Below are 115,343 nucleotides of genomic sequence, written 5' to 3'. Positions count from 1 at the left end.
AGATTGTCGGCGTCGATAAGAAAACCGATCTTGCGGTGTTGAAGTTCAAGCCGCCGCATCCGCTGACGGCCGTCAAGTTCGGCGATTCCGACAAGCTGCGGCTCGGTGAGTGGGTGGTCGCCATCGGCAATCCGTTCAGCCTTGGCGGCACCGTTACCGCCGGCATCGTCTCGGCCCGTAACCGCGACATCAACAATGGCCCCTATGACAGCTACATCCAGACCGACGCCGCCATCAACCGCGGCAACTCCGGTGGCCCGCTCTTCAATCTCGATGGCGAGGTCGTGGGCGTGAACACGCTGATCATCTCGCCGTCGGGCGGCTCGATCGGCATCGGCTTCGCGGTGCCGTCGAAAACGGTCGCTGGCGTCGTCGATCAATTGCGTCGGTTCGGTGAACTGCGTCGCGGTTGGCTGGGCGTCCGCATCCAGCAGGTCACCGACGAAATCGCCGACAGTCTCAATATCAAACCGGCGCGCGGCGCGCTGGTCGCCGGCGTCGAGGACAAGGGCCCGGCCAAGCCAGCCGGCATCGAGCCCGGCGACGTCGTCATCACCTTCGACGGAAAGGACATCAAGGAGCCGAAAGATCTGTCGCGCGTCGTGGCCGACACGGCCGTCGGCAAGACCGTCAACGTCGTGATCATCCGCAAGGGCAAGCAAGAGACCAAGAAGGTGACGCTGGGACGGCTCGACGACAGCGACAAGGTGACGCCCGTCTCGGTCAAGACCAAACCGGGAGTAGAAGAGAAGCCGGTGACGCAGAAGGCGCTCGGCCTCGATCTCGCGGCGCTCAGCAAGGACCTGCGCGCACGCTACAAGATCAAGGACAGCGTCAAGGGCGTCATCGTCACGGACGTGGAAGCGGATTCCGACGCAGCCGAGAAGCGGCTCAGCGCCGGCGACGTCATCGTCGAGGTGGCGCAGGAAGCCGTGAGCAGCGCCTCCGATATCCGCAAGCGTGTCGATCAGTTGAAGAAGGACGGCAAAAAGGCGGTGTTGCTGATGGTTTCGAACGGCACCGGCGAACTGCGGTTTGTGGCGCTGAGCTTGAAGTAGGGCGCGCCCCTCATGTGTCGCCCTTCCTGAACGCCGCCAACGGGTCCGCGCGAAGCGCGGTCCGATGATCGGCTCCGCGACGATTTGGAATCTAGAGCCTTTTCGCTTCTGATGGAATCAGAAGCGAGGCTCTCTGATTTTGATTTGACGCGTTTTCTTCACGCGAACCGGTATCCATCCTCGGGTCAAGCCCGAGGACATGCTTCGCTCGAAAACGCTCCAGCAATATGTGAGACCGTCGTTGAATGCTGGACTTCGGAGCCCTATGCGCTCACGAATTCGTCGCGCCGATATCCTTGCGCATAAAGCAAGGCGGTGAGGTCGCCATAATCGATGCGCGCGGCTGCCGCGGCGGCAACCGCCGGCTTGGCGTGGTAGGCGACGCCGAGGCCCGCCTGCTGGATCATACCGAGGTCGTTGGCGCCGTCGCCGACCACCAGCGTATCCAGATTGTCGAGATCGAAGGCCTCGCGCAGTTCGATCAGCGTCGCAAGTTTTGTCTCGCGGCCGACGATCGGTTCGGCGGCCTTGCCTGATAATTTTCCGTCTTCGACCAATAGCGTGTTGCCGCGATTTTCCTGAAAGCCGATCATGGCGGCCACTGCTTTGGTGAACAGCGTGAAGCCGCCCGAGATCAGGCAGGTGTAGGCGCCGTTGGCGCGCATGGTCATCACCAGCTCACGGCCGCCCGGCGTCGGCGTGATGCGTTTCGCCAGCACCTCGTCGACAACGGTGACGGGAAGTCCCCTCAGCAACGCCACGCGCTCGCGCAGCGCGGCCTCAAATTGCATTTCGCCGCGCATGGCGCGCTCGGTGATCGCGGCAACATGCGCCTTCAGGCCGGCAAAATCGGCGAGTTCGTCGATGCACTCCTGGCCGATCATCGTGGAGTCCATGTCGGCCAGAAACAGCTTCTTGCGGCGATCAAGCTGCGGCTGGACCACCACGTCGATCGGCAGATCGCCGCGCGCGTCGCGCAGACGTTTCATGATGGCCGGAATAGGCTCGTCGCTTTCGAAGGGAATGTCGGCCGCGACCTCGTCCCACAGCCAGTGCGCCGGGCCCGCATTGCCAAGAATTGCGCGCGCCCCGTCCAGCGCCGTGCTATCGAGCGCGGGATTGGCCGGATTGCAGATCAGCGTGGCGACGAGCGACATGGGTGGGGCGAACCCTGGCGGGGCAAACGGGCAGGCGACGGATGCCGTGCTTATCGCAGGGCCGACCGCAAGCGGCAAGTCGGCGCTGGCGCTTTCGCTCGCCGAACGGACCGGCGGCATCGTCATCAACACCGATTCGATGCAGGTCTATCGCGACCTCCGCATCATCACCGCGCGTCCGACGCCGGCAGAGGAGGCGCGCGTACCGCACCGGCTCTATGGGCATGTCGATGCAGGCGTGAACTGCTCCGCCGGGATGTGGGTGACCGATGCCGCGGCGGCGCTCGAAGAAGCGCGCACGCAAAACCGCTTGCCGATCTTCACTGGTGGCTCCGGCCTCTATTTCAAGGCGTTGACGCGTGGGCTGTCGGCAGTGCCGCCGATCCCGTCCCAAGTGCGCGACGACGTGCGCGCGCGGCTCGATCGCGACGGAGCCGAGGCGCTTCACGTTATTCTCGCGCAGCGCGATTCGGCTGCGGCGCAACGTCTGAACCCGCGCGACCGCACCCGCGTCGCCCGCGCGCTCGAAGTCGTCGAGGCGACCGGGCGCTCGCTGACCGACTGGCATCGCGATGGTCTGCCGCCGTTGTTACCGCCGGACAAGGTGAGAGCGATCTTCCTCGCGCCGGAGCGTGGGGCGCTGTATGCGCGGATCGACGCCCGCTTCAGTGCGATGCTCGCGGCGGGCGCGTTGGAGGAGGTGAGGGCGCTGGCCGAACGCCACCTCGATCCATTGCTGCCGGCGATGAAGGCGCATGGCGTGCCGGCGTTGGTCCGGCATTTGCGCGGCGAGTTGTCCTTGGAGCAGGCAGCCGACATCGGCCGCGCCGACACCCGCCATTACGCCAAGCGGCAGTTCACATGGTTCCGCCACCAGTTGCCGGAGTTCGCGTGGACGACGCCGGAGGAGGCGGAAACATGGGTTGTCGGAGCGGCGCCCGGGTTATGAGCCTTCATTGCGAGGAAAGCGACAGCGACGAAGCTTTTGCGCAGCTTCTGGATTGCTTCGCTCAGCGCAAAATTGGCGACAGTCAATTTTGTCGCGAGTTCGCAATGACGGCTGAGTTTTTTCCCCTCGCCAAACGCCCGGAGCCGGCATACTTGCATCGAAATACGGTTGACGGCGGCGAATCCGGCCTCTATAACCGCGCAACCTTTGGGAAGTCTGACGATAAAATGCGCAACTTTGTTACCAAGCTCGTACTTGTTATCGTCGTACCCTGGAGCACCGCCCGGGACGGCTGAGGCTGTCCCAATCCAAGGCGGTGTGCCGGGGCCCTTCAGAGGCCCTTTTTTATTTCTGCGACGCCGGCGATCACGACCAGAAGCCCGCGTCAATCAGGAGCCGACCATGAGCGAAAGCAAACGCCAAGATCCCCATCAGATGACCGGTGCGGCCATGATCGTCCGTGCCCTCGTTGATCACGGCGTCGAACACATTTTCGGCTATCCGGGTGGCGCGGTGCTACCGATCTACGACGAGATTTTCCAGCAGAGCGAGATCGAGCACATCCTGGTCCGGCACGAGCAGGGCGCGGGTCACGCGGCCGAAGGCTATGCCCGCTCCACCGGAAAACCGGGCGTGGTGCTGGTGACCTCGGGGCCTGGCGCCACCAACATGGTGACGCCGCTGACCGATGCGCTGATGGACTCGATCCCGCTGGTCTGCATCACCGGACAGGTGCCCACGCACCTGATCGGAAACGACGCGTTCCAGGAATGCGACACCGTCGGCATCACCCGGCCCAGCACCAAGCACAACTGGCTGGTGCGCGACGTCAACGATCTCGCCAGGGTGTTGCACGAGGCATTCTATGTCGCAACCACTGGCCGGCCCGGTCCTGTTGTCGTCGATGTGCCCAAGGACGTGCAGTTTGCGACCGGCATCTATACGCCGCCGCGTAAATCCGACGTCCACGTTTCATACAAGCCGCAAACCAAGGGTGACCCCGGACAGATCCGCAAGGCCGTCGCGCTGCTGGCGAATGCCAAGCGGCCCGTGATTTATACTGGTGGCGGAATCATCAACTCCGGCCGCGATGCGTCGAAGACGCTGCGCGCGCTGGTCGAAGCCACCGGCTTTCCGGTCACATCGACCCTGATGGGGCTCGGCGCCTACCCGGCCTCAGGCAAGAACTGGCTCGGTATGCTCGGCATGCACGGCACCTATGAGGCCAACATGGCGATGCATGATTGCGACGTCATGCTGTGCATCGGTGCGCGCTTCGACGACCGCATCACCGGGCGCACCGATGCGTTTTCGCCGGGGTCGAAGAAGATTCACATCGATATCGATCCCTCGTCGATCAACAAGAACATCCGCGTCGACGTGCCGATCATCGGCGATGCCGGCAGTGTGATGACCGACCTGCTGGAGGCCTTCAAAAAGGAAAGCAAGAAGCCCAGGATCGATCCGTGGTGGTTCGAGATCGGACGCTGGCGCGCGCGCAACTCTCTCGCCTACAAGAAGAACAACGACGTGATCCTGCCGCAGTTCGCGATCCAGCGCCTGTTCGAGGCGACGCGCGGGCACGACACCTACATCACCACCGAAGTCGGCCAGCATCAGATGTGGGCGGCGCAATTCTTCGGATTCGAGGAGCCGCACCGCTTGATGACCTCAGGCGGTCTCGGCACCATGGGCTACGGCCTGCCCGCTGCGCTGGGGGTGCAGGTCGCCCATCGCGACAGCCTCGTCATCGACATCGCGGGCGATGCCTCGGTGCAGATGACGATGCAGGAGATGTCGACGGCCGTTCAGCACGGGCTTCCGATCAAGATCTTCATCCTCAACAACCAGTACATGGGCATGGTGCGGCAGTGGCAGCAGTTGCTGCATGGCAACCGGCTGTCGCATTCGTATTCTGAAGCGCTGCCGGATTTCGTCAAGCTCGCCGATGCCTTCGGCTGCGTCGGTCTGCAAGCGACGAAGCCGTCCGATCTCGACGGTGCGATCACGGAGATGATCTCGGTGAACAAGCCGGTACTGTTTGACTGCCGGGTCGCGGCGCTTGAAAACTGTTTCCCGATGATTCCGTCCGGCAAGGCGCACAACGAAATGCTGTTGCCGGCGGAAGCCAATGATGATGCGACCGCCGCCGCCTTCGCCGGCGGCAAGGCGCTGGTGTGAGATGTCGATGAAGGACGCAGCCCGATCCGGCAATACGGCGTCGTCGTCCGGCTTGACCGGACGATCCAGTACGCTGTCACAGTCACAGTTGGCCTTGAACGTCGGCGAGGACTGGATGCCCGCCTTCGCGGGCATGACCATTTAGGAAATCGCAATGACCCAGCCCGCTTCCGCCTACTTTCTCGAAGACCGCCACGATCCGAACGAGACGCACACGCTGTCGGTGCTGGTCGCCAACGAGCCGGGCGTGCTGGCGCGGGTGATCGGGCTGTTCTCAGGCCGCGGCTACAACATCGAAAGCCTCACGGTGTCGGAGACCGAAAGCCAGAAGCACGTCTCGCGCATCACCATCGTCACTACCGGCACCCCGATGGTGATCCAGCAGATCAAGCATCAGCTCGACCGCATGGTCCCGGTCTACCAGGTTGTGGACATGACGCTGACCGGAAAATCCATCGAGCGCGAACTGGCCATGGTCAAGGTCAAGGGTTCGGGCGACCAGCGCATCGAGGCGATGCGGCTTGCGGAGGTATTCCGTGCCCGCGTTGTCGATGCCACCAACGCAAGCTTCGTGTTCGAGATCACGGGCAGCACGTCGAAGATCAATCAGTTTGTCGACCTGATGCGGCCGATCGGTCTGGTCGAGGTGTCGCGAACCGGCGTCGCGGCGATCGGGCGCGGACCGGAGGGAATGTAGGGCCATGTCGGCGCGCGACCGTTCAAACGTCGCCGGGCTTGTCTCCCGGCAGGCATCGCCCTAAAAACCGGGCGCAATTCTTCCGGGCCGCGTGCTCGCGCCATCCGCAAATGTTGATCTGGCCGTTATGGCCGCAAATGAGGAATGACCATGCGTGTTTATTACGATCGTGACGCCGACCTGAACCTCATCAAGAGCAAGAAGGTGGTCATCGTCGGTTATGGCAGCCAGGGCCATGCCCATGCGCTGAACCTGAAGGACTCCGGCGTCAAGGAGATTGCGATCGCGCTGCGCAAGGGTTCCACCTCCGCCAAGAAAGCCGAAGCTGCCGGCTTCAAGGTGATGGAAGTTGCCGAGGCTGCGAAGTGGGGCGATGTTGTAATGATGCTGACGCCAGACGAATTGCAGGGCGACATCTACCGCGAACATCTGCACGACAACATGAAGAAGGGTGCGGCGCTGATCTTTGCGCACGGCCTCAACGTGCATTTCAATCTGCTGGATCCGCGCGCCGATCTCGACGTGCTGATGATCGCGCCGAAGGGCCCCGGCCATACCGTGCGTTCGGAATATCAGCGCGGCGGCGGCGTACCCTGCCTGATTGCGGTTGCCAAGGATTCGTCGGGCAACGCCCATGATCTTGGCCTCAGCTATGCTTCAGCGGTCGGCGGTGGCCGCGCCGGCATCATCGAGACCACCTTCAGGGAAGAGTGCGAGACCGACCTGTTCGGCGAGCAGGTGGTGCTCTGCGGCGGACTCGTCGAGCTTATCAAGAACGGCTACGAGACGCTGGTGGAAGCCGGCTACGCGCCCGAGATGGCCTACTTCGAGTGTCTGCACGAGGTGAAACTGATCGTCGACCTGATCTATGAAGGCGGCATTGCCAACATGAACTATTCGATTTCCAACACCGCCGAATACGGCGAATACGTCACCGGCCCGCGCATCGTGACCGAGGAGACCAAGAAGGAGATGAAGCGCGTGCTCAACGACATTCAGTCCGGCAAGTTCGCCCGCGACTGGATGCTCGAGAACAAGGTCAACCAGACCTCGTTCAAGGCGACCCGCGCCAGGCTTGCGGCGCATCCGATCGAGCAGGTCGGCGCAAAGCTCCGTGATATGATGCCGTGGATCAAGAAGGGTGCGCTGGTCGACAAGACGAAAAACTAAGGGTTCTTGAACCACACCTTTCGTGCGAGATCGCGCAGGCGCGATCTCGATGATCAAGAAGGGCGCACTGGTCGACAAGAAAGAACTGATCCGCCAGCTTGCGGGTGGTGCTTACTTCCCTCTCCTACAAGGGGGAGAGGGAAGTAAAGCGGCGCCGCGCGAGCGCGACCGCCGGTCTCACTTCTTCCCGACCTTGTCCCACAACCAGCGCGCGACCGCTGTGGGCGAACTGTCCGCGCCATTTCCGCTGGCGCGCAGGTTGGCCTCGCGCATGAGGCCGATGTCGATTTTTCCAAGCAGAGGCTGGAGTGCGGCGCGCAACTTCGCGTCATTGGCGCGCCGGGGCGCCAGCAGCACGATCGCATCATAGGGCGGAATGGCGTGGCGGGGATCGTCGAGCACGGTCAGACCGTACTTGGCGATCAGGCCGTCGCTGGTGTAGCCCGCGATCACGTCGACCTCGCCGGAGGCGACGGCGGCGTACATGAAGTTCGACTGCATCTGCCGCCGCTCGCGAAACGACAATCCGTAAGCCTTCTTCAGGGCCGCCCATTCCGGCCGGGCAAAGAATTCGTAGTCGCCGGCAATCGACATCGTGCCCGCGCGGGCGGCGAGGTCGGCGATCGAATGGATGTTCAGTGCATCGGCGCGCGCCTTGGGCATCACCAGCGCGTAGGCATTCTCGAAGCCGAGTTCGCCGAGCAGGGTGACGTTTTGCCGCGCCAGCATCGCCTTGATCTCGGCGAGCAATTCGTCGCGTGGCTTGATGCCGGTCTGGTGGAACTGATTGGCCCACAGCGTGCCGGAATAATCGACATAGACGTCGATGTCGCCGCTTGTCAGCGCATCGAAGATCACGTTGGAGCCGAGGCCCGCGCGCGTGGTGGCGGAGAGACCGGCGGCCCGCAGCCGTTGCGAGATCAGCGCCGCCAGCACGTACTGTTCCGTGAAGGTCTTGGCGCCGACGATGTAAGCAGATTTGGCTCGGGTGAGCGAGGGAGCCAGCGTGGCCGCGATCAGGACCGCGATGCCGACAAGTCCGGCGGCCACGCGGACGCGACTGCGTACCCGCAGACCGGATTCGATCAGCGCCAGCAACTGATCCACAACCAGCGCCAGGACCGCCGCCGCGATGCAGCCGAACAGCACGAACACCCAGTTCTGGGTTTGCAGCCCGGCGAAGATGTAGTTGCCGAGGCTGGTCTGACCGATCGGCGTGGATAGCGTCGCGGTGCCGATCACCCAGACCGCCGCGGTGCGGATTCCCGCCATGATCACCGGCAGCGCCAGCGGCAGCTCGACCATGACAAGGGATTGTCGCGCCGTCATGCCGACGCCTTGCGCCGCTTCGGTCAATGCAGGATCGATAGCCTGCAGGCCGGTGATGGTGTTGCGCAGCACCGGCAGCATCGAATACAGCGCGAGCGCCAGCACCGCCGGCAAAAATCCGAATGCGGAGAAACTGACACCGAACCATGTCAGCGTTAACGCCGCCAGCGCCAGCAGCAGCGGATAGAACAGCGCCAGCAGCGCCAGTCCCGGCACGGTCTGTACGATGCTGGCGAGACCCAGCAGCACGGAGCGCATCACCGGCTTGGTGCGTACGATCAGGGCGAGTGGAAAGCTGGTCGCGAGCCCCAGCCCCAGCGCGGCGACGCTGACGCGGACGTGATTGCCGAGATAATCGGGCAGGTGGCCGAGCGCTTCGCTCCAGAGCGGATCGGAGAGCAGACTCATAACGTGCTGCTCTGCGATAGCACCGCTCGAAGTCGTTCGGCCTGGCGGCGCGGCGTGCCCAGCAGATCGCCGACATAAGGATCGTCGCTACGGGACAATTCCGCCGGCATACCCCACGCCAGCAGGCGGCCTTCGCGCATGACGGCAACGCGATCTGCAAGCAGCAGCGCCTCCGTCATGTCGTGGGTAATCATCACGGTGGTGAGGCCGAGTCTGGCGTGCAGCGCGCGATAGTCGTTGCCGAGGGCGTCGCGCGTCATCGGATCGAGCGCGCCGAACGGCTCGTCCATCAGGACGATGTGCGGCTTCGCGGCGAGCGCTCGCGCCACGCCGACGCGCTGGCGCTGGCCGCCGGACAATTCGTGCGGGAAGCGGTCGTGGTGCTGCGCGTGGTCGAGTTGCACCAGATCGAGCAGTTCGTCGACTCGCGCGGCGATTTCGGATTTTGGCGTCCCGAGCAGGCGCGGCGTGATGCCGATGTTGCCGGCGATGCTCATGTGCGGAAACAGGCCGCCGCTCTGGAACACATAGCCGATGCGGCGGCGCAGCCCGATCGGATCGACGCCGGCGATATCCTCTCCCGCAACGGTGATGGTGCCGGCGTCGGGATCGGTCAGCCGGTTGGCGAGCCGCAGCAGCGTCGTCTTGCCGGAGCCGGAGCCGCCGACGACGGCGAGAAATTCGCCCGCGGCGATATCGAGCGAGACATCGTCCACGGCTCTGACGCGACCGCCGTCGAAACTTTTGGCGACATGCGAAAACGCAATCAGCGGCGAGGTTTCGCTCATGCCTTGCGGGTTATCACATGGTCGCCGTCGCACCAAGTCCGGTCCGGCGAGCCTGCCGGTAATGCAAGTTTCGCGTCGTTGCAGGCGCGCCGGCCCACGGTCTTGCACACCGCACGCTGACGGGATTAAAACGCGGCGTCGGCTGTCTGTTTCGAGCCGATGCATCGTTTCTTGGACGAAGGCGCTCGACAATGTCGCAGTCTGGCTGGAAATCACCCGAACGCCGCGCGCCGCCGCGCAGATCACTCGTTCGTCGAACATGCCGGTAGGTCCTGCGGGAGTGCGAAATAGCGCAACGTGACGATGCCCGCGATTCATCGCGTCAGCCGGCTGGGTCTCACGGTGCGGCCGTGGCGCTGGGTCTTCGCCGACGAGCGGCGTAGCGAGATCGGCGTTCATTTCGCGGCGCTGCGCGTCAAAACGCCGGCGCTGTGGAACGGGCGCATCCTGCTCGGCCGCAATCCGGTGTTCGAGCGCGACTGCTTTCGTGCGGACTATTTCGAGACCGACTTCGCAAGCTTCCTCGCCTGGCGGGACTGGGGCTTTCCCGACAAAAGCGTGTTCAACGGCTTTGGCATGGGCGCGCTGCGCGGCAATGACGGTGCATTCGTGCTGGGTGAGATGGGTGCAAACACCGCGAATGCCGGGCGCATCTATTTTCCGTCCGGCACGCCAGATCTCAGCGATGTCAGAGATGGCGCGCTGGACATCGCGGGCAGCATCCTTCGCGAAGTCGAGGAGGAAACCGGCCTCGATCCTTCCGCCTATCGTGCCGATCCGTTCTGGTATTGCGTCGACGCCGGGCCACTGATCGCGGTGATTCAGCTTTTAGACGCAGATATGCCGGGCGAAGCGCTGCGCGGGCGGATCGCACGCACGCTGGCGGGACAGCGCTCGCCGGAACTGGGCGCGATTCATCTGGTGCGCGGGCCGAAGGATTTTACGCCGGCAATGCCGGTCTTTGTGACGGCGTTTATCGATCATGTGGCGTCGATGGCGGTTTGACGTCGCGCGCCACACGGTCCGTCATATAGGATGCGACCGCAACCGGAGTATCGTGTCCCATGAGCAAATCGTCGAAGTCCGTTGCCGTTGATCCCAAGGTCTTTGTCGAGCCGTTTCGTGTCGACGGCACGAAGCCGTTTCATCTCATCTCGTACAAGACTGCGGAACGCGGCGGCATCGACAAGGACAGAGGGCAGGAGATCATCAAGGCCAACCGCGACCGCCTCTGCGATTTGCAGGAAAAGCTCTATGCATACGATCGTTGGTCGCTGCTGCTAATTTTCCAGGGCATGGACGCCGCCGGCAAGGACAGCGCCATCAAGAGCGTGTTCGACGGTGTCAACCCGCAGGGCTGCGACGTGCATTCCTTCAAGCAGCCCTCAACGGAGGAACTCGATCACGATTTCATGTGGCGCGCGGCGCGACGGCTTCCCGAACGCGGACGCATCGGCATCTTCAACCGCTCCTACTATGAGGAAGTGCTGGTAGTGCGCGTGCACCCGGAAATTCTGGCGAAGCAGAAGATTCCGCCGAAGCTGGTAACGAAGACCGTCTGGCGCGAACGCTTCGAGGATATTTCGGCGTTTGAGAAATATCTCGCCCGCAACGGCACGGTGGTGCTGAAATTCTTCCTCAATGTCTCGAAGGAGGAGCAGCGCCAGCGCTTTCTCGATCGCCTGGAGGAGCCGGCGAAGAACTGGAAGTTCTCGATGGGCGACGTCGCCGAGCGCAAGCTCTGGGACAGGTATCAGGCGGCGTATCAGGACATGATCCAACACACAGCCTCCTCGAATGCGCCGTGGCATGTGGTGCCGGCCGACCACAAGTGGTTTGCGCGTGTTGTGATCGGGTCGATTATCGTCAATGCGCTGGAGCAGCTCGACTTGCATTTTCCCAAGGTCGACGAGAGCGAACTGAGCGAGTTCAAAAAGGTGCGGGGGGCGCTGGAAAGCGAAGGCAAGAGCGCGGGGCGTGCGAAGAAGGTCGCGGTGAAGAAAACCGCGACAGGGAAGTCGGGGACCGTTCCAGCATTGTCTCCATCCCGCGGAGCGGGAGGGCGGGGGCGGACGACATGAGCGATGGCGGTTCAGACAAGGTGCGCCGTCGCTCCCGGATGGAGTAGGGCAGTCTCGCTGACCATCTTTTGGCATTGCGATATCGGGTCATTCTCGTCTAGAATCGTCCAGGAAGGGTCGGCAACGAACCGTCAACGGTTTTTGTCGAGAATAGCCCTCTAAGGGTCCGGTAATGCTGATTCGCAGCGAAATGACTGGAATTCACGGAAAAGCGGTGTCAGCCGTCGGTTCCGAAGCGATTCCGGCTGCGTTCATGCCCACCCTGCTGATTGGCGGGCTTCTGCTTCTTATCGGCCCCTGAGCGCCGGCTGGGCAGTTGTGCCTGGGCACTCAGGGGGACGCAGGAACACCAGAACCCCTTCGAGCGCCCACACTGCGCATTGACCAGAGGACCTTTCCATGACCTCCGCGAACAAGTCCGACAAGGACCGCGTCGTTATTTTCGACACCACCCTGCGCGACGGCGAGCAATGCCCCGGCGCCACCATGACTTTCGAGGAGAAGCTCGAGGTCGCCGAGATGCTCGACGACATGGGCGTCGATATCATCGAAGCCGGCTTCCCGATCGCTTCGGTCGGCGATTTCGAGGCGGTCGCGGAAATCGCAAAGAGCGCCAGGAACGCGGTGATCGCGGGTCTCGCCCGCGCCATGCCCGGCGATATCGCCCGTGCCGGCGAAGCGGTGCGCCACGCACGGCGGGGCCGCATCCACACCTTCGTTTCCACGTCCCCGATCCATCTGGCGCATCAGATGCGCAAGAGCGAGGCCGAGGTGCTGGAGATCATCACCGCGACGGTGACGCAGGCCCGCAACCTGGTCGAGGATGTCGAATGGTCGGCGATGGATGCGACCCGCACCCCGATCGACTATCTGTGCAAATGCGTGGAGACCGCGATTGCGGCCGGCGCCACCACCGTCAACCTGCCGGACACCGTCGGCTATGCGGTGCCGGACGAGTACCGGCGGATGTTCAAGACCGTTCGCGAGCGGGTGCCGAACGCCGACAAGGCGATCTTCTCGGTGCACTGCCATGATGATCTGGGTCTCGCCGTCGCCAACTCGCTGGCCGGCGTCGAGGGCGGCGCGCGTCAGGTTGAATCCACGATCAACGGCATCGGCGAGCGGGCGGGCAACGCCGCGCTGGAAGAAGTCGTGATGGCAATCAAGACCCGCGGTGATGTCATGCCGTACTGGTGCAACGTCGAGAGTACGATGCTGACCCGCGCCTCCAAGCTGGTGTCGGCGGCGACCTCGTTCCCGGTGCAGTACAACAAGGCGATCGTCGGCCGGAACGCGTTCGCGCACGAGAGCGGCATCCACCAGGACGGTATGCTGAAGAACGCGCAGACCTACGAGATCATGACGCCGGAGAGCGTCGGCGTGAAGCAGACCTCGCTGGTGATGGGCAAGCATTCCGGCCGCCATGCCTTCCAGCACAAGCTGGAGGAACTGGGCTACAAGCTGGCCGAGAATCAGTTGCAGGATGCGTTCGTGCGCTTCAAGGCACTGGCCGACCGCAAGAAGGACATCTACGACGAGGACATCGTTGCGCTGGTCGACGAGGAAATGGCCGCTACGCACGATCGCATCAAGCTGACCTCGCTGACGGTGATCGCGGGGACCCATGGTCCGCAGCGTGCGACCATGAAGCTCACGGTCGACGGCCAGACGAGGATTGAGGAAGCCGAGGGTAACGGTCCGGTGGACGCGGTGTTCAACTGCATCAAGAGGCTGGTGCCGCACGAGGCCAAGCTCGATCTCTATCAGGTTCATGCGGTGACCCACGGCACCGACGCGCAGGCGGAAGTGTCGGTGCGTCTCAGCCAGGATGGCCGCGCGATGACATCGAAGGCCGCCGATCCGGATACGCTGGTGGCGTCGGCCAAGGCCTATCTCGGTGCGCTTAACAAGATCGTGATGAAGCATCAGCGCGACGTGCCTTCGGCTGCCGCCGCGAGTTGATCCCCTCATTGCAAAATGACAAAACGAATCGGACGGCGCCGCGAGGCGCCGTTCGTATTTTGCGATACCGTTCCGGCGCGCGACATATCTCCTGAAATGTTTTCCGTTCGTTTAATTGCATAAGATTACATCTTCGTAAGAGAAGCTACTGTTGCGAAGATGTAATTTGCTTGTCGTGCCGTACGCATCCATCTTCATCGAACCTTGCAAAGGAGGGTTCTAATGAAGAAGGCCATTCTCGCCGGTGTCGCAGCGTTCGCCATCGCAGGCTCGACCGCAGTGTATGCGCATCAGCATCGCTCATGGTCCCACGATCACGTGCAGCTCAGTCCGCAGGACAGGACGGCTCTCGCCGATGCGCGGATTGCGGCGGTTCACGCCGGCCTTACGCTGAAGCCAGACCAAGAGAAGCTGTGGCCGCCGGTGGAGAAGGCGATTCGTGATTTCGCCAAGCTGCGGATCGACCGAGCCAACGCCAAGAAGGAGAGCAAGAGCGAGGCCAAAGATAACGCGCAGAAGCAGGAGCCTGTCGATCAGGTGGCCCGCCTGCGCTCGCGCGCCGATCGCATGGCCGAGAACGCGGCGGCTTTGAAGAAGATCGCCGATGCCGCCGACCCGCTTTACAAGACCCTCGACGATAGCCAGAAGCGGCGTCTGACGGTTCTTATCCGCATGGCCCACGGGTTCGGCGGGATGGGATGGCACCATCACCATCACCGGTTTGACCGCGGCGGCGAGCACAACCATCAGGACGGTGACCGGGGCGGCTCCGGCGGCCGCCATGACGAGCAGAAGCCCGGGCAGCTCTGACAGCACGGACACGAGGTCGCCACGATATGAGGAAGCCGCCGGATTCGGCGGCTTTTTCACGTTTTGCGAAAGTTGCGGTGGAGGCGGGAAAGCGCCGCTGCTTTGCTGGACATCGCGGGTTCGCTTTGGTAAACGACCCCGTCCCGCAAGGGAATTTCGGACAGTTCCGGGCGATTAGCTCAGTTGGTAGAGCAGCTGACTCTTAATCAGCGGGTCGTAGGTTCGAGCCCTACATCGCCCACCACCCAGTTCGCAGGGATCGAACGCGGTGGCACATCCCTCAATTTGTCACGCAAAATGCAAGGTTTCGACGATGCGTCGTGTCTCTGCGCGCGTCTGTGGTCTCAAAAATATCGCCAAAGGGCGCTCCGCCTCTGCATCGAAAAATCCCGTTCCTGGCCGAGCGGCAGAGACCGGTTCGCTGACTGGGTGGGGGCAGCCAGTTCGGCCCCTGCGGGATGGTTTGCCGGCCTTGCGGGCCAGTTCGGCGAAGATTTTATTGAACACGCCGAGCCGGCTCCAGCGCACGAACCGATTGTAGATGGTCTTGTGCGGGCCATACTCGCGCGGCGCATCGCGCCAGCGCAGCCCGTTTCTGATGACGAAGATGATGCCGCTGATCACCGCCGGTCATCGACCCTCGCGATCCCGTGCGATAACGGAAAATACGGTTCGATCCGGCGCATCTGCGCCTCTGACAGCAAAAACAAATCAGCCATGGCGGCGTCCCCCTCAGCCCACCTTCAAGGACAGCCCGCCGCTGACCGAGCGGGTGAATGCTTACGACGAAGTGCACCTAACGCGATGTCCGATTTAAGTCCGGATATGACCAAGGCGGACATGCGCCGATGAAATCGGTCCACACTCTCGGCGCAGGTTCCTTCGTGTTGTCGGCTAACGCGTGCTTTGCGGCATTACCCGCAAGCTGTCGTGGATGAGATTGCACGCTCGGACGGCGGCGGCCGGCAGCGCCTCGAAGAATAGTCGCAACGTTGACACATCATCCAGCATCCGCAGAGCAGGGAAATATGGAAGTTAATCACGAGCTCGATGGATTGGATTTTACCTGAATAGTTCCTGCTCATTTATACGTCCTTTAGCTATGAATCCGCTGGGCGCGCGAACACTGAACATTAGCGATCACTCCGACATTTTTACGCCGCGATTCCTGCATTGTTTGATCTCGTTTTGGGCTGCGTTACTTTCCGCGCTGACTGCGGTTGCGATGCAGTAATGCGATAAATCTTCACGAGGGTTGCTCACGACATTTATTTGATGCGTACAATTTTTCGGAGGAACGGCTCATGAGCTCGGAAATCTTCCGTTTCGTTACGATCCGTCCGCCACAAAAGATCGGACCTGAACGAACACCCGCCGGCATCGATCTGAATGTCCCCGAAAGTAAGTTAGCCGACCAGTTACGCAAGCAGCGCACCGCGGGCGCACGGAAGGGGATGACCGACGTAGCCGCGAAGTTTATCGCCTCGCCCGACTTCATCGGTTCTTCCGGCAAGCTGGACCCCAAGCTGGCGGCTTTCTTCGCGGCACTAACCTCCTTGCCGGATGCTGGCTTTTGGACGGCGGCTCGGGCTGCCCTGGGTCAGACCGTCGGCGTTGAAGCGAAGGCCTTTGTCGACGGTGATGTCTTCGGCAGGGCCTATGCGCAGGTCGCCGACAGCGTTGTTGCCGCCGCTGTCGACAACACAATTGCGATCAGGGTCAGGACACGGCTGTCCGACGCGATCCGTGGATTATGGCTGATCCGTCGGATGGCAGAGGAAACTCCGGTCACGCGTGCCGCTTTCGTCAACGCTGCCTTGGTGATGCCGGCTGGCATATTTCCCTTGCCGGTTGCCGACCCGAGCTTGAAAGATCAAAGGGAAGCGAGGGCCAAGGCTAATCAGGCCGCGTTGGACACGCGCCACAAGCGTATGGCCGATCTTGCCAAGGATCTCGCCGACCAGCGTGCGGCGGCGGATGAATTGCTAGGAACGTTCGAACTGACTGGCGCCGCGCCCGCAGCCAATCCCGTCACCGCTCGCGTTGCGTCCGGCGTCACTTCGGTAGGACCGACCGGGTTCATGCTCCCCGACAGCGCGGCGGAGACCTTGAGCGCAACAACCAAATCGGCGTTAGGGAAGGTGGGCCTCGCCACCAGCGGAATCGACGTGGCCAAAAGCGTGACGGTGCTGGAGAAGCGCTCCACCCAATTGGCCACTCAGCTCTACGCCAACACCGGCGACGCCGGCTTCCTGGTCCGCATCGGGCAGAACTTTTTCCCCCAGAATGCGCTGCTAGGCGGCCTGAATGTGGTCGATCTGGGTCCGATGGTAATCCGTTCGCCCGGCCCCTGCGGGCCCGTCGTTGACACCACGATCCCAGATGACGGTGTGACCGTGCCCGCTGGGCAAGGCGATGCGCGGGTTTTGGGCATCGCCGACCTGATGGTGCTAGAGCAGAGTTTGGCTCGCTACCAGTTGGGTGACATCTCGCACATCGAGAATGTTCTGCGTAGCGAGGTGCGGTCGCGCAAGTTCACCACTAAGGACTCCACCCAGGTCACGCAACTCACCGAGACCGAGACCACCGAAGAGAAGGAGCAAGATCTCTCCACCGATGAGCGGTTTCAGCTGCAGACGGAATCGCAGACCGTCATCACCCAGACTGCCAGCAAGGATGCAGGCTTGACCATCCACGCTTCATACGGGCCGTCGGTGGACGCGACGGCGAATTACAACGCCTCATCCAGCACCTCCTCGCAGCAGTCAAACCAGGCCTCGTCGGACTATGCTCGCGAGATTACCAGTAAGGCAGTGCAGCGGGTGCAGACACGCAATCTGACCAGTCGAACCGTCGTCACGCTGCACGAAGCCATCGAGGTCAACCACCACGCCTTTGACAATAAGCAAGGTGCCGAGGACATTGTTGGAGTCTACCGGTTCGTTGACAAGGTCTACAGTGCCCAGATTATCAACTACGGCAAACGGTTGATGCTTGAGTTCATCGTGCCAGAGCCTGCGGCGTTCATGCGCTATGCGATGACCCACAAGCCGATGGAAGCCGTCACCCTGATTGACCCCGATCCGCCCGGCTATTGCCTGGGCGACGCGGTGACCTTCCAGCGGCTGCAGGCCTCAGACATTACCCGCGACAATTATCTCTACTGGGCAAGCAAGTATGGCGCGCAGGACGTTACTACCCCGCCGCCCAGCGTGATTATCGCCCAGGGTGCGAAAAAGGCACCTGACCAGATGCCAGCTGTTGGCGATCGGTTGCTGGCCTCAGACACTTTCGACGTCGCCATCGCTGACGGCTACCTGACTCAAAGCGCCTACGTGAACATCTACGGGGAGACGCAGGCAGGGAAACACCAGTTGGTCTTCCAGTTGCAAGAGCAGCAGGGCTTCTATATCGAGCCCACCGACGACGATCACCTGTACTATTTGCACCTGCAGCCGACACCGGCATTGACGATCACCATTAACTCCGTAGGCTTTCATAATTGGGAAGTTCTGGTGACTGTGTTTTGCACACTTTCGATGGAGAAATTTCAAGATTGGCAGTTGAAAACGTTCGCCTCAATCATGAATGCCTACAACGATCTGAAGAGTGCCTACGACCAGGCCGTGCGGGAGGCCCGGCTACAGGCCGCGGACACGAGTGGAGTCACCGGCACGAATCCGCTGACCAATTTGATCACCCAAGAGATGGAGCTGAAGAAGGGCTGCATCTCGCTTATGACCGGGCAGCGGTTTGACCTTTTCGACGCGGTCAACCGTAATGTCGCACCCTACGGCTATCCGGAAATCGACTTCACCGAGGCCAAGGCCGAGGGCGCCTACATTGCGACCTTTGAACAGAGCTTTGAGTGGAACAACATGGTCTATCTTTTCTACCCATACTTCTGGGGCAAGAAGGATGACTGGCCGACGCTCGCCCAACTGTCTGATCCTGATCCAGTGTTCCAGCAGTTCCTGCAAGCCGGTGCGGCGCGGGTGCAAGTTCCGGTGCGTCCGGGGTTTGAGGCTGGCGTGCTGACCTACCTTTCTACCGGAGTGCTCTGGAGCGCGGATGGTACTCTGGTCAATAGCGACGACAATGAAGGCGATCCGCAGGTGTTCTCGATCATGGACGAGCTGCGCAGCCAGACCGGCAATAACAATGTTGACGGGGTGGGGACAGTCTCTATCACCCAGAATTCGGCGCAGGTGATCGGCGACGGCACGGTGTTTACCGACGACGATGTGAACCGCCGGCTCATCGTTGGCGGCCTCACTTGCATCATCAAATCAGTAGCCGGCCCTGAGACGATCACGCTCACCGCACCCTATGCCGGCGAGACGGCGCAGAATGTGGGCTATGCCACCGGGGGCAAGCTCGTAGGCCAGCCGTGGGAGGTGAAGGTGCCGACCCAACTCGTCAAGTTGGATAATACCCTGGTTTTCAGCTGATCGCGCCCGCAGCCGAGGAGCAGGCTGATGGGTGACGGCTTCGAATCAACGGGTCCTAGCGCCGACACCGCGCTGATGTTCGATGACGACCCAGCTGATTTCGATCCGGCGTCGTGGGGTAGCGCCGACAGCGATCGCTTGGCGGTGGTGTGGCCTCGCTCGGACGCGCTTCGCAAGCTATTGACTGACCGCAATCCGCCGGATCAGGACGACCAGTTCGCACTTAAAGCCTGGCTTGTCATGCAGCTGCCGACGCTCTTTCTGTATTGGCAGATGAACGTCTTCCAGACCGCATTGAAGCAACACACGGCGCCCAGCAAGACGATCAGCCTCTATATTTTGCTCTTCCCTGGAGAGGCGCGGGACAATACCGGCGTCAAGGATCTCAATGACAACGTCATCGGTCAGTGGTGGAACGCGCAGTATCAGCAGAAACGCTATGAAGCGATCAACAACCTTTTCACCGTTCAAGACGGTTTCTCCGTCGCGGCCCAGACTTACAAGACCGCCTTCATCATCACTTACGAGAAGTCACGCAAAGATTTCATCAAGAAGCTGGCTTTGCTTGACGAAGCTCTTAGGCTTGCGCTGCTCGATATCCTCAAGCAAGCCGCGGCTGATGACTCCACGACGGATAAGCAGAAGACGGAGATCAAGAAGCTCACCAAGAAGTTGGGTAAGAAGGGCTATCGGTTTGACATTTTCTTTGGTCTTCGGACGTTACCTCCTCAGGATGGTTCGACGCTCGCCAACGTCTATCTGCTGGTAACGGAAGCGATGAAGGGCGCAGCGCTGGCGCGCTATGCAGCCAAGGGCAATACCATCCCGAGCCGGGCGGTCCAACAGGTGGCGGCCCAGGCGGGGGTCAGTCTCGATTCCAAGAAGGATGATCGGCGCGGTAAGGCGTATGATTGGAAGGTCTATATCCGCGCATCCAACCTCGCTGAGAAGATCAAGCAGATGGTGCTGAAGGGCACGCTTCCTGGCGTCACGGTGGAGATGAACTCCATCTACGTGAACACGGTCTGGACCTTCGCCTTCATGGAGTACAAGAATCTCTATTGGGGCAACCCCGACGTCATCCGCGACGCGCGCAAAAAGAAGTTGGAGAGAGCTCCATCCCCGAACGTGACTTCTTCCTTTCCTCTGCAGAGGGACATCATGGAGCTCTGGCTCGTTGTCCTGAACATGATTGATTTCGTGAAGTCGTTCGAGTCAGCGGAATTCGACAACAAGCTGAAAACTTATCACGACAAGGCGCTCAAAGGCTTCCTGGAGCTGGGTAAGCCTGGGACCACCGTCGATTGGGATAATCTTCAGTATGTACTGACGCACGACGTGCGCCAGGCAGATCCGATCGCAGTGATCGGCACTTCCTGCGAATACCAGTTCTACGCCAAGGTGTCCGACTACGAGCAGCGAATCTTTTTCAGCATGGACATCCGCGACATGGGCGTTGAGCTGATGATGATCTATGAAAATTCCAACCGCGAGGTCGGCTATCACCGTTACAGTGACCAAGACCTCATGCAGGAGACCTTCCGGTCCACCGACCCGATCGATGTGCGCCGCAGGCTAACCTATGATATCGTCGTGGCCACCTTCAAGAAACACTACGATCAACTTGCCAAGAGCCCCGCGAGTGGATTCAAGGTGGCGCGGGAGGTTTTTGGCGCCGAGGCCGACGGTAAGTTGGGCACGTTTGACGAAAGTGTCCAGTTCATGCTTGGAGGCGACGAGATCTATGTGGCGACCCATCCGCTCTTCGCGAGCGTCGCGCCAGCCATAGTCAGCGACCTGGACAAGGCGGCCTTCGAGACCAACCGGCCGATCGACCTCAGGACCTCCGTCGCGTTCTCTCGAGCGCCGAAGACCGCTTCTGCAGAGCAACGGGAAGCGACCCAGAAATCCCATCAGGAGGCACTGAAGCACACCGAGCTGGCGCCCGGAACTCTGAAGTCGTTGGAGCGCACCAACCGCCGTATCGAGCGGCTCATAGACATGATCGAGGCCAACCCGAAAAAGAAGGCCCGCGGGCCTGGCTATCTACAGGAGCTTTCAAAGCTATCGCTCCGGACGCTGTTCGCGCGCTGGAAGCCGAACTGGACGAAGACTTTGAGCAAGAAAGACACTGCCAGGATCTACGCTGCCCTGCAGGCCGGCGACGCGGCAACAATAGATGAATATGTGGAGCTGGTCGATTTCAACGGCAAGGTTGTCGACCGCAAGAAGGTCGAACAGGACGCGAAAACCTTGGAGGACAAGGTCCGCAGGGATGTAGGGACCGACAACGTGCAAGTGCACGCGCCGCCTATCGTCGCCATCCCCAAATGGGTGCAGGCGCTGATCGACAAGTTGTTGCCCAAGGATAAGGATCCCGGCAAGAAGAAACCATGATCCCGAGAATCTTAAGTGAGGATAAGCCTCGATCAGCAATTGGCACCATGCCTCGCAACACAACAAACCCGATACTTTCAATGAGCGATTTTCCCATGCTGTGCAGCAAAATCTGGAGCAGGCGAATATCGAGTACGTTTCCTTGGTAGGCATCAAGGGTATCTTGGATGCGTGTCAGCCTGTTGAAGTGATCGCAATTGCAGCCGGCGTCCGGCAGCGCGGCGGCCGACCAATGCGATCGGCATAGCCATTATGCGCGCTCAATCAAGAAAATCGGAAACGATGGTGTCGATTTTGATGCGTCTGCGTTCTGCGAGGATTGTCTCAGCTCTGCCGAAGTAGACGTCGGCTGGTGTTACGTTTTCGATGCTCTCATGATAGCGGACGTGATTGTAGTGCTCGACGAAGGCTCCGATCTGCCGCTCGAGATCGTCGGGTAAATAGTAGTTTTCCAGCAGAATGCATGTGGGTTTAGCTATCCCAGTGGGTAATCTTGCGCCCCTCGTCGTCCTTGAAGTTGCCGCACAGGATGACGATCCAGTCGATAAACACCCACGGCGACGATATGAGCATACCGAAGAGGGTGCAGGTGAGGATCAGTTGCGCGGCGGCCGTGCCGTTCTTGCCGGCGTAGAAGCGGTGCGCGCCGAACATGCCCAAGAAGAACGCGAGTAAGAAGGCTACTAAACGGGACTTGCGGCTAACGGGTCGGCCGTAGACGCCAAACGCGTCCGTGCCGGCGCCTGTCTGTGAATAGTCCATAAATAATGGTGATTACTAATAAGGCCCTGAGGCCAAGCGCAAGTATAGCACACGACCGCTCGTCGCGCACGGCGGGTGGGGATAAGCGCCCAAGCCTTCGTCGCTGATCACGCGTGCGTGAGCGCGCATTAGGACGTCACGGCCGTCAGGTTGTTGTTCCTAAATGGAGCGCAGCATGATAGTCCGAAGGACTAATCCTAGGAGGCGAACACATATGAGTAACGTCAATGCCGGCTGGGCTATCGGAGCTGTCATCATCGTGCTGCTGGTCGGTCTCTCCTACTTCTACAACGGAAACGGCACGCATCTGAAGTTAGGTAATCCGGCGAACGCCGTAACCCAGCAAAAATGAGCCAAACGAAAGCCGCCGGCCCCATTGCGGGCGCTGACGGCTTCCTCGGAACGTAGCTCTACGTTCTACGGCAGAATATCGCTCTTTCCTGGCTTGGCGTATTTGATACTGCCGTCGCTATTCTTCATCTTCTCGTCCAGCTCTTTCCCTTTTTCATCGGTCAGCTCTTGCATGGTCTTGCCGAGGGTCTCCTTCGGGTTTTCCTTCGGCTGGCCTCCCGGCGGGAAGTTTGTGCTGCTGTCCTTGCCCATGTGCGTCTCCTTTGCGCTAGACATACGAGATAACCGGCGCGCTTCAGATGCGTTCCGAGGGAACTGCGGTTCCACTTCTGCGCATCAGCGTTCCGGCATCGGACCGGAGCGCCTCCATGCATGAGCGGCAGATATGATGCCGCCAATTGAAGGGCATGAGCTTGACGCACTCGGAGCATTTTCGCCTGAGAGGAGCGTGCGCGGGCGTGCTGGCCATCTGCTTCAATTTAAAATTGATGAAGTGATCGGCAACTTGGAAATCAGTTGAGACAGTCAAATGGCAAAACGGAGACTGTTTCGCCTAGGCTGTTGAGAACGGTGACGCATACCCCTTTGCCAGTCAGGTCGGGCATGGCCTCGAGCATATTGCGGGCCAAGAGGCTTCCGTAGCTAAGGGCATCTTCAAGGCTTTCCAACGCGGCCTCAATGGGTTTCGATTTGTGATCGGTCAGGTCTGTGATGATGTAACTGAAAATCTGCATGATGGCCGAATGTCCTGCCCTAGGTGGTCGTTCCTGCTCTGCGAGAGTCAACTAGTTTACATAGGCGTGCGCACAATAGAGAAACCCCGCCGTAGCGGGGCTTTGTGCTTACTGTCGCGGGTTCAGCTGTTGCTTTTATTTTTCGGTCCGTTGTTTAGACTATCACGCGGTTTTCGGCTAGCCCGAATCGCGTCCGCCTCCTTATGGAGCACCGGCATATCCCTTGCGAGGTCGCCTTTAGCCCGCGAGCTTTCGATATCCGAGAACGTGCTGTCGAACTGGAGGATGAGGTTTTCAAGCCGCTTGACGTACGCGCGGTTGATGCGGGTCATGCGGCTCCTGCGTGGCTTCTGAGAACGCGCGAAGAGACGCCATACTGGCAGCCGATAGTATCGCTCGGCTGTCCTGCTTGATTACCTTGAGTGTTCGTCGTCAGACAATTTGAGACTGATCAGGCATTTTGGGAAGGGAGGCTCTGGCTCATCAGGGGTTAGAGTTTAAGCGGCCCGCAGCTGGTGCTGCAAGCGTCGGTTTGCGATGGTGGCAAGTTTGATGCGCCTGCGTTCTGCGAGGATCGTCTCGGCTCTTCCAAAATAGACGTCGGCCGGTGTGACGTTTTCGATGCTCTCATGATAGCGGACGTGATTGTAGTGCTCGACGAAGGCGCCGATCTGCCGTTCGAGATCTCCGGGCAGATAGTAGTTGTCGAGCAGAATGCGGTTCTTCAGGGTCTGGTGCCAGCGCTCGATCTTTCCCTGGGTTTGCGGGTGATACGGCGCCCCGCGGACGTGCTGCAACCCTTGCCTTCGAGCCAGTCGACCAGATCGCCTGCAACATAAGAAGCGCCGTTGTCGCTGAGAAGCTTCGGCCGGTGCGCAACGGTGATGTGATCAAGGCCCGATGCCGCCAGCGCCTGGTCAAGCGTGGCCGTGACGTCGGAAGCGCACATGGTGGGACCAAGCCTCCAGGCTGCTTTCGCCGCGCCTCATCCTGGGCGCCGCCGCGCATGCGGTCGAGGAACTGGTTGAAACCGTCCTCGCCGAAAATTTCGGCCATGCCCTTCAGGTCAGCCAGCTTCTCCGACGTCATTAAGGGATGGCTGCCTTGAGGCCCCCCTCGATGAGCGCGTGCTCGTAAGCCAGGAAAGCATCGGCTTGCGGTGATTTTCGGGCGGCCTCACCCGTGAGGGTCTGCGCCTCGGCTGTGGTCGCAACAAGAAGGGCTAATGTAGCCGTGGCAAGAAACGGGAGCCGCATTTAAAATCCATTCCCATCAGACAGGCCGTCCCAGGTGGTTCTCGAAGGGTTTTCTGACGGCGGCAATGTCTTGAGCGTTTTTCGACAATGCAAAGACTATTGTGCTCAATGTCATCGTGGACCACTATCATCCGATAGTGGCCGCCCGGTTTGAGAGGGCGGCGCGCGAGGAGATGCCCTATGGGCAATGCCGTCTCCAGGATCGGACGCCTTGTCATGCAGGGGGTACTGGACGCGGCAGCCTGGGACGAGGGGCTTGCGGCGATCGTCGACACGGTGCGCGCCGATCATCTCGTCGCTATTCTCCCCCAAGATCAAGATATGGACGACCCTTATCCGCGCGTCACGCCGCTCGCCTGGGGCAGTGGCGTCGCCGAAGAAAGCATAAAAGCGCTGGCCGCCTATCCGGCCGATGTGGCGGTGCTTTCGCGCCTGCTGCCCAAGGGCAGGATGGTTGCGCAGGATGAGGCGGTGCCGTTGGCGGTCCTGTGTCGGCTGGCGGTGTTCGAGGGTGCGATCAGACCAATGGGCGGGCATCACGCGGCGGTCGCATGCACGACATCCGGCGGCTTTGTCGCCGCCTGCCGAAGCCGGTCAGGGCGGCCGTTCTCGGACGCCGAGAAAGCGGTGTTGACGCACCTCCTGCCGGCGCTCACTTCGGCTTTGAGCCTGAAGCGGCACATACGCTTGCTTGAGGATAGGGTCACGACACTAGAGGCCACGCTCGACGAGCTATCGACGGCCGTGATTTTCCTCGACGCGCACCGGCAGGTTCTTCACGCTAACCAGGCGGGGGAGCAGGTTCTCGCTCATTCCGGAAAACTGCTGACGCAGCCTGCGATACTTTGGGGCGCCGGCGACATCGAAAACCAGCGACTGGCCAGGATCATCGACGAGAGTTCGGGCGCGATCACGCTTATCCGTCGCAAGACGTCACGGCCATTGGCGGTCCGCGCCGTACGGATGCCCGCCATGGGAGATCGGGCAATCTCGACCTTCGGGGCGACGGCGACGATTTTGTTCATGGACGATCCCGACAGGCCAGTTCCGGCCGGCATATCCGGATTGTGCCGCGCCTTCGGGCTGACGCCACGCGAGACCGACATCATCGTGCTGCTGGTGGCAGGAGAAGATCCGGCGGAAATCGCGGCCAAACTGGGAATTTCTCTTGGCAACGTCCGCGGCCACCTGAACCGCATCTTCAGCAAGACCGCTACGGGCTCGCAGGCCCAGCTTGTCGCGCTGTGCCTTTCGGCCGTACATTGAAGCGAGGTCACAGGTTCCAGAACCTGAATTGGCGTAAGCAGCGGCGGCTACAGTTCAGAGAGTATTTCTCGCTTCCGGGTCTCGTAGTCCTCCCGTGTAATCGCGCCGACGTCCCTCAATCGGGCAAGTTCACGGAGACGATCCTCAATCGTGTCGGCGGCGGGAGCCGGCTGCCGAACGGTCTCGATTCGAACTCCCTTTATGTGGCGTGCCCAAGCGGATGTTATGGTCTCGGATGAGGCGATCCCACCCAGCTTGTCCTCGACGTAGGAGCCAGCCCTTCGTGCGCCCCGTGACAGCAAGTACCGGAACGGCAACATGAGCAGTGGCCACAGGGCGAACAGTGCGACGGCGTAGATAAGGCTGGAAAAGAACAGGCCTCTTGCGGTCATCGGTTGCCGCGATCCGTCATCGCTGATGCAAAAGAGTTCGCGAGTGACGCCATATTGCCCCGGCTTATAGGAGTATGGGGACGACGCCGTTTCCAACTTGCCGCTACAGATCAACGGCGCGGCGATATGAGTGAGCGCCGGAAAGACAGCGCCGCCTGCCACCCCGATCATGGTGCCCAGGAACAGGCTGGCGCCGAGCCGTGCCGCCAGTGAAAACGCACGAAGCGCGCGGAGCCACGGCGCAGTTCCGAGGATGTTTCGGTCAGAACTTGGCTCTATGTTATCGATCATTGGCCAAGCCAGCTATCGAAGCGCTAAAGCAGTTGCCCGGCTAATCATTCACGCTGACGTCCGTGAACAGAAATCCCGCCTTGGTCCTGGTGAAGGTGAAGATATTCTCGTAGCAGGAGATATGGTAGTTGTCGTTCTTCTCCTCATCGCGATCATAGACGGCTTTCTTGCGCTGGATGCAGGCGCGATTATTCTTGGTGAAGAACTCTGGATAGGCCTTCGCACGAAATTGCGCGGCATCGGAGTAAGTCTTGTCCTCCATGAAAGGCAGCTTGGTCATGCCGGCGACGGCGGCTGAATCGTCGGCTTTCAGAGCCGCTCGAAACTTTGCGATGAATCTTTCAAACTCCGTCTGCATGGCGTGCGGCACGGCGGCTTTCTTCGATGCCTGAGCGACAGTGGCCGCCGGGCTCAATAAAATGGCAACGAGAATAATTCGGACCAGGCTGTTCATTGTCGGTTTTCCTACGGTATGGGGCTTGGCCCGCTCCGGGCCGGCACGAGACTCTCACTCGTAATTTTGCTTGTCGCCTTTCTCATCTTCTGTCGAGCGAACACAGATCAATGGCGTAAGCTTCTGAAATTCGGCGGCAGTTCCATTCGACATCTCGTACTCGGCGGTTATCAGCGTATCGCTCTCAGCGGGGAGCGTTTGCGTCGTGTTGAGGCTGATCGAATGCCCGTCTGCCAGCATGGTCAATTGAAACCATTTGACCGTTTGTTTCAGGTTGTTGTGCAGTGTCAGGTTGACCTTCAGCCAGCGCCCCTCGCGCTTGCCGAACTCCCACTTCACGAACTTGAAAACATCAGGCGAACCCTTGTTATAACCGAAGTAGACGCAATCGCCGGACGCCAAGGCCGGCGATGTTGTCAAGGATGCAAGAATCAAAGCCGATGCCAATGCCACGGGCATATTCATGCGATTTCTCCTCGTCAGAGACGAAGTCATTTTCTGGGCGTCCCGACATGAAGGACACGCAAAGGCTGCGCCCCCGGCTTGCCAGGGGACTTCAGGGTTATCGTGAAGGTGAAGCCGTTCTCCGATCCCGCTATTACTAACGCGGTTACGACTTCCACCCGACCCTTGCCGCTCAATCGCTCCTTGAGAATGAGTGGCTCGTACAGATCGACCTCGTCGATATTTTGCCGACGAGACAGGTGTTCCTTGCCGATATGCCGCGCCAGCGCTAGCACGTCGTCCCGGCCCGTCAGCTCACCGCGGCCATTGAGGTGGAAGGCTTCGGACGCGAGCGTTTCCCATTTATCGTTGGACCAGACGAGAAGCAGTTTTTCATCGGCCGACCAGATCGCGCTGATTTCCCGGTGATTGTATCGTGCGTGATCGCCGAAATGCTTGCTCTGTGTTGTCACAATGACAGCGCCGTCACGCAGACGAACAACAACATTTTCCGGCTCGCCGCCCGGAAGCACCAGCGATCCGTCCTCGGGGTTGCGTTCAAATTCCTTGGCTGCCACGGCGGGCACGATCCATCCGATGGCGTAGCGCGCCGATGGTGAGGTTGTTTCGGCGATCACCCGGATCGTTCGGCCTTCGCCGCGGCAGACGATGGTTTTGTTCTCCGGCGTGCATGAGCCTGCCGCAACGGCGCTTGGAGCACCAATGCCGAGGAGCAGTCCCAGGCCGAGAAGCATTCGGTTGCGGCCAATGGTGGACCACGCACTCATTGTTCTGCGATACCTCGCGCGATTTCCTCCGCTGCGGGCGTTTTCACTCCGTCGATAACGGGCTTATCCTTGTTGCAAGCAAAGTTCGGCGCAGCATCGGCAAGCGCATGCGCCAGCTCGTTAGCGTTTCTGTTTGCTCCGATATCGACAGCGCCCATCAGGCAAGCGGAGTCATGCGCGACGCGGATGACGGCGAGCACCTGATCGCCGACCTCTGGCCCGCCATTCCTAGCGAACTTCATTCGCACGATTGCAGCATGGGGAACAAAGTCTTTCGGTCCTTTCGCGCCGCGCCAGTCGATCACGAAATCCGCGCTCCAAGCTTCGACTACCCAAATCGGTTTTCCGGGTCGACCGCCCTTCGGCCATACGAAACCAATCCGCAGTCGTGTTTCAAACGCGTTGACCAACACTTTTGCTCCCCCCAGCCCGGGGCAGGTCTTGAGCTGATCGTCCTCCTCGCCCGGTTCGTGGCCGATCGGCGCAAACTTGCAATCTTTGTTAGCGATGGAGGTAAAGCGGTTTTGCGCTGCGCTGGCCGAATCGGCCGAAGCAGCGGTGATGACCATCGTCGAAAAGAGAATCGCAGCCGCTATCCGCATTGCACCTCTGATTCCTCCTTGCCGAGGCGAACTGTTTACTCCACCGATCGGCGCGGCCACGCTGATGATCCTCATCGAACAAACCACTGAGCGAACCATGATATTCCGAGGAAGAACACAGCGCCGATGCAGATCAATGGAGTGGCCAGATTTCTGTAGAATCTCGCTCTGGGATCTGCGCCCGGTTTCGTGCCGATGACGCCGTAAGCCAGAATGGCGAGACCGGAGGCGCCAAGCAGGAGGCAAACCGAACCGCCGATTGCCCACATTCCGCGTAAATGGAGAGACCCCCAATGTTTGACTGGAGTTCTCCAATGGTAGGGCATGACCAGATCATCGGCGATGAGGCCATGTATCGCGTAGGCGGCAATCGCGATTGTGACGACAAACACGATCAATTTGCGTATTTCAGTTGGCAGAGGCCGCATACAGCTTGTCCCATTGCTCGGCATGACCGCTGGCGCGCGCCGCGTCGCCCCATTCCAGCTTCGTGCATTTGCGAAGGGTCTGGCAGTTGCCGGAGTCGCTGGCCATGCACATTGTGCCCTTGCCGTTGGCCAGCTTGAACGTCGCCTTGTCCAAAGGATCGGCCGCCAGCGAATGCGGCGCGCCTTCGAACACATCGCATGACATGTCGGCCTTGCAGCGCATGAACTGGCGGGGTTCAAGCAGTTCGTCTTCGCCGCCGGCAAGATACTCGACGAGCCCGTCCGGGTGGATGATGTAGGGACTGGTCGAGCAGATGAGATGCATGACATCCGGAGTGGCGTCGACGTCATCGGACGGCCCAAAGGCCCACATGCCGGCCACGGTGCCCGCAAGTCGGACATCAGCCTGCGACTGTCGCACGGTATAGAGGACACCCAACGCGCCGTGCGGTCTCGCCACGACCGTTGCATCATCGGTGAAGCCGACGCCGTAGCCTTCGGACAGACCGTTCAGCTTGACGATCTGCTTGCCGCTGCCGGCGTTCCAGATACGCACATACTGGTCCGACGAGCCGGTGGCGATGCGAGCGCCGTCCGGGCTGAAACCCGCCGACAGCACCTTTTCGACGCCGTCTTCCTTCAGGGTAGCGATCTCCGCGCCGCTGGCAGCATTGAAGACACGCGCAACGCCGTCGTCCGCGCCGGTCACGATGCGCTTGCCCTCATGGTCGAACGCCGCCGATTCAACGTCGGCATGGTGCCGCAACGTCGCGATCGCGCGCCCGCTCGCGGCATCCCAGACCCGCACGGTCTGATCCCGTCCTATCGTCAGGATGTGCGTTCCATCCGGACTGAAGCTGACCTTGTCGATGGCCTTCTCATGCCCTTCCAGCCTGGCGATCTTCTTGCCAGTGGCGGCGTCCCACATAACCACGGTCTTGTCTTCCGCGGCGGTGGCGATACGTCTGCCATCGGGACTGAAGCTGGCATCGGTCAACGGAGCGGAATGCCCATCCAGGATGGCGACTTCACGCGAACCTTCGATCTGCCAGACCGCCGCCGTGTCATCTTGCCTGAGCACGACGATGGACTTGCCGTCCGGGCTGAACGGCTCGCGGGGAAGGCCAATGATGAGCGTCTGCGCGTTCACGGGGATCGCCGCGAATTCCTTCGAATAATCGGCGGTGCTCCAGAAGCGCAGCGCCTCCTCGGTCCCCACCATTAGCATCGAGCCGTCCGGGCTCCAGACCACGGAGGACGCCTTGCCCTTCAATTTGGCCACCTGCTTGCCATCCGACGTGTCGAAGATGACCGTGCCGTCGTCGGTGGCAAGCGCGACGTGGTGGCCGGCAGGACTGAAGCGAACCGCGTAGACGGACTGATCCACACTGAACACGCGCGATGCGTAGAAGTCGGCGGCGAATGCTCCGCTCATCATGGAGATCGTGACCAGCCAGAACCCCAACAGGATCGGTATTCGTTTCAGGAACGTCGCCAAACCAACCTCCCGTCGCACGCAACTGCCCATATGGGGGCGATCAAGGCGTCAGCCCCTGGAAAGGGCACGCTAGCGGGCGCGATCGGCGCCCGACACTATCATTCGATAGTGGCGCGGGGCGGCGCAAGACCACGGTTATGGTCAAAATCGACGGCTGCGAAGGCATCGGACCATGCCAAATAGGCGGTGGGTATCGATCGCTACGATCGCAGGCATCGATCCTCGTCAAGGCATCGGATGATTGCCCTCCCGCAGGGATTTGGATGTCATTTCCGACGAGCCATCCAATGACTGGCGGAGTGCCAGAGCAACCGTCATGAGTACGATGAGGCTTTGTCCGTCCAGATGGATTCTGCCGGCACTTTGCCCGGGTCCGGATCTCTGTTTCATGTTCGCTCCCTGCGGCTACGATGAACCAGAAATTCGCCCTCCGTGAAGTCCCTCAATTTGTCTCGTGGGCACTGATGACAGACAGACCAAAGCAGCCATCATACATAGCATCGGTCGCCAGCCTTATCGCATCGTCGCCTCCGCGCGTCCTTGCGTGAGCAGTAGAGCGCACAACTTCCGGACTTGCAGCGGGAGTGCCGGTCTTCCCGATTCCGAGTTGCCTGCGCTGCTCGGACCGTGTGCGAAGGCGACCGACCGAGCCCCGCGAGCAACTGATTTTCATCAACTTTGGATTCGCTTAAACTAGAATTTTCCGTTTATCACAACTCTTGCTAGAAAATATTATCCGTGCGAAATATTTGCGCGGCGCGTTCAGCGATATCCGTCTCGTGCCGCAGTGCGTTGACAATACGCCAGTCATACCAGCCATAAACGCGTGCCTCAGGAGCAAATATGCGAACCCTTATTCTGGCCTTTGTCCTCCTGAATTTTTCAGTTGTCGCACCATCTCTGGCGGATGAGTCTGGTCCCGTTTTCGTCGATCAGGGCCCAGCTTGGGATGCGTCCAGTCGCACCGATTTCTACACACGCGATCAAGGCTCGCAACTCATCCCTTTTGCGTGGCTCGAAGCGTTAAAGCGAGCTGATGGCACTCCCTTTCTTTCCGACGGTTTGGCGCGATACGGATATTTGCCCGGCCCTGAAGGTTCGATCGGGCTTCCATTAGGATTTCACGCAACTGGCCCGACCGGTGCGAAGGTCGTTGGGATGACCTGCTCCGCCTGTCACACCCGCCAGATCAAGGTCGGGGATCGGCAATATCGTATCGATGGAGGACCGGCCCTCGTCGATTTCCAAGCGTTTCTGGGTGACCTCGATAAGGCGGTGGCGCGCGCAACGTCCGACGATGCTGCGTTTCAGGCATTTGCGGCGTCTGTTCTCCAGACCGCTAAGCCTAACAGTGATAAAGTCGCCGCGCTACGGAGCGACGTTGACGCATGGTACGTTCGCTATCACACCATTATCGATCGATCGCTTCCCAATCCCGGATGGGGACTGGGCCGCCTCGATGCAGTTGGCATGATCTTCAATCGCGTGACCGGGTTGGGCATCGGCCCAGAGCCGTCATTTCTGATTCCGGAGAACATTCACAGAGCCGATGCACCGGTACGTTATCCTTTTCTCTGGAATGCGCCCAAGCAGGACAAGACACAGTGGCCGGGCTTCGCGGACAACGGGAGCGATATCCTCGGGTTGGCCCGGAATGTCGGCGAAGTGATGGGCGTGTTCGGTAACTATCAGCCCACGCGCGATGGCCTGTTTATCGACTTCTTGAACAATAATTCAGCGAATTTCGACGGGCTGCAAAAGCTCGAAGAGTTAACGAAGAAGATTGGGCCGCCGAAATGGCCGTGGTCCGTCGATACCGCATTGGCGGCCAAGGGCAAGGCGATCTTTGAACGGCCGACTGCCAGCGGCGGATGTCAGGAATGCCATGGTGAGAAAGCCGGAAAAGTCCGTTTTCCATTTCAGAAGACTTGGGCAACGCCAATTCAGAATGTGGGGACGGACACACGTGAATACGATATCCTGGGATGGACCGCTAAATCGGGTGTCCTGAAAGGTGCTTACATTCCGTTCGCGACGAAGCCTTTGAAGGAAACAGACCTCGCGTTCAATATCTTATCGACCTCGGTGATAGGCACGATCGGAGAGCATGTCGTGAGCTTCGCGACCAGTTCGTCACACCGGACGTTTGGCAAAGCCATCGAACCCGGTGCGGCGGCGAGCACTTCGGAGCCCGTCGATGCCAATCGACTCCCCTCCGTTTTGCAGGACTTGCCGGGCGCATTCAGGTTTCCTAACGCCGCTGCAACTCTCGAAACCCGGCATCGACTTGACATGAATGCTGAAAGCCCGACGCCCCCGAAGGGCGCCTATGAATCCCGGGTTCTCCACGGCATTTGGGCGGCCGCGCCGTACCTGCACAATGGCTCGGTCGCAAGCCTTGCCGAATTGCTTAAGCCTGCAAGCCAGCGGCAGCAGCGTTTTGCGATCGGTCCCGACTATGACCTGGATAACGTCGGTATTGCTTCAAATCAGGCTCAGTCCGATCATGTTCGCGAGACGACCGGTTGTGACGATCTGAACTCTGGCAATAGTCGTTGCGGCCACGAATTTGGGACGAGTCTGCCGGATGCCGACAAGAAAGCTCTTCTCGAGTATTTGAAAACGCTTTGAACAGTTTTGGTCCGCTTAAGAGCATGATCCTGACCCGAAGGCCGCGCCAGCGCAAAGTGGAAACCGGTTTTCGGATAAGGTCATGCTCAATCGAAAGGGTAACGCTAGACTGATTCAGTGCAGTTGAATCGGAATCTGGCGTTCGGCCTGTGCAGGCTTGTAACTATAAAGTTGCTCCGACGAAGCGATGACGGCCAGACGCTGTCACGCGCTCTCAGGCTTTCTGGCCGCCTTGCGGCATGACCGGATCGCGGCCCTACGGCAAGCTCTGTTGAGTGATTACTTTTTCACAGTGGGCGGTGGGTTGAGTGCGCGTTTGACCCATTGGCCGAGAACGTAGAACCCCACAAACATAAGCGTGGCAATTGCAGCGATTGTAAAATCCGAGAACTCGCCTTTGAGTGTCCTGGCGAGTATAGTAATGGCGACGAGCCCAACTCCAAAAACAGCTAGCGAAGCAACTGTGGCAGTTTGTTCTGGGGTCACTTTAGTCTCCGCGTGATAGGTCGTGGACTTTGATTTGTGAAGCACAGCAGCATGTGAGTACTGCCGATTGCGTGGTGTCATACGGTCAGCAACGGTGGGAATGCGCCAATAAGCCGACCGGTTGCTCATGGCTGGGATTAGAACATAAAGACAGCAAATATCGAGCCCGTTCTGGCTTGCAGGTGTCAATATTCCTAAATGAAATCAATCGGGCGCGACCTGCCAGGTTTGCAGATATATCTATCTGATGTTGCTATCGGTCCGGCTCATCGGACCGTGGCTCAAGCCCTTGTGCGCCCACCACGCCTCTCAGGTCTTAAAGCCGCCCTCCAGAATCCGATTATCGGTATCAGTTTGCGGGCGCATTGCAGCGCGTGGTGGCAGATGGCAAACTCGGTACGAGCAGCAATGCTGACCCCGTTTGGTCGTGTGCTTTCAATCCGATCGCGGGAGAGGAAAAACCGGGATGGCGGGCCTGTATTTCGAGCAGTTTTCTGTCGGGCAGTCGTTCGTTCATGAAATCCGGCGAACCGTCACCGACATGGACAATATCCTGTTCTCGTCGCTGACCTGCAATCCGGCCGCCGTGCACATCGATCACGACTATGCCAAATCGACTGAGTTCGGCAAACCGCTGATGAATTCGATTTTTACGTTGGGTCTCATTTTCGGCCTTTCGGTGCAGGACACGACGCTCGGCACCACGGTCGCAAACCTCGGCATGGAGGAAACCAGATTTCCACGTCCGGTGTTCGCCGGCGATACCTTGCGCGCGGAATCGAAAGTGGTCGCCGTTCGCGCCAGCAAGTCGCGTCCGACGCAGGGCATCGTCACGTTTGAGCATCGCGGATTCAACCAGCGCGACGAGGAGGTGGTGTTCTGCCGCCGCAACGCGCTGATGATGCGGAGGCCGGCATGAAGCTGCGTTCGCTTCTGTTCGTCCCGGCCGACAGCGATCGCAAGTTCGCCAGGGCCGACACCTGCGGCGCGGATGCGCTGATCCTCGATCTTGAGGACTCCGTTGCGCCCGGCCGCAAGGCGTTTGCGCGCGATGCGGTGAAGAACCTGCTCGGCGCGGCGACGCGCAACTGGCGGTTTCTGGTGCGGATCAATCCGCTCGGAACGGGGTTGACGCTGGAGGACCTCGTCGCCGTCGTTCGTCCGGGACTGGACGGCATCCTGATTCCGAAGGTCGACGGTATTCGGGACGTCGAGCGGATTTCGCATTATGTCGATGTCCTGGAGGTTGCCGCGGGCGTTCCCGCCGGGCATGTGAAGCTGCTGGTGGTGGCCACCGAGACGCCGGCCGGGATGCTCGGCTTCGCCGGCTATGTCACGCCGAGCCCAACGTCGAGTCCAAACCCGAGTTCAAGACTGGTGGCCATGACATGGGGCGCGGAAGACCTCAGCGCAGCGCTCGGCGCGCTGACGAACAAAGAGCCGAACGGCGACTGGACCTTCCCTTATCAGGTCGCGCGTGCCCAATGCCTTTTCGCCGCCAACGCGGCCGGCGTCCTCGCGCTCGATACTCTGTACGCTGATTACAAGGATCAGGCCGGACTCGCCGAGAGTTGCCGGATTGCGCGCCGCGACGGGTTCGTCGGGCGTATCGCGATACATCCGGATCAGGTTGCCACCATCAACGCCTGCTTCACCCCGTCCGATGCCGATCTGGCTCATGCCCGCCGCGTCGTTGCGGCCTTCGCCAGTCAACCCGACGTCGGCACGGTGGGCATTGACGGCAAGATGTATGACATTCCGCATCTGGTCGCGGCGAAGCGGGCGTTGGCCTCGGTCGGCGAGACCATCATCGACGAATGAGCGACGAATGAACCTCAGAGGTTCGCGGACGCATTCGACCGCCGCCGCGCTGTCCGTCACGGGCTGAGTGCGGGATGGCGCGGCATCAAAGATTGCTGTCGGTGATGGCCGCATAGACCATGGTGCGGAGTTCGCGCCGGACCGGATAGGCGGTCGAGGGTATCACCTGTGTCATGAAGATGGCGATCAGCTCTTCCGCCGGATCGATCCAGAACGACGTCGTCGCAGCGCCGCCCCAGGCATATTCGCCGGGGCTTCCGGCGATCAGCGTCTTTGCAGGGGCCATGGTAATGGAGAAACCGAGGCCGAAGCCGATGCCGTTGTAGGTCGCTTCCGCAAACATCGATCGCGACATGTCCGGAAGATCGCGATTGCCGGGCAGATGATTGGTCGTCATCAGCGCCAGCGTTTTCGGTCCCAGAAGCCTGACACCGCCGAATTCGCCGCCGTTGAGCAGCGCCCGGCAGAAGGTGAGGTAGTCGGCAGCCGTCGAGCACAAACCGCCGCCGCCGGAAATGAATGCGGGCGGCGAGAGGAACGAGCTGGTCGCCGGATCGTCCTGCAACGCCAGGTTGGCCTTTGCGTTCGGCGAATGAAACGACATCATGCCGCCGGCCGTCGCATTGTAGCAGGCCGCGAGGCGATGCGCCTTCTCGGGTGGAACGAAGAAGCCGGTGTCGGCCATTCCCAGCGGATTGAAAATGCGCTCTTTCAGGAATTGCTCGAACGGGATGCCGCTGATCTTTCCGACGAGATAACCGATCACGTCCGTGGACACCGAGTAGTTCCAGGCTTCGCCGGGCGAGAACTCCAGCGGGATACCGGCGAGGTCCGCGATCATCGAACCGAGCGTGCCGGCCGTCTCAAGCGCGCCGATCTGCTTGTCGCGATAGGCGGCGTCGACGTTGCTGCGTTGCTGGAAACCGTAAGTGAGCCCGGACGTATGACGGAGCAGGTCGACGACCTGCATGGGCCGCGCCGGCGGTCTGGTCATGAAGGCGGGAGCGGTGCCCGCCTGGAACACGCCAAGGTTCTTCCATTCGGGAATGTACCTGTGAACCGGCTCGTCGAGCGCAACGAGGCCTTGCTCCACCAGCATCATGAAGGCGACCGACGTAATCGGCTTGGTCATGGAATAGATACGAAAGATGGTGTCGTCCTTCATCGGCACCTGGCGTTCGAGATCGGCAAAACCCTGCACCGCGCTGTGCACGATGTTGCCGCGCCGATAGATCACAAGCTGAGTGCCCGGAAACCTGCCCGCGTCGATGTATCGCCGCTTCAGATGATCGTCGATCCGGTCGAGCGCAGCCCTGGACATGCCTGCAGTTTCGGGAGAGGCGGGAGCAAAGGCTGGCATCTGGCGTCACTCCGGATCATCGAGTAGCCGCACGATATCGTGCGGCACGCCGGTTGAAGCTGGTGCGTCACTTAAATCGCAGATGCGAAGGGGTGACAATCCCGGGCCGGGTTATGCTAAATGCGGTGCGAGCGATAGAGCCTTTCCGCTTCTGATGGAATCAGAAGCGGGGCTCTATGATTTTGATGTGACGCGTTTTCTTCACGCGAACCGGTATCCACTTCGCTCGAAAACGCTATAGAGCGGCAGAAGGACTGGGGCGGAGGTTACATGGCAAGCGATCAGACAATCCTGAGCCGTTCGGTTTGACGAGATGGCAGATCAACCAGTCCTGATCGTCGGCGCGGGCCATGCGGGCTTTCAGCTCGCGGTGTCGCTGCGTCAGGCGGGGTACGGCGGACCCGTCAGCCTCATCAATGACGAGCCGCATCTGCCCTATCAGCGGCCGCCGCTCTCGAAAGCCTATCTGAAAGGTGGTGGTCGCCCGGATTCGGTGATGTTCAGGCCGGAGAAATTCTATCACGACCAGCACGTCGACCTGATCGCGGATCGCGCCGTGGCCATCGATCGCAGCGCCCGCGAGCTGGTCTGTGCCTCCGGCGCGTCCCGGGCTTACAAGCACCTTGTGCTGGCGACCGGCGCACGCAATCGCCTGCTCGATATCCCCAACGCGGGGCTCGATGACGTTCTGTATCTGCGTACGCTCGATGAAAGCGAGGCGCTGCGGCAACGCTTCGTGTCAGGGGGGCGGGTGGTGGTCGTCGGTGCCGGCTTCATCGGGCTCGAATTCGCGGCGACCGCGCGGGCGAAGGGTCTCGAAGTCGATGTGGTGGAACTGGCGCCGCGCGTCATGGCGCGCGCGGTCACGCAGGAGATTTCGGCTTTCTTTCAGCGCCGCCACATCGAGGCGGGGATTCGTCTGCATTTCGGCGTGCAGGCAACGAGCATCACGAGCAACGAGGGCCACGTTACCGGCGTCACCTTGAGCGACGGCAGGCCAATCGCCGCCGATCTTGTGGTGGTCGGCGTCGGCGTCGTGCCCAACGTCGAACTGGCAGCAGAGGCGGATCTGCCGGTGGCCTCCGGCATTATCGTCGATGAGCACCTGCTCACCGCCGACCCGGACATTTCAGCGATCGGTGACTGCGCGCTGTTTGCGAGTGTGCGCTTCGGTGCGCCGCTGCGACTCGAATCCGTGCAGAACGCGACGGATCAGGCTCGCTGCGTGGCGGCGCGATTGACCGGCGATACAAGGAGCTATGACGGCCTGCCGTGGTTCTGGAGCGATCAGGGCGCGGACAAGCTGCAGATCGCGGGTCTGACCACCGGTTACGATCAGGTCGTGGTGCGGGGCGACGCCGGGCAGGGATCGTTCTCGGCGTTCTGTTACAAGGCCGGCCGCCTGATCGGAGTCGAATCCGTCAATCGCGGGTCGGATCACGTCTTCGGCCGTCGCATTCTCGCGGTAAACGGTTCGATCGCGCCGGACCAGGCCGCCGATTCCGCTTTCGATCTGAAGCAGGCGCTCGCCTGAATTCCTGCCGGCAACGCGGACGCTGCCTGGCAGATGGCTAGAGCGTTTTCGAGCGAAGCATGTCCTCGGGTCACGCCCGAGGACATGCTTCGCTCGAAAACGCTCTAGCTGCGGATGTCACGGCTGCATAACTGTATAGTGCCCGTAATCATGAGGCACAACGACGGCCGGGTTCGATGCCGGCGAAGCCCATCCCGCAACAGTCGATCGCCTGAACGCGCGCGAGGTTCCTGAACCGGGATCACGAGAGGAGAGAACGATGACGGTCTATTCCGGCCCGGTCTTCGACATGGCGGTCCAGCAGTTCGGTGTCATCGCCAATCACCTGTCGATCCCTATGGACGAGCGCGAGCGCATCCTGATGCCTAAGCGGGCCATCACGGTTTCCTGCCCGATCCATCGCGACGACGGGTCGATCACGGTTTTCGAGGGCTACCGCGTGCAGCATCACCTGACGATGGGCCCGACCAAGGGCGGCACGCGCTTCGCGCCGAGTGTGGACATCGGCGAGGTGGCCGCGCTCGCCATCTGGATGAGCTGGAAATGCGCGCTGGCCGGATTGCCCTATGGCGGAGCCAAGGGCGGTGTCAGGGTCGATCCCGCATCGATTTCGAAGCGCGAGCTGGAAGGGCTGTCGCGCCGCTACATGCAGGAGATGATTCCGTTCGTCGGGCCGCACACCGACGTGATGGCACCGGACATGGGCACCAACGAGCAGGTGATGGCGTGGTTCATGGATACGTACTCCATGTATCATGGCCGCACCGTCACCGAGATCGTCACCGGCAAGCCGGTGAGTTCAGGCGGTACGCTCGGCCGCCGCGAAGCCACCGGCCGCGGCGTCGCCTATCTCGCCCGTCGTGTGATGAAGGACCTCGATATCGCGCTCAATGGCGCGACCGCGGTCGTTCAGGGCTTTGGCAACGTCGGCTCCCAGGCGGCGCTCGAACTTTACAATTCCGGCATCAAGGTGATCGCGGTGAGCGATCACACCGGCGCGTTCTACGACAAAACGGGGCTGGATATTCCCGGCCTGATGCGCCACGCCGCCGCGCATGGAAATATCGCCGGCTATTCCAACCAGCTTCACTACGATCCCGCCACCATCCTGACGCTGCCGTGTGACGTGCTCGTTCCCGCCGCCGTGGAGCGCGTGATCGACGCTCATATCGCCGAGAACCTGAAATGCCGCGTGCTGGCCGAGGGCGCCAACGGGCCGACGATGCCTGAGGCTGACCTGATCCTGGAGAAGCGCCAGCGCGAGATTTTTCTGATCCCCGACATCCTCTGCAATTCCGGCGGCGTGGTAGTCAGTTATTTCGAATGGGTGCAGGACCTGCAGCAACTGTTCTGGGAAGAAGAGGAGGTGACGCGCCGCGAATACCATATTTTGGATCGAGCGTTCGACCAGATGGTCAGCCGCGCGAAAAAGGACAACATCCCGCATCGCACCGCGGCGATGGCGCTGGGTGTTGAGAAGGTGCGGGCCGCGAAGACCACGCGGGGGCTTTTCCCGTGATCGCCGAACGTCCCGAGACAACCGCGACGGGGCGTTCATTGTCCTCCCTATCGGCGATCGCGATTTATCTCATTCTTTAGTCGAATCGGATTGATGCGGTGCAGCATCTTTCTTGACAGCAGGGAAGTGAGTGCTTACTCACGTCACGATGAGTAACGTGCGGATGACCAGCGATCTGCGCCGGGAGCTGATCCTGAACGCCGCGAAGCAATGCTTCGCGCGCTATGGATTCGCGGGCACGACCACCAAGAGCGTTGCTACCGCGGCCTCGATTTCCGAGGCGTTGCTGTTCAAGCATTTTCCGACCAAGTCGGCGCTCTATGCTGAAATTCTGGCTGAGGCATGTCAGGCGGATCCGGCGCTGCATCGCTTGCTCGATCGCGAGCCTTCGACGGAAACGCTGGTCGTTCTCATCCGCGGTATGGTCGACCACTTCCTGAATGCTTCCGCCTCGCCGGATCAGCATGAGGCGCAACGCCTGCGCCTCATGATCTCAAGCCAGCTCGACGACGGCGAGTTTGCCCGATTGCTGTACGAAAAAATCAGAGACCTGATTGGCCAGGCCTTCACGGCCTCGCTCGAGCGTGCGATCGCCGCCGGGGATGCCGTGCCGGTCGGGCGCGAGCCGCTCAATCTGTTCTGGTTTGCTCATCATACGGTTCTCATGATGGTTCTGACCAAGCTTCCCTCCGTTCCGACCCTTTCCTATGGCGCCGCACCCGGCCTGGAGCGGCAGATTTGTGAATTCATTCTTCGCGGAGTCGGTCTGAACTCAGCGGCAATTGCCTTGCATCTGGACCGGGAACCTGTATTCAACGCCGCCCACGCGCCGGCCGAAGAAAGTGCATGATATGACGGTAACAAGGGATGGCAGTACCGGCGACAAGACCGGTGTTTCGGCGCGTAAGGTGGGCGAGAAGTCTCACGCGCGTCCGGTGCGGACGAGGCGCTGGTTCATCATCATAGGCTTGCTGCTCGCGCTGCTCGTCGCCGGGCTGGTCGGATTTAATGCGTTCCGCGCGCACATGATCGCGCAGTTCTTCGCCAACAACAAGCCGCCGCCGGTGACGGTCAGCGCAGTCGAGGCGAAGTCCGAGGTGCTGCCGAACCTGCAGCGGGCCGTCGGCAGCCTCGCCGCGGTGCATCAGGTCAACGTCACGTCCGACGTCAACGGCCGCATCACCGACATCCTGTTCACCTCCGGCAGCCATGTCACCAAGGGCACGCCGCTGGTGCAACTGTTCGACAAGCCGGATCAGGGCGATCTCGCCAGCTTCAAGGCGCAGGCGACCGTCGCGAGACTCGCGCTGGAGCGGGCGCAACAGCTCAAGGCGCGTCAGGTCGGCCCGCAGGTGACCGTGGATCAGGCGCAGGCTACCTACGACCAGGCCAATGCCGGCATCGCCAAGACCGAGGCGATCATTTCGCAGAAGCTGGTGCGCGCGCCCTTCGACGGCGTGCTCGGCGTACGTCAGGTGGAGGTGGGGCAATTCCTCACCGCCGGCACGCAGATCGTGTCGCTGACCGATCTCTCGACGCTGTACGCCAATTTCACCGTCACTGAAAAGGACAGCGGCCGGCTCAAAGTCGGCCAGACTGTGCGAGTGGCGGTCGATGCTTATCCGGGCAAGCAGTTCGACGGCAAGATCACCACCATCGAGCCGCAGATCTCGACCGACACCCGTAACATCCGCGTCCAGGCGACCATCACCAACCCCGGCGATATCCTGAAACCCGGCATGTTCGCGAATGTGATCGTGGTGCTGCCGGACAAGCCGGCGGTCGTCACGGTGCCGGAAACCGCGGTCGAGTACACGCTGTATGGCGACTCCGTCTATCTCATCAAGGAGAAGAAGGAGGATGACGGCAAGACCAGCTTGACCGCCGAGCGCACCTTCGTGCGAACCGGCGACCGGATCCACGGGCGCGCGGTGATCGAGAAAGGGCTGAAGCCCGGCGACAAGGTCGCCGCGGTCGGCCAACTCAAGTTGCAGTCGGGCGCCGCGGTCGAACTCTCGAAAGATCCGCTGCCGCCGATCCCGGAAAAGCCGCCGCTGAACTGATTCCCGAGCCGGGATCGCCAAGGGGGCGGCCCGCATCGATCGAACGTCTCGCGGCCATGCTCCAACCAGCGGAGCGGCCGTCAACGGAGCGCCTGCAATGGCATTCACGGATACCTTCATCAAGCGGCCGGTGTTGTCGGTCGTCGTCAGCCTGCTGATCCTGCTGATCGGTCTGGCGGCGGCCTACAATCTGCCGATCCGGCAGTATCCGAAGCTGTCCAACACCGTGATTACGGTCACCACGACCTATCCGGGCGCGTCGCCGGAATTGATGCAGGGCTTTATCACCACGCCGATCGAGCAGGCGGTCGCGTCGGCCGAGGGCGTTGACTACATCACCTCGGCATCGACCCAGAGCCAGAGCCAGATCAAGGTCTACGTCAAACTGAACTTCGATCCGAACGCGGCGCTCACCGAGGTGCTGTCGAAGGTCAATTCGGTGAAATACCTGATCCCGAAGGAAGCCAACGACCCGGTGATCCTGAAGTCCACCGGCGAGACCACGGCGGTGATGTATATCGGCTTCTCCAGCGAGGAACTGTCGGGCTCGGCGATCTCCGACTACCTGACGCGCGTGGTGCAGCCGATTCTCTCGACCGTGGACGGCGTGGCCTCGGCCGACATCCTCGGCGGTCAGACCTTCGCGATGCGCGTCTGGCTCGATCCGGTGAAGATGGCCGGACGCAACGTGTCGACCACGGAGGTCGTGGCCGCGATCGCCGCCAACAACTTCCAGGCGGCTGCCGGCCAGACCAAGGGCTACTACACGATCTCCAACGTCTCGGCCAATACCGATCTGCAAAGCGTCGAGCAGTTCAAGCGCATGACGGTGAAGGCCAAGGACGGCGGCTTCGTGCGCATGGAGGATATCGCCGACGTTCAACTTACCGCGCAGAGCACCGATGTGAGCGTCGCCTTCAGCGGCCAGCGGGCGATCTTCATCGGCGTGCAGGCGACCCCGCAGGGCAACCCGCTGAATATCGTCGAGGGTGTGCGGGCGCTATTCCCCGACATCGAGCGGAATCTTCCGCCGTCGCTGAAGATGAAGGTGGCCTACGACTCAACCAAGTTCATCACCTCCTCGATCCACGAGGTGGAGAAGACCCTGACCGAGGCGGTCGCCATCGTCATCGTGGTGATCTTCCTGTTCCTCGCCTCGCTGCGCTCGGTCATCATCCCGGTGGTGACGATCCCGCTGTCGCTGATCGGCGTCTGCGCGCTGATGATGGTGGCCGGGTTCAGCATTAATCTGCTGACGCTGTTGGCGATGGTGCTGGCCATCGGCCTCGTGGTCGATGACGCCATCGTGGTGGTGGAAAACATCCACCGCCATCTCGAGGAGGGGAAGACGCCGGTTCAGGCGTCGTTGCAGGGCGCGCGTGAAATCGTCGGCCCGGTCATCTCGATGACGATCACGCTCGCCGCGGTTTATGCGCCGATCGGTTTCCTCGGCGGCCTCACCGGCGCGCTGTTCCGCGAATTCGCCTTCACGCTGGCGGGGGCGGTCATCGTCTCCGGCGTGATCGCGCTGACCCTGTCGCCGATGATGTGCTCGGTGCTGCTCAAGCACGGCGGGCAGGGCTGGTTCGTCACCAAGGTCGACAAGATCTTCACCTCGGTCACGCACTGGTATGGCCGCAGGTTGGACCGTTCGCTCGACTACCGGCCGATAACGGCGCTGTTCGCGGTGGCAATCCTCGGGCTCGTCGGCTTTCTCTACATGAATACATCAAAGGAGCTGGCGCCGGAGGAGGATCAGGGCATCGTGTTCGCGGTCATCAAGGGACCGAAATACGCCAACATCGACTACATGGATTTTTACGGCGACAAGCTCGACAAGAAGTTTGCGAGCTTTCCCGAGACCGACCTGCGCTTCATGATCAATGGTACCAATGGCATTAATAACGGCATCGCCGGCATGTTGCTGAAGCCGTGGGACGAGCGCACGCGATCCGCGATGACACTCAAGCCGCTGGTGCAGGCCAAGATCAGCAAGGTCGAAGGCGTGAGTGCCTTCGCCTTCAACCGGCCGCCGCTGCCGGGCGGTCCGGGCGGTCTGCCGGTGCAGATGGTGATCTACACCACGGCCGGTTTCCAGGCGGTCTACGAGGAGATGAACAAGCTGAAGGATGCGGCGCGCAAGAGCGGCCTGTTCATCGTCACCGACAGCGATCTCGACTTCAACCAGCCGGTGGTGCGTGTCGCCATCGACCGGACTAAGGCGAACGACCTCGGCGTCAATATGCAGCAGATCGGCTCGACGCTGGCGACGCTGCTCGGCGGCAACTACGTGAACCGCTTCAACCTGCAGGGACGCTCCTATCAGGTGATTCCCCAGGTGCCGCGTGGCCTGCGCCTGTCGCCGGAATCGCTCGACGGCTACTATGTGCCGAGCATTACCGGCCAGCAGATTCCGCTGTCCACTCTGGTGACGATCAAGACCGACTCCGATCCCAACGCGCTGACGCACTACAACCAGCTCAATTCGGCCACCTTCCAGGCCGTGCCGATGCCGGGCGTAACGGTGGGCCGGGCTGTGGAATTCCTCGAACAGCAGGCGAAAAGTCTGCCGAAGGGCTTCAGCCACGATTATCTCGCCGACGCACGACAATACGTAACGGAGGGCAATCAGCTCGCGATCGCTTTCGGCTTCGCGCTCATCATTATCTACCTGGTGCTGGCGGCGCAGTTCGAAAGCCTGCGCGATCCGCTCGTCATCATGATCAGCGTGCCGATGGCGATCTCGGGCGCGCTGGTGCCGCTGTTCTTCGGGCTTGCGACCATCAACATCTATACCCAGGTGGGCCTGCTGACGTTGATCGGCCTCATCAGCAAACACGGCATCCTGATGGTCGAATTCGCCAACGAACTTCAGCTCAACGAGCGCCTCGACAAACGCTCGGCGATCGAGATGGCGGCGCGCGTCAGACTGCGTCCGATTCTGATGACGACCGCGGCGATGGTCACCGGCCTGCTGCCGCTGCTGACGGCATCGGGCGCGGGAGCGGCGAGCCGGTTCTCGATCGGTCTCGTCGTCGTGTCGGGCATGATGATTGGAACGATGTTCACCCTGTTCGTGCTTCCGGCCGTCTACGTGGCGATCGCGACCGATCATCTTGCCGGCGTCGGGTCGGAACGTAACAAGCAGATTGCCGATTTTGACTCGAAGGCGCTGCGGCCGACGTAACCCGTGCGACGGCATATCGACCGACGGGAGGTCGAACCTGCGTCGCGGTATTTGATCGCAGCTTCCGGCGAGCGATACGAAAGCCATCGTTACCCGCATCATGCCTGCTCTGCCGCTTTGGTGGTTCCGGATCGATCCTCATCACGCCAACGGGTTTGCGCCGCCGAACGGCGATACTTAAGTTGGAATGATAACGTTCGGCGAGGCCGAACGATCTTTGGGTTCGGAGAGCCGTGTGGCGCTGGTCAAAGCCGATGTTCTGGTTCTGGGCGCGGGAATTGTCGGCGTTTCCGCCGCGCTGCATCTCCAGAAGCGAGGGCGGGATGTCATCCTTGTCGACAAACACGAAGGGGCGGGCGAGGAGACGAGTTATGGCAATGCCGGCCTGATCGAATGCGCGTCGGTTTTCCCTTATGTCTTTCCCTACGATCTGCGGCAGATTCTGCGTTATGCGCTGAACCGGTCGGCGGAAGCGCATTATCGTTTTCGCGATCTGCCGGCGTTTTTGCCGTGGCTCGTCCGGTATTTCCTGGCGTCCTCACCTGAACGCGCGTTGCGCAGCGCGATGGCCGCCTTGCCGCTGATCAGGCGCAGCCTTGTCGAGCATGAAGCGCTGATCGCAGAGGCTGGTGTGCCTCAACTTCTGCGCCGGACGGGCTGGATCAAGCTGTTTCGGTCGAATGCGACGCTCGACAAGGGCCTCGCCGACCTCGAACGCACCCGCCGGTACGGAGTCGAAGCGGATGTTCTTGACGATAAAGCGATCGCCACACGCGAGCCCAACCTGTCGGGAACGTTCGCCGGCGCCATTCACTGGCCGGCGCCGGGCTTTATTCCGGATCCGGGAGCATTGACGAAAGCCTATGCGGCGTTGTTCGTGCGCCGCGGCGGCCGTTTCATCGCGGCCGACGCGCGGACTTTAACGCAGAGCGCGGCGTCATGGCGTGTCGATGGTCCGAACGGAGCGCTGACCGGGCGCGAGGCCGTAATTGCCCTGGGGCCGTGGTCGGATGATGTCTTCCGTCGGCTCGGTTACAACCTGCCGCTCGGCATCAAGCGCGGCTATCACCTGCATCTGGCGCCGCGCGGCAATGCGGTGCTCCATCATCCCGTTCTCGATTCGGATCGCGGTTATCTGCTGGCGCCGATGAATCGCGGCATTCGCCTCACGACCGGCGCGGAATTCGCGCGTCGCGATGCGCCGCCGTCACCGGTGCAGATCGAGCGAACGCTGCCGATGGCGCGCGAACTGTTCCCGCTGGGCGGGGCGGTCGATGCGGCGCCGTGGATGGGAAGGCGCCCGTGCATGCCCGACATGCTGCCGGTGATCGGAAAGGCTGCCCGCCATGCCGGATTGTGGTTCGACTTCGGACACCAGCATCACGGCCTGACGCTGGGGCCGGTCACAGGCCGGCTGCTGGCCGAAATGATGACGGGCGAGGAGCCGTTGGCCGATCCGAGACCGTTTGCCGCGGAGCGCTTTGGCTGAACCTCCGTTCGCGGTTTCGCATCGCGTCATGATTGCTTGCGCCACAGGCGCTCTCGGCGATACTGCTCGCCGCCATATCGAGGCCGATTCAGGAGCGCGCCATGAAAGTGAATATCGAGATCGACTGTACGCCGCTCGAGGCCCGCCAGTTTATGGGATTCCCGGACGTGCAGCCGATGCAAAGCGCGGTGATGGATAAGCTTCAGCAGAAAATGGCAGAGAACATCGACAAATTCTCGCCGGAAGCGATCCTGCAGAACTGGTTTACCTTCGATCCGAAGATGGCCGAGCGCTTTCAGGACATGTTCGTCAACATGTCGGGGTTCGGAACCGGCCAGACAAAAGACAATAAGTAAACACGCCCGGCGACCGATGCCACGCATCCGTTGAGCGCCGGTTTCGCCCCTCGGACCTCTGGCTGCCGCTTGACGTCGCGGAGTCATGACATCGTGATGCTTGCCCCAGGGCGGCGTCAGCTTTGGGATTGCGGGCGGCCAGGTTCCCAGGGCGTCACCGCAAAAGCGATCTGCCAAATCCTGTATTGTCAAATTCAATTGAGAACGGCGGTCGCGCGTCCCATAATATCGACGTCGGACTGAGAAGGACATGTCGTGCCGCCCGATCCCCACGTCACCGTTTACGCTGGCTTTCTGATCGGCCTCGCTTTCGGCATGGTCGGCCTGCTCAGCGGCTTCTGCCTGATGAGCAGCTTGCGCGGATATTGGGCTCGGGGCGATGGGCGCCTGATCCGGACCTACGCGCTGGCGATCGGTGTTGCGGTCGCCGCCACGCAATTGCTCGCCGGCGCGGGCCTCGTCGATCCGGGAAAATCGATTTATTTGCAGCCGTCGTTCTCGGCGCCCCTAATGTTCGCGGGCGGCATAATTTTCGGTTACGGCATGGTGCTGTCGAATGGCTGCGGATCGCGCGCTCTGATTCTGCTGGGGAGCGGCAATCTTCGCTCGCTGGTGGTGGTGATCGTTCTCGGCATCGCGGCACAGATGACCCTGAAGGGCCTGATCGCGCCGGCGCGCATCACCGTGCTGCAAGCTAGCCAATCCGCCCCGAACGTCATCTCGCTGCCGGCGCTGGCGGGAACGCTCGGCCTGAGCGCGTCGCTTGCACGAGCGCTCGCTGTCCTCGCGGTCAGTGGCGTGCTGATCGCCTTCGCGTTCTCACATGCGGCATTCCGGCGGTCCTGGGGCCAGATCGCGGCCGGCCTCATTGTCGGTCTCCTCGTTGCCGCCGGATGGTATGCGACCGGCTATCTCGGCGCCGACGATTTCAATCCGGTGCCGGTCACATCGATCACGTTCGTCGCACCCGTCGCCGATACCGTGCAATACGCGATGCTGTCGACCGGCCTGACGATGAATTTCGGTGTCGCGCTGGTGCCGGGAGTCGTGCTCGGAAGCCTCGTCACCGCGCTGGTGACGCGCCGTTTCCATCTCGAGGCCTACCATTCGCCGCGTCACATGCTGCGTTCGGTCACTGGCGCGGCGTTCATGGGCTCCGGCGGGGCGATGGCCTATGGATGTTCGGTTGGACAGGGCCTGACCGGTCTTTCGACGCTGGCGCTGGCGTCGTTCGTCGCCATCACCGGAATCGTCGCCGGTGCCGCGATCGGTTTGCGCGGGCCGCTTCGCGTTGAGGCGCTAACGTCCCCGCAGGATTCGGCTTCGCCTGCGCACTAGTGCCGCGCTCGTTGAGATCGGCAATGATGGAATTGCCGTCGAAGGCCCCCCCGGGGAATGCTCGCGGTGAGGTGACCGGGAGCATACTATCAACACGACAACCCCATTGAATGACCACATAAATAACGGCCGTGCACCATCTTCCGTTTATAAATTCCGCTTCGAGTCTGAGTGGAACGGATAGAACAGACAGGAGGAGGGATCATGCGCACCTTGGCATTGCCGATTGTCGTTGCATCGCTAATCATGGGAGCGCCCATCATAGCGCAAGGCTCTCCTGGAACGTCAAATCCCAAGAACCAAACGCAGCAAGACATCACGATACGCAATATTCAAGTCGTTGACATTGAAGAACTGCAACCTGACGAGCGCTCAAAGGTCGATGCATTTCTGGCGAACACAAAGCAGGAGGACCTGCAATCGCTCCGAGATTCGATCGCCACAGCGCCCGAAGTTGTCGCTGCGCTCAAGGCGAAGGGACGCGTCTCCGCGCAAGTTGTCGCCATTAATTTCGATGAGAGTGGCCTCCTGACCATATTCACGAAGAAAGCCGCCTGATCACGGTTCATCGTTCATGAATCGTGATCCCAGCGAGGAACAAGCTTTCAGTTCGAACCCGCGTGGGAGTAGTCATGAAACTAAATGCAACGCAGTTGAAGCAGACGCTGAACCAGATGGATGCACAGGTTCTTCCCGAGGATCATCCGGCGGTCGGCCAATTGATTGAGTTGTTTGGCGACCATACCTTCTTTCTCGATGAGAGTGGCCTGAAGGTTTTGGAAACGACCGAGCCAATGGAAACGGAAGCTCAAACCGGCTCGGTTGTCAGTCTTGCAAACTGGAAGGATGGAAAGTTCAGCAGCCTGAAGCCACACGATCCGGTTCCAACCGGCGACGTGATTGTCCTGATCCAGTAATGCTTCAGATGACGACAGCCGCGCGGGAGGCCACCTTTGGCTCATCCGGCGAGGGGGCGGGTAGTTCGCTGGCTCCGCGCGGCATGATCGCGAGATTGCAATAGCTCGGCATTTCAGCGTCTGACATCACACGTCCAGCTTTTTGTTTTGACGCGTTTGCTTCACGCGAACCGGTATCCATCCTCGGGTCAAGCCCGAGGACATGCTTCGCTCGAAAACGCTATAATCCGGCTCTGCTTTGTCGCGGGCGCTCCAGCGTCTCGAAATATCTCTCCAGCAGTTTTTCGCAATGCAGACGATTTTGGGCACCCGGCTGCAAGATATGGCGCATCGCCAGACCGTGAATGAAGATCAGCAACTGCTCGGAAACCACCTCGGCGTCCAGACATGACTGAAGCTCTCCGGCATCGATCGCGTCCTCTATCAGCCTGGTCCACGCGGCCTGCTGCCTTTCGAATCGCCGGTTCTGATGCTTGCGCATCTCCGAGTTGCGTGTGCTGGCTGCCGTGTAATTGACCCAGAAGTGCCAGAAGCGGTCGGTCGACGATCGAAAGATATGGCTGAAGGCGAGCACCCTGAGCTGGACCAGCGGTGAATCCGCGGAACTGTCGCATTCCTGCGGGGGCAGACAAGACGCCTGCAACGCGGCCATGAGGAGTTTGTGCTTGTTGCCGAAGTGATAGTTGATGGTGCCGGTGCTGACGTTTGCGCGATCGGCGATCTGACGCATACTGGCGCCATCGATTCCGCTTTCCGATATCACCGCATGGACGGCGTCGAGTAAATTCTTACGTCTTTGGATTCGCCCCGGCCGTTTTCTGACCGCAGCTTTCGCTCTGCTATTCATTCCGCCCGCTGCTCACTTCCCATTCCCGGCGGTATCACTATAGGTAAAACGTTTTTGCTGTACAGCCGCAAACAACCGATGTGGGATAACTGCGCCGTTTCGTAACAGGAAGCGACGAAAACCGACGATATCGCCTTGCGATATTCAATCCGGCGAATATCCGGTCTGTCTTGCGGTCCCGAATTTGAGCGTCGGTCGCTGGTGTCACGGCGCTATCGTGCTGGTCAGCGGTTCATAGCGCGTGTCACGATGCGAATCTCCGACGTCAGCGTCCGGTGAACCGGGCACTTATCGGCGATCTCCATAAGTTTCCGGCGCTGTTCCGGATCGAGCGTCCCTTCCATCGCGATCTCGCGTTCGATTCGATCGAGCATACCGGTTTTGGTTTCGCATTCGGCGCAGTCCTCGGCATGAACCTTGCTGTGCCGCAGCGTCACGGTTACGCGATCGAGCGGCAGCGCCTTCCGCTCGGCATACATTCGCATGGTCATGGAGGTGCAGGCGCCGAGCGCTGCAAGCAGGAAATCATAAGGTCCTGGTCCGGTATCGTGGCCGCCGGCGGAAGTTGGTTCGTCGGCGGTCAACCGGTGCGGGCCGACGGTCACGCTCTGCTGGAATTTGCTGCGGCGGGTTTCCCGAACGACAACGCTGCGCGAGCTTTGGTCTTCCGTGGGGCCGGTCGGCGCCGGTTCGAGGTAGCGTTGCGCCCAAGAGGCGATCACATCGGCGACGTAATCGGTGTCGCGCCTCTCGCTCAACAGATGATCGGCTCCCGCGAGCGATATGAAGCTTTTCGGATGTTTTGCAGCAACGAATATGCGGGTGGCGTTGTCGATCCCCACGGTGTCGTCGGTCGGCGAATGCAGGATCAGCAGCGCCTTCCGCAGCTCCGCGACCTGTCCCAGCAGGTTGTGCTCGGCGATATCGTCGAGAAATTCCTGCTTGATATGGAACGGGCGGCCGGCGAGGGAGACCTCGACCGTGCCCTGCGCGCGGATATCCGCGATGCGATCGGCGAACAGGTGCGTGACATGCGCCGGATCGGACGGCGCTGCGATCGTCGCCACCGCTTTCGCCTCGGGAATTTGTGCCGCGGCTGCGAGAATGGCCGCGCCACCGAGGCTGTGGCCGATCAGAAGCGCCGGCGCTTTGCGGGTTTGGCGCAGATGATTCGTCGCCAGAACGAGATCCGCGATATTGGAGGAAAACGTGCTGTTGGCGAATTCACCTTCGCTTGCACCAAGACCAGTGAAGTCGAATCGCAGAACCGCTATTCCCCGCGCCGTCAGTCCCGCGGCGATGCGTCTTGCCGCAAGCACGTCCTTGCCGCAGGTGAAGCAGTGCGCGAACAGCGCGTAGGCCACCGGTTCGCTGTCGGGAAGATCCAGCGTCGCTGCAAGCGCAGAACCGTCCGACCCGGAAAACTGGAAACGCTCGTTCGGCACGGCAGGCCTCCCTGGCTCATGCGGGCGCGGCGCACGATATCCGTGACCAGCGGGCTCAACCCTTGCCAAGCAGCAGCGGAAGCTGGCGCGGGCCACGTACGTTGCCCCCGGACCATCTTATCTCGCTCGATGGGTCGAGCCGGAAATCCGGAATGCGCTTCAGCCATTCCTCGATCGCAACCAGTATCTCCATGCGTGCGAGGTGGACGCCGACGCAGCGGTGAATGCCGACGCCGAAAGCAACGTGGCGGTTTTCCTTGCGGTCGATGATGACCTTGTCGGCGTCAGGGAAGACCGCCGGGTCGCGATTGGCGGCCGGAAAGGACAGCAGCACCATGTTGCCGGGCTTCATCGGGCAGCCGCTCACGGTGGTTTCCTTCATGACCTCGCGCCCCGATGTGGCCGGTGAAAAGGCACGCAGAAATTCCTCGATCGCCGTCGGAAGAAGTTGCGGCTCCGCGACGAGACGCGCGCGGTCCGCCGGCGTCTTCGCGAGGTGCCACAGCGAAGATCCGATCGCGCTCCATGTGGTGTCGATGCCGGCGATCAGCAGCAATCGCAGGGTCCCCTGCACATGCGCGTCCGTCAGCGGTTGTCCGTCCTCGCCCCTCGCATTTATCAATGTTGCGATTAGGTCGTCGGTCGGATGCTTCTTTCGCGCTTCGATCTGGTCTGTGAAATAGGCGACCATTTCGCGGATGGCCTGCATCACCCTCGCGTCATCATGAAGGCCGCCCTCCAGCAGTTCATGAATCCACTTGATGAAGAGATCGCCGTCCTTTTCCGGAACACCGAGCATGTTGGTAACAGCCCGGGTCGGAATATATTTCGTGTAGCGCGCCGCGGCATCGCAACCCTTCTCGTTGATGAAGCCGTCGATCAGCTCGTTGCAGAGTGCGCGCAAGTGCGGCTCCAGCTTCTTCACCGCGTCGGGCATAAATGGCGGCAGCAGGATCTGCTTGGCGTGCTTGTGCTCGGGCGGGTCCGATGAGGCGGGTGGCGCGGGCGGCGGCGGCTCCAGACGGACGTTACGCACGATCACTCGACGCGACGAAAAATGTTCGGTGTCGGAGCAAATTTCCTTCACGGCCTCATAGGTGGTCGGCAGGTAGAGACCGAGAAAGCGGTTGGTGTGAGCGACGGGACATTTTACGCGCAGTTCGTCCCAGATCGGATATGGATTTTCCGTCCAGGTCGGGTCGGTATGGTCAAAATCGTGAACCCAGTCGGTGACGGGGGCGGGGCTGGACATCGAACTCCTCCGGAGGACCGCCGCCGCTCGATCAAGCCAGGGCGGCGCGCGCAAAATAATAAAACGATCTGATTTATTCTTCGTTGATCGGGATCGCGATTTCCGGGCAATTGGCTTGTGCGAGCCGCGCCTTGTCTTCAAGCCCAGCCGGGACGGTGCCGTCGCCGATTTCGTGGGCGTTGCCCAGTTCGTCGAGTTCGAACAGTTCGGGCGCCAGCGACTTGCATTGCGCGTGACCTTGGCATTTGTCCGGATCGACGCGAATCCTGAGGGTGCCAGACATGCAGGGTCGTTCCTCTGACCTGAAATGACTGCAAGATAGCCGCTCTGCCGGTGCAGTGCCACTGCCGGCTGGGGCGATGCATCCATTTATGTGAAAAGCCATCCGGCGGCGTCGTCCGACCTGTCCGGTGAGCCGCCGCGCGAGTGGCGAGCCGGTCATGTCCGGGGGCGGCCGCTCATCTTTTGTGCATCATTGGCCGCGGTTTCTTGCGTCGCAGCAGGAAAATTGCGACTGATAGGGCCGGACTTTCAGGAGCAGCGCGATGTCTCGTCAGATGATGCCGTTACCCCGTGCGGGTCAGCCGGAGTCTGACGCCGCTGCGCTCGATGAGCGGCTGCGCGACGATATCCGGCTGCTCGGGCGCATTCTTGGCGATACCGTGCGCGATCAGGAAGGGGCCGCCGTGTTCGATCTGGTCGAACGCATCCGGCAGACCTCGATCCGCTTTCACCGCGACGAGGACAAACCGGCGCGGCGTGAACTGGAAGCCATCCTCGACGGCATGTCGACGCACGAGACCGTGCTTGTCGTCCGCGCCTTCAGCTATTTCTCACATCTCGCCAATATCGCCGAGGATCAGAACAACATTCGCCAGATGCGCAGCCAGAGCCTCGAGGGCGGGACACGGCACGAAGGCCGGCTGGCGCACACGCTCGCCTGCGCACGTGAGGCAGGGTTCAGCGGCGCCGAATTGCGGGCCTTCTTCGACAGTGCGCTGGTCAGCCCGGTGCTGACCGCCCACCCGACCGAGGTCCGCCGCAAGAGCACCATCGACCGCGAAATGCAGGTCGCTGCCCTGCTCGAACGGCGCGAGCGGATGCAACTCACTCCTGACGAATACGAGGTCAGCGAGGAACAGTTGCGGGCTGCGGTGCTGACGCTGTGGCAGACCAACCTGTTGCGACGGACCAAGCTCACGGTGCTCGACGAGGTCGCCAACGGGCTGTCGTTCTACGACTATACCTTTCTGCGCGAGGTGCCGCGGCTGCACTGCGTACTGGAAGACCGCTTGCAGGATGCCTCCGACGGCGGCGTCTCGAACGAGATGGCGTCGTTCCTGCGGATCGGAAGCTGGATCGGCGGCGACCGCGACGGCAATCCGTTCGTGACGGCGGACGTCATGCGCGGCACCCTGAAGATGCAGGCCTCGCGGGTATTGCGCTATTATCTCGATGAGCTGCACGAACTCGGCCGCGAGCTGTCGCTGGCCGCCGACCTCACGGACGTCTCGCCGGAACTGCGCGGGCTGGCCGAACGATCGGCCGACACCTCGCCGCATCGCCGTGGCGAGCCCTACCGCCTCGCGGTGTCCGGCATTTACGCGCGTCTTTCAGCCACGGCGCTGAAGCTGAAGGCGGACACGCTGCGCCCGCCATACGGCAAGGCCCCGCCCTATGCGAGCGTCGCCGAATTCAGCGCCGATCTCGATGTTCTCCACCGCTCGCTGATCCAGAATAACTCGGAGGTGATCGCGCGCGGACGGCTGCGCCATCTGCGCCGCGCTGTCGACTGTTTCGGTTTCCATCTCGCCTGTCTCGACTTGCGGCAGAATTCCGCCGTTCACGAGCGCACCATCGCCGAACTGCTCGATGCCGCCGCGCCGGGCACGTCCTATCTGGCCCTGGACGAGGAAGCGCGAATCGTCGTGCTGCTGCGAGAACTGCGCAGCGCGCGGCCGCTGACGTCGCCGTTCATCACCTACAGCGACGAGACGCTGGGCGAACTCGCTGTGTTCCATGCCGCGGGGGAAGCGCACGACATGCTCGGCCCCGGCTCGATCCCTCAATGCATCATCTCGATGAGCGAGGGGGTTTCCGACCTGCTCGAGGTCGCATTGCTGCTGAAGGAAGCCGACCTCGTCGACCCCAAAGGGCACAGCGCCATCAACATCGTGCCTTTGTTCGAGACCATCGAGGACTTGCAGGCCTGCGCCGGCATCATGGACCGGCTGCTGTCGCTTCCGGAATACCGGGCGCTGGTGGACAGTCGCGGCGGTCTGCAGGAGGTGATGCTCGGCTATTCCGACAGCAACAAGGACGGGGGCTTCGTCACGTCCGGATGGGAACTTTACAAGGCCGAGATCGGGCTCGTCGAGGTGTTCGAGCGCCACCATGTGCGGCTGCGCCTGTTTCATGGTCGCGGCGGATCGGTCGGACGCGGCGGCGGCCCGAGCTACGACGCCATCCTCGCGCAACCCGGCGGCGCCGTGAACGGCCAGATCAGGATCACCGAACAGGGCGAAATCATCTCCAGCAAATACTCCAACGCCGAGGTCGGCCGCAACAATCTAGAAATCCTTGCCGCCGCGACGCTGGAAGCGAGCCTGTTGCAGCCGCGGCAGAGCGCACCGAGCCTCGAATATCTCGATGCCATGGAGTCGCTGTCGTCACGCGCTTTCGCGGCCTACCGCAACCTCGTCTACGAGACGCCGGGCTTCGAGGACTATTTCTGGGCCTCCACCGTCATCAACGAGATCTCGACGTTGAACATCGGCAGCCGGCCGGCATCGCGCAAGAAGACGCACCGGATCGAGGACCTCCGGGCGATCCCGTGGGTGTTCAGTTGGGCGCAATGCCGCGTGATGCTGCCGGGCTGGTACGGGTTCGGCAGCGCGGTGGAATCCTGGATAGCGGATCATCCCGACAAGGGCATGGCGTTCCTGCAGGAACTGTACGGCGAGTGGCCGTTTTTCCGCATGCTGCTCTCCAACATGGATATGGTGCTTGCGAAAAGCTCGATCGCGATCGCGTCGCGCTATGCCGATCTGGTGCCCGACGTGACGCTTCGCGAGACCATCTTCGGGCGCATCCGCCGCGAGTGGCACCTCACCATTGACATGCTGCTCGCCATCATGGGGCAGGAGCGACTGCTCGCCGGCAATCCGCTGCTTGAACGTTCGATCCGTAACCGCTTCCCCTATCTCGATCCGCTCAATCACGTGCAGGTCGAATTATTGAAGGACCATCGTGCGCAGGGTGGCGACCAGCAGGTGCTGCGCGGCATCCAGCTTACCATCAACGGAATTTCCGCGGGCCTGCGCAACAGCGGCTAACGTACGATCGATTTCGTTTGCGAGTTCTGCCATGTCCGATCACCCGACCCTGGCCACGCTCGCCGCCGATCTCGAGGCGGGGCGCACCACGGCGCGCAAGCTCGTCGACGACTGCCTTGCCAAAATCGCCGATAAAGCTGGCGAGGGCGCGCGAGTGTTCATCCAGGTCGATGCGGACGGCGCCGTCGCCGCCGCCGAGGCCATGGACGGACTGCGCAAGGTCAATGCCGCGCCGTCGCCCTTCGCCGGCATTCCGGTCTCGATCAAGGACCTGTTCGACATCAAGGGACAGGTATCGCGGGCCGGTTCGCGCGCGCTCGATGATGCGCCGCCGGCAGCGAACGACGCCCCGGTCGTGGCGCGCCTGCGCCGCGCCGGGTTCGTGGTGATCGGGCGCACCAACATGACTGAATTCGCCTATTCGGGACTTGGCATCAATCCGCACTACGGCACGCCGAAAAATCGCTGGCAGCGCGACGTCGGCCATGTGCCGGGCGGATCGTCGTCGGGCGCGGCGGTGTCGATCACCGACGGCATGGCGCATGGCGCGCTCGGCACCGATACCGGCGGCTCCTGCCGGATTCCGGCGGCCTATTGCGGTATCGTCGGCTACAAGCCGACCGCCCGCCGCATTCCGCTCGACGGCGGCGTGCCGCTATCGGTCACGCTGGACAGCTACGGGCCGATTGCCCGCTCGGTCGGCTGCTGCGCCGTGATGGACGCGGTGCTGGCGGACGAGCCGATTGCGCCGGTCGCGCCGCGCCCGATCAAGGGGCTGCGGTTCGCGATGCCGACCACGGTGATGCTGGACGACCTGAGCAGCGCGGTTGCGCGGGCCTTCGAGCACGCGCTGGACCGACTGGCCGACGCCGGCGCCGTGATCGAACGCATCGCCGTTCCCGAATTCGCCGAGGTCGCAGCGCTAAATGTCGGCGGCGGATTCTCGGCGGCGGAAAGCTGGGCCTGGCACCGCGCGCTGATCGCGAAAAAGGCGGAGCTCTACGATCCCCGCGTCATCAGCCGCATTCGTCGCGGCGAAAGCCTCAGCGCCGCCGACTATGTCGATCTGCTCGCCATCCGCCGCGCGATCATCACAGGCTTCGAGCGCCGCGTCGCGCCGTACGATGCGTTGATAGCACCGACGGTGGCGATCACGCCGCCGGTAATCGCCGACCTCGCCGGCGATGCCGCCTACACGAAAGCCAACATGCTGTCGCTGCGCAACTGTGCGCTGATCAACATCCTCGACGGCTGCGCGATCTCGCTGCCCTGTCACCGCGAGGGCGAGGCGCCGGTGGGCTTGATGCTGGCCGCGGCCGGCGGGTCGGATCGCCGGATTTTCGAACTCGCGGCGGGTGTCGAGCCGATCGTTCGCACGTAAATGCCCCACTTCTACGGCCGTCATGTCAGGGCAACAACGCAAGCGCGTTTCCGCGCCGATGTCTTTGCGGCTCCGCCACATTGTTGAAGAAATCGTCGCTCAGGTTTTCGGCCGTGCTTTTGGTTCGCGTGATCCGGAACGATTGCGAGCGCCAGGGGTTTTAAGGGTTTGGGGTGGGTGTATATCTGCACAGCGGGGAGGTGCGATTGAGGCGTGTGGGTCAATACGGCATTCGGCGCATTCTTTGCGTCTTTCCCCGCTACACGTCGTCGTTCGGCACGTTTGAGCACGCCTATCCCCTGACCGCTGGCGTACAGGCTTTCATGCCGCCGCAGGGACTTCTGCTGATCGCCGCCTATCTGCCCGCCGAGTGGAAAGTCCGTTTCATCGACGAGAACATTCGCTTCGCCACGGACGAGGATTTCGAGTGGGCCGAGGCCGTGCTCGTCAGCGGCATGCACATCCAGCGCCAGCAGATGAACGATATCTGCCGCCGCGCCCACGCCTTCGATCTGTCGGTCGCGCTCGGCGGTCCGTCGGTCAGCGCCTGCCCCGACTATTATCCGTCGTTCGACTACCTTCACGTCGGCGAACTCGGTGATGCCACGGACGACCTGATCGGACGCCTGGCGCGTGATCCGTCGCGGCCCGATGGTCAGGTTGTCCTCAAAACCGCCGATCGGCTGGACATGACCAGATTCCCGATTCCGGCTTATGAACTGGCCGACATCAAGCATTACTTCCTGGGCAGCATCCAGTATTCCAGCGGCTGCCCGTATCAGTGCGAGTTCTGCGACATTCCCGGCCTCTATGGGCGCAACCCGCGTCTGAAGACGCCTGAGCAGATCACGCGCGAACTCGACAAGCTGCTGGAATGCGGGATTACCGGCTCGGTCTATTTCGTCGACGACAATTTCATCGGCAACCGCAAGGCCGCGCTGGACCTTTTGCCGCACCTGATCGAATGGCAGAAGAAGACCGGTTTCGTGCTGCGGTTCTCCTGCGAAGCGACGCTGAATATCGCCAAGCGCCCGGAGATCCTGTCGCAAATGCGCGAGGCGTTCTTCGCGACGATCTTCTGCGGCATTGAGACGCCCGATCCTGAAGCGCTGCACGCGATGAAGAAGGATCACAACATGATGGTCCCCATCATGGAAGCGATCCAGACTCTGAACGATTATGGCATGGAGGTGGTGTCCGGAATCATCCTCGGGCTCGATACCGACAAGCTTGAGACCGGACAGCATCTGCTCGACTTCATCGACCGATCGCAGATACCGCTTCTGACCATCAATCTCCTGCAGGCGCTGCCTAAGACGCCGCTTTGGGATCGTCTGAAGCTGGAGAATCGGCTGATCGAGGACGATGGCCGCGATTCCAACGTCGACTTTCGGCTGCCCTACGACCATGTCGTGGAGACCTGGCGCGAATGCATGGGCCGCGCATACGTGCCCGAGAAACTTCTGGAGCGCTACGAGTACCAGATCCGCGAAACTTATCCGAAGCGGATTCAGCCGCGGACACGCCAGCAGGCGTCGTGGCGGAATATCAAGCTCGGCCTGACCATGCTGCGCAACATCTTCTGGAAGGTCGGCGTGCGCGGCGACTACAAGCGTGTATTCTGGAAATTCGCGCTGCGCCGGCTGGCGCGCGGCGAGATCGAGTATCTTATCGGCTCGATCCTGGTTGCCCATCACCTTATTTTGTTCGCGCGTTCGGCCTCACGCGGCAAAACCAACGCCTCCTATTATTCGCTGAAGTTGCGAGAAGCCTCCGTTCCCGCCGAATAGGCGATGGCCGCGGATACCGGGACGGGCAGGAGCGGCCGCCGGTCGAACCGCTTCGGCTTGAGCGGCGCGGATCGTGGTCGCCCTTGCTTGTAGTCTATCCGGGAAACCGCTACACCTTGCGCCGAAAATTTATGCGTGCTGTCGATAGCTAAAGCGAGCGGCCCGCCGGCTTTCGGGTTCGCTCCAGGGCCTCCAGGAAATTTGCTAGACGATGGTGTTCACGACAGGGACAGCGCATGCTTGAGCGAAACCGCGATGCTGCCGACCAGGGCGCCCCGATCGGCCGGTCGCTCAGCATCGCCTTCGGACTTGAGCGGATCGGTCTGATTGCGGTGCGTGCGCCGATCCTGTCCTGCATCATTCTGCTCGCCTTGGTCATCGGTGCGGTGTTCGGAATCCACCGCATCAAGATCGACGATTCGCTCAGCCAGTTGTTCCGCTCCGACACCAAGGAGTATCATCAGTACGAGGAAGTGACCAAGCGCTTCCCGTCGAGCGAGTTCGACGTGCTGGTCGTGATTGAGGGCAAGACGCTGCTCGAACGCGACAATCTTGAAAAGCTGCGGGATATGGTCACCGACCTGCAACTGGTCGATGGCGTGCGCGGCCTGATCTCGTTGTTCTCGGCGCGTCAGGCGCCCGAACCCGGCAAGCTGCCGGCGGCGCTGTTTCCGTCCGAACTGCCGAAAGGCGCCGACTACGACAAATTCATCGAGACCGTGAAATCCAACGAGATCATTCGCGGCAAGCTGCTGTCCGACGACGGCACGCTGGCGCTGGTCGTGCTGTCGCTGCAGCCGTCGATCGTCGAAAGCAGCGGGTTGAGCACCACCGTCGGGCAGATCCGCAAGGTTATGAACGACGATCTCGCCTCCACCGGCCTCACCAAAGAGCTTTCCGGTGTGCCGGTGATGCAGCTTGAAATTCGCAACGCGGTGGAGCGCGACGGCATCATCTACAACGTCGCCGGCATTCTGGCCGGCTGTCTGATCGCGATCGTGTTTTTCCGCAAGGTCTCCTTCATGGTTGCCGCGGCGTTCCCGCCGTTGCTTGCGATCCTGCTGGCGTTGGGCGTGCTGGGCTGGGCCGGTTTCAGCCTCAACATGTTCCTCAACGTGATGACGCCGCTCATCATGGTCATCAGTTTCTCCGATTCGATGCAGTTGACGTTCGCGGCGCGCGACCGCCTGATCGCGGGCGAGGACAAGTATTCCGCGTTCCGCAATGCCGTTCTGGTGGTCGGCCCAGCCTGCGTGCTGACCCATGCGACCGCGGGAATCTCGTTCATCGCGCTGCAGTTCTCGAATTCAGACCTGATCCGCAGCTTTGGCGAGGCGGGCCTGCTGGCGACCGTCATCGCGCTGCTCGCGGTGCTGTTGCTGGTGCCGGTGTTCGGGGTTCTGCTGGTGCGCAACGAACAGCGTTTCGCGGAGAAATTCAAAACGTCGGATTGGGGCGTGCAGGTGCTGCGCCGCTTCTGCGCCTGGATCGCGGTGCGGATGGTGGGGCATCCCGGCTTCTTCAGCCTGCTTGCCCTGGTGGTGGTTGGCGGCCTGGCGGTGGTCTACGCTAACCTCGAGCCGCGTTACCGGCTCGCGGATCAGGTGCCGGACAAGCAGCAGGCGGTGGCGGCCAGCAGCCGTCTCGATGCAAAACTCACCGGCGCCAACCCGATCGATGTCCTGATCGAATTCCCCAAGGGTGAGACGCTGTATTCGCCGCAGACGCTTGCCACCATCGCCGAGGTCCACAAGCTGGTCGAGGAGCAGGCCGGCGTCGGCAACGTCTGGTCGCTCGAAACACTGCGGCGGTGGCTCGCCGAAAAGGCCGGCAGCAACGACGTTGCGACGCTCAAGGAATATGTCAGCGTCCTCCCCGAGCATCTGGTGCGCCGCTTTATTTCGAAGGACCAGACGGCGGTCGTGGTGTCGGGCCGCGTGCCCGATCGCGACTCGAGTCAGATTCTGCCGATAGTGGAGAAACTCGACCACGCCATGGACGCGGTCCGGCACGCTCACCCCGGTTATGAAATCGCCGTCACCGGCCTGTCGGCCATCGCCGCGCGCAACAGCGCCAGCATGATCGAGAAGCTCAACCACGGTCTCACGATCGAGTTTGCGCTGGTCGCGGTGTTCATGGGGCTGGCATTCCGCTCGGTCGTTGTGATGTTTGCCTGCATCCTGCCCGGGATTTTCCCTGTCGTGCTGTCCGGCACGGTATTGTGGGCGCTCGGGGAGGGGCTGCAGTTCGCGAGCGTGGTCGCGCTCACGGTCTCGTTCGGCCTCGGGCTCAGTGCGACCATCCACTTCCTCAATCGCCTGCGGTCCGAGAGCAAGCCGGGCGTCAGCGCAGCCGAGGCGGTCGAGCGCGCGACCGTGCTGATGGGGCCGGCGCTGATCCTGACCACCGTGGTGCTGGCGTGCGGCCTGGTGGTGACGGTGTTCTCGGATCTGCCGTCGCTGCGCCTGTTCGGCTGGCTCAGCGCCTTTGCCATGATCGCCGCCCTGGCCGCGGATTTCCTGATCCTGCGCCCGACGGCGATGTGGCTGATTACCTTTGCGGAGCGGTTGCGCCGCGGCGGCCAGACGAAGGCGCTGAAATAGGGATTGCGCCCGCGGTGGATGCCGCGGCACCGGGGCGGATAATCCGGTTGACCTTGTCAGGACGTAAACGCACGAAGCCGGCACGATGATTCAAAGCGAGTTATACGTCATTGCGAACCAACGGGTCGGCGCAAAGCGCCGGCCGATGACAGGTTCTACGAAGCAATCCAGTTCTTTCGGGCTTTCTGGATTGCTTCGTCGCTTCGCTCCTCGCAATGACGGCAACCTGATTCCGTCTAAAAAGCCCACAGCTAGCTACGCACCATGGTGATGGAAACGTTCCTGATTTGGCCTTTCGAGGTGATCCAGACCGATTGCCTGTTGCCATGGACGCGCAGCGTCAGGTTGGCGGCAAAGCCCGCAGCATCCACGAACACGTCGATCTCGCCGCCGCCGGCGCGGCCGCGCACGGAACCGAAGAGATTGCGGGTAGATTCGCTCCAGTTCCCGGTAATTTCGGTGCCGTCGCTGACCACGTCGCTGGAGAGATCGAACTTGTAGCTGTCGCTGGCGCAACGCAGGTTCTGTTTCAAGGCTCTGCCCGTGCGATCCACGTGGTAGGATGCCCTGCAACGAATATTCTCTGTCGATCCATCGGACAGCGAGACCGTGCCTTTGCCCGACCAGTTTCCCGCAAAGCCCGCAAACGGAGGAGACTGGGCGAAGCTTGCGGATATGGATAATGCAAGGCACGCGACAAGGCTGGCTGCAATCGTCGACTTCCGAACCAGCCCGGAGGCAAACAGTTTCATATCCGATTTTCCATTAAAAATGATGCTTAGGTAATGACTCGCGCGCTGCATCAAGTTCTTAGTTGTTGTCGCGGCGCGCGAGGTTCAATCCCGATAGTATAATCGATGTCCTCTCGGGTATCTGCATCGAAGTGGCCGGGCGCGGCCGATATGAACCGATATGGATTGTCACAAAACCGGACTGACGCGCACTTGACAGGATAGACGCCACGGCGGATTTGCCCGGCAAATATCCGCACCGCTCGCTTGTACTTTAGTCGATATATTTCAGTACGTTAGATATTAGTGATTGAAAATCTGTGGAAACAAGCTGCGATGACGTGTCCGCCGTCGCAAATTTAGCCGCATTTCACGGTGCTTTTGGCATCCGCGGATATGCTCGTAGGAAAGGCCACGTCGATTCGCGACCGGTGTGTACCGCAGCAGATGGAGCGGCCGCGTGTGGTCTGTCCGCTCTTGCGATCTCTTCCGGTATGGGTATCGATACGGTCTCGCGAGATCATCGCTCCCGACCGTTTTGAAAGACCAGTCATATGCCCGGGCTTGTGCGGGTTCGAACTCTCTGCCGTGCAATTATAAGGAATACTATGTCTAAAATTTTTCTATCGTTCGCTCTGCTTTTGACATTTGGTTTGACCACAATGACGGCGCAGGCCCAGGGCCAATCGCACGGCGGGACTGACGCGGAACAGCGCGCCTGCGCACGGGACGTCAGCCGTTTCTGCCGCAAGGTGATCGATCAGGGCGATTTCACCATCCTGGCGTGTCTGCAGCAGCACCGTCCGAAACTGACGAAGGCGTGCCACCAGGTCCTGCTGAGCCACGGCCAATAAAGCGCTCCGGAAACAAACAAATCCAGTTGTCCGATTGCCCGCCGGTTTCGTCGCCGCGGCAGATCGGCACGGCTAAAAGGCGAAAGATAGCATTGGTTTAGCTTGCGGTTTCCCCTATATGGGGTGCGCGTGCGATCCTGCCTGCCGGTATTTCGGAACTGGCGGGACCCAATTTGCAATCCAGAGCAACATAGCCTGTCCTGATGCCTACCGCGACCCAACTGCGATCCGGAAAGACCCACCGCGACGAGAATTTTCCGGTCGCGTCGTGGATCATTCATCCGCGTCACCGCGCGTTGATTCTCGCGTTCTACAATTTCGTTCGGACCGCGGACGACATCGCCGATCACGCCGAACTCGGCGAAAAGGACAAGCTCGCCTGGCTCGATCTGTTCGAGGATGAACTCCTGGGGCAGGGGAATAGTCAGCCGGAAGCGGTCAACCTCCGAAATGCGCTGGCGCAACGGTCGATGCCGCCGCGCCACGCCATCGACGTGCTGAAGGCGTTCCGGATGGACGTCACCAAGCTGCGCTACGAGACCTGGGACGACGTGATCGACTATTGCCGTTATTCGGCGATGCCGGTCGGACGTTTCATGCTCGACGTGCATGGCGAGAGCACGTCGACCTGGGCCGCATCCGACGCGCTTTGCGCCGGCCTGCAGATCAACAATCATCTTCAGGATTGCGCCAAGGACTACAGCAACCTCAACCGCGTTTATCTGCCGCGCGACGCGCTGGCCGCATCCGGTGCCTCGGTCGAGATGCTCGGCGGCGATAGGGCAACGCCTGCGCTTCTGCAATGCCTGCACGCCCTTGCCGGGCGAACCGAAGCGTTGCTCAACGAGGGACGACCGCTCGCGGCACAGATCAGGGACATCCGGCTCGGGCTCGAAGTCGCCGTGATCCGGATGTTCGCCGACAGGATCGTCGCGCTGCTGAAGGTGCGCGATCCCCTGAGCGAGACGGTTCACCTCAAGCCGGTGCAACTGCTCGGCTACAGCGTCGGCGGTATCACTGCGGAAATGCTTCGCCGCTCGGTGCGGCGGCGGCCGGTGTCGAACCCGGCGGCCGGCGCATGACGATCGAGACGACAGCCGACGCGAGTTCCGGAGCGACCGCGTCCAGCAGCTCGTTCTACGCGGCGATGCGCATCCTGCCGCGCGCGCAGCGCGAGGCGATGTTCCAGATCTACACGTTTTGCCGCTATGTCGACGACATTGCCGATTCCGATAGTCCGCGGCCGGAACGGCGGGCCGCGCTCCAGCAATGGCGTGACGACATTGACGCGCTCTATCAGGGGCACGCGCCGGAGCGGTTGCGCGATTACGACGCCTCCGTGAGCGCCTTTGGTCTGCGCCGCGAGGATTTTCTTGCCATTATCGACGGCATGGAAATGGACGTGCTGGCGGATATCCGCGCGCCTGACGATGCCACGCTCGATCTGTATTGCGATCGCGTCGCCAGCGCCGTCGGACGGCTGTCGGTCCGGGTGTTCGGATTGCCCGAGCAGGATGGCATCCTGCTCGCGCATCATCTCGGTCGAGCGCTGCAGTTGACCAATATCCTGCGCGATCTCGATGAGGATGCGGCGCTCGGACGGCTGTATCTGCCGCGCGAGGGCCTGCTCCGCGCCGGCATCAGCAGTGCCGATCCGGCCGCCGTGATTTCGAACCCGGCGCTGCCGCAGGTCTGTGCGCCGCTGGTGGAGCGGGCGCGGGCGCATTTCGTCGAATCGGACGAGATCATGAATCGCAACCCGCGCCGTGCCGTGCGCGCACCCCGCATCATGTCGAGATATTATCACGCCATTCTGGATATGCTGGAGCATCGCGGTTTTCATCTGCCGCGCTCGCCCGTTCACCTCAGCCAGGCGGCGAAGATTGCCATCGTCCTCCGGTACGCGTTGATCTGATGCAAACAACCGTTCATATCGTCGGCGCCGGCATTTCCGGTCTTTCCGCGGGCGTGCGTCTGGCCGACGCCGGTTATCTGGTTCGCGTGCACGAGGCGGCGCAACAGGTCGGCGGGCGTTGCCGCTCCTATTTCGACGGCGCGACCAATCTGACGATCGATAACGGCAACCATCTGGTGCTGTCCGGCAACCATAGCCTGCTGGCCTATGCGCGCAGGATCGGCACCGAGGCCGGTTTGCAGGGGCCGCCAAAGGCCGAATTCCAGTTTATCGATCTTGCCGTCAATAAACGCTGGAAGCTGCAGATCAACGACGGGCGCGTTCCGTTCTGGGTGTTCGACCGCAACCGCCGGGTGCCCGACACTTCGCCTGCCGATTATTTCGCGCTCGCGCCGCTGGCCTGGGCCAAGACCCGCACACGGGTTGGCGACGCTATCAAGTGCGAGGGCGTGCTTTACAAGCGGCTGGTGCTGCCGCTCCTGCTCGCAGCGCTCAACATCGAGCCGCCCGACGGATCGGCCGGTCTTGCCGGCGCGATCATTCGCGAAACGCTGCTGGCGGGCGGTCAGGCGTGCCGCCCGCTGATCGCGCGCGACGGGCTGAGCCCGGTGCTGATCGAGCCGGCGATCGACTACATTCGCGCCAGGGGCGGCAGCGTCGATGTCGGCCACGAAGTGCGGCAGCTCACCATGGCGAATGGCAGGGTCACGGCGCTCGCGCTCGGCGATCAGACCATCGCGCTCGGCCCGGACGATGCCGTCGTGATGGCGGTGCCGCCGCGGCCCGCGGCCGCGCTGCTGCCCGGCCTGACCGTGCCGACGAAATTCCGCGCCATCGTCAACGCGCACTTCCGCTTCGTTCCCCCGCCACATCAGCCGCCGATGATGGGGGTCGTGAACGGCCTGATCGAATGGCTGTTCGCGTTTCCGGACCGTTTCTCCATCACCATCAGCGGCGGCGACCGACTGGTGGACATCCCGCGCGAGGAATTGGCGCGGGCGATCTGGAAAGACATCTGCGCGGTCGCAGGCATCGAGGCCGAGATGCCGGCCTGGCAGATCGTGCGCGAGCGCCGCGCCACATTCGAGGCCTCGCCCGAGCAGAACGCCCTGCGTCCGGGTGCGCTGACGGAGTGGAAAAACCTGTTTCTCGCCGGCGACTGGACTGATACGGGGTTGCCGGCAACCATCGAGGGGTCGGTCCGCTCCGGAAACCGGGCTGCCGATCACGTTCTGAAAACCCTGAATCCGATATAGCCGCCGCCATGAGCTCCGTGAACGCCACAGCCGCGCCGATCGACGATACCGCTCTCGGGGGCAGCATCGGCGCCGCGACGCGCGGGCTTCTGGACATCAAGCAGCCGGACGGTCATTTCGTGTTCGAGCTGGAGGCCGACGCGACCATCCCGTCCGAATACGTCCTGTTGCGGCACTATCTCGGCGAGCCGGTCGATGCGGCGCTGGAAGCCAAGATCGCGGTCTACCTCCGCCGCATCCAGGGCGCACATGGCGGCTGGCCGCTGGTGCATGACGGTCCGTTCGACATGAGCGCCAGCGTGAAAGCCTATTTCGCGCTGAAGATGATCGGCGATTCCATCGACGCGCCGCATATGGTGCGCGCGCGCGAGGCCATCCTCTCCCGCGGCGGTGCGGCCAACGTCAACGTCTTCACGCGCTTCCTGCTCTCGCTCTTTGAAGTGCTGACTTGGCGCAGCGCCCCCGTGCTGCCGATCGAGATCATGCTGCTGCCGATGTGGTCGCCGTTCCATATCAACAAGATTTCTTACTGGGCGCGCACCACCATGGTGCCGCTGATGGTGCTGGCGGCGCTGAAGCCGCGCGCGCGCAATCCGCGCGGCATCGGCATTCGCGAACTGTTTCTTCAGGATCCGGCCACGGTCGGCACACCGACGAGGGCTCCGCATCAAAGCCCGGCCTGGTTTGCGCTGTTCAACGGCCTCGACAGGATATTGCGGACCATCGAGCCGCTGTTTCCCAAACGGTTGCGGGCACGCGCGATAAAAAAGGCGATCGCGTTCGTCGAGGAGCGCCTCAACGGCGAGGACGGTCTCGGCGCGATCTTTCCGCCGATGGTCAATACGGTGATGATGTATGACGCGCTGGGGTTTCCGCCGGAGCACCCGCCGCGCGCGGTGGCGCGGCGCGGAATCGACAATCTTCTGGTGATCGGCGAGGATGAGGCCTACTGCCAGCCCTGCGTGTCGCCGATCTGGGATACCGCGCTGACCTGTCACGCGCTGCTCGAAGCCGGCGGACCCGAGGCGCTGAGCGGCGCGGAGAAGGGCCTCGACTGGCTGCTCCCGAAGCAGGAACTCGTCCTCAAGGGCGACTGGGCCGTGAAACGTCCGGACGTGCGGCCCGGCGGCTGGGCGTTCCAGTACGTCAACGCCCACTATCCCGATCTCGATGATACCGCTGTCGTGGTCATGGCGATGGACCGGGCGCGCCGCAACGATCGCAGCGAGAAATTCAACGAGGCGATCGCGCGCGGCCGCGAGTGGATCGAGGGCATGCAGAGCCGGGACGGCGGCTTTGCGGCGTTCGATGCCGACAATCTTGAATACTATCTCAACAACATCCCATTCTCCGACCACGCGGCGCTGCTCGATCCTCCGACCGAGGATGTCACGGCGCGATGCGTCTCGATGCTGGCGCAGCTTGGCGAAACCGTTCGCAGCAGCCCATCCATGGCGGCCGGGGTCGACTATCTGCGCCGGACCCAGCTCAAGGAGGGGTCGTGGTACGGCCGCTGGGGCCTCAACTACGTCTACGGCACCTGGTCGGTGCTTTGTGCGCTCAACGCCGCCGGGGTCGATCACCAGGATCCGGCGATGCGCAAGGCGGTGGACTGGCTGGTGTCGATCCAGAACGCCGATGGCGGCTGGGGCGAGGATGCCGTCAGCTACCGGCTCGACTACAAGGGGTTCGAGGGGGCGCCGACCACGGCCTCGCAAACGGCCTGGGCCTTGCTTGGCTTGATGGCCGCGGGCGAGGTCGAAAATCCGGCGGTGGCCCGGGGGATGAAGTACCTAATAGACACACAGACCAAAAAAGGGCTGTGGGACGAGCAACGCTACACCGCCACAGGGTTTCCACGGGTGTTTTACCTGCGATATCATGGCTACTCTAGATTCTTCCCGCTCTGGGCACTGGCGCGGTACCGGAATTTGAGAAGCACCAACAGCATGGTGGTAGGGGTCGGGATGTGAATTTGGGCGCGGCGGTTGACGTGTCCGTGGGTGATTCCTTTGACCCGCGGCCGGTATTGATTGTGACCGGTCTGGTTCAGGAAGCCCGCATCGCCGCGGGTCCTGGCATGACCGTCATTTGCAGCAGCAGCAGTCCCCGGCAATTGCGCACGCTTCTGGCGGGCTTCGACCCGTTCACGGTACGGGGCGTGATCAGCTTCGGGGTCGCCGGCGGGCTCGATCCATCCCTGAGGTCAGGAGACGTCGTGGTCGCCACGGAAGTCGTGGACGGCGAGTCGCGATGGCAGGCAGGCCTCGCGCTCAGCGAGGAACTGATCGACGGCACCGGCCTCGGCGATCGGAAGGTGGTCCGCGCCGGGCTTGCCGGTGTCGAGCAGGTCGTGGTGGGGCAGGCCGGCAAGGCGGTACTCCATGCCGTGACCGGCGCCTCTGCCGTCGATATGGAAAGCCACATCGCGGCCGCCTATGCCACGAAAGCGAGTCTTCCTTTCGCCGCCTTGCGCGTGATCAGCGATCCCGCGACGCGAGCGCTGCCGGCGATTGCCCGCAGCGCCATCAAGCCGAACGGCAACATCGACCTGAAGAAGGTGCTCGGCGGCCTTGCGCGAAATCCGCTGACCCTGCGCGCGCTGGTGTCCACCGGAATCGATTTCAATCGGGCGCTTCGCTCCTTGCGCGGCTGCCGAGGCTTTCTGCTGGGCGGCGAGAGTTTGCTGGGCAGCGAGAGTTTGCTGGGCGGCGAGAGCCTGATCGCGGCGGATATCTAGAGCCATTGATACTTAAACGGAATCAGATTGCCGTCATTGCGAGGCGCCTCGCGCCGAAGCAATCCAGAAAGTCTCGAAGAAAGAACTGGATTGCTTCGCTCCGCGCGCAATGACGCTTGAATGAATGCGTTTCTGTCAAAACCTGAAATGCTCCGAACGCCGTCGCGCCGATCCCGCACCTCGCATTTTAGAGCGAAGCATGTCCACGGGCTTGACCCGAGGATGGGCACCGGTTCGCGTGAGAAACGCGTCAAATCAAAATTATAGAGCCTCGCTTCTGATTCCATCGTAAGCGACAAAGGCTCTAGCTAGATTCGGAAAGCAGTATCGGCGCCGGAGAGATGATCTTCGGCGCCGATGTCGTTTAGACGTGCAAGCGATCGTGCTCAGGCTGCGGTGGAAGCCTTTTGCTCTTTTGCCGCTTGTTTGGCGGCGGCGGCCGCGGCCTCGTCCTTGCGGATCTCCGTCAGCGTTTTCTCAACCTGCTGGGCGAAAATGTACTGCGCCGGGCGTTGCTTGGTGAGGTCGATCTCGGGCGCCATCGGACCGGTGGTGCGGACGCCGCGCAGCGCCACCCACATCGTCTTGAGCGGATTGTTCAGAGCCGCAGTGGCGGCGGTCGGTTCGTAACCGCAATGCGCCATGCAGTTGGCGCACTTTTCGTACTTGCCGGTGCCGTAGCTGTCCCAGTCGGTGGTTTCCATCAATTCCTTGAAGGTCTTGGTGTAGCCCTCGCCGAGCAGGTAGCAGGGTTTCTGCCAGCCGAAGATGTTGCGCGCCGGCATTCCCCACGGCGTGCAATGATACTCCTGATTGCCGGCCAGGAAATCGAGAAACAGGCCGGAGTGCATGAAGTTCCACTTCTTGCCCTTGCCGAGCGCGAAGACGTCGCGGAACAGCTTCTTGGTCTTGGTTCGGTTCAGGAAGTGCTCCTGATCGGGAGCGCGCTCATAGGCGTAGCCAGGCGACATCGAGACACCGACACCAAGCTCGGTCGTGAAGTCGAGGAACTTTGCGATTTCCTCGGCCGGATAGTTGTCGAAGATCGTGGCGTTGACGTTGACGGTGAAGCCGCGCGCCTTCGCCGCCTTGATCGCGGAGACGGCGCGGTCGAACACGCCATCCTGGCATACGGACTCGTCGTGGTGCTCCTTCAGGCCATCGAGATGGACCGAAAAGAACAGGTACGGGGAGGGCTCGAACAGATCGAGCTTCTTTTCCAAAAGCATCGCGTTGGTGCAGAGCGAGACGAACTTCTTGCGCGCGACGAGGCCACGCACGATCTCGCCGATCTCCTTGTGGATCAGCGGCTCGCCGCCGGGAATGGCAACCATCGGCGCGCCGCACTCCTCGGCCGCGTCCCAGCATTCCTGAGCAGTCATGCGACGGTTGAGGATCGCATCGGGATAGTCGATCTTGCCGCACCCGGCGCAGGCGAGATTGCAGCGAAACAGCGGCTCGAGCATCAGCACAAGCGGATAGCGCTTGCGGCCCAGCATCTTCTGCTTGATCAGATATCCGCCGATCTTCAGTTCTTTAAAAAACGGTATTGCCATTGCAAGTCTTCTCTCTGGTGTTACCAGCCGTGGAAATCGAAAGGGGGTCAGGCTGTGGTCAGTTCAGACGGAAGGCGGAATTCGATGTTTTCTTCCCGTCCCGGCAGCACCGAGACAGCAACCGGACCGATGCGCCTCAGGGCCTCGATGACATCGTCGACAAGCACCTCCGGCGCCGATGCGCCGGCCGTGATGCCCACGGTTTTCGCATCTTTCAGCCACTCCGCGTTGAGTTCACTCCCATCCGCGATGAGATAACTTGCAACGCCGACTTCGGTGCCGATTTCGCGCAGTCGGTTCGAGTTTGAACTGTTGGTTGCTCCGACTACGAGAATGACATCCACCAGCTTGCTGAGATCTCTTACCGCAGATTGCCGGTTTTGTGTTGCATAGCAGATATCCCGTGTATCAGGGCCCTGGATATCGGTGAAACGCTGCTGGAGCGCGAGAATGATGTCCTTGGTGTCGTCGACGCTGAGTGTCGTCTGAGTGATATAGGCGACCGGGGTGTCGGCGTGCAGCGTCAGGGCCGCGACGTCGTCGACGTCCTGGACCAGCAGAACGGGACCCGGAACCTGTCCCATGGTTCCTTCAACCTCGGGATGGCCGGCGTGGCCGATCAGGACCAGGGCCCGTCCCTTGGACATGTAGCGTTTGCCCTGATTGTGAACCTTTGTCACCAGCGGGCAGGTGGCGTTGAGCACGGGCAAGCCGCGTGCGGCAGCCTCTTCTTCCACGCTCCGCGCAACGCCATGGGCGCTGAACACGGTGACGGCTTTTGTCGGAACCTCGGACAGATTCTCGACGAAGATCGCGCCCTTGTTCTTCAGGCTTTCGACGACGTACTTGTTGTGAACGATCTCGTGGCGGACGTACACCGGGGGGCCGTACTTCTCCAGCGCGCGCTCGACGGTCTCGATCGCGCGGACGACGCCCGCGCAAAATCCGCGCGGCTGCGCCAGGAGAACTTCGATCGGGCGAGCGTCAGTCAATTTGCACCTTACGCATTATACTTTAACTCCATACAGGTCGGAACGTTTCTTCTTAAAATCACACGTGTCTTCAGGAAAAGTCACAGACGCTTAATCTATGGGTCGCGATCCCGGGATTTCAACGCTATGACATACACGGCCCTCTGCGTCAGAACAAAATGTCCCAATGCCGCAGACCTTTCGGCCGCTACGATTGATGAACGAAGGACATTCGATGGTATCAAGATACAGTGACTGGTATCATGATACGGAATCGGCCGAAGCAGATGGCCTCACCTGTTCGTCACTTTGTCATCCGCAAAGCTATCTATATCAAGTCGGTTCAAATCGTCCGGCAATCACCCCGAATCAAGACAACGACGCGTTTTATGCCACTTTGTCGCGCCCTGAAGACAACGGGATAAAAAACCCCAAGCAACTATTAGGGTTTATGTGGAGTTTTGAATCTGACATTCGCTTGCCAGATTTGCCGTAAAGTGGGTATCGAATGTCAAATTCACTCAACTAGATCAGACAGAAGAACCGGACCGGGATTCCACGCCTTTTGCGTATTGCGGTAGCAGAAAGAAAGAATGTGCTGACAGGTATTGTTGTTTCAATCGTTAAGATTTGCACACGATTTGCTTTGGTTACTGCGTTGGTTGCGATTGTGCTGGCGTCCGGGGCGGTCTTTTATACGGCGAGAAACTTCCAAATCAACACTGATATCAATAAGTTGATATCGCCCGATCTGGATTGGCGGCAGCGCGACATTGCTTTCGAGAAGGCGTTCGACCAGGAAAGGCTGATCCTTGCGGTCGTGGAGGCCCCGACGCCGGAGTTTGCCAGCACCGCAGGCGCCATGCTGGCAGCGAAGCTCGCCAGCGACCACGACCATTTCGAAGCTGTTCAGCTACTCGGCGGCGGGCCGTTTTTTGAGCGCAATGGCCTGCTTTTCCTGCCGACCGCCGAGGTCAAGCAGGTCACCGGTCAATTCGGAGAGGCCGCGCCGCTGGTTGAGATCATGGCCGGCGACCCGAGTTTGCGCGGGCTGACCGGTGCGCTCGAAACGGCGCTGGCGGGCTTGAAGCGGGGGCAGTTCTCGCTGGACAGCACGGCGCGGCCGTTCTCGCTGATCGCCCAAAGCCTCGAGGACGTCCTGACCAGGGGGAGCGGCACCTTTTCCTGGCGTCAGCTCGCAAGCGACAAGCCGCTGACCGCTTCCGACCGCCGCTCGCTGATCCAGGTCAAGCCGTACCTCGATTTCAACGCACTCGAGCCCGGCAAGGATGCCACCGATGCGATCCGGCAAGCCGCCATCGATCTGGATCTTGCCGGCAAGTTCGACGCGCGCGTCCGGCTGACCGGGCCGGTTCCAATCGCCAATGAAGAGTTCGCCACGGTGCAGGAGGGCGCCGTCGCCAACGGCATCGGCACAGTGCTGGTCGTGCTGGTAATTCTCTGGCTGGCCCTGCGCTCGCCTAAAATCATCTTCGCGGTGTTCGCAACGCTGTTCGTCGGGCTCGCGATCACGACGGCGCTTGGCCTCGTGATGGTGACATCGTTCAATCTGCTGTCGATTGCGTTCGCCGTCTTGTTTGTCGGACTGGGCGTCGACTTCGGCATTCAGTACAGCGTTCGCTATCGCTCCGAACGCTTCAAGACCAACGATCTGGAAGCGGCTCTTCTTATAGCGGCGAAGCGTTCGGCGGTCCCGCTGTCGCTGGCGGCGATGGCGACTTCGGCGGGCTTCCTGTCGTTCCTGCCGACGGATTACAAGGGTGTTTCGGAACTCGGAAAGATCGCCGGCGCCGGTATGCTGATTGCCTTTCTTGCCAGCATCACCGTTCTTCCGGCGTTGCTGCGTCTTCTGAACCCGCCCGGTGAGGAAGAACCGGTCGGCTACGCGTTTCTGGCGCCGCTCGACCATTTTCTCGAAAAGCATCGCGTGGCGATCGTGGTCAGCACGCTTGCGGTCGTGATTCTCGGATCGCCCGCGCTCTACTTCCTGCGATTCGATTTCAATCCGATCCATCTGAGGAGCACGAAAGTCGAATCGATCGCGACGTATCTGGATTTGCGGAAAGATCCGGAGACCGGCGCGAACGCCATCAATGTGATGGTCAAGTCCGAGCAGGACGCGAAGCGGGTCGAGGCCCGGCTCGCCAAGGTGCCTGAAGTTGCAAGCACCAGGTCGCTCGACAGCTTTGTCCCCGCCGACCAGCCGGAGAAGCTCAAGCTGATCGCGCAGGGTGCCAAGGTTCTCGGCCCTGCGCTCAATCCGGATTCGATCGATCCGCTACCGTCCGACGAGGAGAATGTCGGTGCGCTGAAGGAGGCCGCCGCCAGTCTGCGGAAGGCCGCCGCCGACAATCAGGGGCCGGGCGCTGCGGCCGCAAAGCGGCTGGCCGACGATCTTGCCCGGTTGGCCGATTCGAACCAGGCTAGGCGCGAGAAAGCTCAGGCCGTGTTCGTCGAACCGCTCAAGATCATGTTCGAGCAGCTTCGCAATTTATTAAAGGCCGAACCTGTCAGCCTGAAATCCCTGCCGCCGGATTTCGTGAAGCTCTGGAAGAGCGACGGCGTCACGCGCGTCGAAGCGTTGCCGCGCGGCGATCCGGATCACAATGAGACGCTGCGAAAGTTTGCCGGCGCCGTGCTTGCCGCCGAGCCCAACGCGATCGGCGGGCCGGTATCGATTCTCAAATCCGGCGACACCATCGTGAGGGCCTTTATCGAGGCGGGTCTGTGGGCCCTGATCTCGATCGCCATCCTGCTATGGCTGGCGCTGCGGCGGGTAACCGACGTGCTGCTGACGCTGGTGCCGCTGCTGGTCGCCGGGGCTGTGACGCTGGAAATTTGTGTGGTGATCGGACTTCCGCTCAACTTCGCCAACATCGTCGCGCTGCCGTTGCTGCTCGGCGTCGGCGTGGCGTTCAAGATTTATTATGTCACGGCGTGGCGATCCGGCAGAACGAATCTGCTGCAATCGAGCCTGACGCGGGCGATCTTCTTCAGCGCGCTGACCACCGCGACCGCGTTCGGCAGCCTGTGGCTGTCGAGCCATCCGGGCACGGCGAGCATGGGCAAGTTGCTGGCGCTGTCGCTCGTCACCACCCTTGCTGCGGTGCTGCTATTTCAGCCCGCCCTCATGGGCCGCCCCCGCGATGTCGGGAAGTAGGCAGATATCGCCAACGGGATCAGCCGGGGGGGCGGCGGCGGTAGCTGTTCTCTGACCGGTGGTCTTGTGCGAGGTCTTGGTCCTAGCCATGCCCGCTTTCGGCGCGCCTTTGGCGGCGCTATGGGCAGGACTATGGGCTGGACTGTTGGCGGAGCCACCGGCGAGGTCGTTGGATGGGCTGCTTGGAATCGGGCCGGCGACACGGGTCCAGGTCTCGCCGCCGCAGAGGAAGCCGAGTACGCAGCCCTGGATCTCAAGCTTATCGGGCGATTCCAGCTTGATCGAGGACTCGTAAGTCTTGCCGTTCTTGGCGTTATAGACGTGGCCTTCCCAATCCTCCTTCTCGGCATTCATCTTCATGTCGAGGAGAACCGGCATACCCAGCGTCGGTCTGGTCCTTTGCGAGGCATCGGGATTGTTCCGGTCGACGCCGCCGGCAATTTTCTCCCAGGCAATGACGCCCCACATCGCGCCGTTGCATTCGGCGACCCGGATGTTGGCGACGCCGTCGGCCACGCGCCAGTCGCCGGTCGGATCACCCGCACCGGCCGGCTCGAAACCGGCCGTCACCAGAGCCGCTGCAACAAGGGAGGTCGTCGCAAGAATTCTGCAATAATTTAGTCTGCGCATGGTATGTCGTGGGCGCTGCAACATATTTTCAAACCTGTGCTTAAGTGAAGGGCTGGGAATCGCCACCGAAGTCAATTTGCCGTAGTCATGCTTTTCAGTTGACGAACCGGCCATCAACCGAACTATGTAGCGGATGCTATATCCAAATCTAGACGTTTCCGAGGTGTTTGTGGAACGGCAGGCGCAGCGTAGTGCCATGCATGTCCGCCACCTCAATGAACAGCTTGTCAGGGTTCTGAAGACCATCGGCTACGACGTCGGTTTCCAGAGCGGTCACGGTCAATATCTGGTCGATCGCGAGGGCGCCCGTTACCTCGATCTACTCAGCGGATTTGGCGTTTTTGCGATTGGCCGGAATCATCCCGTGCTGCGGGATGCCCTGAAAAGCGTCCTCGACAGTGACCTGCCCAATCTCGTGCAGATGGATGTCTCGACCCTGGCCGGCGTTCTGGCCGAGCGGCTGCTCGCTCATGTTCCCTACCTCGATAAGGTTTTTTTTGCGAATTCCGGCGCGGAAAGCGTCGAGGCCGCGATCAAGTTCGCACGCGTCGCCACGGGACGAACCGGCATTGTTTACTGCGGTCACGCCTATCACGGGCTGACCTACGGCGCGCTGTCCCTGACCGACGACAAGAATTTCCGCGGCGGCTTCGATCCCCTGCTGCCGGACTGTACCGTCGTTCCCTTCAACGACCTCGCGGCGCTGGAGCAGGCGCTATCGTCGCGGCAGGTCGCAGCCTTCATCGTCGAGCCGATCCAGGGCAAGGGCGTCAACCTGCCGAGCGATGAATTCCTGCCGGGAGCGGCCGCGCTGTGCCGGAAATACGGCACGCTGTTCGTGGCGGATGAAGTTCAGACCGGCATCGGCCGTACCGGACGTTTTCTCGCCGTCGAGCACTGGAACGTCGAACCCGACATGGTGCTGCTGGCCAAGGCCCTGTCCGGCGGCCATGTGCCGATCGGCGCGGTGCTGACCCGCAAGTCTATCTTCGACAAGATATTCAACCGCATGGATCGCGCCGTGGTGCACGGCTCGACCTTCGCCAAAAACGATCTCGCGATGGCGGCCGGCATCGCGACCCTTGAAGTGATGAAGGCCGAGAAACTGATCGAGAACGCGGCCAGGCGCGGCGCCGAGTTGCGGCTGGCGCTGACCCGCATGGTGCCGGGCTACGAACTTCTGAAGGAGGTGCGCGGCAAGGGGTTGATGATCGGCATCGAGTTCGGGCCGCCGAAATCGCTGCGTCTGAGGGCGTCGTGGAATCTGCTGGAGGCTGCCAACAAGGGCCTGTTCTGCCAGCTCATCACCGTGCCGCTGTTCAAGGATCACAAGATCCTCACCCAGGTCTCCGGTCACGGCAGTCACACCATCAAGCTGCTGCCGCCGCTCATCATCAATGACGAAGACTGCAAGTGGATCGAGACCTCGTTCGACAGCGTCATCGCCGCAAGCCATCAGGTTCCCGGCGCGATCTGGTCGCTCGGCAAGACACTGATGGACAACGCCGTCCGCAAGTCGGCCTGATCTTTAGAGTCTGATCCAGCTTCGTTGAATCAGACTCTAGCATCTTATCCGAAAACCGGTTTCCACTTTTCGGGATTATGCTTTAACCGTTCCCGTTCGCCTGCATAGCCTTCTCGAATTTTTCGCTGAATTCGGCAAGTTCGTCGGCATTGAGATCGCTCACCGCCCAGAGGCTCAGACCGTGGTCGCGCCAGCGGCGGATGTTGAAGCCCTGTATATCCTCGGTGCGGGCGGCGCTATGCGTGGCGTTCGGCGTTTGTGCGACGAAGAGATTGATGACGTGCGCGCGCCGCTTGTAGACGACCGCGCCGATGGCCCGCCCATCGATGTAATCGAGCCGGCCGCCGATCAGCGTGAAGCCCAGCGCCGTCAGGTCGATCACCGGCGGCGATACGTCGAGCCGCCCGTTGAACCACGGTTTGACCGTGTGCTGGTCGGTCGAGAGTACGTCGGTCAGATGCCCCGCCTGCAGCGATCGGAGATGCGCCGACACAACTTCCGAAGCGATGCGCCGCTCGTCATCGTCGCGCAACACGATGGCCACGAGGCCCGTCGCAGCTATCGCAGAGACCACCGAGCCCATGGCGAAGCCCGCGAGCAGCGAGCGGCGGCTGGTGCCGCGCGAGCGTGGTATTGCCGCCTCGATGCGCTGGCGCAGGTGTGACGGCGCGGTAAAGCGAACGTCCGCCGTCGTCACCGCCGCCTTCATCTCGCGATAAGCTTTGAGGTCCGCCGTACAGCGCTTGCAGGCTGCGACGTGGTTTTCCACCTCGCGCGCGTGACCGGCATCGAGTTCGCCGTCGATCAGCGCGTGCAGAAGGATGTCCGCTTCGTCGCAGGTCATTTGGGTTGCTCCTGTTCCGCGAGCCATGCCGACCGCAGCATGGCGCGGGCCCGCGCAAGGCGAGACATGACGGTGCCGACCGGCGCGCCGACGGTCTCGGCGATCTCGCGATAGGACAGGTTCTGGATTTCGCGCAGCACGAAGGTCTCTCTGAAGGGCTCCTCAAGTGCCGCGATCATCCGCCGGATCGAATTCGCATCGCGTTTTTGCAACACCTGCGTTTCCGGTGTGTCCTGGGTCTCCTGCCACAGCGGCGCGGCTGCGGCTTCGGCGCTTTCGGGCAGGTCGTCGATGGCCGTTGTGCTCGATCGGGCGCGGCGGGCGAATTCGGCATGGCAGACATTGCGCAGGATCGCGAGCAGCCAGGGCTTCATCGCCGGTCCGCGGTAACTGTCGAAATGATTCAGCGCGCGCAGATAGCACTCCTGCACGGCATCATCGGCGTCGGCGGGGTCGCGCAGGAGATAGCGCGCGACGGTGTAGACGTCGTCGAGGTAGGGCAGCGCGGCCTCGCGAAAGCGCTGCGCTTTGGCCTGATCGTCTCTTGATGAACCAAACAGCATTGCGGTGTTCGCAGCCGGGTGGGCTCGGGCCGCGTGACGCCGCCCGAACCCCAAGGTGATGCCTTGCTTTTGGCCGTTACTCAACCTTGATCGTTCCCACCATGTGCGGATGCAGCGAGCAAAAATATGTGTAGTTGCCGGCGCCGGTGAAGGTGAACGAGTATTTGTCGTCGGTATCCAGCGCCTTGGAGCGGAATTGACCTGCCGAAACGACCGTATGCGGAATGTCGTCGCGGTTGGTCCACGTCACGGTGGTGCCGACCTTCACCGTCAGTTGCGCCGGCTCGAAGGTGAAATTGTCGATGGTCACCGACACCTCCTCGCAATGGGCAGCGGTTATTTGTGACGCCATCACGGCGGCCACGGCAAGCCGGAATGCGCTGGTGCGCAAGTTCAGAAACATCATGACTCACCGTCCTTAGCCTTGCAGCGGCGTATCGATGATCGCGAGACGTTGTTCGCCGGGTTTGAAGATGATGCTGGCGGTGCCGAGCAGACTGCGCAGCTTGTCGTCGGCGACCTTCATCGGCCCGGGTGAGGGCGCGGTGTCCGGCGCGGGCTGCGGGAAGGCGGTCGAGCGCGCGGTATGGAAGGTGACGTTGCCTTCGACCTTCTGCATCACCTGGTGGATGTGGCCGTTGAGCACGGTCACCGAGCCGAAACCCTTGAGCAGGTCAAGCGCCCGCGCGCCATCCTCGGTGCCCCAGCCCCAGGGCGGATATACGCTCCATAACGGAATATGCGCGAACACCACGATCGGCTGGGAGTTGGAGCGACCTTTCAGATCGTCGGCGAGCCACGCCAGTTGCTCGGCGCCGAGATTGCCGAGACCTCCGGCCTTGAGGTCGACGACATTGACGAGGCCGATGAAGTGCACGCCGTTGGCGTCGAAGGAATACCAGCCCGCGCCCTTGGTGCCGCGGCCGTAGCGTTCGCGGTACAGCTTGACTTCCTCGTCGATGAAGTCGTGCTCGCCCGGAACGTAGTGCACGTCGAGCCGCGATTGCGAGATGATGCGCTCCGCGTCGTCGAATTCGGAGGCTTTCGACAAATGTGAGATATCGCCGGTATGGATCATGAAGGAAGGCTTCACCGGCAGCGTCTTAATCTTGCCGATCGCCTCCTCAAGCGTGGCGAGCGCGTGAGGGTTGGCGGCCTTGTCGAAGCCGATATGGCTGTCGCTGATCTGCAGGAAGGTGAGGGCGGACGCTTCCGCCGCCCGTGCCGATCCGACGAGGCCGAGGGATCGCGGCACGCCGCCGGCAATGGTCCAGAGCACGCCCGTGCCTGCCCAGGTCATGCATTCCAGCACCTTGCGCCGGCTGACGCCGTCGCCATCGTGATTGTGGTCGTGGCTCATCGGAGGTCTCCAGGCCCGTCATTGGGCACGCAGACCTGATCGGGGACTGTGCGGATTTATTCCCGCGCGCTTTGAGGGCGGTCCGCGACCGCCATGGCGTCGTCATGCCCGGCTGCCCGGTTCCGGGTCGATATCCAGCAAAATCAGCATATTGGGTCGCTTATCGCGTCATGGTAGTGTTTCGATTCCGAAGTTCGTTAGAGAGAACTTCAGTCTCGGCCAACCCGGAACCCCGCCATGCCCATCGTCAACCGCGTTGCCGATCTGCAATCCGATATCGCTGGCTGGCGCCGGGATATCCACCAGCATCCGGAGTTGCTGTACGACGTGCATCGCACCGCGGCGTTCGTGGCGGACCGTCTGCGGCAGTTCGGCTGTGACGAGGTCGCGATCGGGCTCGGCAGGACCGGCGTCGTCGGCGTCATCAAGGGCAGGAAGCCGGCCGGCGACGGCGAGGTCAAGGTGATCGGCCTGCGCGCCGATATGGATGCGCTGCCGATTCAAGAGGCAACCAACCTGTCTTATGCCTCAAAGACGCCCGGCAAGATGCACGCCTGCGGCCATGACGGCCACACCGCGATGCTGCTCGGCGCCGCGCGCTATCTCGCGGAGACGCGGAATTTCACTGGGGAGGCGGTCGTGATCTTCCAGCCGGCGGAGGAGGGCGGCGCCGGTGCTGCGGCGATGATCAAGGACGGTTTGATGGACCGTTTCGGGATCGAGCAGGTCTACGGTATGCATAACGTCCCCGGCATCCCGCTCGGCTCCTTCGCCATCCGGCCGGGTCCGATCATGGCGGCGACCGACGCCGTCGATTTCAGGATCGAGGGCCACGGCGGCCACGCCGCGCGGCCGCATCTGTGCATCGATCCGGTGCTGGCCGGCGCGCAGCTTGTCGTTGCCCTGCAATCGATCGTGTCGCGCAATGTCGATCCGCTGGAATCCGCCGTGATCTCGGTGTGCGTGTTCCACGCCGGCAACACCCGCAACGTCATTCCGCAGACCGTCGAACTGCGCGGCACCGTCCGCACCCTGAAGGTCGACGTGCGCGACCTGGTGGAGAAGCGGATTCGCGAGGTCGCCGCCGGCGTGGCGCAGACCACCGGAACCAGGATCGATGTCAAGTTCAGGCGCGGCTATCCGGTCACGCTCAATCACGCCGCGCAGACCGAAACCGCGATCAGGATCGCGAAGGAGATCGCCGGCGACGACAATGTGCAGGACACGCCGCCGATGATGGGCGCGGAGGATTTTGCCTACATGCTGGAAGCCCGGCCGGGCGCCTTCATCTTCGTCGGCAACGGCGACAGCGCCGGCCTGCATCATCCCGCCTACAACTTCAACGACGACGCCATCGTCTACGGCACCTCGTACTGGATCAGGCTGGTCGAGACCACGCTGGCTGCCTGAGCGGTCACGCTGTTGCAGCGCCAGGAACATAGCTCCTCACGTCGCGTTAGGAAGCGGTTTCCTCCAACCACGTGAGGCTACAATGAGCGCTGCGAAAGAGAAGGATCTCCACGACCTGTTCCTTGATCAGCTCAAGGACATGTACTTCGCCGAAAAGCAGATCCTCAAGGCTCTGCCCAGGATGGCGAAGGCGGCAACGTCCGCTAAATTGCGGGCGGCCTTCGAAAAACACCATGACGAGACCGAAGGTCAGATCGAGCGCCTGGAACAGGTTTTCGACCTGATCGACAAACCGGCCAAGGGCAAGACCTGCGATGCCATCCTCGGCATCCTGGACGAAGGCAAGGAGGTCATGGACGAATACAAGGGCACTGAGGCGCTGGACGCGGGCCTTCTCGCGGCGGCGCAAGCGGTGGAACACTACGAAATAGCGCGCTACGGAACCATGAAGGCGTGGGCGGCCAGGCTCGGCATGAAGGATGCCGTCAGGCTTATCGATGAAACGCTTCAGCAGGAGCGCAAGACCGACAAGGATTTGACGGCGCTCGCGGAGGCCGGTGTCAACTCCGAGGCATTGGCGGCTTGAATCTTTTGGGAAGGCCATCATCGGTGGCCGTTGCCGCCGGTGGTGGTCGATCTGCTTATGTGGTCATCCACGCCGCCTTGTGTGGTTTTGCGGGTGAAATCTCCGACGAGCGTTCCGTCGATATCATTGGATTCGTGAGCAGATTCGTGAACGAAAATCACGCGCGAAAAGCCGGTTGACTCGTTGCGGCCTTTTGGTTCTATATAGAACATAACATGAACAAATAAGTCGACTACGGGTTCTCTTCGCGACGGCAAATCTAACGAAGGAGCGGCGCCTGGCTAGAGCGCGATCGGCAAAAGCGGATTCCGGCTTTGCGTGGCTCTAAAATATTGAGAATGCTCATGATCTTTTCGCCAAACCGCTCACACTTTGGCGGATCATGCGCAGCAAGCACGCTTGCGCGCCTTCGCGACTGCATCGCGCGGATCGAAGCCGGTCGCAACAGTGGCTCGCCGGGCCGGGCGGCGCTCGGTCATGATGAGGCGGATACCGTGCTGCAGGGCGGGCTTGCGCGCGGCGCCGTGCATGAGGTGTTCGCGGAAGGACGGCACAGCGCGGCGGCAACCGGATTCATCGCAGGTCTCGCGCAGCGTGTCGGCAAGGATCGGCCGATGCTCTGGGTACGGCAGGATTTTGCCGCGCGCGAATCCGGTGCGCTGTCGATGCACGGATGGCACGAACTCGGTCTCGACCCGCGCCGGCTGGTGATGGTGCATACGCCCGACGTGGAAAGCGCGTTGCGGACAGCGGCCGATGCGCTGGCCTGCGATGCGCTCGGCGCCGTGGTCATGGAGATCTGGGGCGAGACGCGTCTGTTCGATCTCGTCGCCAGCCGCAGGCTGACGCTGGCGGCGCGTGGCTCCGGCGTCACCGGGTTGCTGCTGCGGGTGGCGGCGCCGCCGCTGCCTTCTACGGCGGAGACACGGTGGATCGTGCGCCCGGCGCGCTCGCCGCCGGGTGCGGCGTGGCAGGCATGGGGCGCACCCGTGCTCGAAACACGGCTTGTCCGTAATCGTCATGGCCAGACCGGCCAGTGGATCATGGAATGGATGTGTGATGAGTGCCGCTTCCGTGACGTCTCGTGCCATAGCCCGAAGACGCATCCTCAGCCTGTGGCTGCCGCGCCTGCCGACCGACCGCATCCGGCGCAAGTCGTTCCGCTGCGGCGGACCGGATAGCGACCGACCCTGCATCGTCGTCGCCAAGCAAAACAACGCGCTGGTCATCGCCGCGCTGGATGACGCGGCCGCGCGCCTCAATCTCGCGGTCGGCTTGCCGCTGGCCAATGCCCGCGCGATCTGTCCCGGCATCGCCGTGTTCGATGCCAATGATGCCGCCGACGCCAAAATCCTAAACGGCATCGCCGACTGGTGCGACCGCTTCACGCCGCTGGTGGCGCTCGATCCGCCATACGGTCTGCTCTTGGATATCACCGGCTGCGCACATCTGTTCGGCGGCGAGGCCGCGCTGATGAACGCGCTGTGCGGCGCGCTGACGCGGCAGGGCTTTGTTGTCAGCGCGGCCATTGCCGGCACGCCGGCCTGCGCGCGGGCGCTGACGCGCCATGCCCATGGCCGGATTGTCCCTCCCGGCGAGGAGCTGGAGGCCGTCGCGCCGCTGCCGGTGTTCACGCTCGGCACGGATGACGCGATCACGCGCGGGCTGCGCCGCGCCGGGCTGAAAACCATCGGCGATGTTGCCGCGCGCGGCCGCCACGAGATCGCGGCGCGTTTCGGCGCAGCTTTTACCGCGCTTCTGGAGCAGGCGTTGGGGCAAAGCGATGCGCCGATTAACCCACGCAAACCGCTGCCGGATTATATCGTCGAGAAGCGGTTTGCCGAGCCGATCGCGACCGACGGCACGATCGCGATGACACTGGCGAGCCTTGCGCGCACGCTCATTGTCGCAATGGAAAAACAGGGCAAGGGCGCGCGGCGGCTGGAAGCGAGTTTTTTCCGTACCGACGGCGCGGTGCGCGTCATCGCGGTGGAAACAGGCCGTCCGGTCACGCGCGGCGAGATCGTCGACCGCCTGTTCCGCGAGCGGCTCGACGCGCTGGCCGATCCGCTCGATCCCGGCTTCGGCTTCGATCTGGTTCGCCTGTCCGCCGTGCGCACCGAGCCCGTGGTGCAGGAACAGCGCGACCTCGATGCGCATGTCCGGGACAACGACGAGGTAGCGGCGCTGATCGACCGTATTGCCGCGCGTATCGGCAGCCATCGCGTCGTCGTGCACCTGCCGCAGGACTCGCATATCCCGGAACGTGCGGCGCTCTCATTGCCCGCGCAGCAGAATCTTGCGGCGGCAATGCTTGCCGAATGGCCTGCACATATCGAGAGCGAGCCGCCGCTGCGGCCGTTGCGCATGTTCGCACGGCCGGAGCCGATCGAGGTGACGATGGCGGAGGTGCCCGACAAGCCGCCGCGTCATTTCATCTGGCGACGCGCAACCCATACGGTGGTTCGTGCCGAAGGCCCCGAACGCATCGCGATGGAGTGGTGGCGGACGCAGGAGGCGAGGCCGACGCGGGATTACTTTCGCGTCGAGGACGAAACCGGATTGCGGTTCTGGCTCTATCGCGACGGTCTTTATGGCGAAGTGGCCGGTGAGGGCGGCGGCGCCGTGCCGCCAAGATGGTTCGTGCACGGGCTGTTCGCATGAAGTATCCGCGCGACATTCCATCCTATGCAGAAATCGGCATCGCCACCAATTTCTCGTTTCTGCATGGCGGGTCGCATCCGCAGGAGTATGTCCAGCAGGCGAGCGAACTGCGGCTGCCCATCATCGGCATTGCCGACCGCAATACGCTTGCCGGCGTGGTGCGTGCTTATGCAGAGCTGGGAAATCCCGAACTTCGCTCCAAGCCGCGGCTGCTGATCGGCTCGCGGCTCGGTTTCATCGATGGAACGCCGGATATCCTCGTCTACCCTCGCGATCGTGCTGCCTATGGCCGACTGTGCCGATTGCTGACGCGCGGCAAGCGGGCGGCGGAGAAGGGCGGATGTCATCTGGGGCTGGATGACCTGCGGGAGTTTTCGGAAGGACAGCTTCTCGTGCTGACCTTGCCGCATCGCTTTGAGGCGACGACCGCACTGATGGTGCTGGACCAGCTGCGGCAGAGCCACGCGGATGGCGTCTGGCTCGCGGCAAGCCTGCTCTATCGCGGCGACGACCGGCGCCGTCTTGCACGGCTTGATCGCATCGCGGCCGCCGCCAGCGTGCCGCTGCTCGCGACCAACGAGGTGCTTTATCATCACCCCGCACGCCGCCCGTTGCAGGATGTGCTGACCTGCATCCGCGAAAAGGCAACTGTCCATACCATCGGCAGGAAGCTGGAAGCCAATGCCGAGCGGCATCTGAAGCCGGCGCATGAGATGGCGCGGCTGTTTCGCGATATTCCCGAAGCGGTCGCCGAAACGATGACGTTCGCGTCGCGCATCGCATTCACGCTCGATCAGCTCAAATATCAGTATCCCGACGAACCGGTGCCGCCGGGCAAAACGGCGCAGCGTCATCTCGAGGATCTGACATGGGCGGGCGCTCACAAATATTTTCCGGTGCGCATCCCGCCCAAGACCCGGAAGGTCCTGCACAAGGAATTGCGGTTGATCCGGCAGCTCAACTACGCACATTACTTCCTCACCGTGCACGACATCGTGCAATGGGCGCGCGAGCAGAACATCCTGTGCCAGGGGCGCGGTTCGGCGGCGAATTCGGCCGTGTGCTATGTGCTCGGCATCACCGCGGTCAATCCGGCCGAGACCGATCTGCTGTTCGAGCGCTTCATCTCCAAGGAGCGGCTGGAGCCGCCGGATATCGACGTCGATTTCGAGCATTCGCGTCGCGAGGAGGTGATGCAGTATGTCTACCGCCGCTACGGCCGCCACCGCGCCGCGATCATCGCCACCGTCATCCATTACCGTCCGCGCAGCGCCATTCGCGATGTCGGCAAGGCGCTGGGCTTGACCGAGGATGTCACTGCGGCGCTTGCCGATACGGTGTGGGGAAGCTGGGGCGATGGTGTCAGCGACATGCAGATCAGGCAGGCGGGGTTCGATCCGCAAACCCCCATGGTGCGCCGCGCCGTCGCACTCGCCACCGAGCTGATCGGATTTCCGCGCCACCTGTCGCAGCATGTCGGCGGCTATGTGCTGACGCAGGACCGGCTCGACACCTATGTGCCGATCGGCAATGCCGCGATGGACGACCGCACCTTCATCGAGTGGGACAAGGACGATGTCGACGCCATGCGGATGATGAAGGTCGATGTGCTGGCGCTGGGGATGCTGACCTGCATCCGCAAGTGCTTTGACCTCATCGCCGGGCACAAGGGCAAGCGATGGGAGTTGGCGACGATTCCGCGCGAGCAGCGGGAAGTCTACGACATGCTGTGCAAGGGCGAGTCCCTTGGCGTGTTTCAGGTCGAGAGCCGGGCGCAGATGAACATGCTGCCGCGGCTGAAGCCGCGCACGTTCTATGATCTCGTGATCGAGGTTGCCATCGTCCGCCCCGGGCCGATCCAGGGCGACATGGTGCATCCCTATCTGAAACGGCGAGCCATGAAGCCGGAGGATATCGACTATCCCTATCCGAAGGGCGGCGACAGGAATGAACTGCGCAACGTGCTGCACAAGACGCTCGGCGTGCCGCTGTTTCAGGAGCAGGCGATGCGCATCGCCATCGAAGCCGCGAAATTCACCTCCCAAGAGGCCAACGGCCTGCGCCGCGCCATGGCGACATTCCGCAACGTAGGAACCATTGGCACCTTTCAGGAGAAGATGGTCAACAGCATGATCGTCCGAGGTTACGATCCGGTGTTCGCGAAAAACTGCTTCGAGCAGATCAAGGGCTTCGGCTCCTACGGTTTCCCAGAAAGTCACGCGGCGAGCTTTGCGCAACTCGTCTATGTCTCGTCCTGGCTGAAGCGTTTTCACCCCGACGCGTTCTGCTGCGGGTTGTTGAATTCGCAGCCGATGGGTTTTTACGCGCCGGCGCAGATCGTCGGCGATGCCCGCAAGAACGACGTCGAGGTGCGGCCCATCGACGTATCGTTCAGCTATTCGCAGAACACTCTGGAAGAGCGTGCAGGCAGGCATCACGCGGTGCGACTCGGCTTTCGCCAGATCGACGGCTTCAAGTGGACCGATAAGGATGAAGCGAAGCTGAAACAGGATCAAGCAAAGCGGCGAGAGGAGGGAGCCAATCACAACGATCTTCCTGATTCGGTATTGGCAATGGGCGCCGCATTATTCCCTCCCCCCTTGTGGGGGAGGGTTAGGGAGGGGGGTGAGCTACAAGTCCAGTGCTTGAGATACCCCCCTCTCCACCTCTCCCCCACAAGGGGGGAGAGAGCAGGCAGTGCTCGCGTCGAGACACCCGACGACTGGGGTGATCGCATCGTCGCCGCGCGACGGCGGCGGCGCTTCACCTCCATCGAGGATTTGGCCCGCGACACCAAACTGCCGAAGCGCGCGTTGATCCTGCTGGCCGATGCCGATGCCTTCCGCTCGCTCGGGCTCGACCGCCGCGCGGCGCTGTGGGCGGTGCGCCGCCTGCCGGACGACGTGCCGCTGCCATTGTTTGAAAGCGCCATCGCGCGCGAGCTGCCGGACGAACATGCCGCGCCGCTGCCCGTGATGCCGCTGCCGGAGCAGGTGGTCGCGGATTACCAGACCGTGCGGTTGTCGCTGAAAGGCCATCCGATGGAATTCCTGCGCGCGATGCTCACCCGCGAGCGCGTGGTGAGTTGCGCCGAGGTTTGCCATGCCAACGACAAACGCAGTGTCAAATGCGCGGGTGTGGTGCTGGTGCGGCAGCGGCCGGGCAGCGCCAAGGGTGTCGTGTTCATGACGCTGGAGGACGAGACTGGCATCGCCAATATCGTGGTGTGGCCGAAGATCATGGCGCGCTACCGCAAGGAGGTGATGGGGGCGCGGCTGATCGAGGTGGAGGGCACTATCCAGAGCAGCCCGGAGCAGGTCGTGCATCTTGTCGCAAGCAAGCTGACCGATCGCTCCACTGAGCTGATGGGTCTTGCGAACGACGCGCTCGTGTCCAGGCACCCGCCGCCGGCCGCACCGGCCGAACCGCTCAACGACGACCGCCGTGATCATCCCGACAATCCGGCGCAACGAATCCGCCATCCGCGCGATGTACGCATCCTGCCGCGCTCGCGGGATTTTCATTGAGGGGAAGTTGGGCTCGCTCGCAAAGACGATGGTATAACCGTCATCACTACTCCGCTGACGCGCCGACCGGCGGTCCGCCGGGCGGGCGATGCAGGAAGGTGATGGTCGCGAACGCGCCGAGCCAGGAGCCGATCGCGGCGAAGACCACATAGACCCAGTTCTCGGTATAGCTGATGACCGCGAAGGACGAGAGCAGGTACCAGACGCTGCTCCAGGTCGCCGCCGGCACGCGCCGTCGCGCCACCACGGCCGAGGTGAACATCACATAGACGGCATCGGTCGCCGCGGTGGCCAGTACGACACCCGCAGCGGTCAAAGGATCAATGGGGGACATGACGACTCCTTGCATTCAGCGCGCAAATCATGGACGAGACGGACGCCGCCTGTCACGCGCCGCGCCGGCCGGCCCGTGTGGCGTGATGGCTTTTCCGACGCTGGCAGTTGCCGGCAGCGGATGGCAAACATTAACGCGCCGGTATGCCTTTTGCGGGAAATCAGGGTTGCGGCCGGCGGACGATACCGTCCGCTATCTCTACCCGGCCCAGCGTGCCATTTTCCCCTCATCGACCGCCTCGCGTCGGAAAATGAGAGCGCTGCCGGAACCTGTTTCGTATTTCTCGCGGCGGGTGCAATAACTCCCACTCGGACCATTCACGGAGAACCACTAGGATGAGCGATGCAGAGCACGGCAAATCTGTCGGAGCGGCGGACCTGCGGGCAGCCGCGGCCCGACTCGCCGGCCGGGTGATCCGCACGCCCCTGGTTCATTCGCGCACGCTGTCCGATATCACCGGCGCCGAGGTCTGGCTCAAGCTGGAAAATCAGCAGTTCGTCGCCTCTTTCAAGGAGCGCGGCGCCGCCAACAAGCTGCTCACGCTGTCACCTGAGGAGGCGCGGCGCGGCGTCATCGCCATGTCCGCCGGCAACCACGCTCAGGGCGTCGCCTATCACGCCCATAACCTCGGGATCGCCGCCACGATCGTGATGCCGAAATCAACGCCCTTCGTGAAGGTGTCGCGAACCAGGCAGCTCGGGGCGCGGGTACGGCTTGAGGGCGAGATTCTGGCGGAATCCGCCGCCTTCGCCCGGCAACTGGCCGCGGACGAAAATCTTGTCTTTGTCCACCCCTACAACGATCCGGCCGTTATCGCCGGGCAGGGCACGGTGGCGCTTGAGATGCTGGAAGATCAGCCGACGCTCGACTGCATCCTCACGCCAGTCGGTGGCGGGGGGCTGGTCGCGGGATGCGCGATCGCGGCGGCGAACCACGCGTCGGCGGTCGAGGTGATCGGCGTCGAGGTGGAGTCCTACGCCGCTGTGGCGCAGCATCTCGCCGGGCGTCCGATCTCGGTCGGCGGCGCGACCATTGCCGAAGGAATTGCGGTGCGCGACGTCGGTTCGCTGCCGCTGGCGATCCTGCGCGAGTACGGCATCGAGGTGATGACGGTGGCGGAGCGTCTGATCGAGAAGGCCGTCATCCAGATGCTGGAGATCGAGAAGACCGTGACGGAAGGCGCGGGCGCGGCGGCGCTCGCGGCGCTGATGAGCGATCCGGGCCGGTTTGTCGGCCGCAAGGTCGGCTTGATCGTGTCCGGCGGCAACATCGACACGCGCACGCTCGCCAACGTGCTGATGCGGGGGCTGGTGCGCGACGGCCGGCTGATCGATCTTGTGGTGGAGATCTCCGATAAACCGGGCGCGCTCGCTGAACTCGCCTGCATCATCGCCGAGCTTCGCGGCAATATCGTCGAGGTGCAGCATCAGCGTCTGTTCAGCGCGCTGTCCGCCAATATGACCGAAGTCGAACTGGTGATCGAGGCGCAGGACACGGCGCACGGCAGCGCCATCGTCGCCGGTCTGGAAGCAAAAGGCGTGAGAGCGCGCCGCCGCGATCGGCTGGTGCTGTCACGGGATTGACGATCCTAAGGAAGCTCTGCACAACTTGGCGACTATGGCACTCTTCGATCATTGATTCGGGGAGGCGCTCGGATGGGCCAGCTGAGTTTCGCGTCGCTCGATTATGCGGCCAAGAAGAAGCGCACGAAGCGAGATGTGTTTTTGGCTGAGATGGCAGGCGTGGTGCCTTGGGTCGCGCTCGAAGCTTTGATCGAGCCGCATTATCCCAAGGCGGGTCCGAGTGGCGGTCGGCGACCATTTCCATTGGCGGTGATGCTACGGATTTATTGCTTGCAGCAGTGGTACAACCTCTCTGATCCCGGCGCGGAAGAAGTGCTTTACGACATTTGCTCGATGCGCACGTTCGCGGGTCTGGAGCTCGGACGCGACACCATCCCCGATGAGACGACCATCTTGAACTTCCGGCATCTGCTGGAGCGTCACGAGTTGACGAAGGCGATATTCGTCGCGATTGCAGAGTTTCTGGAGATTCGCGGTGCTCTGCTGCGTGGCGGCACCATCATCGACGCGACGCTGATCGCGGCATCGCCATCGACGAAGAACAAGGCACAGAAGCGCGACCCCGAGATGCGCTCATCGAAGAAGGGCAACCAGTGGTCCTTTGGCATGAAGGCCCACATCGGTGTCGATGCGACAAGCGGGCTCGTGCACACCGCGGGCGTGACCACAGGCAGTGTGCATGACGCCAAGGTCATGGACAATCTGATCCGCGAGGATGATCGTGCGGTGTATGGCGACAAGGGATATGCCAACGACCGCAAACAACGACAGGCGGAAGCAGCGGGTGTTCTGTGGGCCGTGAAGGCGAAAGCGAAGCCCGGACGCCCGCTGTCGATATCGCAACGCCGGCGCAATCGCCGCTTCGGAAAAATCCGCGCCAAGGTCGAGCACGTGTTCCGGGTGATGAAATACCAGTTCGGCTATCGCAAGGTTCGCTATCGCGGCATCGCCAAAAACGGCGCACAGGTCTTCGCGTTGCTCGCGCTCACAAACCTATTCCTTGCCCGCAGGACACTTGCGTCCGCTTGACAAAGTCGCCGGGCGAATGCCGCCCGCGGCAGGTGTAAACAAAGGACCCTTCACCGCCAACGCAAACCTGTTGCGACTACTTCAGAAAAAGTGACGTTGCTCAGAGGTTCCCTAACGTGGCGAGGTCGGTCGCCAGCGGATCGGGGATCACCAGCGCGTCGGCGGCGGGATTGGGCGCGAACAGTCCGCCGTTGTAACCCCAGATGTTCAGCGGACCGCTGCCTTCATCGACGGCCCGGAACAGGCCCTGGAAATTGTGCCACAATGGCTTCGGGACGTAGCGGCTGATTTCCTTGGCCGCGCCGTCGAGCAGGCGATCTGGCAACAAGTCGGTGCGCTGCGCGAAGGCGATGAACAGGATGCGGTCGAGAATCGTCTGCGCCAGTTCGATCGCCGTCAGCATCGGATGCTTCGGTCCGTCGGCCGCATCCGTGAGAAAGGATATCAGCCGGTCGCGCAGTTCCTTGTAGCTCGTGTAGAGCTTTCCGGTGATGTCCTTGTAGGCGCTTTCGGTTGCGCGCAGCAGCGCTTCGGTCGCGCCGCCGAGCAGCCGGTCGGCCGACAGCAGCAGAAACAGGCGTTCAAGCTCCTTCTCGTCGTCGAGCTTGTCCAAAAAAAACTGTTCGAAAGCATCGCGGCCTTTGCCGAAGCCATACAACCTGATTTCGACGCAGTTCGATACCAGTACCCACTTCGAGCCGGGCGCGTCGATCGCGTAGTCCCACGCCTGCTGCACCGGGCTGCGGCCCCGGCCGGGCATGATGGCGTCAAGATCAGTGGTGCCCGGCCCCTTGAGTTCGAACGGCGCGACGATTTCATCGTTACGGCCTTCGACACCAAACTTGCCGAGCGCGACATCGACCGCGCCCCGGCGAATCGGATGCTCGAACGCCAGCGAATAGCCGCCCTCCGATTCAAACTTTCGATAGCCGAGAATTTCGCCAAGGACCTTGTCGAAGAACAGCGGGCGAACCGAGGTCTCTTTTTCCTTGGCAAACTTTTTCGCTTGCGCATTTTTCGCGTAGCTTTTGGCGGCAGCAACTTGTTGGGGCGTGAAATCGAATGTGTGGGTTTTGAGCGCGTCAGCAACGACCTTGTAGTTCAGTAACGGCACCCGGAGCGTGCGCGGCACAGCGGCGCGGCCGGCTCGTCCCCCGCGATCGCCGTCCCCCACTTCGATGCCTGCCGCCGCGAAAAGGTCCATTGCCGCCAGATTAGGAAATTCGGGCAGGGCAGTCGATGGTTCACGGCCGTAACTCACAGCCCAGACAAGCGGTCGAACCGAACGATGTGCTTTTGACGGTCTGCGGCGGGCGATCCCGCGCTTTCCCTACCGCTGCGGCGCGGACGGGATCGCCGCAGGCGGCATCAGAGGCGCGGGCGCGGCGGCAGGCGCGGGCAGCGTAAGCGGCGGCAGCGGCTCGCCCGTCACGTCGCTGCCATCGGCGCCGTTGAGATGCAATTCGGCTTCGACCGCGGGCAGCGCGGCGTCCGCCATCGCGGCATGGCCCTCGGCGGTCGGGTGGATCGCGCCGCCGTACACCGCCGAGAGTAGGCCCCATGTCGCATCGTGGATGTCGGACGGTTGCATCGAGGACGGCAGCGCCTGCGGATAGGTCATCGCCGTGAAGTAGCTGTCGTCGGCGTCGCGGATCCAGCGTGCGCGCGGCAGATAGGCGCGGAAGTCGCTCGCCGGACGGCCGCAAGTCAGAGGCTGCTGCGGCGCCGCCACGATGTCGCTGACGAAGCTGTCGCCTTTGGCCGAGAAACAGGCACGATCGAATTCGGGATCGCTGCCGGAGCGCGCGCAAAACCCGTGATCGGCGAACGCGGCCTGATGCGCCTCGACGAAGGTCATGCGGTCGCTGCCGGGATCGCGGCAGATCACGCCGGATTGACAGAGCGCGATGGCCTTCAGCCGCGGCAGGAATTCGTTCTGGACGTAACTCGTGACCTCGGCGAGCCGCTTGGGGTCGGCATTGAACGACGGATGCACGTCGAAACCGGCCTTGCCGCCGGCGCAGGGCGTGCCGCCGTTGGCCAACGCCGGGTTGGCGTAGGAGACGAACACCACGCGCGACAGGTCGTTGCCCACCAGCGGCTTCAATGCGGCGCGGAGCTTGCCGAAGGCTTGCGGCAGGTCGCGCACGAGACTCGACCGGGAATCCTCGACCGATTCGATCAGGCCGCCGCGCTTGAACAGCGCCCGCTCGAGCGGCGCGTCGACGATGACGTCGGACACGAGGCCGGAGAAATCGATGTCGTTGGCGCCGACGGTCAGCAGCACGAGATCGAGCTTGCGGTCCGGCTGGCGGCGCTTCGCAGTCGAGAGCGCCTCGCGCAGTTCGGCGATCTGGCCGTTGACAGTGCCCTGACACTTGGCCGAGGACTTCGCGGTCAGGCATTCGCGCGCGCGCTGCGAACCCAGCATCCCGTCGGGAATGGTCGCGCCGGTGCAGGCGAGCGGCAGGTAGGTCACGGCGATGTGCGGATAGCGCACCGCGAGCGCAAGCGCGGTGCGGGTCTGGTAGCTGTAGAGCGAGCGATGGCAGGCTGCGTTCAGCCACAGCGCGCCGTAGCGCTGCCAGGTCTGGAGCGAGCCGGAGGTGCCGCAGGCGCGGCCGCCCTTGTAGCCGGCGCGGCTCGGCCGGTAATATTCGCTCGCCGGGCCGCCGAGATAGGAGCGGAAGCAGAAGCCTTCGTCCGACAGCGCGATGGCGCGATCCGGGTTGCCTTCGCCCGAGGCGATGGAGTCGCCCAGGCCGGCGATGAGGATGTCGCGCACCTTGATCTGGGTGACGAGGCGCTGCGGCGCGCCGGCCCCGCTCGACACATCGACGGTGGCGACGGTGGCGCGGCCGTAGCGGGCGCGGAAGTCGATCGGCTCGGCGCAGTCCTGCGCCGTGGTGCGCGGGCCGTCGCCGTCGTCGAACGACCAGGCGCAGATGGCGCCGACCGGGATCGCGCCGGTCAGGCGCACGGTGACCGGATGCTCCGTCGGCGTCAGGTAGCTTTCCTTGACGTTGTCGCGGGTGCAGGGCTCGCTGACGTGGCCGCCGAGGTCGATACAGAGACGGTTCACGGCATTGCGGGCCCAGCCGCGGCCGTCGCTTTGCAGTTCCAGCGTCTGCTCGGCGGCGAGAATGCTCTGGTTGCGCTCGGTGGCGACGTGGATCTGGAAGTCGCGCTCCTCGCGGAACAGCCGGAAACGGTTGCGGACCTCCCACGAAATCTCCATTCCGCTGGCGGCTTGATCCTGGATCGTTGGGGCCGGGCCTAACGGGGCGGCGGGGACACCGGAAGCGGGCTGCGCGGCGGCTCGCTGCGCGGCGAGCACGCTGAGCAATATCAGGACAATCCGGACGAGGGAGGAGGCGTGAGCGCGGGCCATGAAGGGTTTTGACGCGATAGTTTTGGCGGAAATAAGAGGGTTTGCCGGACCGACCCGAGATGAAGGGAATGTGAGCGAAAGATAATCGATCATGGACGGTGAAGCTGCGTCGCGGCGGTCGGATCGCGCACCGGCCGGCTCAGTTTTGCGAGACCCGCGTCTTGACCGCGCGCGGTGGTGGCGGGATCGTCTCTGGAGCACTGTCGCTATCGTTGTTGCTATCGTGATTGCTGTCGTTGCCGTTGGTCAGACGGCGGTGCTGCCAGGGCCGCACCACGTTGAGCCAGAGTTCGCGTGTGCCCATGATGGTGATGGCGACGGCGAAGGGAATCACGAAATAGAGTACGCGGTACACCAAAAGCGTCGCCAGCAACTCCTCCTTGCCGAACTGCGGCAAGGCCACCAGCATCGCCGCGTCGAACACGCCAAGGCTCCCCGGCGCATGGCTGGCAAAGCCGAGCAGGGTGGCCAGAATAAAGACCACCGACACCGAGACGAAGTCGATCGCCGGCGTCGTGGGCATCAGCAGGTATATCGCCGAAGCGCAGAAGCCCAGATCGACGACGCCGATCAGGATCTGCACGAAGGTCAGCGGCGCCGACGGCATCACGACCTTCCAGCCGTTCTGCCCGAGTTCGCGACGGTTGCGGCCGGTCATGATCCAGGCGAGATAGATCGCGATGCCCGCGAGGCAGCCAAACGCGATCAGGCGATTGATGGACGGCGGCAGCAGGTCCATCGCGCTCGCGGCCCACGGGTGCCAGGCCATGCCGAGGCCGAGCACGAACAGGTTGCCGAGCCAGAACGTCAGCCCGGAGATGAAGCAGACCTTGGCGACGTCGATCGCGTTGAGTCCATGGTCCGAATAGATACGGAAACGGATCGCGCCGCCGGTGAAGACGGTGGCGCCGACGTTGTGGCCGATGGTGTAGCTCGTGAAGGCGGCCAGCGCGGCGACGCGATAGGGGATGTGATCCTTGCCGATCGTCCGCACCGCGAAGAAGTCGTAGAAGGTCAGGGTGCAGAACGCGCCGACCACGCAAAGCGCGGCCAGGGCGATCTGGTGCGGCGACTTCTCGGTCAACGCGATCAGGATGACGCCGGTATCGACGCCTTTGAGGGTGTGGATGAGAGTCGTGATCGCGAAAGCGATAATGACGAAGCTCGCAACAACGCCCAGCCGTTTCCAGCCGATCCGTTCCTTGAAGCCGCGCCGGAGCGCGGTCAGCAGCCGATGCATTCGTCCTCCCGAAAGGGTCACGACACGTTTCGAGCCGGTTGGGGAGAGGGATGGCAAGCGGCTGTTCTGTCTCTCATACGCGAAAAATCCAAAGGACAAAACGGCGCGTAGGCCAGGTTTCGGACAAGGGCGGCATTATGCTTGGAACGCGATCTGCGCCTCCACCGATCGAAAAACCATCAGAATCATGAAGAAATGCACCCGCCGCGGCGTTGATTCCGCGCGACGATCGTCGGGGTGCATATAGGCATAAAATATCCCGTATTCCATGGTCGATTTGAGGCTCTTTGCCGGGGCAGGTCAAAGCCAGGACGACCTGTTTATGTATCAGTTACATGACATTAGCTTATTACGCCGGGAAACAATTCGTGAAGGCGTCGCCGGCGATCTCTCGGCTGCGCCTCGGCGCCACGAGGGCCGGGCACGACGGGAGTCGTGACTCGTCAGGTCTTGTGTAGCGCGAAGTGCGCGCCGCAAAAAGCCATCGCCGTACCGAGGCCGAGCACGGCGAGCCCGTCCACGAGGCCTGCGACCGTGGGCACGGCGCTCGGCGCCGAGGCGGCCTGTCCCGCACCCGCCAGAAACAGCACGGCGACGGCGATCAGGAACTGCCGCAGCCGTTGCTGAATACGGCCGGACGGCGCGCTGTGCATCAGCGTCGCGACAAAATAGCTGCCGGAGAAGCCGGCCGTTGCGACCAGCCACCATGCGATCGCGGCGCCCGCCGGCATGAAATCTTTGGAGTCGGCATGCCAGAGGCCGCCGAGATCGAGGCCGATCTGCGCGCCCAGCATGTGCACGGCAAGCGCAAGCAATATGCCGGACACCATCGCGCCGCCGAGAATCAAGTGGCGCGGAAAATAAGCCGTTTCAGCCATAAGGGATTTGTAGGATAGAACCCGCACCGCGAGCAAGAGAACGCCCGTTGTGCGAAGGATGCCGATCGTGTCGCCGCCCGAGATGCCGCCGCCAGCTCCCGGCTACGCCTACAGGGCGTCGCTGATCGGATCGGCACATCGGTTCACGCTGGAGGATGACGGGATATCCTGGCAGGCCGGCCGCAGATCCGGGAGATGGCGTTACGCGGACATCGCTGGGTTGCGGATGTCGTACCGGCCGATGTCGATGCAATCGCGGCGATTTCGCACCGAGATCGACCATCGCGGCGGCGGCTGCATCGTCGTGATGTCCACCACCTGGCAGACGCTGGCGCTGATGGCCGCGCAGGACAAGGATTACCGCGCTTTCATTGTCGAATTGCATCAGCGGCTCGCCGAGCATGGCGCGCGCGCTTCGCTCGTCGCCGGCCTGAACCCTGCGCTTTATTTTGCCGGCGCAGGCGTGCTGGCGTTGCTGTCGGTGGCGATGGCCGCTCTGCTGGTGCGGGCGCTGGTTACCGGCGAGTGGGCGGGCGCGCTGTTCATCGTCGGACTGTCGGCGCTGTTCGGATGGCAGATCGGCGGTTTCATGCGTCGCAACAGGCCGCGCGCCTACACCTTCGATGCGCTGCCGCAGGAGTTGCTGCCGTAGATCGACGCTTTCGCTGCGCGCTCAATGCCGCACCACCAGCACCGAACACTTGGCGTAGCGCACCACATGACTGGCGTTGGAGCCGAGAAAGTAGGTCTTCATCGCCGGGCGATGCGAGGCCATCACGATCAGATCGGCTTTGATCGCCTGCGCTTCCTCCAGAATCTCGTGATAGATGCTGCCCTGCCGCACCACGCTGGACATGCGCGCCGGCTCGATCCCGACCTCGCTTGCGACGATCGCCAGCGCTTCCTCCGACGACTGGCGCTGCTGCACGCCGAAATCCGCCGGCAAGTATTCCGCGAGCATCACCGGCGTCATCTGCAGCACGTTCAGCAGCCTGATGGTTCCGTTCGAGGTTTGCGACAACGATACGGCGGTTGCAATCGCGGGTTTGGCGAGATCGGTGTCGGACAGATCGATCGGCACGAGAATGGATTTGAACATCGGCGGCCTCCCTCATGCTCAGGCCCCCGCGCCGCATTATGTCTTCTGCAGGTTTTTTTTGACCGGGGGCCGCTTGCAAGTGCTGTGCACGGAGCAGGTATATCATGAAAAGCGAAGGGCGTCGGGCGAACGGCCGCGCTGTCAGGCCTCCTTCAGCAGTTTTGGGCTGACGAACTGCGCGAGCTGTCCGTTCCCAAATGCAAGGCGATCCCAGCTCTCGACGGCAAAGTCGATCACCACAAGTCCCGACGTCGGCAGGTTGTGGGCCAGCGTCGCCCGCCCCGTTGTGTCGCCGCGGCCGATCAGGCCGAGCGCGAGTTCGTGCAGGCAGGGATTGTGCCCGACGATCATCAGACGTTCGGGATCCTCGGCTGCGAGGGAACGAATGATCGCCAATAGCTGCACCGGCTCGGCGCCGTAAAGATCCGGCAGATGCGCGGCAAGCTCCCGAGGCGCCCCATCTGAAAGAGGCACCTTGTCTGAAATCTGTTGCTGGACGATATCCCAGGTCTCGCGCGCCCGCACCGCGGTCGAGATCAACGCCAGATCGGGCAGCAGGGATCGTTGTCCGGCAAGCCAGGCGCCGAGTTCGGCGGCGTCCTGACGGCCGCGCGCGGCGAGCGGGCGGTCCCGATCGCGGCCGCTGGGTGAGGTGCTCTCAGCTTTGGCGTGTCGAAGCAGCAACAGGCGGCGCATGACGCAGTCTCTATTCGGCGTTAGCAGGACGTTGAAAGCTCTTGCTGTCATTCCCGAAGCCGCGCAGCGGCTGTCGGGAATCCAGTAACACGAAGAGTATCTGTGAATACCGGATTCCGGGTTCGTCGCTTCACGACGCCCCGGAATGACGGCAAGAGCTTTTCAACATCCTATACATGGACAGAGAACGGGGGGCACAGGTATCAATCCTGCGGATCAATCTACAACCTTGCACGGGACGAGGTGACAAGGCTAGTGGAGAGAACCATAGGGAAACGCGATGACTTCGGAGAGCATGGCTGCGGCTGCTGGTTCCGGCGACACGGCGTCCGCCGCCGCACCGCCGCAACGCGCGCCACTGACCGTCGATCTCGATGTCGATATCTGCGTGGTGGGCGCCGGCCTGGCCGGCCTCACCGTGGCGCTGGAGGCCGCGCGGACGGGCGCGAGCGTCGTCGTCCTCGAAGGGCGCCATGTCGGCTGGAATGCATCCGGCCATCATCTCGGCACGGTGATGCCGGGCTACGCGCTGCCGCTTGGCGATCTGATCGCGCGGGTCGGTTTCGATGACGCGTGGGAACTCTGGTCGCTGTCGCAGCAGGGCGCGGACTATGTTCGCGCCCATGCCGCCGAAAATGTCATTCCCGGCCTTGCGCTGAGCGAAGGCGCAATCGAGGTCTCCAATGTAGATGCTGGCGACCGGCTGATCGGCCATTTGCAGATGCTCAGCGAGGATTTTGCGACCGAGGTGGAGGGCTGGCAGATCGATCGCGTCCGCGACACCTTACGCACCGGCCGGTATTTTCACGCGGTGCATTATCCGCGAGCGTTCCAGATCGACGGGCGCAAATACGTTCACGGCCTCGCGGAGCTTGCCCGCAACGCCGGCGCGCGCATCTTCGAGGAGACGCCCGTGGTCAGCATCGACCCGTACGGGATTCGAAAGCGCATCGTGACGCCGCGGGCGCGGCTGCGGGCATCCCAGGTCGTGCTTGCGGGCAATGTCTATCTCGGCGAAGCGTTGCGGCGATTGTCCGATACGTTGCTGCCGGTCTGGCGCCATGCCGCCGTTACTGTGCCGCTGGGGGCACGGCTCGCGGAGGCGATGACATTTCAGGGCTCCGTCATCGACACCGACGGCATCGATCATTTCCGGATCGTCGATGGCGACAGGCTGATGTGGGCCGGTCCGGAAACCACCTGGGAGGCGCGGCCGGAGCGCCATGCCGGGGCGATCCGCAGGCGCATCCGCACCATCTTCCCGCAACTCGGCACGGTCGAGATAGCGAAGGTTTTCTCCGGCGCGATCGGGCAGACCGTGCATGGTATGCCTCAGATCGGCCGGTTGCTGCCCGGACTGTGGGTCGCGAGCGGCTTCGGCCGGCAGGGATTGAACACCTCGGCGATGGCGGGGCAACTGATCGTCAGCGGCATGGTGGAAGGCGATGACCGCTGGCGGCTGTTTTCGCCGTTCGAACTGGTATGGGCCGGCGGCACCACCGGGCGCGCCGCCGGCTACGCCATCGGCATGGCCGCGCGGGCGCGCTCCGCCGCCGCCGGCATGCTGGCGCGCTATCGCGAGCAAGCGCGCATCAGGGCGCGGGCGCGCGAGGTCAGGCTCGTCGAGGCCAATCGTCAGGCGGAGAGGGAGTAGAAGTGCTTCCGGGAACCGCCGATATCGCAGCAATGTGAGCGAATCCCGCCAGATCGGTGTAACCTCGGGGCAGGTTGCTGCGTATCTTTGCTGGAAACCCGCCTTGATTGCCAAGGAGACCGCCATGATCGACCGCCGTTTCCTGCTCGCATCCGCCGCCGGCCTCGCTGGCCTGTTCGGATTCCGCTGGCTGCGCGGCGAGCCCGCCCGCGCGACCGGGACCAAGGCCGCGCCAAAGTTCGAGATCGAAAAGACCGATGCCGAATGGCGCGCTCAGTTGACGCCCGCACAATATAATATCCTGCGTAAGGAAGGCACCGAGCCGCCTTTCAGCAGTCCGCTGCTCAAGGAGCATCGCAAGGGCACATTCGCCTGTGCCGGTTGCGACCTGCCGCTCTATTCGTCCGAGACGAAATTCGAAAGCGGCACCGGCTGGCCGAGCTTCTGGAAGCCGCTCGACAACGCGGTCGGCGAAACCAGGGACACCACCTTCGGCATGGCCCGCACCGAAATCCACTGCCGCCGCTGCGGCGGCCATCTCGGCCATGTCTTCGACGACGGCCCGAAGCCGACGGGCCTGCGCTACTGCATGGACGGGCTGGCGCTCGTCTTCCATCCGGCGGCGCCGTCGGCGACTTAGCCCGGTTTTCGATGCTACGGAATCAATCCAAACTCCAGCGTCATGCGCGGGCTTGACCCGCGCATCCATCTTCTCTCGGAAATGATGGATTGCCGGGTCAAGCCCGGCAATGACGGATAATCGAGATATTTCGTTCAAGCGTGAAAAAAACGCTCCAGAAACAGACGCGCTTTCTTCCCGTGAACCGGCTACCATTTCGCGCGAAATCGCCGTGAAATCCCCGGCAAGAGTTGCCCTGTCAGGCAAGAATGCCCCGGCTCCCGCGCCGGAGCCTTACCCTAACATTCTGAAATAACTAGCCTTTGCCGTTGGCATGGGGCTTGCGATGTCGTTTTTCGACCGCGGCTGTGGTTTTGGTTGATCTCCGGCAGGCCGCCCGGATCGAGTTGGAGACGATGTTATGGGTATTTTCGACGCCTTGAATACGTCGGTCGGCGGTTTGCAGGCGCAGTCCTTCGCGCTGCAAAACATCTCCGGCAACATCGCCAATGCCCAGACCACAGGCTACAAGGGCATTACCACCGCCTTCAGCGATCTGATCCCCGATTCGACCTCCCCGAATCGTCAGGTCGCCGGCGGCGTGACGGCCTACGCGACGGCAACCATCTCCAGCCAGGGAACGGTGTCGGCCTCGACGGTCGGCACTTACATGGCGATCACCGGCGACGGCTTCTTCAACGTCCAGGCGCCGACGGGGAAGGTTGACAACCAGCCGCAGTTTTCCGGCGTGACCTACTACACGCGGCGCGGCGATTTCCAGGTCGACGCAAACGGCAACCTGGTCAACAGCGCCGGCTACTACCTGATGGGCGTGGCGGTCGATCCCAAGACCGGCAACCCGCTCGGCAATGTGCCGAAGGTGTTGCAGTTCCAGAACAACTTCGTCCCCGCGCAGGCCACGACGACGCTGCAATACGCCGCCAATCTTCCGGCCGTGCCGACGACGCTGTCGAGCCCGACCGCGACCGCCGGCACCATCACCGCGGCCGGCGGGTTGAATCCGTCGGACTTCACCACGAACTTCAATCCTCTTGTGGTTGGCACGCCGGCACCGCCCCATACCGACAATAGCACCTCCGGCTCGCCGGCCATGAACCAGCTGACGCCGCCGCTCGCGATCACCAGCGCGACAAAGCTGTCCGGCACCGCGCCGAGCGACTCGCTTCCGGGGGGCTTCGCTGTCAACGACACCATCGTGGTTGACAGCCAGACAATTACTTTCACCGCGGCCGGCGTCGGCCTGCAGGACGCGACCCATGTGCGCATCGACGACACCGTCGGCGATCTGCTGGGCAAGATCGGCGCGATCACCGGGCAGGCTCCGACGATCGATGCGAGCACCGGCGCGATCACGTTGCACACCGGCACGGCGCAAGACCTCTCGGTGACGAGCGCGTCCGCCGGCTGGACTTCGATGGGCTTCGGTGCGACGACCAACATCGCGCGCGGCGGCGGCGGCACGCCCGGCGCCGGCGTCGTGATCGCCAACGACCAGACCATCTTCCAGCAGGAATCGATCAGCGGCGGCGCCGTGACAGTTTACGATTCGACCGGCACCGCGGTGAACCTGCAACTGCGCTGGGCCAAGACCGACAGCGCCTCGCTCGGCGCCGGCCACGCCGACACCTGGAACATGTTCTATCAGGCCAATCCGAACGCCACCGGCACGCAGCCGGCGTGGATCAACGTCGGCACCAATTTCACCTTCGGCACCAACGGCCAGCTATCGAGTCCGGTCGGCTCGTCCATCACCATTCCCAGCGTCAGCGTCGGCACCCAGTCGCTCGGCAACCTCACGCTGAATCTCGGCACCGGCGGTCTGACCCAGTATGCCAGCAGCGGTGGCAACGCCACCATCAACGCGATCAACCAGAACGGCTATGCCGCCGGCCAGTTGCAGTCGGTCGCCGTCAACAATGACGGCATCGTGGTCGGCACCTTCTCGAACGGGCAGAACCTCTCCCTCGCGCAGGTGTCGCTATCGCATTTCAACGGCACCAACTACCTCAAGGCGCTCGACGGCGGTGCCTATGCGGTGACCGACGAGTCGGGACCTGCGATCGCCGGCGCGGCAGGGCACATCAACGGCTCGTCGCTCGAAGGCTCCAACACCGATATCGCCGACGAGTTCACCAAGCTGATCGTGACGCAGCAGGCTTACTCGGCGAACACCAAGGTCATCACCACCGCGAACAGCATGGTTCAGGATCTCTTGAACGTGCTGCGCTAGTCGCGCCGCGGATTGATCCGGTTTTGAGGCGGGCAAAAAGATGAGTTTGAGTTCGGCCCTCTCCATCGCGATGTCCGGCCTGCGCGCCAATCAGGCCGCGCTGTCGATCGTCTCCGGCAATGTCGCCAACGCCAACACGCCGGGCTACGTCGCGCAGACGCTGGTGCAGGACCAGATCGTGACCGGCAGCACCGGCTCGGGCGTCCGCGTCATCGGCGTCGACCGCACACTCGATACATACGTCCAGTCGCAGTTGCGGACCGAAAACGCCGGCGGTGCCTATGCCGACCAGATCGCCAACGTGCTTGGTCAGTTGCAGAATGTCTATGGCACGCCGGGCAACGACGGCACGCTGGAAAACGCGCTCAACAATTTTACCTCTGCATTGCAGGCGCTGTCGGCAAGTTCGGGCAACACGGCGGCGCAGTCCTCGGTGCTGAATGCCGCGCAGGCGCTGGCGCAACAGCTCAACGCCACCACCAGCGGCATCCAGACGCTGCGCTCCAACGCCGAACAGGATCTCTCGGTGTCGGTCTCGCAGGCCAATGGCGCGATGGCCCAGATCGCCCAGATCAATCAGAAGCTTCAGGGCATGAGCGCCCAGGACCCGGCCGCCGCGACGCTGATGGATCAGCGCGACAGTGCGATCGACCAGCTCTCAAGGTTGATGGACATCCGCGCGGTCACCGACGGCACCAATCAGACGTCGGTGTTCACCACGTCGGGCATTCAGCTCGTCGGCGGGGTGCAGGCGTCCACACTGTCGTTCAACGCGCAGTCCTCGCTCACGGCGAGTTCGCAGTGGAGCGCCGATCCGAGCAAATCGAGTGTCGGCACCATCATGTGCCAGCTTCCGAACGGCGCCAAGATCGACATGATCGCCTCGCAAGGCATCAACTCCGGCCAGATTGCCGCCGACGTCCAGTTGCGCGACAAGACGCTGGTGCAGGCGCAGAACCAGGTCGACCAGATGGCGGCGACGCTGGCCAGCGCGCTGTCCGATGTCACGACCGGCGGCACGCCGGTGGCCGGACCGCCGTCTGGCTTCGACACCGATCTGTCGAACGTGCTGCCGGGCAACTCGTTCAACGTCACCTACACCGACTCCGGCAACGTCTCGCATACCGTCACGGTCGTACGGGTGGACGATTCGACCGCGCTGCCGATTCCGAACACGGCGGCAAATCCGAACGACAAGGTGATCGGCATCAATTTCTCGGGCGGGCTCGCCTCGATCGTGTCGCAACTGAACACGCAAGTAGGCGGGTCGGCGCATCTGACGTTCTCCACGGCCGGATCGCAGTTGCGCGTCACCGGTTCGGGCGCTTCGACCGTGACCGCGGCCTCGACCACGACGACCACGCAGTCGCTGGCCTCGGGCAATCCGCAACTGCCGTTCTTCACCGACCGCGCCTCGCTCTATACCGGCGCGATCACGGGTACCGCGTCGCAGATCACGGGACTGGCCGGCCGCATCCAGGTCAACGCCGCGCTGCTCGCCGATCCCTCCAAGCTCACGGTCTACAGCACCTCGCCGGTGACGCCGGCCGGCGACACCACGCGCTCCGATTTCCTCTACGACCAGTTGACGTCGGCGACCTATAGCTACGCGCCGAACACCGGGCTTGGCGCGGCGGCGGCTCCGTTCAAGGGCACGCTGCCGTCGTTCCTGCAGCAATTCGTCAGCATGCAGAGCAGCGCCGCGACCACCGCGAAGCAGGTGGCGCAGGGCCAGGACGTCGTCGTCAACACGTTGCAGGAGAAGTTCAACGCCAAGGCGGGCGTGAACATCGACACCGAAATGACCAATCTGATTGCGCTGCAAAATTCCTACGCAGCAAACGCGCATGTGATGTCGGTGGTGCAGAGCATGATGCAGACGCTGCTGCAGGCGCAGTTGTAAGGCGGTTCGTATGGCGATCAACGGCATCAGCTTCGGCAATACCATCCTCGGCAGCTCGATCCAGAGTCTCAAGGTGCAGATGGCCGATTTGCAGAATCAACTCACCAGCGGCAAGAAGTCGACGACCTATTCGGGCATGGGCGCCAACGAAGGCTTTGCCATCGCCGCGCGCGCGCAACTGTCGAACATCGCCGCGTACACCGACACCATGACGAAGATCAACACCAACATCCAGGTCGCCAACACCGCGTTGCAGGCGCTGTCCGACATCGGCACGCAGTTGCAGACCGCCGCGAACAGCGGATCGCAGGCGCTGAGCAGCGCCGGACAGACCGCGGGCCAGCAGACAGCGGTATCCGAATTCTCATCGATGGTCGGTATTCTGAATACGCAGGCTGGCGACCGCTACATCTTTTCCGGCAGCACGATCTACACGCAGCCGGTGGCGTCGTCGGACCTGATCCTGAACGGCAACGGGGTCGGGCAGGCCGGGTTGAAGCAGGTCATCTCCGAGCGCAACCAGGCCGACCTCGGCGCCAGCGGACTCGGCCGCCTCAACATTTCCTCGCCGACCACGACGTCGGTATCGGTTGCGGAGGATGCGTCGCCTTCGGTTTATGGCCTGAAGCTCGGCAACGTCACCTCGACGCTGACGGGCGCGACCGTCACCAACACGCCGGCGACGGTCAACCTCGCGACCAATCCGGCCGACGGCGACACCGTCAATTTCACCTTCCTGCAGGCCGACGGCACCAGCAAGACCGTTCAACTGACGGCGACGACAACGGTGCCGGCGCCCGCGGGATCGTTCGAGATCGGCGCGACCGCTGCGGCGACCGCCACCAATTTGAATGCGACGCTGACCGCCGCCGAGGCCACCGCGTCGCCTTATGGCGCGCAACTGACCGGCGTCAGCTCAAACGTAGCGGGCGTGACGGTGACGCCGGCGCAGGCCTCGATCGACCTCGGCGCTACCAACCCGGCCGCCGGCGATACCGTGAGCTTCACCTTCAATCTTCCGGACGGCTCCAGCGAAACCGTGCAACTGACAGCGTCCAGCGAGGTGCCGACGCCGGCCGGCAGCTTCGCGATCGGCGCGACGCCCGCGGCGACCGCCGCCAATCTCAACACCCAGCTAACGAAGTCGATCGGAACGCTGGCCAAGACCTCGCTGGTTGCGGCCTCCGCCATCCGGGCGACGCATGATTTCTTCGATTCGCCGCCGCAGCGCGTCGACGTCACCCCGCCGGCGACGCTGGCCACCGCGACCGGCGCTGTGAACGGCACGGCGGCGAACACCGTGCAGTGGTACACCGGCGATGCCGGCACCGGATCGGCGCGCGCGACCTCGAGCGTACGGGTGGATTCGTCGGTAACGGTGCAATACGGCATCCGCGCCAACGAGGACGCCATCCGCTCGCTGATGGAGTCGGCTGCGGTTCTCGCGGCGGTGACGACGTCGCCGACCGATCCGAACGGCGCCAACCAGATCTCGGCGCTCAACGCGCGCATTGCGCAGAACCTGACGGTCACGCCCGGCAAGCAGAGCATCCAGGACATCCAGGCCGATCTCGCCAACGCGCAGACGGTGATGAAGGACGCGACCGCGCGGCAGACACTGACGCAGGCGACGATGCAGAACATCGTCGATCAGGCCGAGAATGTCTCCACCGATCAGGTCGCGAGCCAGTTGCTGGCGTTGCAGACCGATCTGCAGGCCTCCTACCAGACGACCTCGATGCTCTCGCAGCTCAGCCTGGTGAAGTTCCTGCCGATCGGCTGACGACTGGAATTAGGTTCTGAACCGTGGCAATTTACAGCCTGGCAGGAAATTCGAGCCCCGCAGCCTCGAATTGGATTGCTTAGGTCAAGTTGGGTTCGGGGACCGGGAATGAACTTCGAGACGTCCGGGGATATGCTCCGGCAGCGCGCGCGCAATAAGCTGGGTCGCGCGGCGTGACCGCCGTACGGCGCGACGGGCCGCCACCGGGACGGCCGGGTGCACAGCCTGATGTCGGCGAGACACTCGATCCGGACGACTGGGGCGTACTGCGCGAGCAGGGGCACCGGATGCTCGACGATATGTTCGATTACATCGCCGGCGTTCGCGAGCGCCCGGTGTGGAGGCCTATCCCTGCGGAGACGCGTGCGCGTTTTCGCGAGGAGCTGCCGCGTGCAGGCGGCGATCTCGACGACATCTATCGGGAGTTTGCCGACCACATCGCGCCGTATGTCGCCGGCAACGTCCATCCCGGCTTCATGGGGTGGGTCAACGGGGGTGGCACCGCCGTCGGGATGCTGGCCGAGATGCTGGCGGCCGGGTTGAACGCCAATCTCGGCGGCCGCGATCACGTTCCGATCGAGGTCGAGCGCCAGATCGTTCTGTGGGTGCGGCAGATGTTCGGCTTTCCCGATACCGCGAGCGGCATCTTCGTCACGGGAACATCGATGGCGAACCTGATGGGGGTGCTGGTGGCGCGCGCGGCGCGGCTCGGCCCGTCCGTGCGCCAGCGGGGGCTGTCGGATCGCGGCGCCGGTCTCACCGCCTATACGTCGGCGGCGACGCACGGTTGCATCGCGCAGGCCATGGACCTCGCCGGCTTCGGCACTGACGCGCTGCGGCGGATTCCGGTCGATCGCTGCCATCGCATCGATGTCGATGCGTTGCGTGCGCAAGTGGCTGCCGATCGCACCGCCGGTCTTGAACCGTTTCTGGTGATCGGATCGGCCGGGACGGTCGACATCGGGGCGATCGACGATCTGGCGGCGTTGCATGTGCTGTGCCGCGACGAGAACCTGTGGCTGCATATCGACGGCGCGTACGGCGCGCTCGGTATCCTGTCGCCTGAGATCGCGCCGCGCCTCGCCGGCATCGAGAGCGCCGACTCCATTGCTTTCGATTTCCACAAATGGGGGCAGGTGCCCTATGACGCGGGCTTCCTCCTCGTCCGCGACGGCGAGCAGCACCGTCGGACGTTTGCGGCGCCGGCGGCGTATCTGCGCCGGGAAACGCGCGGGCTCGCGGCGGGCTCGCCGTGGCCGTGCGACTACGGGCCGGACATGTCGCGCGGATTTCGCGCGCTGAAGACGTGGTTCACGTTGAAAGCCTACGGCATCGACAAGCTCGGCGCGACGATCGCCCGGACCTGCGCGCTCGCGCGCTGCCTCGAAGCGAAGATCGCCGCCGAGCCGAAGCTCGAATTGCTGGCGCCGGTGCAACTCAACATCGTGTGCTTCCGCTATCGGTCCGACGATGCCGACAGGGTCAATGCCGAGATCGTCGCATCGCTGCACGAGTCGGGTATAGCGGCGCCGTCCACGACCACGCTCGACGGCCGGCTCGCGATCCGCGCGGCGATCGTCAACCATCGCACCGGGATGCGCGACATCGAAGCGTTGGTGTCGGCGGTGCTGGAATTCGGCGCGCGCGAATCCGAATCTCGCGAATCCGAATCTCACGAATCGGAGACTCGCGAAGCCGGACGCTGAGCTGCGCTCGGGCGCAGGTTCAAGCTCAAGTTCAGGCGGAGCGCTGCGCCCTGGCGTCGGGGCGGTCGGCGGTGCTGTCGTTCATGTCCGCCAGCGTCTTCTCATAGGCGATCAGTTTCTTGACCTCCTTGAGCGCCTTGTAGAGGTCGCCGTTGAGGATGTCGTTGTTGATGCCCTCGATGATCGGCCATGCGCCGGGCATGGTCGTGATGACGTCGCGCAACAGGCTGAAATAGGTGCTGTGATTGATCTGCGGCTCGGGCGCGAGATACATCAGCTGCACGGCGAGATAGATCAGCTTGGCCGGCGTATTGGCGGTTTCCGGCGTCAGGATATCCTTTTCGCGCAGGATCGGAGTGCGGCCGCCTTCGATCAGCAGCCTGGCGCGCTGATCGGTGTTGGTGATGACGCACGCGCCGATGATGATCCGCTCATGCGGGCGAAGCTCAACCTTCAGCGCCATGATAGCTCTCCTGTGGCGTTTCGGGATCCTGTGACGCCGGGATGTGCGTTGCCGCAAGCAGCCCGAATAACGTCCATATTCAACCGACGCCGCGATCCTTTCCGATCATGGTTAACGCCGTATTAACGGGGGCGGCGGGGCGCCATCGATGGCCGCAGGAAACTGCAATGTTCACAAGGGCATCATGGTGGCGAATGATCCGACGGCCCGTGGCGAAGCGCCGAAAGCGCATCGACGTTCATTCGAACTGTGCCGCGCAAGTTCATGTTTTTTTTAGAGTCCTGGTTCCAGGGTTGCGTTGTCGTCCGATGGAAACGATCGGCGCAACGTACACGAATGTTCACACCAGAAAGGTATGACAAATGTCCGGTATCGTTCTCTCGGCGTCAGTTCGCCAGAACCTCCTCTCCCTCCAGTCCACCGCCGATCTGCTCTCCACCACGCAGAATCGTCTTGCCACCGGCAACAAGGTCAACTCGGCGCTCGACAATCCGACCAACTTCTTCACCGCGCAGGGCCTCGACAACCGCGCCGGCGACATCAACAACCTGCTCGACTCGATCGGCAACGGCGTGCAGGTGCTGCAGGCTGCCAACACCGGCATCACCTCGCTGCAGAAGCTGGTCGATACCGCCAAGTCGATCGCCAACCAGGCGCTGCAGACGCCGTCGGGCTATTCCACGAAGTCTCAAGCCAGCGCCACCATCACCGGCGCGACCGCGTCGAACCTGCTCGGCGGAACGACGACCGCGGCAACCAACGCCAAGGTCACGAGCACTGTCGATCTGTCATCCGCTCAGGTCGACGCTTCGGGCGGCGCAATCACCTTCTCGGTCAACAGTCAGTCGGTGACCTTGTCGACAACCGGCGGCACTGCCAGCGACGGCAAATATTCGCTTTCCGATCTTGAAGCGGCGATCAACACCCAGGTCGGCACCTCTGCCAAAGTGAATGCCACGGACGATGGTTCGGGCCATCTCGTGCTGACCAGCACGAATACTGCGGGTGCATCCGATGCCATCACGCTCGGTGGCACCACCACGGGCGTGTTCGGCGCCACCCCCACGGTGACCGCCGGCACCGACGCAAGCACCACGGGCGGTCTGTCTGGCCTCCAACTGACGATCGGTTCGACCGCCGGCGGTCAGGCCCTCGACATCACCTTCGGCGCCGGCACCCAGACCTACGACAGTTCCACCGGCGTCGCCACCAATGTCAGCACGCTCGACCAACTCAATACCGTGCTGACCAACAACAACCTGAGCGCATCGATCGATTCGACCGGCAAGCTCACGATCACCACGACCAACGACTATGCGTCGACGACGATCGGCGCGCTCGCCGGTTCGGCCACTGGTACGGGGCCGTTCACGGCCGGTGCGGGTTCCGCCCCGGTTGCCGACGCCAACGTACAGAATACCCGTGGCACGCTGATCAGCCAGTACAATGCGGTGATCGATCAGATCAGGACGACCGCGCAGGATTCTTCCTTCAACGGCGTCAACCTGATCAACGGTGATCAGCTCAAGCTGGTGTTCAACGAAACCGGCAAGTCCACCCTGACCATTCAGGGCGTGACCTTCGATCCGGCCGGTCTCGGCCTGTCCTCGCTGACGTCGGGCACCGACTTCCTCGACAACGCCACGACCAACAAGGTTCTGGACTCGCTCAACAACGCGTCCGGCACGCTGCGCTCGCAGGCTTCGACCTTCGGTTCGAACCTGTCGATCGTGCAGATCCGTCAGGACTTCAACAAGAACCTGATCAACGTGCTGCAGACCGGCTCAAGCAACCTGACGCTGGCCGACACCAACGAGGAAGCGGCCAACAGCCAGGCGCTGTCGACCCGCCAGTCGATTGCAGTGTCCGCGCTGGCGCTGGCCAACCAGTCGAACCAGAGCGTGTTACAGTTGCTGCGCTAATCGTAAGCGACTTATCAGACAACGGAAACGGCGGGGGAAACCCCGCCGTTTTTGCGTTTGCCGATTCCGTAACCTCATTCTGGTTTGGATTATCAGCGGCTGCTCACAACATCTTGAAAAACAAGAAAAACATTTTATGACGCGGCGGTTCGGATTCTTGAATCCTGCGTTGAGCACAGCGCCCTAAAGCCACCATCTGCCTCGCATTTTGTCGTTCGAATTCAGAAAGCGCTTCAGATGTCACGGACGGACGGAGGGCGGGGTGCCGAAGCGTCGATGGCGGGGCATTAATCTGCTGTTAACCATAAATTAAAACGTCTCGTTCACCTTTCCGACAAGGAACCGGCTCCTCCGTAATGAGCCGGTGTCCGCCTACGTCAGGGAAGGGCCAGACATGTCCGACATCGTTCTCTCGGCATCCGTTCGCCAGAATCTGCTCTCGTTGCAGTCCACCGCCGATCTGCTGGCGACGACGCAGAATCGGCTCTCCACGGGCAAGAAGGTCAACACGGCCCTCGACAACCCGACCAATTATTTCACTGCCGCCGCGCTCGACAACCGCGCCAACGACATCAGCAATCTGCTCGACGGCATCGGCAACGGCGTGCAGGTGTTGCAGGCCGCCAACACCGGCCTGACCTCGCTGCAGAAGCTGGTCGACACCGCGAAGTCGGTCGCCAATCAGGTTCTGCAATCACAAGTCGGCTATTCGCAGAAGTCGTCGGTGGCGAGCCTGCCCGTGACGGGCGCGACCGCGCTCGATCTCAGAGGCACGACGCCGTTCACAAATGCCGCCGCGACGCCCGGCACCGCCCTGAAGACCGGCACCGCCAACGCCGCCGCAACCGGCGTCACCCTTATCAGTGCGCTGACCGACGGCGCGGTCGTGACGCCGACCGGCCCTGCGGCCGGCGACAGCTTTTCCGTCAACGGCAAGACCGTCACGTTCGCCGCGTCCGGCGCGGCGACCACCGACGCCTCCGGCAACGTCACGATCGGCATCGACCAGACGCTGAGCGCGCTGACCGGCGTGATCGATGCGCTGGACGGCAACACCGCGCCCGCCACGGCATCGTCGGTCAACGGCAGCGGGCAGATCGCGCTCAACACCGGCATCGCTCATGACCTGACGCTGACGGACTCCACGCCGGCCGGCGTGCTCGCAAAGCTCGGCCTGAGTGCGGGAACGACGGCGCGCGGCGGCGGCGCGGGGAACCTCGACGGCAAGACGCTGACGATCGGGGCAACCGGCGGCGGTGTTGCGACCAGCATCACGTTCGGCGACGGCACCAACGGCACCGTCAAAAGCCTCAACGGCCTGAACGCACAGCTCGCCTCCAACAATCTTCAGGCCTCGATCGACGCGACGGGCGTGATCACGATCTCGACCTCCAACGAGGCCGCCGCCGCGACCATCGGTACGATCGGCGGGACCGCGGCCGGCGCAGGCTATGCGTTCAACGGCCTGGTCGCCGGCGCGCCTGTTGAAGACGCTTCGGTTCAGGCGTCCCGCGCCGGGCTCGTCAATCAGTACAACAACATCATTCAGCAGATCAACACGACGACGGCGGACGCGTCGTTCAACGGCATCAATCTGCTCAATGGCGACACGCTGAAGCTCATCTTCAACGAGACCGGAAAGTCCGTGCTCACCATCAACGGCACCAGCACCAACGCCGCTGGCCTCGGCCTGGCGTCGCTGACGGCGGGCACCGACTTCCTGGACAACGGCTCTGCCAACAGCGTGATCGCGAACCTCGACAAGGCGTCGAGCACGCTGCGCGCGCAGGCCTCGACGCTCGGCGCAAACCTGTCGATCGTGCAGATCCGTCAGGACTTCTCGAAGAACCTGATCAACGTGTTGCAGACCGGCTCAAGCAACCTGACGCTCGCCGACACCAACGAGGAAGCGGCGAACAGCCAGGCGCTGTCGACCCGCCAGTCGATTGCGGTGTCCGCGTTGGCGCTGGCCAACCAGTCGCAGCAGAGCGTGCTGCAACTGCTGCGCTGATGACGCGAGGCGCGACGTCGCACGGCGGTCGCAAGTGTCCCGCCTGCCATTTTTTTGGCGCAAGTGGAAACGCCGGGTAACCTATTCTAAAGGCGGCTCCGGTAGACATATCAGCAGCGCCGAAGCGCGCGCGCCCGCTATTTTTCCCCCGAGGTCTTGAATGTCGAACGCTGCTCAAGCCTACGCCCGGACGGCTCAAACCTCGTCGTCTCCCCGTGAAATCGAGGCTCAGGCTTTGCTGAAGGCAGCGCGACAGCTTCAGGAGATCCAGAACAACTGGCAGGGTCCGGACAAGAACATGCACGAAGCGCTGCTGTTCAACCGCCGTCTGTGGTCGATCTTCATGAGCGCAGCGGACAGCAACGACAACCAGCAGCCGCTGGAGGTCCGCCAGAACATCGCCAACATCGGCGTCTTCGTGATGAAGCAGACGGTCGACATGCAGATGAATCCCGACCCCGCGAAGCTGAAGTCGCTGATCGACATCAACTGCAATCTCGCAGCGGGTTTATCCGGGCGGGCGTAACGCCTGCCTTCACCGACGGAGCCGGGTCATGGCCGACATCATGAGCATTCTGTCGGCGAACTACACGACGGTCGGGCAGAACGTCAATCTCGACACCGGAAAGTATGTCGCTGTCGATCCCAAGGCCTTCGAGGGCACCTGGAGCGGCAAGTACGCCAACCAGAAGCCGTTCTCGGTGACGATTTCGAACGTCAACGGGTTCCATGCCAAAGCCAAGTACCAGTACGGCAGCACGATCAAGTACCAGGACGTGCTGATCAAGAATAATTCCTTCCGCGTCGGCGATTCAAAGTTCGTGCTGACAAAAGCCGGCACCGCGCAGGTCAGCACGGTCATGACGGATCCGGCGACGGGTGCGAGTACGCTCGAGACGGCTTACGTCCAACAGGGCTGATCGGTCGCGCGGCTGCATCTCGGTTCGGCCGTCGCAAGCCAGAGCGTTTCCCGGTGAAGCGGAAATCGGTTCACCGTAAGGAAATGCGACCAATAAGGCGCGCGCGGTTACGCCTGCCGATCGGTCGCGGGGTCCTGCGCGCGCTCGGCCTTCACAAGATCGAGCGCGCGGAAATAGGCGCGCCGCCGCAGCATCGCCTCGTCGGGGAACTGCTTGACGACGAGACTCGTCCGGTTGTCGACTACCTGGTAGACGACCGAGGCGGCGTCGCGATCGACGACCACTTGACGGGACAGCGTATCGCCCGAGGCCTGCGGATCGTTACGGATGCGCGCGCTTACGTCCGCCGCCGTGACGCTCTGGCTCGGCGGAAGTTGAGTCGCGACGGCATCGCCAGCGGCGCTGCCCGCCGGCTGAACGATTGGTGTCGCGACCGGCGCCCCGACCGGTTTGATGCTGAAATCCGTGCCCATGGTCGCCTCCAGGCTCCCTTCGAGTCAAATCCCAACCCCCTTTAGGCCGCAAGCCTAACGCCCGTCTCTCAACGCCACGTTAGAAAACGTGTTCAACACCGTGCTGCCGGCGACGCGGCAATTTGAATCAAATGGATACGAATGCACGAGGGCAGGGCAGCCCAAGCGGCGATCTGGAGTCTTGCAAGACAAAAAATATCGGCTAGTCAGGATGCCATTCTCGACCACGCGGAATCTGCGCGACCTCCGGCGTCATGCGCGGGCTTGACCCGCGCACCCATCTCCCTTCAAAAAATGATGGATTGCCGGGCGTAGGCAAGCGGAAGCGACGCCGTTCTTCGAACGGCTATGCCCGGCAATGACGATGATCGGGAGGTTTTCGTTCGAACGTGAAAACGCGCTACAGCGACCGGCTCACCGCGATCGGGATCGTGTGCTGGCGCGGCGGCGTGCTGCGCTGGCCGTTTGCCGTATAGGTCTGCGGCATGGTGCGGCGCTGCGCCTCGGCGCTGACGCCGCGCACGATGCCTTCGGAGACCGCGTGCGCGGTCGCGAGCACCGTCAGGTTCACCTGGAGGATCGCGCGGAACGTGTCGTGGTGGCGTTGCAGGGCGGTGAGCAGCTCGGGCGTGGCTTGCGTCATGTAGGCCTGACTGCTCTTGAAATGGCTGATGGCGGCGGCGTAGCGGCGCGACAGTTCGCTCTTCTGTTTCTCGAGCGCCATGCCCTCGCGAATCTTGCCGGCGCGCACCAGTTCGGTTTCGCGCTCGATGACGGCGAGCAGCGCATTCATGGTGTCGAGCATGTCGTCGGCGAGTTTGCGTGCGTCCGCCGGCGTCGCGGCGGGCGGCGGGGCGGGGGACGGCTGTTGCGCATGTGGGGTCGCCGTCATGGGGTCTCCTTCGGAGCCGGCTGGTTCGCCTGGGTCTGGTTCGCCTGTTGCATGATGAGGGTGCGGAACACCGCGTCGGACACGCCGACGCCGCCGGCCTTGGCGAACGATTTGGAATACTGCTC

100 protein-coding genes, 1 tRNA gene and 3 pseudogenes (2 of these 104 only partly in view) are annotated in these 115,343 nt (G+C 62.3%); 63 read left to right on the top strand and 41 right to left on the bottom strand.

Features of this window, described 5'->3' with window-relative positions:
• Window positions 1-1,058, top strand: the 3' portion of a protein-coding gene (locus V4R08_RS07515; protein ID WP_335578774.1) for a Do family serine endopeptidase. The gene continues 436 nt to the left of window position 1, outside the view; the window shows 1,058 of its 1,494 coding nt (coding positions 437-1,494); the start codon falls outside the window, past its left edge; its stop codon occupies window positions 1,056-1,058.
• Window positions 1,059-1,321: 263 nt separating this feature from the next.
• Here the strand turns inward: V4R08_RS07515 and serB are convergent, their stop codons facing one another.
• Window positions 1,322-2,215, bottom strand: coding sequence for a phosphoserine phosphatase SerB (serB, locus tag V4R08_RS07510; RefSeq protein WP_335578773.1), 894 nt, complete (start codon window positions 2,213-2,215; stop codon window positions 1,322-1,324).
• Here serB and miaA point away from each other — a divergent pair.
• From miaA to ilvC, 6 genes are all read left to right on the top strand, one after another.
• Window positions 2,214-3,164, top strand: a complete 951-nt coding sequence (gene miaA / locus V4R08_RS07505) for a tRNA (adenosine(37)-N6)-dimethylallyltransferase MiaA (RefSeq protein ID WP_335580212.1) — start codon at window positions 2,214-2,216, stop codon at window positions 3,162-3,164. The two genes, serB and miaA, sit on opposite strands and share 2 nt — an antisense overlap.
• Window positions 3,161-3,460 carry a hypothetical protein gene (locus V4R08_RS07500; RefSeq protein ID WP_335578772.1) on the top strand — a complete coding sequence of 100 codons (300 nt, stop codon included), beginning with the start codon at window positions 3,161-3,163 and terminating at the stop codon, window positions 3,458-3,460. Before miaA ends, V4R08_RS07500 begins: the two co-directional genes overlap by 4 nt.
• Window positions 3,461-3,566: 106 nt before the next feature.
• Window positions 3,567-5,345 carry an acetolactate synthase 3 large subunit gene (locus V4R08_RS07495; protein WP_335578771.1) on the top strand — a complete coding sequence of 593 codons (1,779 nt, stop codon included), beginning with the start codon at window positions 3,567-3,569 and terminating at the stop codon, window positions 5,343-5,345.
• A gap of 7 nt (window positions 5,346-5,352) precedes the next feature.
• The gene (locus V4R08_RS07490) at window positions 5,353-5,490 is read left to right on the top strand and encodes a hypothetical protein (RefSeq protein WP_335578770.1); all 138 of its coding nucleotides are present in this window, start codon (window positions 5,353-5,355) and stop codon (window positions 5,488-5,490) included.
• Window positions 5,491-5,499: 9 nt separating this feature from the next.
• Window positions 5,500-6,042 (top strand): acetolactate synthase small subunit, encoded by a 543-nt coding sequence (gene ilvN / locus V4R08_RS07485; RefSeq protein WP_335578769.1) that lies wholly within the window; start codon window positions 5,500-5,502, stop codon window positions 6,040-6,042.
• Window positions 6,043-6,192: 150 nt separating this feature from the next.
• The gene (ilvC, locus tag V4R08_RS07480; RefSeq protein ID WP_335578768.1) at window positions 6,193-7,212 is read left to right on the top strand and encodes a ketol-acid reductoisomerase; all 1,020 of its coding nucleotides are present in this window, start codon (window positions 6,193-6,195) and stop codon (window positions 7,210-7,212) included.
• Between the two features lie 177 nt (window positions 7,213-7,389).
• On the opposite strand, the gene V4R08_RS07475 is transcribed toward ilvC, so the two are convergent.
• Together V4R08_RS07475 and V4R08_RS07470 are read right to left on the bottom strand one after the other, a co-directional pair.
• Window positions 7,390-8,949, bottom strand: a complete 1,560-nt coding sequence (locus tag V4R08_RS07475) for an ABC transporter permease/substrate-binding protein (protein ID WP_335578767.1) — start codon at window positions 8,947-8,949, stop codon at window positions 7,390-7,392.
• A complete protein-coding gene (locus V4R08_RS07470) occupies window positions 8,946-9,737 on the bottom strand; it encodes an ATP-binding cassette domain-containing protein (protein ID WP_335578766.1) in 792 nt (263 codons plus the stop codon). The genes V4R08_RS07475 and V4R08_RS07470 overlap by 4 nt, the downstream gene beginning before the upstream one ends.
• 297 nt (window positions 9,738-10,034) lie before the next feature.
• Here V4R08_RS07470 and V4R08_RS07465 point away from each other — a divergent pair, with 297 nt between their 5' ends.
• From V4R08_RS07465 to V4R08_RS07440, 6 genes are all read left to right on the top strand, one after another.
• Window positions 10,035-10,742 (top strand): NUDIX hydrolase, encoded by a 708-nt coding sequence (locus tag V4R08_RS07465; protein ID WP_335578765.1) that lies wholly within the window; start codon window positions 10,035-10,037, stop codon window positions 10,740-10,742.
• A gap of 59 nt (window positions 10,743-10,801) precedes the next feature.
• Window positions 10,802-11,818, top strand: a complete 1,017-nt coding sequence (locus V4R08_RS07460; RefSeq protein ID WP_335578764.1) for a polyphosphate kinase 2 family protein — start codon at window positions 10,802-10,804, stop codon at window positions 11,816-11,818.
• A gap of 172 nt (window positions 11,819-11,990) precedes the next feature.
• Window positions 11,991-12,119 (top strand): hypothetical protein, encoded by a 129-nt coding sequence (locus V4R08_RS07455; RefSeq protein ID WP_335578763.1) that lies wholly within the window; start codon window positions 11,991-11,993, stop codon window positions 12,117-12,119.
• A gap of 98 nt (window positions 12,120-12,217) precedes the next feature.
• Window positions 12,218-13,780 carry a 2-isopropylmalate synthase gene (locus tag V4R08_RS07450; RefSeq protein WP_335578762.1) on the top strand — a complete coding sequence of 521 codons (1,563 nt, stop codon included), beginning with the start codon at window positions 12,218-12,220 and terminating at the stop codon, window positions 13,778-13,780.
• A 222-nt stretch (window positions 13,781-14,002) separates the two neighbouring features.
• Complete coding sequence (locus tag V4R08_RS07445) at window positions 14,003-14,590, top strand: Spy/CpxP family protein refolding chaperone (RefSeq protein WP_335578761.1); 588 nt, start codon at window positions 14,003-14,005, stop codon at window positions 14,588-14,590.
• A gap of 168 nt (window positions 14,591-14,758) precedes the next feature.
• Window positions 14,759-14,834 (top strand) — tRNA-Lys (locus tag V4R08_RS07440).
• Between the two features lie 218 nt (window positions 14,835-15,052).
• Here the strand turns inward: V4R08_RS07440 and V4R08_RS07435 are convergent.
• Window positions 15,053-15,309: pseudogene (locus tag V4R08_RS07435) on the bottom strand (transposase); the annotation flags it as partial.
• A 585-nt stretch (window positions 15,310-15,894) separates the two neighbouring features.
• On the opposite strand from V4R08_RS07435, the gene V4R08_RS07430 reads away from it, so the two are divergent.
• Both V4R08_RS07430 and V4R08_RS07425 read left to right on the top strand, forming a co-directional pair.
• Entirely contained in the window at window positions 15,895-19,041 is a 3,147-nt protein-coding gene (locus V4R08_RS07430; protein ID WP_335578760.1) for a hypothetical protein, read from the top strand.
• 27 nt (window positions 19,042-19,068) lie between these two features.
• Window positions 19,069-21,438: a hypothetical protein gene (locus V4R08_RS07425; protein ID WP_335578759.1), complete on the top strand. Its 2,370-nt coding sequence runs from the start codon at window positions 19,069-19,071 to the stop codon at window positions 21,436-21,438.
• Between the two features lie 260 nt (window positions 21,439-21,698).
• Here V4R08_RS07425 and V4R08_RS07420 read toward each other — a convergent pair.
• A pseudogene (locus V4R08_RS07420) lies at window positions 21,699-21,899 on the bottom strand (integrase core domain-containing protein); the annotation flags it as partial.
• A gap of 10 nt (window positions 21,900-21,909) precedes the next feature.
• Window positions 21,910-22,200 (bottom strand): TM2 domain-containing protein, encoded by a 291-nt coding sequence (locus V4R08_RS07415; protein WP_335578758.1) that lies wholly within the window; start codon window positions 22,198-22,200, stop codon window positions 21,910-21,912.
• A gap of 214 nt (window positions 22,201-22,414) precedes the next feature.
• Here V4R08_RS07415 and V4R08_RS07410 point away from each other — a divergent pair, with 214 nt between their 5' ends.
• On the top strand, window positions 22,415-22,552 hold the full coding sequence (locus tag V4R08_RS07410; RefSeq protein WP_335578757.1) for a hypothetical protein: 138 nt from the start codon (window positions 22,415-22,417) through the stop codon (window positions 22,550-22,552).
• A gap of 65 nt (window positions 22,553-22,617) precedes the next feature.
• On the opposite strand, the gene V4R08_RS07405 is transcribed toward V4R08_RS07410, so the two are convergent.
• Complete coding sequence (locus V4R08_RS07405; RefSeq protein WP_335578756.1) at window positions 22,618-22,803, bottom strand: hypothetical protein; 186 nt, start codon at window positions 22,801-22,803, stop codon at window positions 22,618-22,620.
• 133 nt (window positions 22,804-22,936) lie between these two features.
• Between V4R08_RS07405 and V4R08_RS07400 the strand changes: the two genes are divergently transcribed.
• A complete protein-coding gene (locus V4R08_RS07400; protein WP_335578755.1) occupies window positions 22,937-23,071 on the top strand; it encodes a hypothetical protein in 135 nt (44 codons plus the stop codon).
• On the opposite strand, the gene V4R08_RS07395 is transcribed toward V4R08_RS07400, so the two are convergent.
• From V4R08_RS07395 to V4R08_RS07385, 3 genes and pseudogenes are all read right to left on the bottom strand, one after another.
• A complete protein-coding gene (locus V4R08_RS07395) occupies window positions 23,064-23,285 on the bottom strand; it encodes a hypothetical protein (protein ID WP_335578754.1) in 222 nt (73 codons plus the stop codon). The two genes, V4R08_RS07400 and V4R08_RS07395, sit on opposite strands and share 8 nt — an antisense overlap.
• A 122-nt stretch (window positions 23,286-23,407) precedes the next feature.
• Window positions 23,408-23,617 (bottom strand): hypothetical protein, encoded by a 210-nt coding sequence (locus tag V4R08_RS07390; protein WP_335578753.1) that lies wholly within the window; start codon window positions 23,615-23,617, stop codon window positions 23,408-23,410.
• 165 nt (window positions 23,618-23,782) lie between these two features.
• Window positions 23,783-24,255 (bottom strand): annotated as a pseudogene (locus tag V4R08_RS07385) (integrase core domain-containing protein); the annotation flags it as partial.
• 466 nt (window positions 24,256-24,721) lie between these two features.
• On the opposite strand from V4R08_RS07385, the gene V4R08_RS07380 reads away from it, so the two are divergent.
• Window positions 24,722-25,807, top strand: a complete 1,086-nt coding sequence (locus tag V4R08_RS07380) for a helix-turn-helix transcriptional regulator (RefSeq protein WP_335578752.1) — start codon at window positions 24,722-24,724, stop codon at window positions 25,805-25,807.
• A 47-nt stretch (window positions 25,808-25,854) separates the two neighbouring features.
• Here V4R08_RS07380 and V4R08_RS07375 read toward each other — a convergent pair whose 3' ends face one another.
• From V4R08_RS07375 to V4R08_RS07350, 6 genes are all read right to left on the bottom strand, one after another.
• Entirely contained in the window at window positions 25,855-26,490 is a 636-nt protein-coding gene (locus tag V4R08_RS07375; RefSeq protein ID WP_335578751.1) for an SHOCT domain-containing protein, read from the bottom strand.
• Window positions 26,491-26,530: 40 nt separating this feature from the next.
• Window positions 26,531-26,944 (bottom strand): hypothetical protein, encoded by a 414-nt coding sequence (locus tag V4R08_RS07370; RefSeq protein WP_335578750.1) that lies wholly within the window; start codon window positions 26,942-26,944, stop codon window positions 26,531-26,533.
• 54 nt (window positions 26,945-26,998) lie between these two features.
• Window positions 26,999-27,409, bottom strand: a complete 411-nt coding sequence (locus V4R08_RS07365; RefSeq protein ID WP_335578749.1) for a hypothetical protein — start codon at window positions 27,407-27,409, stop codon at window positions 26,999-27,001.
• A gap of 26 nt (window positions 27,410-27,435) precedes the next feature.
• Complete coding sequence (locus V4R08_RS07360; RefSeq protein ID WP_335578748.1) at window positions 27,436-28,026, bottom strand: hypothetical protein; 591 nt, start codon at window positions 28,024-28,026, stop codon at window positions 27,436-27,438.
• A gap of 146 nt (window positions 28,027-28,172) precedes the next feature.
• Entirely contained in the window at window positions 28,173-28,853 is a 681-nt protein-coding gene (locus tag V4R08_RS07355; RefSeq protein ID WP_335578747.1) for a hypothetical protein, read from the bottom strand.
• A gap of 333 nt (window positions 28,854-29,186) precedes the next feature.
• Window positions 29,187-30,704 (bottom strand): WD40 repeat domain-containing protein, encoded by a 1,518-nt coding sequence (locus V4R08_RS07350; protein WP_335578746.1) that lies wholly within the window; start codon window positions 30,702-30,704, stop codon window positions 29,187-29,189.
• Between the two features lie 843 nt (window positions 30,705-31,547).
• On the opposite strand from V4R08_RS07350, the gene V4R08_RS07345 reads away from it, so the two are divergent.
• The 3 genes from V4R08_RS07345 to V4R08_RS07335 all read left to right on the top strand — a co-directional run bounded on the left by V4R08_RS07345 (window position 31,548) and on the right by V4R08_RS07335 (window position 35,642).
• Window positions 31,548-33,335 (top strand): di-heme-cytochrome C peroxidase, encoded by a 1,788-nt coding sequence (locus V4R08_RS07345; protein ID WP_335578745.1) that lies wholly within the window; start codon window positions 31,548-31,550, stop codon window positions 33,333-33,335.
• A 913-nt stretch (window positions 33,336-34,248) separates the two neighbouring features.
• Window positions 34,249-34,740, top strand: a complete 492-nt coding sequence (locus V4R08_RS07340; protein WP_335578744.1) for a MaoC family dehydratase — start codon at window positions 34,249-34,251, stop codon at window positions 34,738-34,740.
• Entirely contained in the window at window positions 34,737-35,642 is a 906-nt protein-coding gene (locus tag V4R08_RS07335) for an HpcH/HpaI aldolase/citrate lyase family protein (RefSeq protein WP_335578743.1), read from the top strand. The genes V4R08_RS07340 and V4R08_RS07335 overlap by 4 nt, the downstream gene beginning before the upstream one ends.
• A gap of 85 nt (window positions 35,643-35,727) precedes the next feature.
• Here the strand turns inward: V4R08_RS07335 and V4R08_RS07330 are convergent, their stop codons facing one another.
• Window positions 35,728-37,002, bottom strand: coding sequence for a serine hydrolase domain-containing protein (locus V4R08_RS07330; protein WP_335578742.1), 1,275 nt, complete (start codon window positions 37,000-37,002; stop codon window positions 35,728-35,730).
• A 313-nt stretch (window positions 37,003-37,315) separates the two neighbouring features.
• On the opposite strand from V4R08_RS07330, the gene V4R08_RS07325 reads away from it, so the two are divergent.
• The 10 genes from V4R08_RS07325 (at window position 37,316) to V4R08_RS07280 (ending at window position 49,405) form a co-directional block, all read left to right on the top strand.
• On the top strand, window positions 37,316-38,536 hold the full coding sequence (locus V4R08_RS07325) for an NAD(P)/FAD-dependent oxidoreductase (protein ID WP_335578741.1): 1,221 nt from the start codon (window positions 37,316-37,318) through the stop codon (window positions 38,534-38,536).
• A 259-nt stretch (window positions 38,537-38,795) separates the two neighbouring features.
• Window positions 38,796-40,055, top strand: a complete 1,260-nt coding sequence (locus V4R08_RS07320) for a Glu/Leu/Phe/Val family dehydrogenase (protein WP_335578740.1) — start codon at window positions 38,796-38,798, stop codon at window positions 40,053-40,055.
• 148 nt (window positions 40,056-40,203) lie between these two features.
• Entirely contained in the window at window positions 40,204-40,905 is a 702-nt protein-coding gene (locus V4R08_RS07315) for a TetR/AcrR family transcriptional regulator (RefSeq protein ID WP_335580211.1), read from the top strand.
• Between the two features lies 1 nt (window position 40,906).
• On the top strand, window positions 40,907-42,118 hold the full coding sequence (locus tag V4R08_RS07310; RefSeq protein WP_335578739.1) for an efflux RND transporter periplasmic adaptor subunit: 1,212 nt from the start codon (window positions 40,907-40,909) through the stop codon (window positions 42,116-42,118).
• A gap of 97 nt (window positions 42,119-42,215) precedes the next feature.
• Window positions 42,216-45,305 carry a multidrug efflux RND transporter permease subunit gene (locus V4R08_RS07305; RefSeq protein WP_335578738.1) on the top strand — a complete coding sequence of 1,030 codons (3,090 nt, stop codon included), beginning with the start codon at window positions 42,216-42,218 and terminating at the stop codon, window positions 45,303-45,305.
• 187 nt (window positions 45,306-45,492) lie between these two features.
• The gene (locus tag V4R08_RS07300; RefSeq protein ID WP_442935635.1) at window positions 45,493-46,794 is read left to right on the top strand and encodes an NAD(P)/FAD-dependent oxidoreductase; all 1,302 of its coding nucleotides are present in this window, start codon (window positions 45,493-45,495) and stop codon (window positions 46,792-46,794) included.
• Window positions 46,795-46,895: 101 nt separating this feature from the next.
• Window positions 46,896-47,150, top strand: coding sequence for a DUF6489 family protein (locus V4R08_RS07295; RefSeq protein WP_335578736.1), 255 nt, complete (start codon window positions 46,896-46,898; stop codon window positions 47,148-47,150).
• 315 nt (window positions 47,151-47,465) lie between these two features.
• Window positions 47,466-48,488 carry a YeeE/YedE family protein gene (locus V4R08_RS07290; protein ID WP_335580210.1) on the top strand — a complete coding sequence of 341 codons (1,023 nt, stop codon included), beginning with the start codon at window positions 47,466-47,468 and terminating at the stop codon, window positions 48,486-48,488.
• 204 nt (window positions 48,489-48,692) lie between these two features.
• Window positions 48,693-49,046, top strand: a complete 354-nt coding sequence (locus V4R08_RS07285) for a hypothetical protein (RefSeq protein ID WP_335578735.1) — start codon at window positions 48,693-48,695, stop codon at window positions 49,044-49,046.
• A 74-nt stretch (window positions 49,047-49,120) separates the two neighbouring features.
• Complete coding sequence (locus V4R08_RS07280; RefSeq protein ID WP_335578734.1) at window positions 49,121-49,405, top strand: hypothetical protein; 285 nt, start codon at window positions 49,121-49,123, stop codon at window positions 49,403-49,405.
• A gap of 4 nt (window positions 49,406-49,409) precedes the next feature.
• Here the strand turns inward: V4R08_RS07280 and V4R08_RS07275 are convergent, their stop codons facing one another.
• From V4R08_RS07275 to V4R08_RS07255, 5 genes are all read right to left on the bottom strand, one after another.
• Window positions 49,410-49,532, bottom strand: a complete 123-nt coding sequence (locus V4R08_RS07275; protein ID WP_335578733.1) for a hypothetical protein — start codon at window positions 49,530-49,532, stop codon at window positions 49,410-49,412.
• Between the two features lie 93 nt (window positions 49,533-49,625).
• Window positions 49,626-50,252: a TetR/AcrR family transcriptional regulator gene (locus V4R08_RS07270; RefSeq protein WP_335578732.1), complete on the bottom strand. Its 627-nt coding sequence runs from the start codon at window positions 50,250-50,252 to the stop codon at window positions 49,626-49,628.
• Window positions 50,253-50,476: 224 nt separating this feature from the next.
• Window positions 50,477-51,697, bottom strand: coding sequence for a bifunctional alpha/beta hydrolase/OsmC family protein (locus tag V4R08_RS07265; RefSeq protein WP_335578731.1), 1,221 nt, complete (start codon window positions 51,695-51,697; stop codon window positions 50,477-50,479).
• Window positions 51,698-51,752: 55 nt separating this feature from the next.
• Window positions 51,753-52,949 carry a cytochrome P450 gene (locus V4R08_RS07260; RefSeq protein ID WP_335578730.1) on the bottom strand — a complete coding sequence of 399 codons (1,197 nt, stop codon included), beginning with the start codon at window positions 52,947-52,949 and terminating at the stop codon, window positions 51,753-51,755.
• A gap of 73 nt (window positions 52,950-53,022) precedes the next feature.
• A complete protein-coding gene (locus V4R08_RS07255; protein WP_335578729.1) occupies window positions 53,023-53,232 on the bottom strand; it encodes a ferredoxin in 210 nt (69 codons plus the stop codon).
• Window positions 53,233-53,506: 274 nt separating this feature from the next.
• Here V4R08_RS07255 and ppc point away from each other — a divergent pair, with 274 nt between their 5' ends.
• From ppc to V4R08_RS07235, 4 genes are all read left to right on the top strand, one after another.
• Window positions 53,507-56,284 (top strand): phosphoenolpyruvate carboxylase, encoded by a 2,778-nt coding sequence (ppc, locus tag V4R08_RS07250; protein ID WP_335580209.1) that lies wholly within the window; start codon window positions 53,507-53,509, stop codon window positions 56,282-56,284.
• 31 nt (window positions 56,285-56,315) lie between these two features.
• Window positions 56,316-57,665 (top strand): amidase, encoded by a 1,350-nt coding sequence (locus tag V4R08_RS07245; RefSeq protein ID WP_335578728.1) that lies wholly within the window; start codon window positions 56,316-56,318, stop codon window positions 57,663-57,665.
• A 206-nt stretch (window positions 57,666-57,871) separates the two neighbouring features.
• Window positions 57,872-59,455: a B12-binding domain-containing radical SAM protein gene (locus V4R08_RS07240; protein WP_335578727.1), complete on the top strand. Its 1,584-nt coding sequence runs from the start codon at window positions 57,872-57,874 to the stop codon at window positions 59,453-59,455.
• 236 nt (window positions 59,456-59,691) lie between these two features.
• A complete protein-coding gene (locus V4R08_RS07235; protein ID WP_335578726.1) occupies window positions 59,692-62,058 on the top strand; it encodes an efflux RND transporter permease subunit in 2,367 nt (788 codons plus the stop codon).
• A gap of 251 nt (window positions 62,059-62,309) precedes the next feature.
• On the opposite strand, the gene V4R08_RS07230 is transcribed toward V4R08_RS07235, so the two are convergent.
• Entirely contained in the window at window positions 62,310-62,810 is a 501-nt protein-coding gene (locus V4R08_RS07230; RefSeq protein ID WP_335580208.1) for a hypothetical protein, read from the bottom strand.
• Window positions 62,811-63,397: 587 nt separating this feature from the next.
• Here V4R08_RS07230 and V4R08_RS07225 point away from each other — a divergent pair.
• From V4R08_RS07225 to V4R08_RS07200, 6 genes are all read left to right on the top strand, one after another.
• Window positions 63,398-63,643, top strand: a complete 246-nt coding sequence (locus tag V4R08_RS07225) for a cysteine rich repeat-containing protein (RefSeq protein WP_335578725.1) — start codon at window positions 63,398-63,400, stop codon at window positions 63,641-63,643.
• Between the two features lie 203 nt (window positions 63,644-63,846).
• Window positions 63,847-64,725: a squalene synthase HpnC gene (gene hpnC, locus V4R08_RS07220; protein WP_335578724.1), complete on the top strand. Its 879-nt coding sequence runs from the start codon at window positions 63,847-63,849 to the stop codon at window positions 64,723-64,725.
• The gene (gene hpnD, locus V4R08_RS07215) at window positions 64,722-65,558 is read left to right on the top strand and encodes a presqualene diphosphate synthase HpnD (protein WP_335578723.1); all 837 of its coding nucleotides are present in this window, start codon (window positions 64,722-64,724) and stop codon (window positions 65,556-65,558) included. Before hpnC ends, hpnD begins: the two co-directional genes overlap by 4 nt.
• Entirely contained in the window at window positions 65,558-66,814 is a 1,257-nt protein-coding gene (gene hpnE / locus V4R08_RS07210) for a hydroxysqualene dehydroxylase HpnE (RefSeq protein WP_335578722.1), read from the top strand. The genes hpnD and hpnE overlap by 1 nt, the downstream gene beginning before the upstream one ends.
• 8 nt (window positions 66,815-66,822) lie before the next feature.
• Entirely contained in the window at window positions 66,823-68,787 is a 1,965-nt protein-coding gene (shc, locus tag V4R08_RS07205) for a squalene--hopene cyclase (RefSeq protein ID WP_335578721.1), read from the top strand.
• Entirely contained in the window at window positions 68,784-69,554 is a 771-nt protein-coding gene (locus V4R08_RS07200) for a phosphorylase (protein WP_442935634.1), read from the top strand. Before shc ends, V4R08_RS07200 begins: the two co-directional genes overlap by 4 nt.
• 386 nt (window positions 69,555-69,940) lie before the next feature.
• On the opposite strand, the gene hpnH is transcribed toward V4R08_RS07200, so the two are convergent.
• Both hpnH and ispH read right to left on the bottom strand, forming a co-directional pair.
• Entirely contained in the window at window positions 69,941-71,110 is a 1,170-nt protein-coding gene (hpnH, locus tag V4R08_RS07195) for an adenosyl-hopene transferase HpnH (protein WP_335578719.1), read from the bottom strand.
• 47 nt (window positions 71,111-71,157) lie between these two features.
• Entirely contained in the window at window positions 71,158-72,084 is a 927-nt protein-coding gene (gene ispH, locus V4R08_RS07190; RefSeq protein ID WP_335580207.1) for a 4-hydroxy-3-methylbut-2-enyl diphosphate reductase, read from the bottom strand.
• 184 nt (window positions 72,085-72,268) lie between these two features.
• Here ispH and V4R08_RS07185 point away from each other — a divergent pair, with 184 nt between their 5' ends.
• Together V4R08_RS07185 and hpnN are read left to right on the top strand one after the other, a co-directional pair.
• Entirely contained in the window at window positions 72,269-72,577 is a 309-nt protein-coding gene (locus tag V4R08_RS07185) for a hypothetical protein (protein WP_335578718.1), read from the top strand.
• Between the two features lie 99 nt (window positions 72,578-72,676).
• On the top strand, window positions 72,677-75,262 hold the full coding sequence (gene hpnN, locus V4R08_RS07180) for a hopanoid transporter HpnN (protein ID WP_335578717.1): 2,586 nt from the start codon (window positions 72,677-72,679) through the stop codon (window positions 75,260-75,262).
• Here the strand turns inward: hpnN and V4R08_RS07175 are convergent.
• Window positions 75,215-75,892, bottom strand: a complete 678-nt coding sequence (locus tag V4R08_RS07175; RefSeq protein ID WP_335578716.1) for a DUF2147 domain-containing protein — start codon at window positions 75,890-75,892, stop codon at window positions 75,215-75,217. The genes hpnN and V4R08_RS07175 overlap by 48 nt on opposite strands.
• A 133-nt stretch (window positions 75,893-76,025) precedes the next feature.
• Here V4R08_RS07175 and hpnO point away from each other — a divergent pair, with 133 nt between their 5' ends.
• A complete protein-coding gene (gene hpnO, locus V4R08_RS07170; RefSeq protein WP_335578715.1) occupies window positions 76,026-77,417 on the top strand; it encodes an aminobacteriohopanetriol synthase HpnO in 1,392 nt (463 codons plus the stop codon).
• Window positions 77,418-77,499: 82 nt separating this feature from the next.
• Here hpnO and V4R08_RS07165 read toward each other — a convergent pair whose 3' ends face one another.
• The 4 genes from V4R08_RS07165 to V4R08_RS07150 form a co-directional block, all read right to left on the bottom strand.
• Window positions 77,500-78,261, bottom strand: a complete 762-nt coding sequence (locus tag V4R08_RS07165) for an anti-sigma factor family protein (protein ID WP_335578714.1) — start codon at window positions 78,259-78,261, stop codon at window positions 77,500-77,502.
• Window positions 78,258-78,824: a sigma-70 family RNA polymerase sigma factor gene (locus tag V4R08_RS07160; protein ID WP_335578713.1), complete on the bottom strand. Its 567-nt coding sequence runs from the start codon at window positions 78,822-78,824 to the stop codon at window positions 78,258-78,260. Before V4R08_RS07160 ends, V4R08_RS07165 begins: the two co-directional genes overlap by 4 nt.
• A 76-nt stretch (window positions 78,825-78,900) precedes the next feature.
• Window positions 78,901-79,176, bottom strand: a complete 276-nt coding sequence (locus V4R08_RS07155; protein ID WP_442935682.1) for a cupredoxin domain-containing protein — start codon at window positions 79,174-79,176, stop codon at window positions 78,901-78,903.
• Between the two features lie 66 nt (window positions 79,177-79,242).
• Entirely contained in the window at window positions 79,243-80,184 is a 942-nt protein-coding gene (locus V4R08_RS07150; RefSeq protein WP_335578711.1) for a metallophosphoesterase family protein, read from the bottom strand.
• A gap of 237 nt (window positions 80,185-80,421) precedes the next feature.
• On the opposite strand from V4R08_RS07150, the gene V4R08_RS07145 reads away from it, so the two are divergent.
• From V4R08_RS07145 to V4R08_RS07120, 6 genes are all read left to right on the top strand, one after another.
• Window positions 80,422-81,594, top strand: a complete 1,173-nt coding sequence (locus tag V4R08_RS07145) for a M20 aminoacylase family protein (RefSeq protein WP_335578710.1) — start codon at window positions 80,422-80,424, stop codon at window positions 81,592-81,594.
• Window positions 81,595-81,676: 82 nt separating this feature from the next.
• Window positions 81,677-82,180, top strand: coding sequence for a YciE/YciF ferroxidase family protein (locus V4R08_RS07140; protein WP_335578709.1), 504 nt, complete (start codon window positions 81,677-81,679; stop codon window positions 82,178-82,180).
• 23 nt (window positions 82,181-82,203) lie between these two features.
• Window positions 82,204-82,359, top strand: a complete 156-nt coding sequence (locus tag V4R08_RS07135) for a hypothetical protein (protein ID WP_335578708.1) — start codon at window positions 82,204-82,206, stop codon at window positions 82,357-82,359.
• Window positions 82,360-82,524: 165 nt separating this feature from the next.
• Window positions 82,525-83,361, top strand: coding sequence for an ImuA family protein (locus V4R08_RS07130; RefSeq protein WP_335578707.1), 837 nt, complete (start codon window positions 82,525-82,527; stop codon window positions 83,359-83,361).
• Window positions 83,270-84,844 carry a DUF6504 family protein gene (locus V4R08_RS07125; protein ID WP_335580206.1) on the top strand — a complete coding sequence of 525 codons (1,575 nt, stop codon included), beginning with the start codon at window positions 83,270-83,272 and terminating at the stop codon, window positions 84,842-84,844. Before V4R08_RS07130 ends, V4R08_RS07125 begins: the two co-directional genes overlap by 92 nt.
• The gene (locus V4R08_RS07120; protein ID WP_335578706.1) at window positions 84,841-88,371 is read left to right on the top strand and encodes an error-prone DNA polymerase; all 3,531 of its coding nucleotides are present in this window, start codon (window positions 84,841-84,843) and stop codon (window positions 88,369-88,371) included. Before V4R08_RS07125 ends, V4R08_RS07120 begins: the two co-directional genes overlap by 4 nt.
• 46 nt (window positions 88,372-88,417) lie before the next feature.
• Here V4R08_RS07120 and V4R08_RS07115 read toward each other — a convergent pair whose 3' ends face one another.
• Window positions 88,418-88,705, bottom strand: coding sequence for a hypothetical protein (locus V4R08_RS07115; RefSeq protein ID WP_335578705.1), 288 nt, complete (start codon window positions 88,703-88,705; stop codon window positions 88,418-88,420).
• Between the two features lie 335 nt (window positions 88,706-89,040).
• Between V4R08_RS07115 and V4R08_RS07110 the strand changes: the two genes are divergently transcribed.
• Complete coding sequence (locus tag V4R08_RS07110) at window positions 89,041-90,288, top strand: threonine ammonia-lyase (RefSeq protein ID WP_335578704.1); 1,248 nt, start codon at window positions 89,041-89,043, stop codon at window positions 90,286-90,288.
• 72 nt (window positions 90,289-90,360) lie between these two features.
• Window positions 90,361-91,317: an IS5 family transposase gene (locus V4R08_RS07105; protein ID WP_335577796.1), complete on the top strand. Its 957-nt coding sequence runs from the start codon at window positions 90,361-90,363 to the stop codon at window positions 91,315-91,317.
• Between the two features lie 100 nt (window positions 91,318-91,417).
• Here V4R08_RS07105 and V4R08_RS07100 read toward each other — a convergent pair whose 3' ends face one another.
• The 4 genes from V4R08_RS07100 to V4R08_RS07085 form a co-directional block, all read right to left on the bottom strand.
• Entirely contained in the window at window positions 91,418-92,521 is a 1,104-nt protein-coding gene (locus V4R08_RS07100; RefSeq protein ID WP_335578703.1) for a hypothetical protein, read from the bottom strand.
• A gap of 126 nt (window positions 92,522-92,647) precedes the next feature.
• Window positions 92,648-94,708: an SGNH/GDSL hydrolase family protein gene (locus tag V4R08_RS07095; protein ID WP_335578702.1), complete on the bottom strand. Its 2,061-nt coding sequence runs from the start codon at window positions 94,706-94,708 to the stop codon at window positions 92,648-92,650.
• Between the two features lie 139 nt (window positions 94,709-94,847).
• Window positions 94,848-95,948, bottom strand: coding sequence for a putative bifunctional lysylphosphatidylglycerol flippase/synthetase (locus tag V4R08_RS07090; protein WP_335578701.1), 1,101 nt, complete (start codon window positions 95,946-95,948; stop codon window positions 94,848-94,850).
• A gap of 443 nt (window positions 95,949-96,391) precedes the next feature.
• The gene (locus V4R08_RS07085; RefSeq protein WP_335578700.1) at window positions 96,392-96,826 is read right to left on the bottom strand and encodes a hypothetical protein; all 435 of its coding nucleotides are present in this window, start codon (window positions 96,824-96,826) and stop codon (window positions 96,392-96,394) included.
• Between the two features lie 58 nt (window positions 96,827-96,884).
• Between V4R08_RS07085 and V4R08_RS07080 the strand changes: the two genes are divergently transcribed.
• Complete coding sequence (locus tag V4R08_RS07080) at window positions 96,885-97,478, top strand: hypothetical protein (RefSeq protein WP_335578699.1); 594 nt, start codon at window positions 96,885-96,887, stop codon at window positions 97,476-97,478.
• 21 nt (window positions 97,479-97,499) lie between these two features.
• On the opposite strand, the gene V4R08_RS07075 is transcribed toward V4R08_RS07080, so the two are convergent.
• Both V4R08_RS07075 and V4R08_RS07070 read right to left on the bottom strand, forming a co-directional pair.
• A complete protein-coding gene (locus tag V4R08_RS07075) occupies window positions 97,500-97,925 on the bottom strand; it encodes a universal stress protein (protein ID WP_335578698.1) in 426 nt (141 codons plus the stop codon).
• A 141-nt stretch (window positions 97,926-98,066) separates the two neighbouring features.
• Entirely contained in the window at window positions 98,067-98,621 is a 555-nt protein-coding gene (locus V4R08_RS07070) for a SixA phosphatase family protein (RefSeq protein ID WP_335578697.1), read from the bottom strand.
• A gap of 295 nt (window positions 98,622-98,916) precedes the next feature.
• On the opposite strand from V4R08_RS07070, the gene V4R08_RS07065 reads away from it, so the two are divergent.
• The 6 genes from V4R08_RS07065 (at window position 98,917) to V4R08_RS07040 (ending at window position 108,537) form a co-directional block, all read left to right on the top strand.
• Window positions 98,917-100,275 carry an NAD(P)/FAD-dependent oxidoreductase gene (locus V4R08_RS07065; RefSeq protein ID WP_335578696.1) on the top strand — a complete coding sequence of 453 codons (1,359 nt, stop codon included), beginning with the start codon at window positions 98,917-98,919 and terminating at the stop codon, window positions 100,273-100,275.
• Window positions 100,276-100,399: 124 nt separating this feature from the next.
• Entirely contained in the window at window positions 100,400-100,915 is a 516-nt protein-coding gene (gene msrB, locus V4R08_RS07060) for a peptide-methionine (R)-S-oxide reductase MsrB (RefSeq protein WP_335578695.1), read from the top strand.
• Between the two features lie 400 nt (window positions 100,916-101,315).
• Window positions 101,316-103,145: a flagellar hook-basal body complex protein gene (locus tag V4R08_RS07055; RefSeq protein ID WP_335578694.1), complete on the top strand. Its 1,830-nt coding sequence runs from the start codon at window positions 101,316-101,318 to the stop codon at window positions 103,143-103,145.
• Window positions 103,146-103,185: 40 nt separating this feature from the next.
• Window positions 103,186-105,048 (top strand): flagellar hook-associated protein FlgK, encoded by a 1,863-nt coding sequence (flgK, locus tag V4R08_RS07050; protein WP_335578693.1) that lies wholly within the window; start codon window positions 103,186-103,188, stop codon window positions 105,046-105,048.
• 10 nt (window positions 105,049-105,058) lie between these two features.
• Window positions 105,059-106,831 carry a flagellar biosynthesis protein FlgL gene (locus V4R08_RS07045; protein ID WP_335578692.1) on the top strand — a complete coding sequence of 591 codons (1,773 nt, stop codon included), beginning with the start codon at window positions 105,059-105,061 and terminating at the stop codon, window positions 106,829-106,831.
• Between the two features lie 173 nt (window positions 106,832-107,004).
• Window positions 107,005-108,537, top strand: coding sequence for a pyridoxal phosphate-dependent decarboxylase family protein (locus V4R08_RS07040; protein ID WP_335578691.1), 1,533 nt, complete (start codon window positions 107,005-107,007; stop codon window positions 108,535-108,537).
• 31 nt (window positions 108,538-108,568) lie between these two features.
• On the opposite strand, the gene flbT is transcribed toward V4R08_RS07040, so the two are convergent.
• On the bottom strand, window positions 108,569-109,000 hold the full coding sequence (flbT, locus tag V4R08_RS07035) for a flagellar biosynthesis repressor FlbT (RefSeq protein WP_335578690.1): 432 nt from the start codon (window positions 108,998-109,000) through the stop codon (window positions 108,569-108,571).
• A 362-nt stretch (window positions 109,001-109,362) separates the two neighbouring features.
• Between flbT and V4R08_RS07030 the strand changes: the two genes are divergently transcribed.
• The 4 genes from V4R08_RS07030 to V4R08_RS07015 all read left to right on the top strand — a co-directional run bounded on the left by V4R08_RS07030 (window position 109,363) and on the right by V4R08_RS07015 (window position 113,853).
• Window positions 109,363-110,922: a flagellin N-terminal helical domain-containing protein gene (locus V4R08_RS07030; protein WP_335578689.1), complete on the top strand. Its 1,560-nt coding sequence runs from the start codon at window positions 109,363-109,365 to the stop codon at window positions 110,920-110,922.
• Window positions 110,923-111,316: 394 nt separating this feature from the next.
• Window positions 111,317-112,933, top strand: a complete 1,617-nt coding sequence (locus V4R08_RS07025; protein ID WP_335578688.1) for a flagellin N-terminal helical domain-containing protein — start codon at window positions 111,317-111,319, stop codon at window positions 112,931-112,933.
• Window positions 112,934-113,093: 160 nt separating this feature from the next.
• The gene (gene flaF / locus V4R08_RS07020; protein WP_335578687.1) at window positions 113,094-113,459 is read left to right on the top strand and encodes a flagellar biosynthesis regulator FlaF; all 366 of its coding nucleotides are present in this window, start codon (window positions 113,094-113,096) and stop codon (window positions 113,457-113,459) included.
• Window positions 113,460-113,487: 28 nt separating this feature from the next.
• Window positions 113,488-113,853 (top strand): hypothetical protein, encoded by a 366-nt coding sequence (locus V4R08_RS07015; protein ID WP_335578686.1) that lies wholly within the window; start codon window positions 113,488-113,490, stop codon window positions 113,851-113,853.
• Window positions 113,854-113,960: 107 nt separating this feature from the next.
• On the opposite strand, the gene V4R08_RS07010 is transcribed toward V4R08_RS07015, so the two are convergent.
• The 3 genes from V4R08_RS07010 to flgJ form a co-directional block, all read right to left on the bottom strand.
• Window positions 113,961-114,326 carry a hypothetical protein gene (locus V4R08_RS07010; protein ID WP_335578685.1) on the bottom strand — a complete coding sequence of 122 codons (366 nt, stop codon included), beginning with the start codon at window positions 114,324-114,326 and terminating at the stop codon, window positions 113,961-113,963.
• A 400-nt stretch (window positions 114,327-114,726) separates the two neighbouring features.
• Window positions 114,727-115,218, bottom strand: a complete 492-nt coding sequence (locus V4R08_RS07005; RefSeq protein WP_335578684.1) for a hypothetical protein — start codon at window positions 115,216-115,218, stop codon at window positions 114,727-114,729.
• Window positions 115,215-115,343: the final stretch of a flagellar assembly peptidoglycan hydrolase FlgJ gene (flgJ, locus tag V4R08_RS07000; protein ID WP_335580205.1), read on the bottom strand. Its footprint extends 276 nt past the window's final position; 129 of the gene's 405 nt are visible here — the last part of the coding sequence; its start codon lies beyond the right edge, outside the window; its stop codon occupies window positions 115,215-115,217. Before flgJ ends, V4R08_RS07005 begins: the two co-directional genes overlap by 4 nt.

Origin of the sequence: Nitrobacter sp. NHB1 (assembly GCF_036964665.1) — a bacterium.
In the GTDB taxonomy this organism is placed as follows: Bacteria; Pseudomonadota; Alphaproteobacteria; order Rhizobiales; family Xanthobacteraceae; genus Nitrobacter.
The sequence above is the reverse complement of the archived record's forward strand: the minus strand, read 5'-3'. Positions and strand labels throughout refer to the sequence as shown.

Bases quoted from the DNA above. Each gene is read 5' to 3' on its own strand.
- miaA (WP_335580212.1), top strand. From the start codon at position 2,214: ATGGGTGGGGCGAACCCTGGCGGGGCAAACGGGCAGGCGACGGATGCC.
- serB (WP_335578773.1), bottom strand. From the start codon at position 2,215: ATGTCGCTCGTCGCCACGCTGATCTGCAATCCGGCCAATCCCGCGCTC.
- V4R08_RS07500 (WP_335578772.1), top strand. From the start codon at position 3,161: ATGAGCCTTCATTGCGAGGAAAGCGACAGCGACGAAGCTTTTGCGCAG.
- V4R08_RS07495 (WP_335578771.1), top strand. From the start codon at position 3,567: ATGAGCGAAAGCAAACGCCAAGATCCCCATCAGATGACCGGTGCGGCC.
- V4R08_RS07490 (WP_335578770.1), top strand. From the start codon at position 5,353: ATGAAGGACGCAGCCCGATCCGGCAATACGGCGTCGTCGTCCGGCTTG.
- ilvN (WP_335578769.1), top strand. From the start codon at position 5,500: ATGACCCAGCCCGCTTCCGCCTACTTTCTCGAAGACCGCCACGATCCG.
- ilvC (WP_335578768.1), top strand. From the start codon at position 6,193: ATGCGTGTTTATTACGATCGTGACGCCGACCTGAACCTCATCAAGAGC.
- V4R08_RS07475 (WP_335578767.1), bottom strand. From the start codon at position 8,949: ATGAGTCTGCTCTCCGATCCGCTCTGGAGCGAAGCGCTCGGCCACCTG.
- V4R08_RS07470 (WP_335578766.1), bottom strand. From the start codon at position 9,737: ATGAGCGAAACCTCGCCGCTGATTGCGTTTTCGCATGTCGCCAAAAGT.
- V4R08_RS07460 (WP_335578764.1), top strand. From the start codon at position 10,802: ATGAGCAAATCGTCGAAGTCCGTTGCCGTTGATCCCAAGGTCTTTGTC.
- V4R08_RS07455 (WP_335578763.1), top strand. From the start codon at position 11,991: ATGCTGATTCGCAGCGAAATGACTGGAATTCACGGAAAAGCGGTGTCA.
- V4R08_RS07450 (WP_335578762.1), top strand. From the start codon at position 12,218: ATGACCTCCGCGAACAAGTCCGACAAGGACCGCGTCGTTATTTTCGAC.
- V4R08_RS07445 (WP_335578761.1), top strand. From the start codon at position 14,003: ATGAAGAAGGCCATTCTCGCCGGTGTCGCAGCGTTCGCCATCGCAGGC.
- V4R08_RS07430 (WP_335578760.1), top strand. From the start codon at position 15,895: ATGAGCTCGGAAATCTTCCGTTTCGTTACGATCCGTCCGCCACAAAAG.
- V4R08_RS07425 (WP_335578759.1), top strand. From the start codon at position 19,069: ATGGGTGACGGCTTCGAATCAACGGGTCCTAGCGCCGACACCGCGCTG.
- V4R08_RS07415 (WP_335578758.1), bottom strand. From the start codon at position 22,200: ATGGACTATTCACAGACAGGCGCCGGCACGGACGCGTTTGGCGTCTAC.
- V4R08_RS07410 (WP_335578757.1), top strand. From the start codon at position 22,415: ATGAGTAACGTCAATGCCGGCTGGGCTATCGGAGCTGTCATCATCGTG.
- V4R08_RS07405 (WP_335578756.1), bottom strand. From the start codon at position 22,803: ATGGGCAAGGACAGCAGCACAAACTTCCCGCCGGGAGGCCAGCCGAAG.
- V4R08_RS07400 (WP_335578755.1), top strand. From the start codon at position 22,937: ATGATGCCGCCAATTGAAGGGCATGAGCTTGACGCACTCGGAGCATTT.
- V4R08_RS07395 (WP_335578754.1), bottom strand. From the start codon at position 23,285: ATGCAGATTTTCAGTTACATCATCACAGACCTGACCGATCACAAATCG.
- V4R08_RS07390 (WP_335578753.1), bottom strand. From the start codon at position 23,617: ATGACCCGCATCAACCGCGCGTACGTCAAGCGGCTTGAAAACCTCATC.
- V4R08_RS07380 (WP_335578752.1), top strand. From the start codon at position 24,722: ATGGGCAATGCCGTCTCCAGGATCGGACGCCTTGTCATGCAGGGGGTA.
- V4R08_RS07375 (WP_335578751.1), bottom strand. From the start codon at position 26,490: ATGATCGATAACATAGAGCCAAGTTCTGACCGAAACATCCTCGGAACT.
- V4R08_RS07370 (WP_335578750.1), bottom strand. From the start codon at position 26,944: ATGAACAGCCTGGTCCGAATTATTCTCGTTGCCATTTTATTGAGCCCG.
- V4R08_RS07365 (WP_335578749.1), bottom strand. From the start codon at position 27,409: ATGAATATGCCCGTGGCATTGGCATCGGCTTTGATTCTTGCATCCTTG.
- V4R08_RS07355 (WP_335578747.1), bottom strand. From the start codon at position 28,853: ATGAGGATCATCAGCGTGGCCGCGCCGATCGGTGGAGTAAACAGTTCG.
- V4R08_RS07345 (WP_335578745.1), top strand. From the start codon at position 31,548: ATGCGAACCCTTATTCTGGCCTTTGTCCTCCTGAATTTTTCAGTTGTC.
- V4R08_RS07335 (WP_335578743.1), top strand. From the start codon at position 34,737: ATGAAGCTGCGTTCGCTTCTGTTCGTCCCGGCCGACAGCGATCGCAAG.
- V4R08_RS07330 (WP_335578742.1), bottom strand. From the start codon at position 37,002: ATGCCAGCCTTTGCTCCCGCCTCTCCCGAAACTGCAGGCATGTCCAGG.
- V4R08_RS07325 (WP_335578741.1), top strand. From the start codon at position 37,316: ATGGCAGATCAACCAGTCCTGATCGTCGGCGCGGGCCATGCGGGCTTT.
- V4R08_RS07320 (WP_335578740.1), top strand. From the start codon at position 38,796: ATGACGGTCTATTCCGGCCCGGTCTTCGACATGGCGGTCCAGCAGTTC.
- V4R08_RS07315 (WP_335580211.1), top strand. From the start codon at position 40,204: ATGAGTAACGTGCGGATGACCAGCGATCTGCGCCGGGAGCTGATCCTG.
- V4R08_RS07310 (WP_335578739.1), top strand. From the start codon at position 40,907: ATGACGGTAACAAGGGATGGCAGTACCGGCGACAAGACCGGTGTTTCG.
- V4R08_RS07305 (WP_335578738.1), top strand. From the start codon at position 42,216: ATGGCATTCACGGATACCTTCATCAAGCGGCCGGTGTTGTCGGTCGTC.
- V4R08_RS07300 (WP_442935635.1), top strand. From the start codon at position 45,493: ATGATAACGTTCGGCGAGGCCGAACGATCTTTGGGTTCGGAGAGCCGT.
- V4R08_RS07295 (WP_335578736.1), top strand. From the start codon at position 46,896: ATGAAAGTGAATATCGAGATCGACTGTACGCCGCTCGAGGCCCGCCAG.
- V4R08_RS07290 (WP_335580210.1), top strand. From the start codon at position 47,466: ATGGTCGGCCTGCTCAGCGGCTTCTGCCTGATGAGCAGCTTGCGCGGA.
- V4R08_RS07285 (WP_335578735.1), top strand. From the start codon at position 48,693: ATGCGCACCTTGGCATTGCCGATTGTCGTTGCATCGCTAATCATGGGA.
- V4R08_RS07280 (WP_335578734.1), top strand. From the start codon at position 49,121: ATGAAACTAAATGCAACGCAGTTGAAGCAGACGCTGAACCAGATGGAT.
- V4R08_RS07275 (WP_335578733.1), bottom strand. From the start codon at position 49,532: ATGTCAGACGCTGAAATGCCGAGCTATTGCAATCTCGCGATCATGCCG.
- V4R08_RS07270 (WP_335578732.1), bottom strand. From the start codon at position 50,252: ATGAATAGCAGAGCGAAAGCTGCGGTCAGAAAACGGCCGGGGCGAATC.
- V4R08_RS07260 (WP_335578730.1), bottom strand. From the start codon at position 52,949: ATGTCCAGCCCCGCCCCCGTCACCGACTGGGTTCACGATTTTGACCAT.
- V4R08_RS07255 (WP_335578729.1), bottom strand. From the start codon at position 53,232: ATGTCTGGCACCCTCAGGATTCGCGTCGATCCGGACAAATGCCAAGGT.
- ppc (WP_335580209.1), top strand. From the start codon at position 53,507: ATGATGCCGTTACCCCGTGCGGGTCAGCCGGAGTCTGACGCCGCTGCG.
- V4R08_RS07245 (WP_335578728.1), top strand. From the start codon at position 56,316: ATGTCCGATCACCCGACCCTGGCCACGCTCGCCGCCGATCTCGAGGCG.
- V4R08_RS07235 (WP_335578726.1), top strand. From the start codon at position 59,692: ATGCTTGAGCGAAACCGCGATGCTGCCGACCAGGGCGCCCCGATCGGC.
- V4R08_RS07230 (WP_335580208.1), bottom strand. From the start codon at position 62,810: ATGAAACTGTTTGCCTCCGGGCTGGTTCGGAAGTCGACGATTGCAGCC.
- V4R08_RS07225 (WP_335578725.1), top strand. From the start codon at position 63,398: ATGTCTAAAATTTTTCTATCGTTCGCTCTGCTTTTGACATTTGGTTTG.
- hpnC (WP_335578724.1), top strand. From the start codon at position 63,847: ATGCCTACCGCGACCCAACTGCGATCCGGAAAGACCCACCGCGACGAG.
- hpnD (WP_335578723.1), top strand. From the start codon at position 64,722: ATGACGATCGAGACGACAGCCGACGCGAGTTCCGGAGCGACCGCGTCC.
- hpnE (WP_335578722.1), top strand. From the start codon at position 65,558: ATGCAAACAACCGTTCATATCGTCGGCGCCGGCATTTCCGGTCTTTCC.
- shc (WP_335578721.1), top strand. From the start codon at position 66,823: ATGAGCTCCGTGAACGCCACAGCCGCGCCGATCGACGATACCGCTCTC.
- hpnH (WP_335578719.1), bottom strand. From the start codon at position 71,110: ATGGCAATACCGTTTTTTAAAGAACTGAAGATCGGCGGATATCTGATC.
- V4R08_RS07185 (WP_335578718.1), top strand. From the start codon at position 72,269: ATGCCGCAGACCTTTCGGCCGCTACGATTGATGAACGAAGGACATTCG.
- V4R08_RS07175 (WP_335578716.1), bottom strand. From the start codon at position 75,892: ATGCGCAGACTAAATTATTGCAGAATTCTTGCGACGACCTCCCTTGTT.
- hpnO (WP_335578715.1), top strand. From the start codon at position 76,026: ATGCTATATCCAAATCTAGACGTTTCCGAGGTGTTTGTGGAACGGCAG.
- V4R08_RS07165 (WP_335578714.1), bottom strand. From the start codon at position 78,261: ATGACCTGCGACGAAGCGGACATCCTTCTGCACGCGCTGATCGACGGC.
- V4R08_RS07160 (WP_335578713.1), bottom strand. From the start codon at position 78,824: ATGCTGTTTGGTTCATCAAGAGACGATCAGGCCAAAGCGCAGCGCTTT.
- V4R08_RS07155 (WP_442935682.1), bottom strand. From the start codon at position 79,176: ATGGCGTCACAAATAACCGCTGCCCATTGCGAGGAGGTGTCGGTGACC.
- V4R08_RS07150 (WP_335578711.1), bottom strand. From the start codon at position 80,184: ATGAGCCACGACCACAATCACGATGGCGACGGCGTCAGCCGGCGCAAG.
- V4R08_RS07145 (WP_335578710.1), top strand. From the start codon at position 80,422: ATGCCCATCGTCAACCGCGTTGCCGATCTGCAATCCGATATCGCTGGC.
- V4R08_RS07140 (WP_335578709.1), top strand. From the start codon at position 81,677: ATGAGCGCTGCGAAAGAGAAGGATCTCCACGACCTGTTCCTTGATCAG.
- V4R08_RS07130 (WP_335578707.1), top strand. From the start codon at position 82,525: ATGATCTTTTCGCCAAACCGCTCACACTTTGGCGGATCATGCGCAGCA.
- V4R08_RS07120 (WP_335578706.1), top strand. From the start codon at position 84,841: ATGAAGTATCCGCGCGACATTCCATCCTATGCAGAAATCGGCATCGCC.
- V4R08_RS07115 (WP_335578705.1), bottom strand. From the start codon at position 88,705: ATGTCCCCCATTGATCCTTTGACCGCTGCGGGTGTCGTACTGGCCACC.
- V4R08_RS07110 (WP_335578704.1), top strand. From the start codon at position 89,041: ATGAGCGATGCAGAGCACGGCAAATCTGTCGGAGCGGCGGACCTGCGG.
- V4R08_RS07105 (WP_335577796.1), top strand. From the start codon at position 90,361: ATGGGCCAGCTGAGTTTCGCGTCGCTCGATTATGCGGCCAAGAAGAAG.
- V4R08_RS07100 (WP_335578703.1), bottom strand. From the start codon at position 92,521: ATGGACCTTTTCGCGGCGGCAGGCATCGAAGTGGGGGACGGCGATCGC.
- V4R08_RS07095 (WP_335578702.1), bottom strand. From the start codon at position 94,708: ATGGCCCGCGCTCACGCCTCCTCCCTCGTCCGGATTGTCCTGATATTG.
- V4R08_RS07090 (WP_335578701.1), bottom strand. From the start codon at position 95,948: ATGCATCGGCTGCTGACCGCGCTCCGGCGCGGCTTCAAGGAACGGATC.
- V4R08_RS07085 (WP_335578700.1), bottom strand. From the start codon at position 96,826: ATGGCTGAAACGGCTTATTTTCCGCGCCACTTGATTCTCGGCGGCGCG.
- V4R08_RS07080 (WP_335578699.1), top strand. From the start codon at position 96,885: ATGCCGATCGTGTCGCCGCCCGAGATGCCGCCGCCAGCTCCCGGCTAC.
- V4R08_RS07075 (WP_335578698.1), bottom strand. From the start codon at position 97,925: ATGTTCAAATCCATTCTCGTGCCGATCGATCTGTCCGACACCGATCTC.
- V4R08_RS07070 (WP_335578697.1), bottom strand. From the start codon at position 98,621: ATGCGCCGCCTGTTGCTGCTTCGACACGCCAAAGCTGAGAGCACCTCA.
- V4R08_RS07065 (WP_335578696.1), top strand. From the start codon at position 98,917: ATGGCTGCGGCTGCTGGTTCCGGCGACACGGCGTCCGCCGCCGCACCG.
- msrB (WP_335578695.1), top strand. From the start codon at position 100,400: ATGATCGACCGCCGTTTCCTGCTCGCATCCGCCGCCGGCCTCGCTGGC.
- V4R08_RS07055 (WP_335578694.1), top strand. From the start codon at position 101,316: ATGGGTATTTTCGACGCCTTGAATACGTCGGTCGGCGGTTTGCAGGCG.
- flgK (WP_335578693.1), top strand. From the start codon at position 103,186: ATGAGTTTGAGTTCGGCCCTCTCCATCGCGATGTCCGGCCTGCGCGCC.
- V4R08_RS07045 (WP_335578692.1), top strand. From the start codon at position 105,059: ATGGCGATCAACGGCATCAGCTTCGGCAATACCATCCTCGGCAGCTCG.
- flbT (WP_335578690.1), bottom strand. From the start codon at position 109,000: ATGGCGCTGAAGGTTGAGCTTCGCCCGCATGAGCGGATCATCATCGGC.
- V4R08_RS07030 (WP_335578689.1), top strand. From the start codon at position 109,363: ATGTCCGGTATCGTTCTCTCGGCGTCAGTTCGCCAGAACCTCCTCTCC.
- V4R08_RS07025 (WP_335578688.1), top strand. From the start codon at position 111,317: ATGTCCGACATCGTTCTCTCGGCATCCGTTCGCCAGAATCTGCTCTCG.
- flaF (WP_335578687.1), top strand. From the start codon at position 113,094: ATGTCGAACGCTGCTCAAGCCTACGCCCGGACGGCTCAAACCTCGTCG.
- V4R08_RS07015 (WP_335578686.1), top strand. From the start codon at position 113,488: ATGGCCGACATCATGAGCATTCTGTCGGCGAACTACACGACGGTCGGG.
- V4R08_RS07010 (WP_335578685.1), bottom strand. From the start codon at position 114,326: ATGGGCACGGATTTCAGCATCAAACCGGTCGGGGCGCCGGTCGCGACA.
- V4R08_RS07005 (WP_335578684.1), bottom strand. From the start codon at position 115,218: ATGACGGCGACCCCACATGCGCAACAGCCGTCCCCCGCCCCGCCGCCC.